Consider the following 115,343-nt stretch of genomic DNA (forward strand, 5'->3'; position numbering starts at 1 on the left):
TACGTGCCTGAGAAGTGGCGCGTGGCGGCGGTGGGTTGTGCTTGCATGGGGTGGGGCTCCTGAATGGAATCGTGGGAATGTTTTTGTTTCAGGCCGGCGCGTGGGCGCCCGCTGCGTCGATGTCGCGGCCCGTATGGTCGCGCAGCCAGATCAGGCCGAGCAGCGAGATCACCGTCATCGCCACGAGGTACCAGGCCGGCGCGAGCTTGCTGCCGGTGGCGCTGACCAGCCAGGTGCTGATGAAGGGCGCAAAGCCCCCGAAGAGCGCCACGCCCACGCTGTAGACCAGCGACATGCCGCTCGCGCGCACGCGCTTGGGAAACATCTCCGGCAGCATCGTGATGCCCGGCACCGTCTGCACCACCAGGCCGATGCTCAGCACGCCGAGCACGGTGAACAGCACCGCGGGCGTGGGCGAGGCGTTGAGCCACAGAAAACCCGGGTAGATCAGGATCGCCATCACGACGCGGCTCCAGAAGATGAGCGTCTTGCGGCCCACGATGTCCGAGAGCTTGCCCACGAACGGCGCGAACGCGAACGAGATCAGCCCCGTGAGCGCCGCACCGAAGAGCGCCACCGAGGGCGTGAGGCCCAACTCGCGCACGGCATACGTGGGCATGTAGAAGGTCACCACATACGCAGCCGTGGTGCCGCCGACGATCGCCAAAATTGCGGCCAGCACCGTCTTGCCGTGCTGCGTGCAGACGATCTTCAGGCTGCTCTCGCGCGGCGCGGCCGCCTGTTCGGGCGAGACGTGCAGCGACTCTTCGAGGTGGCGGCGGATGTACATGCCCACCGGCGCGATCAGCATGCCGATGACGAAAGGCACGCGCCAGCCCCAGCTCTGCATCGCTTCGGGCGTGAGCGAGAACGTGAGCGCGCCCACCACGATGGCGCCGAGCATCACGCCCAGGCCCTGGCTGGCGAACTGCCAGCTCGCCATGTAGCCGCGGTTGGCGGGCGTGGCGTGCTCCACCAGCAGCGTGGTCGATGCGCCCACTTCGCCGCCGGCCGAGAAGCCCTGGATGAGCCGCGCCAGCACGATGACGATCGGCGCCGCGACGCCGATGGCCGCGTAGGTCGGCGTGAAGGCGATGAGCGCGCAGCCCAGCGCCATGAGGAAGATGGTGAGCGTCATGGCTTTCTTCCGGCCCGCGCGGTCGGCGTACGCGCCGATCACGATGCCGCCCAGCGGCCGCATGATGAAGCCGACGCCGAAGCTCGCCACCGTCAGCAGCAGCTGGCCATACGAATTGAAGGTCGGAAAGAAGAGCTTGCCGATCACCAGCGCCAGGAACCCGTAGACCGTGAAGTCGAAGAACTCGAGCCCGTTGCCGATGGTGGTGGCGACGATGGTCTGGCGCCGGCGGGCGGAGGAGGGCTGCGTCTGCGTCGGCGTCGACGTATGGGGGATGCTCATGTCTCTCCAGGTGTGCTTTGGTGTGATCTGGTTGGAAGGTGGTGCGACCGCGGCGGATGCTAGAGACTCGCTGCTGTCATGAAAAGACAATAATTGGGCGATAACGATAACTTTAGGTTGTCATGAAAAGCGCCCGACAACACGCCCGATAGAGCGCCCGATGAAACCCAACCAGTTGCACGCCTTCGTCGCGGTGGTCGAGCAGATGAGCATCCGCGCCGCCGCGCGCGTGCTGGGGCTCTCGCAGCCCGCGGTGACCAAGATCGTGCGCGAGCTGGAGCGCGAGGTCGGCGCGCCGCTGGTGGAGCGCAGCGTCAAGGGCGTGCGGCTCACCGAGTTCGGCCAGGCCTTCGCGCCGCGCGCGCGGCTGCTGCTGGCCGACATGCAGCGCGCCCGCGACGAGATCGCGCAGATTCGCGACGGTGCGACCGGCTCGGTGTCGATGGCGGTGAGCGCCTCGTTCGCGCTCACCGTGCTGCCTGCGGCGTTCAAGGATTTCCACACCCGGCTGCCCGCGGTCGACGTGCAGTTCAGCGAGGCGGTGCTGCCCTGGATGCTCGCGCGGCTGCGCGACGGCTACCTCGATTTCGCCGTGGCCCACGTGGTGCCCGGCACGCTCGATGCGCAGTTCGAGGCGCTGGAGCTCTTCCCGGTGCAACTGGTGGTGGGCATGCGCGATCGCCATCCGCTGCGGGGCGCGCGCTCGCTGCACGACCTGTACGGCGGCGAATGGATCCTGCCGGGCGACGACCATGGCGGGGGCGATTCGGTGTCGCCGCTCTTCACCCCGCTGGGCCTGCCGCCGCCGGCCCGCATCATCCAGGGGCAATCGGTCACGGTGGCGCTGGGGCTGGTGGGGCACATGGACCTGATCGGCCTGTTCGTCGAGCCGCTGGTCAAGCTCACGTTCAAGCGGCACGGCATCCGGCGCATCGACGTGGTGGAGACGCTGCCGGTGCTGAACGTGTGCGTGGTGCGGCGACGGGGTCAGCTGCCGACGCCGGCGGCGCAGCATTTCATCGAGTGCATCCAGCGCGCCTCGGCGGCTGCGATGGCAGGCTAGGGCAAAGGAAAATCGATGCCCGCTTCGCCCGTCTTCCAGGGCGCGTACTTGGGCATGGCGCGGGCGAACAGCTCCGACGCGGTCCATGCGGACAGCCAGGCGTGCAGGCGAGGCCAGGGCTGGGCATCGAACCATGCGGCATCGACCATCGCGAACTGGCGCACGAAGGGCATGAGGGCCGCATCGGCCAAGGTCGCATGCGTGCCCGCCAGATGCGGCGAGGCCGAGAGCCGGGCTTCGAGGCCGCGCAGGAACGCCGCACCGCGCTCGCGCGCCGCATGCGCCGTGTCGTCGAATCGATTGGGGTATTTGTAGCGGTCGAGCTGCGGCTTGAAGTCGCCGTCGCACGCGGCCACCAGCGCGAGCAGGTCGTCGATGGTGCCGGCATCGGGTTGCAGCCAGCGCTGCGGATCGTTGCGCCGCAGGGCCCACAGCATGATGTCCAGGCTCTGTTCAAGCACCGCGCCGTCGGCCATTACCAGCACGGGCACAGTGCCCTTGGGCGAAGCGGCCAGCATCTCGGCGGGCTTGTCGCGCAGCACGATCTCGCGCAGCGCGCAACGGGTGTCGCTCGCGATCAGCGCGAGCCTGGCGCGCATCGCATAGGGGCAGCGGCGGAACGAATAGAGAACGGGGAGGGCGGTGGAAGGCATGCGAGCGGCCGATTTTCCGCCAGCGCGGCCGGCTCGCGCCCGGCCGGGTTTTTCAACACAATGGGCCGATGGGTGAACGCCTCTTCCTCCGGCTCGACGACGATCCGCTGCACGGGCCGGAATCGGGTGTGCCCGCCGGCACGCTGCGCGCGGTGCCGGTGAGCGCGGCGCTGCGTCCGCATGTCTCGCACATCCTGCTGTACCGCGAGACCTTCGCCGCGGGGCACGAGGTGCACGAGCGCGTGCTGCCCGATGGCGCGGTGCGCCTGGTCTTCAATCTCGGCGAGGCGCCTTCCGCGGGCGATGGCGCGGGACTCCCCGTGGAGGCGATCGGCGCATCCGTCGCGCCGGTCGTGGTGCGCATGCGCGACAAGGTGGAGGGCGTGTCCGTCACGCTGCGGCCCGGCGCGGCGGCCGCGCTGCTGGGCCTGCCCGCCGGCGAGATCGCGGGGCAGGCCGTGCACCTGGACGAGCTCTGGCAAGGCCGCGCGGCCGATCTGCTGGCGCGCATGGCCGAGGCGCCCGACGATGCCGCGCGCGCGGCGCTGCTTCAGTCCGCGCTGGAGCGCCGCTTGCTCGAAAGCCGCTGCACCGCGCACCACGCCGCGATGCACGCGGCCCGCCTCATCGCGGAATCGGGCGGTCGCAAACCCTTGCGTGACGTGGCGGCGGCCGTCGGTGTCGGCGAGCGGCGGCTGCAGCAGCTCTTCCATGCGCATGTCGGGCTGTCGCCGCGCGCCTGGGCGCGATTGGCGCGGCTGCACGAGTGCCTCCGCGCGTTGCGGTTGCAGCCCGCGCCGGCCTGGGCCGACGTGGCGGTGGAGAGCGGCTTCTACGACCAGTCGCACCTGGTCAACGAATTCCGCGCGCTCTGCGGCGTCACGCCGACCGAGTTCATGGGCCATGCGATTTCGGGTTCTTCCAAGACGCCCGGCTGAGGGCGCACTATCTTCGTCGGCGTTCAAACCAAGGAGCACCGGATGACGCAGAACGAGAACACGAGCCGCCCGCTGAAGGATTGCGTGGCGGTGGTCACGGGGGCCAGCCGCGGCGCGGGGCGCGGCATCGCGATGGAGCTGGGCGCGGCCGGCGCCACGGTGTACGTGACCGGCCGCAGCACGCGCGCGCAGCCCGCCGACACCTATGGGCAGTTGCAGGCCCTGTCCGATATGCCGGAGGTGCCCGGCAGCATCGACGACACCGCCGACGAAGTCACGCGCATGGGCGGGCGCGGCATCGCGGTGCGCTGCGACCACACCCGCGAAGAAGACGTGAAGGCGCTCTTCGCGCAAGTCGAGCGCGAGGCCGGCCGCATCGACCTGCTCGTGAACAACGCGTGGGGCGGCCACGAGACCTTCAACGGCGTGTTCGACGCGCCCTTCTGGGAGCACCCGCTCGCCAACTGGGATTCGATGTTCGACCGCGGCGTGCGCAACCACCTCGTGGCCAGCCGCATCGCCGCGCCGCTGATGGTGTGCGCCGGGCGCGGCCTGATCGTGACCACCACCTTCTGGGACCGCGGCCACTACATGAAGGGCAACCTCTTCTACGACCTCGCGAAAGCCTCGATGACGCGGCTGGCCTTCGGCATGGCGCAGGATCTCAAGCCGCACGGCGTGGCCTCCGTCGCCGTGTCGCCGGGCTGGATGCGCACCGAATTCGTGCTGGCCGGTCACAAGACCGACGAGGCGCACTGGCAGGAGCGGCCCGCACTGGCGAACACCGAATCGCCGCGCTACCTCGGCCGCGCGGTGGCCGCGTTGGCAGGTGATTCGCAGGTGCTGGAGAAAACGGGTGAAGTGCTGCGCGTGGCCGACCTGGCGAAGACCTACGGCTTCACCGACATCGACGGCCGGCAGGTGAAGGCCTTCGAGATGTAGGACGGCGCGCCCCTGCGATTCGCGAACTGTTCGGACCGGGGCAGGGCGGCTACGGGCACAGCATGGACTGACAGGAGGCAACATCCCCATGTCTTTCCAAGCCCAACTTCAACCTGCCGGACAACTTGCAAGCGCCAACCCCGTGCGCCTGCCCAACGAGAGCGCCGCCTATCGCGAGGCACGCACCGCGCTGCTGGCCGAAGAGATCGAGCTGCGCCGGCACTGCGAGCGCGTCGCCGAGCAGCGGCGCCAGTTACCGCCAGGCGGCGAGGTGCCCGAGGACTACGCTTTCCAGGGACCGAATGGCCCCGTGAAGCTCTCCGGACTCTTCGGCAAGCACGACACGCTGATCACCTACAACTGGATGTACGGCCCCCAGCGCGAGCGGCCGTGCCCCATGTGCACGTCGCTCCTGAGCGCCTACGACGGCGAGATGCCCGACATCCTGCAGCGCGTGGCCTTCGCGGTGATCGCCACTTCGCCGATCGAGAGGATGCGCGCTTTCGCCGTGGAGCGCGGCTGGCGCCACCTGCCGCTCTACTCGTCGGCCGGCAGCCATTTCAACCGCGACTACGCCGGCGAGACGCCCGACAGCGGCGACAACGCGGCGTTCAACGTGTTCCACCGCAGCGGCGGCACCATCCGCCATTTCTGGGCCGCCGAGATGGGCGCAGGCAGCGCGGACCCGGGGCAGGACCCGCGCGGCGCACCCGACCCGATGCCGATCTGGAACCTGCTGGACATGACGCCCGAGGGCCGCGGCAAGGACTGGTATCCGAAGCTGAGCTACTGACCGCTCTTTGGGGGTGGGGTTGCAGCAAGTGCAACCTTGTTGCGATTGATCCCTATAATGCAATGCTGTTGCATCTATGGATTGCGCTCCCATGCCCCATCGCCTCCCCGTCACCGTCCTGTCCGGCTTCCTCGGCGCGGGCAAGACAACCTTGCTGAACCACATCCTGCACAACCGCGAGGGTCGCCGCGTGGCGGTCATCGTCAACGACATGAGCGAGGTCAACATCGACGCAGCGCTGGTGCGTGACGGCGGCGCCAAGCTCTCCCGCACCGAAGAGAAGCTGGTCGAGATGAGCAACGGCTGCATCTGCTGCACGCTGCGCGAAGACCTGCTCATCGAGGTGAACCGCCTGGCGAAGGAGGGGCGCTTCGACCAGCTGGTGATCGAATCCACCGGCATCTCCGAACCCCTCCCCGTCGCCGAGACCTTCACCTTCGCAGGCGAGGACGGCAAGAGCCTGGCCGACGTCGCGCGGCTGGACACCATGGTGACCGTGGTCGATGCCTTCAACTTCCTGCGCGACTACGGCTCGCCCGACAGCCTGGGCCAGCGCGGCCAGTCGCTCGGCGACGAGGACACGCGCACGGTGGTGGACTTGCTGATCGAGCAGATCGAGTTCTGCGATGTGCTGGTGGTCAACAAGACCGACCTCGTCACCGCCGAAGAGCGCGAGCGGCTGATGGCGATCTTGCAGAGCTTGAATCCGCGTGCGCGCATCGAGATGTCGCAGTTCGGCCGCGTCGCGCTCGACCGCGTGCTCGACACGGGGCTCTTCGATTTCGAGCAGGCCGAGCAGGCGCCGGGTTGGCTCGCCGAGCTGCGTGGCGAGCACGTGCCCGAGAGCGAGGCCTACGGCATCCGCAGCTTCGTGTACCGCTCGCGCCTGCCGTTCCATCCGAAGCGCTTCTGGGACCTGGTGCAAGGCGAGTGGGAGGGTGTGGTGCGCTCCAAGGGATTCTTCTGGCTCGCGAGCCGCGCCACGCGCGCGGGCTCGTGGTCGCAGGCCGGCGGCGCCTGCCGCTACGGCGCGGCGGGGTTCTGGTGGGCGGCCGTGCCGCGCGAGCATTGGCCGACCGAGCCGGAGGCGCTGGAGACGATCCACAAGAACTGGGACCCGGCCACGGGCGATGCGCGGCAGGAACTGGTGCTGATCGGCATCGGCATGGACGAAGCCGCGCTGCGTGCGCGGCTGAATGCGTGTCTGCTCACGGACAACGAGATGCGCTTCGGCCCCTCGTGGTGGCAGAACCTGCCCGATCCGTTCCCGTCCTGGAACGTCTAGAAAACGGCATTGCGGGAAACGGCGCGGAACCGGCTTTGCCGGGCCGCGGGCGTTGCCCCCGGAAGGGGGTTGGCGAAGCGACACGAAGTGCGCGAAGACTGGGGGAGAGCCCTTTTATCGGGCGCAGTCGCCGCAGGTGCCGTGAAGTGTGAGCGCGGTATGGCGGGTGTCGATGCCTTGCTTGCGCAACGCCTTGCCGAGCCGGCCCATCACCTTGGGCAGTTCGGGGTCCGAAGGCAGCGCCAGCACCTTGTGGCACTGGTCGCATTCGAAGGTGTTGCCCGAGGCGGCTTCGACGTGCCGCGCGAAGCGGTTGACGCGGTCGGCGCCCACGCGGCGGTCGCACAGGCCCGCTTCGACGAGGCGGTCGAGCACGCGGTAGATGGTCACGCGGTCGGGGGCTTCACCCGTGGCGGTGGTGTAGGCCGCGGCCACTTCCTCGTGCGTCAGGGGCTGGGAGGTGTGCTTGAGCAGCTCCAGCACGGTCTGGGCGGCGCGGGTCACGCGCAGGCCGCTTTCGCGCAGCAGGGTCTCACTGTCGAAGGCGGCGAGCGGGGGCTTCGGGTGCGGTGTCGGGGTCTTCATGGGAAACGCCATTGTGTTGCATCCCCGGGGCTCGTGTGTAACGCAAGGCCAAAATCGCCCGCCGGCCATGCCAGATAATCGGCCGCATTCCAGACCAACGGACGGCACGAACAGCATGGACACAGAGCGCGGCGGCGACGCACTCAGCCACGTGCTTGCGACGTACAGGTCCGAGCGGGCGGTCACGGCGCGCTTCTCGCTCTCCGCGCCATGGGCGCTGCATTCGAGCGGCGTCGCCGGCCCGCTGATCCGCATGTGCACCGGCGCGCCGTACTGGATCGCGGTGGACGGCGCCGAGCCGGTGGCCGTCGCGCCGCACGACATCGCGATGCTGCCGCAGGGCGGCGCCCACACCGTGTCGTCCGCGCCGGGCCTGGAGGCCGAGCCGTTTCGCGATCTCATCACCGCGCACTCGGTCGGCCGGCATGGCGACCACCCGATCGTGTTCTCGCACGGCGGCGGCGGCGCGGCGACCGCGTTGTTCTCATTGCACCTGTGGATGCCCGCGGAGGGCCTCGGCTCCATCATGGCGAGCCTGCCGCCGCTGATCGTGCTGCGGCAGGATGAGATTCCCACCACCGCGTCGCTCGCGCAGGCGATGGAATCGCTGGTGAACGAAACCATCGCGCAGCGCCCGGGCTGGCAGCTCTCGGCGGCGCGCATGGCCGACCTGCTGCTGGTGCACATCCTCTGCGAGCACCTGTACGCGCAGCCCCAGGCCGACCAGGCGCAGCAGGCCGGCCAGCTGCGCGGGCTGGACGACGAGAGCATCGCGCGCGCGATGTCGCTGATGCACGAGCGGCCCGAGCACCCGTGGTCGGTGGCCACGCTGGCGCAGGCGAGCTATCTCTCGCGCACCGTCTTCAGCGAGCGCTTTCGCGCGCTGGTCGGCGTGACGCCCATGCACTACCTGGGCTCCTACCGCATGACGCTCGCGGCCGAGAAGCTCAAGAACCGGCAGCTGAGCCTGCACCAGGTGGCAGAGGCGGTGGGCTATGCCTCGGAAAAGGCGTTCTCGCGCGCCTTCCAGCGCTGGACGGGCATGACGCCCAGCGCGTATGTGCGTCAGGCTGCGCCCAATAGCGATAGCCAGGACCGTTCACGCTGAGCTTGTCGAAGCGCAGCGCAAGGCTTCGACAAGCTCAGCCCGAACGGTTTGCGGCGATCCGCATGAGTTGCCGCACCGGACGATCGGTGCCCAAATCCGGCGTGCCGGAGGTTGAGGCGGCCGCATGCGCGCCGAACAATCGGCGCATGCCCATCCAACGCCACCGAGTCATCCCCGACGTCCGCAATCCGGCGCTCGAAAACTCCCTCGTCAAATCGATCGCCACCGGCGACAACCGGCAGCGCGAAGCCACGGTGAAGAACACCGACGGCGAGCCGCTGCTGCAGTTCGAAGGCCAGAGCAATCCGTACCTGGAGCACCAGCGCAACGACCTGCTGCTGAGCATCCAGCACCTGCGCAGCGAAGGCCACGACGAGATGGTCTTCCTGTGCATCACGCACTGCAAGGAGCTGACCTTCAAGGCCATTCACTACGAGCTGGTCAACATGCAGGCGCGCATCCGCGCCGACGACGTGGCCGGCGCGCTGCAGCTGGTGCCGCGGGTGCGCGCGCTGCTGGAGTTTCTGGGCAAGACCTGGGACGTGCTCTCCACCATCACGCCGCACGAGTTCAACCAGTTCCGCAACACGCTGGGCATCGCCTCGGGCCAGCAGTCGTACATGTACCGGCACGTGGAGTTCATCCTGGGCAACAAGTCGGTGCCGCTGGCACGTGCGCATGCGAACAACCCCGACGTGTGGCCCGGCATGGAACGCGCGCTGAATTCGCCGAGCCTCTACGACGACGTGCTCGCGCTGCTGCACCGGCGCGACATCGCGGTGCCGGCCGAGGCGCTCGCGCGCGACTGGTCGGCGCCTTATGTGGTGAACCCGGGCGTCGAGGCCGCGTGGCTCTGGGTCTACGGCGACCCGACACCGGAGAACGATCTCTACCGACTGGGCGAAGCGCTGATGGACATCGCCGATGTGTTTTCGCAATACCGCTGGCGGCACTTCGTGTCGGTCGAGCGCATCCTCGGCTTCAAGCCGGGCACGGGCGGCTCGGCCGGCGTGGGATGGCTGCGCAGCGTGGTCGACCACCGGTTCTTTCCGGAGCTATGGTCCGTGCGCACGCAACTCTGAGGCGCCCGTTCATGACTGCCACACACAAGGTGCTGATCGTCGGCGCAGGCATCGCGGGCTGTTCGGCCGCCATCGCGCTGGCCGACAAAGGCATGCAGGTCACGCTGGTCGAAAAAGAGGCGCAATGGCGCTTCCAGAGTTCGGGCATCTTCATCTACAGCAACGGGCTGGAGGCGCTGCGCAGCGTCGGCGTGCTGCCGCAGATCCTCGATGCGGGCTTCGGCATCGCGGACGGACGCAACGTCTACCTCGACCACCACGGTGCGCCGATCGTCGATGTGTTCTATCCGCGCTCGCATGGCGACGCGGTGCCGGTCCTGGGCATCAAGCGCGCGGAGATGCACCGCATCCTCGCGGGCCGGCTCGGTGCGCTCGGCGTCGCTATCCGGCTCGCGACGACGGTGGCGACGATCCATTCGCCCGCCGGCGGCGATCACGCGGAGGTCACGTTCTCCGATGGATCGGTGCAGCGCTTCGACCTCGTCGTCGGCGCGGACGGCATCCGCTCGCAGGTCCGCGAGGCCGTGTGCGGACCCGTCGCGCCGCGCTACACGGGCTTCGGCGTCTGGCGCAGCGTGCACGCACGGCCGCGCGCGCTGGACGCGAAGGTCATGATGATGGGCATCGGCAAGCGCCTGGGCATCATGCCGATCAGCGACGACAGGCTCTACATCTTCGGCACGGTGAGCGAGCCTGCGGACCGCTGGTATCCGAGGGCGCAATGGCCCGCGTTGATGCGCGCGCGGTTCGCGGAATTCGGCGGGCCGGCGCGGCAGTTTCTCGACGAGCTCTCCGCGGATTCGGAAGTGCTCTACACCGCCGTCGAGGAAGTGCAGGCCCCGTTGCCCTGGCACGCGGGCCGCGTGCTGCTGATCGGCGATGCGGCGCACGCCTCGACGCCGTTCATGGGGCAGGGCGGCGCGATGGCGGTGGAGGACGCCGTGGTGCTTGCCGACATGCTCGCGGCGCACGGCATCGGCGAACAGACCCTGAAGGCCTTCGGCGAGCGCCGCTTTCCGATGTGCCGCTTCGTGCAGGAGGCTTCCCGCAAGGTCGGCGAGGCGGGCGCCGTGGAAGACGCCGCGAGCTGCGCGCGCCGCAACGCGGCGATGCAGCAGACGGCCCAGCAGCAGGTCGATGGCTTCTACCGCGAACTCGATGCGCTGCGTGCGGTGCCGTCCTGAAGGATTGGAAAAGCTGCTTATGCCCGGATGCAGCTAAGCATCTGACGAAAGGGTCGTTCGCGCGAAGGCGGCCGCGCGACAGAATCGCGCGCTTTGTCTTTTGCAACCGAAAGTCTTCCATGCGCGTCCACCCCTCGCTGAAAAAACCGTTCCTCGCACTGTGGGCCGGTGCGCTGTTCTCGCTGGGCGCGCAGGCGCAGCAACCGCCGGCGGCCTACCCGTCGAAGGCCGTGCACATCACGGTCGCCAACACGCCCGGCAGCTCGCCCGACGTGCTCGCGCGCTATCTGTCGCAGCGCCTGTCCGAGCAATGGAAGCAGCCCGTGGTGGTCGACAACCGCGCCGGGGCGGCGGGCATCCTGGCGGCCGATGGGCTCGCGAAGGCCCCGGCCGACGGTTATTCGCTGCTGGTGGGCGCCGATGGGCCGATCACCATCCTCCCCAATCTCCAGGCCGGGCTGCCGTACGACGCGCGACGCGACCTGGTGCCGGTGGTGTCGCTCGGGCAGATCGATTTCGTGCTGGTCGCGAATCCGAAGACGGGCTTTCGCACCGTGGCCGATTTCGTGCACGCCGCCAAGGCGCAGCCGGGGCGCATCAACTACGCCTCGGCCGGCAACGGCAGTCCGCAGCAGCTGAGCATGGAACTGCTCAAGCAGAAGACCGGCATCTACGTCACCCACATTCCGTACCGCGGCGGTCCGCTGGGCATGCAGGACGTGATCGCGGGGCAGGTGGACGTGATGTTCATCGCCGTCGGCCCCGCGCTGCCGCACATCCGCACCGGCAAGCTGGTCGCGCTGGGCACCAGCGGCGAGAAGCGCCATGCGCTGCTGCCCGAAGTGCCGACCGTCGCCGAGACCTACGCGGGCTACCGCTCGGGCACCTGGTTCGGCCTGTTCGCGCCGGCCCGAACGCCGCAGCCGGTGCTCGATGCCATCGCCGCCGATGCCGGGCGCATCGTGCAGACGCCCGCGGCGCGCGCCGATCTCGCGGTGCAGGGCATCGAGGCCACGGGCTTCGCGCAGCGGCAGTTCCAGCAGCAGGTGTCGGCCGAGTACGAGCGCTATGCGCAGATCGTGAAGGCCACGGGCATCAAGGCCGAATAGCGTCGAAGAGGGCCGAATAGGGCCGTCGATCAGCGAAGCGACCGGGACAGCGCCTTGGCGAAATCCGCGACATCGTCGTCGCGGCACACCTCGGCGGCGAGCGGCCCATGGCCGCCCGCCACGGCGACCAACGCCATCGCCTTCTTCGGGCAGAGGCCCAGGCAGGTCGACTGCACGACGCGAAGGCGCCCCGGCACATGCACCAGGTCGCGCTTGAGTTCCTTGCGGACCTGCCGCGCCTTGAGTTTGGTGGGGCCGTCGCTGCGCTCTTCGCAATCGCCGCAGACCAGCACGACGCCGGAGAGCTTGGTTTCGACCAGGGGAGGGGAATGGCTCACGCGTTGCGTTCCTTTTTTCTTTCCTTTTGTTTCAGCCCATCTTGGGCGCCAAGGCGCGCCGCGCACGTCAGCCGACTGCCCGAATGCGCTAAGGTGCGGCCATTCGCATTCCTGAATACCTTTGCCCGACCACCACGTCCCGACCACCATGTCCCGACTCCCCATCGAAATCGAAACCGCCCCGAACCCCACCACCACGGTGATCCTGATGCACGGCCTGGGCGCCGACGGCAACGACTTCGTGCCGATCGCCGGCGAGCTGGACCTCTCCAGCGTCGGGCCGGTGCGCTTCGTGTTTCCCAATGCGCCGGTGATTCCGGTGACCCTGAACAACGGCTACCAGATGCCGGCGTGGTTCGACATCGCCGGCCCCGATTTCAACGTGCAGGAAGACGCCACGGGCCTGCGCCGCTCGCAGGCCGCCATCGAGGCGCTGATCGCCAACGAAAAGGCCCGTGGCATCCCCGCGAACCGCATCGTGGTGGCCGGCTTCTCGCAGGGGTGCGCGATGGCGCTGCTCACGGGGCTGCGCCACACCGAGCGCCTGGCCGGCATCGTCGGCCTCTCGGGCTGGCTGCCGCTGGCGGCCAGCACCGCGGCCGAGCGCCACGCCGCCAACCATGAGACGCCGGTGTTCCTCGGTCACGGCCGGCAGGACCCGATGGTGCCCCTGGCACGCGCCGCGCAATCGCGCGACGCGCTCGCCGCCCTGGGCTACACCGTCGAGTGGCACGAGTACGCGATGGCGCACTCGGTCTGCATGGAGGAAGTGGCCGACCTGAACGATTTCCTGCTGCGCGTGCTGGGCTGAAGAGCGCCACGGGCCGCTGCGGCAACCCACGAGACAGACAGACAGAGAAGGAGACCGCCATGATCCTCGTCATCGGACACGCCCTCGCCAAGCCCGACACCCTGCAGGCGATGCTGGCCATCAGCGTGGAGCACGTGCTGCGCTCGCGCGCCGAGCCCGGCTGCATCTCGCACGAAGTCACCACTGATGTGCAGGCGCCGCTGCGGCTGACCTTCGTGGAGCGCTGGAGCGACATGCCCGCGCTGCAGGCGCACTTTCGCGTCGATGCCTCGCGCGCCTTCGGCAAGGCGCTCGCGGCGATGGCCGACGGCACGCCGGAGATCCACGTCTACCAGTCCGACGAGATCGATCTGCGGGCGGGCCGCGCCTAGCCCGAATCTTTCACTACAAAACAGGCCTCTGGCCCCCACGGTGCCTATGCAGGGAGCTATCAAAAAAATAGCGGGCGGACGCCTAGCCGGAAACGGGATTCCCTGCGCAAGCAGTGCCCGCGCGCCCGTGCTACCTTCCAGCCCCTCAGAAGATTGATGGGTCATAACAATATGAGCAACAGATTGCAGGAGAGGCTGGGTGCCCTTTCAGCCGCACGCCTGACAGGCATGCGCCGCGGCATCGAGAAGGAAAGCCTGCGCGCGCTGCCCGACGGCAAGCTCGCGCTGACGCCGCATCCGTTGGCGCTGGGCTCGGCGCTCACGCATCCGCACATCACGACCGACTTCAGCGAATCGCAGCTCGAGCTCATCACGGGCGTGCACGCCGGCGTCGAATCGGCGCTCGAGGAATTGACCCGCGTCCACCAGTTCACCTACCGCGTGCTCGACCAATTGGGTGACGAGCGCCTCTGGGTTTCCAGCATGCCCTGCGGCCTGCCGACCGACGAGACCATTCCCATCGGGCGCTACGGCTCATCGAACGTGGGCCGCGCCAAGAGCGTCTACCGCATGGGCCTGAGCCACCGCTACGGCCGCCGCATGCAGACGATCTCGGGCATTCACTACAACTGGTCGCTGCCCGACGTGTCGAGCGAACAGTACTTCGCGCTGATCCGCAATTTCCGCCGCCACGCCTTCCTCCTGCTGTACCTGTTCGGCGCTTCGCCGGCCTTGTGTTCGAGCTTCGTCGCGGGCCGCCCGCACGAGCTGCAGCCGCTGGGCGACGGCAGCATGTTCATGCCGCACGGCACGTCGCTGCGCATGGGGCGCCTGGGCTACCAGAGCGATGCGCAGGCCTCGCTGGCGGTGAGCTACAACAGCCTGGACGGCTACGGCGCCTCGCTGCAGGACGCGCTCACGCGGCCCTGGCCGGGCTACGAGGCCATCGGCATCCGCAACCTGGGCGGCGACTACAACCAGCTGGGCACGAGCCTGCTGCAGATCGAGAACGAGTTCTACGGCACCATCCGCCCCAAGCGCGTGATCAACCCCGGCGAGCGCCCGCTGCATGCGCTGCGCGAGCGCGGCGTCGAATACGTCGAGGTGCGCCTGATGGACCTCGACCCCTTCGAGACGGTCGGCATCAACGCGCAGACGATGCGCTTCATCGATGTCTTCCTCCTGCACTGCCTCCTGAGCGACAGCCCCGACGACACTCCCGAGGAAATCGCCGACCTCGCGCGCAACCAGCACCTGACCGCCGCGCGCGGCCGCGAGCCGGGCCTGCGCCTGTCGCGCGGCGGCAGCGAGGTGACGCTGACCGACTGGGGTATCGAACTGGTCGAAGAGTGCCTGCCCATCGCCGCTGCGCTCGACGCGGCGCAGGGCGGCACCCACCACACCGACGCGGTGAAGGCCGCCAAGGCCGCGCTGCGCAACCCCGACAGCCTGCCCTCGGCCCGCGTGCTCGCGGCCGTCGAGCAGCAGCACGGCAATTCGTTCATCGGCTTCGTGCGCGCCCAGTCGGAGCAGACCCGCGCCGCGCTGCTGGCCCTGCCGTTCTCGCCCGAGCAGCAGGCCGGGTTCGAGCGCATGACCGCCGAGTCGATCCAGGAGCAAAAGCGCATCGAGGCGGCCGACACCATGCCCTTCGAGATCTACCGCGAGCAGTACGTCTCGCCCGCGCGGCTGGGCATCGCCCGCGGCCGCATGGCGGTCGCTGCCTAGGCAAGCCGGCGATCTAGAAGATCGCCACCGGGTTGATGTTCACCTGCGTCGAGCCGGTGTACAGCGGCTGGCCCAGCACGAACAGGAACTCGCACACGCCCTCGCGCAGCAGCGCGCGGGTGTCGATCAGTTCGAGGTTGTAGATGCCGTGCTTGGCCAGCATGAACTGGTTGACGGGGAATTCTTCCCCGCTCGTGCCGGGGTAGATTTCAGACGCCCAGGTGTCGCCGCCGAAGGCCACGATCTGCTGCTCGGCGAGCCAGCGCGCGGCTCCCATGCCGATGCCGGGCTCGGCCTCGAGAAAGCGCTTGTCGTCCTTGCCGATCAGTTCGAGCCAGCCGGTGTTGAACAGCACGACATCGCCTTTTCTCAGCGCGAGGCCAGCCTTCTTCAGCACGGCTTCGATGTCCGCGACGGTGAACTCGGTGGTCTCCGCAACGATGGCCTGCTTGTAGTGCGCGGCCATGTCCAGCACCACGCCCCGCGTGACCAGCGGCGGCACCTTCTCGATGCCCAGCTTCGTCACGCCCTCGATGGTCACGAAATCGGCCGCCTTGTTGCCGTTGTAGTAGACGTTGTCGATGCCGATGTGGCCGATGCCGTTGAGCTGCGTGCCCACGCCCGTCCAGCCCTCCACCAACTCGTCGTTGAAGGTGAACTTGTTGGGCCCGGTCGACAGGCCCGCCTGCTGTCCGGGCTGGACATTGAAGAGCTTGAAGCTGCGATGGCGAAACGCCGGCGTCTTCCGGTTGACCTCGACCGCGAGCGGCAGGGCCTTGCCCTTCTTGACCAGCCCGATGGCCTGCAACAGCACCTCGGGCGTCAGCAGGTTCGCCGCGCCGATCTCGTCGTCCTTGCCGTACGCCGATGGATACCAGCGCGCGTCTTGTTCAGTCGTTTTCATGGGAGGCTTTCCAGGTTGTTCCCGGGACGGATGCCGGGCGGTTGAATTCCACGGTAGCCAAGCTCCTGCGCCGGGCCTGTAGGACGGCGGCAGGAAGGCGGCTTCTTACTTTCCCTTGCGGCCTGCCGGCGTCGGCGCATCGGCTGCGATGAGCTTCTCCGCGCGCATCTCGTCCCAGAAGGCCGCGGGAATCACCGCGGCCAGCGCCGCCTGGTCTTCGGCGATGCGCTCGGGGCGGCTCGCGCCGGGAATCACAGCGGCCACCGCCGGGTTGGCCAGCGAGAACTGCAGCGCGGCGGCCTTGATGCCGACCGAGTGGCGATCGGCCACGGCCTTGATGCGCTCGACCTTGGCGATGATCTCCGGCGATGCCTTCTGGTACTCGAAGTGCGTGCCGCCGGCCAGGATGCCCGAGCTGTACGGTCCACCCACGACGATGTCCACGTTCTGCTTCGCGGCGGCGGGCATCAGGCGCTGCAGGGCGCGCTCGTGGTCCAGCAGCGTGTAGCGGCCGGCCAGCAGGAACCCGTCGGGCTTCGCTTCGGCGAGGTCCAGCGTCAGCTCGCACGGCTCCACGCGGTTGACCCCGAGGCCCCAGGCCTTGATCACGCCTTCCTCGCGCAGGCGCGTCAGCACGCGGAAGGCCCCCTTGCGGGCGATTTCGAACTGCGCGAGCCATTCGTCGCCGTAGAAGTCCTGCGCGATGTCGTGCACCCAGACGATGTCCAGCCGGTCGGTGTTAAGGCGCTTCAAGCTGTCCTCGATCGAGCGCAGGGTCGCGTCCGCCGAGTAGTCGTTGACCAGCTTGTTGGGCCGGCCGAATTCGAAGAGCCCGCCTTTTTCGCCGAGGTCGCGCGCGGTGGTCTCTTCGGTTTCGTCCAGCACGAGGCGGCCGACCTTGGTGCTCAACACGTAATCGTCGCGCCGGTGCTTCGCGAGCGCCGTGCCGAGGCGGATCTCGGCCAGGCCCGCGCCGTAGAAAGGCGCCGTGTCGAAGTAGCGGATGCCGTGGGCCCACGCCGCATCGACGGTGGCGAGGGCTTCGGCCTCGGGGATGTTGCGGAACATGTTGCCCAGCGGGGCGGTTCCGAAGCCCAGGAGGCCGGGGAGTTTGTCCTTGATGCTCATGAAAGAAAGTCCTTGGTGGGTGGTCGATGGCTTCACTGTAGGTTTTGCGGTTGAGTCTGTCCAAGACATAATTCGTCATACTTGAGTCTTCATGGGTCTTAAATGCTGGACATCCGCCAACTTCACTACTTCGTCGCCGTTGCGGAAGACGAGCACGTCGGCCGCGCCGCCGAGCGGCTGCATATCTCCCAGTCGCCGTTGAGCCGGCAGATCGCGCAGCTCGAAGAGCGGCTCGGGCTCGTGCTGTTCGAGCGCAGCCAGCAGCGCATTCGCCTCACGGCCGACGGCCGCACCTTTCTCGCGGAGGCGCGCGCGCTGCTCACGCACGCCAACCGCCTCGAATCGCTCGCGCGCCGGCTGGGGCGCGGCGACGAAGGGGGCCTGTGCATCGGCTACATCGAGAACGCGATGCACGCCGGCGTGCTGCCCGATGCGTTGCGCACCCTGCGCGCGACGCGGCCGGCGGTGCACGTCGCGCTCTACAACCTGAAGTCGGCGGACCAGATGGAGGGCCTGCGCCAGCGCAGCCTCGATGTCGCGCTGGTGTGCGAGCCGCCGCCCGCGAACGATCCGGACCTGAAGGGCGCGCAGCTGATGAGCGATCCGATGCTGCTGGCGCTGCCCGATGCGCATCCGCTGGCCTCGGCAGCCAGGCTGACACCGGCCGCGCTCGGAAAGCTCGAATGGATCGCCGTGCAGCAGAAGGAGGGCGCGCTCACGCACGACGGCTTCGTGGCCGCCTGCGCGAAGGCGGGCTTCACGCCGAACATCTCGATGGAGGCCGCCGAGCCGCTCACCGCGCTGGGGCTGGTGGCCGCGGGCCTGGGCGTGGCGATGGTGCAGAGCAGCCTGCGCCACCATGCGCCGGCCGGCGTGGTGCTGCGCGAGTTGCCATGGTTCACCTACCGCACGCCGCTGTGGGCGGCCTGGCACAACGTCAACCTGCGGCCGCTGGTGGAGGTCTTTCGCCTGACGTTGCTGGAGGGCGTGCGGCTGGAGGGCGCGGCCCGCTAGCGATCTGCTGGATCGCCGATGCCTTGCGTCGCGCCGTCCGCAGACGACACAGGCGCTGGCCGATGGCCTACAGGCATTGGCCTGCATCGCCCACCGCGCATGGGAACCGCGCTGCGAGGATGAGCGTCATGCACCGCGCAAGCACCAACGCCAACTCCAACATCGTTTCTTCGGTTTCACCATGACATTCAAGGCCTACCTCGTCGAGGACAGTCCCGTGATCCGCGAGAACCTCGTCGGATTTCTCGAGGACGTGGCCGACGCGCAGGTCGTGGCCTCCGCCAGCACCGAGGAAGAAGCCGTGAACTGGCTGCGCCAGCACCGCGACGACTGGGACCTGACCATCGTCGATCTGTTCCTGCAGCGGGGCAACGGGCTGGGCGTGATCAACGCGTGCCGCAACCGCTCGCCGCACCAGAAAGTGGTGGTGCTGAGCAACTACGCCACGGCCGACATGCGCGATCGCTCGACGCAGCTGGGCGCCGACGCCTTCTTCGACAAATCGGCCGAACTCGACCAGCTGGTGGCGTACTGCGCCACCATGCAGCCGTCGCACGGGTGACTGGGGCCGCGCGCCTGCCGGGGCGCCGGGCCGCTTTCCTGGGGTAAAACGCCACGCTGCCGCGCAGCGGCAGGCCCGAGCATCCCCAACGAACGCAGCGAAGAGAAACACCCATGAGCAGCAGCAACACCATCGACTTCAAGGGCCGTGTGGCCATCGTGACCGGTGCCGGTGGGGGCCTCGGCCGCCAGCATGCGCTGGCCCTGGCCGCACGCGGCGCCAAGGTGGTGGTCAACGACCTGGGCGCTGCACGCGACGGCTCGGGCGGCTCGGTCAGCGCCGCGCAGGCGGTGGTCGACGAGATCGTGGCGGCCGGCGGCGAGGCCATCGCCAACGGCGCATCGGTCACCGACTTCGAGGCCGTGCAGGCCATGGTGCAGCAGGCGGTGGACGCCTGGGGCCGCGTCGACATCCTGGTGAACAACGCCGGCATCCTGCGCGACAAGAGCTTCGCCAAGATGGAGATCGCCGATTTCAAGCTGGTGGTCGACGTGCACCTGATGGGCGCGGTGAACTGCACCAAGGCGGTCTGGGCGCTCATGAACGAACAGAAGTACGGCCGCATCGTGATGACCACCTCGTCCTCGGGCCTGTACGGCAACTTCGGCCAGAGCAACTACGGCGCCGCCAAGCTCGCGCTCGTGGGCCTCATGCAAACGCTGAGCATCGAGGGCGCGAAGAACGACATCCGCGTGAACTGCCTCGCGCCCACCGCCGCCACCCGCATGACAGAGGACCTGTTCCCCAAGGAGATGCTCGAGGCCTTCCAGCCCGACGCGGTGGTGCCCGCCATGCTGGTGCTGGCCGCCGAGGGCGCGCCCAACCGCACGGTGCTCTGTGCAGGTGCCGGCGTGTTCGAGGCGGCGCACATCACGCTCACGCAGGGCGTGTGGCTGGGCAACGGCCCGGACGCCGCCGAGCAACTGGCCGCGCGGCTGGCCGAGGTGACCTCGCACGAGGGCGAGACCGTGCCGCAGGCCGGCACCGCGCAGGGCAGCAACGAGGTCGCCAAGGCCATGGCGAACGCAAAGAGAGGTTGAGCGAACGACCCTGTTCATGGCGCTTGACCTAGAGCGCACTCGAGCATTTCCAATGAATTCACCGGGACTTCCGGTTCATTCAACTGCCAAGGAAAAGCCATGAACACGATCGACAACAAGGCCCTGGTCCAGCACATCCATGCGGAGCTGGACAAGGGCAACGGCCAGGCCTTCATCGACAGCCTGGCCGACGACGCCAGCTGGACATTGGAGGGCACCACGCCCTGGTCGCGCACCTACGCGGGCAAGGCGGCCATTCGCGAGGAGCTGATCGCGCCGCTGTTCGCGCAGTTCGCCGCGCCCTACGTGAGCAAGACCGAGCGCATCATTGCCGAGGGCGACCGGGTGGTGGTGCTGTTCAGCGGCGACGTGCCCACCAAGGCCGGCAAGCGCTACAACAACCGCTACTGCTACGTCTACCGACTCGAAGGAGGCAAGGTGAAAGAGCTGACCGAGTACTTCGACACCGCACTGGTCCAGGAGGCGCTCCAGGCGCCGCCGGTCGCCGCGCATGCCGGCTAGCGCGCCCGCAGCACCGGCAGCACCCGCGGCACCGGTCGTGAAGGGCACGCCCTTCCACATCGGCGAGCTGGCCACCCGCACGGGCCGCACGGTGCACGCGATCCGCTGGTACGAGACGCAGGGCCTCGTGCCCGGCGTGGCGCGCGACGATGGCGGCCGGCGCCTCTACGGGGAGCTGCACGTCGGCTGGCTCGACCTGATGGAGCGCCTGCGCCGCACCGGCATGTCGATCGCCGAGATGCGCCAATACACTGCGCTCGCGCTGCAGGGCAAGGCCACGCTGCAGCAGCGCCGCGACATGCTCGCTGCGCACCGCCGGCGCGTGAGCGAGACCATCGCCGATTGGAAGAGGGCGCTCACGCTGGTCGATCGCAAGATCGATTTCTACGACGCGTGGATGGCGAGCGGCCATCGGCCGCCGCTGATTCCCGCGGACACGCCGCGCGCCGCACCGCCCAAGCGGCGCAAGACGCGCTGAACGCGGCCGCTATTCCGCGACGAAGCCGCTGTCCTTGCGGATCGAATCGCGGTCGCGGTGGTTGTTCAGGCGCCCCAGCGTGCTGTCGAGCAGGCGCTTGAGCTTGTCGGACGCGCCGCGGAAGGCCTCGTCCATCGTGTTGCCGTGCTGCGTCACGGCGAGTGGCTGGTGGTGGGCAAGGCGCGCTTCCATCACGCAGCGCTTGTCGCCGCCGCCGGCCTTGTCGTGGTTCTCGTCGCTCAGATGCACCTCGATGCGCGTCACGTCCGCGACGAAACGGCTCAGTTGCTGCTTGATTTCCGTGTCGGCCCAGCGTTCCAGCGTGTCCTTGTTCTCGATACCGTTGCTCGTGTTGACCTGAATCTGCATGCAATGCCTCTCTCTGCTGGATGGATGAACGAAAGCCCACTGTGCGCCCTGAAGCGCCGTGCCGTGCGTAGGTCTATTCCCTACCCACGCGACGGGCAGGGTCCGCAATGCGGCGGTCTTTGCCGGTTCCGGGTGTCAGCTCTGGATGTAGCTGGTCAGTTGGGTGATCGTCTGCTCGTGCTCGCTGATGATGTCGTCCATCAGGTCCTGGATCGAGATCATGCCCACCACCTTGTCGCCATCGACCACCGGCAGGTGGCGGAACTTGCGCTGGCTCATCAGCGCCATGCAGGCGCGGGTGCGGGTTTGCGGTGTGACGGTCATCACGTCGGGCGTCATGATCTCCGAGACCTTCATCTCCTTGGAGTTCTTGCCCTGCAGCGCGACCTTGCGGGTGTAGTCGCGTTCGGAGAGAAAGCCCACGAGCTTCTCGCCGTCCATCACCATGAGCGCGCCGACCTCGAAGCGGGCCAGCGTGGCCAACGCATCGAACACGCTGGTGTCGGGCGCCGTGCGCCAGGCGGCGGAGTCGTGGCGCTTGAGCAGTTCGGAGACGGGTTTCATCGCAATCACTCCATCAGAAAGGTTTCGATTCGACCGACGCCGCTGGCGCCGCACTCGGTCAAATCATAGGGGCGTACAAGGCCCCCGCGATGCAAAACCCTCTAAGGGATTGCGCGTGTCCCGCACGCGCGAGAACTTAAGGTGTCGCGGCCAGCACGCGGCTGAGCGCCACGGGGTCGCCCACCACGGCCTTCACGAGGCCCTTGTCGTCGAAGTTGACCTGGTACTCCGACCAGCTGTCGCGCCAGTAACGCCACGTGGTGGCGTCCAGGCTCGGGTTCTCGCCGGCGATGGGGTAGCCGATGGCCATGAGAACCTGCTCCCGCGTCATGCCGGGCATCACCTTGCCGGCGCGGATCGCGGTGCTCACCGCGGGCGGGAAGGCGGCCATCTTCTGCTTCGGATCTTCGGTGACCACGTAGCGCTTGGCGAAGTCGATCAGCGGGATGTTGCGGCTGTAGTCGTTCTTGATGCGCTGGGGCTTGCCCGCCAGATCGAGGTTGAAGAAGCGGAAGTCGTAGGCGGTGATGCGCGCCGGTGTGCCCACGGCCACGATGCTGGTGCCCTGCTCGTCGTAGTTGATGTCGCTGATCGAATCGCCGTAGGTGCGCATGTTGCAGCACAGGTAGCCGTTGATCAGCGGGCCGGGCGGCGGCGAAGGGCGCTGGGCGTGGACGACGGACACGGGCACGACGGTGGCTGCCAGCACGGCGGCAGCGGCAAGGCGCTTGAACATGGATTTCCCTCGGTGTTGTTGGAATGGCTGCGGGGCGCAGCGCGCGGATTCTAGGGGCGATGCCGGGGCGGGCGAAGGCAGAATAGGGTTTACAGCTATGGAAAAGATAGCGTCGGCGAGCCGTTCAGGTTCCCGGGCCACAATGCCCGTCCGGCCCGCGGGCCAGGCTCCTGCAAAACCCCCTCCAGACAGCGCGACAGAAAGAGCATCCATCGATGGCGATCCAGTGGTTCCCCGGGCACATGTACACGACCCAGAAGGCCATCACCGAGCGGGTGAAGGACATCGACGTGGTCATCGAACTGCTCGACGCGCGCCTGCCCGGCTCCAGCGCCAACCCGATGCTGGCCGAGCTCACGGCCGGCCGGCCCACGCTCAAGGTGCTCAACAAGCAGGACCTGGCCGACCCCGCGCGCACCGCGCTCTGGCTTGCGCACTACAACGCGCTGCCCGCCACGCGCGCCATCGGCCTCGATGCGAGCCTGACCACGCCCGCGCAGCAGATCGTCAAGGCCTGCCACGAACTCTCGCCCAACCGCGGCGGCATGGCCAAGCCGATGCGCGTGCTGATCTGCGGCATTCCGAACGTGGGCAAGTCCACCCTCATCAACACGCTGACCGGCGGGCGCAAGGCCAAGACCGGCGACGAGGCCGGCATCACCAAGCTGGAGCAGCGCATCACGCTGGCCGACGACTTCTATTTGTGGGACACGCCCGGCATGCTGTGGCCGCGCATCGTGGTGCCCAAGAGCGGCTACAACCTGGCGGCCAGCGGGGCGGTGGGGCGCAACGCCTTCGACGAAGAAGAGGTGGCGCTCGAGTTGCTCAACTACCTGAAGACGCACTATGCGACGGGCATCGCCGAGCGCTTCAAGCTGGTCGAGCTCGATGCCCAGACCATCGCCGGCATGAAGGACGAGGACGTGCTCGACACCATCGGCCGCAAGCGCGGCGCGCTGCTGGGCAAGGGCCGCGTCAATCTGCAGAAGGCGGCGGAAATCGTGATGCACGAATTCCGCGCCGGCAACCTCGGGCGCATCACGCTGGAGACGCCCGAGGAGTTCGCGCAGTGGCTGGCCGAAGGGCAGCGCATCGATGCGGAGCGCGCGGCCAAGAAGGCGGCGCGCGGCAAGAAGCGCAAGTCCGGCGACGAGCCCGCGGCAGCGGATTGAACGGGCATCGGGGCCGTCGGCTGAACGCGAACGGACCGCCCACTATCATCGAAACATGCAACGCCTCACGCGCCAGCGCAACGCTGTTTTCTCCGCCTTCAGCGACGCCGGTCGCGTATTGACCGCACCCGAAATCCTCGAGCACGCACGCGAGATCGTGCCCGAGATCAGCCTGTCCACCGTGTACCGCCAGGTCTCCCTGCTGCTGGCCGACGGCGAGATCGCGAAGGTCGAATTGCCGGGCGAACCGGCGCGCTACGAAGTGGCCTGCAAGCCCGCCGCGCACCGCCACGCGCACCACGACGGCAAAGAGGCCGACCACCACCATCACTACTTCCATTGCTCGGGCTGCGGGCAGGTGTTCCTGCTGCACGCATGCCCCGGGCCGATGGACGATCTCGCGCCCAAGGGCTTTCAGGTCAAGAGCCACGAGGTGACGCTGCACGGGCTGTGCGCGGCGTGCGTCGATACAGGCGGCAAGGCGGGCCACAACGCGGGTAGACACAAGGCGCACTGACGCGTCAGGCTGCCGCCAGCTTTGCGATGTTATTGAGAATGAATTCTCAATAACGTATAGTCACGGGTCCGAACCTTTTCGATCGACCCCTGACCCCTCATCCCTATGCAAGTCCTGTCCTCGCTCAAGGAAGCCAAGAAGCGTCACCGCGATTGCCAGGTGGTGACGCGGCGCGGCCGCACGTACGTCATCTGCAAGTCAAACCCGCGCTTCAAGGCGCGGCAGGGCGGCGCCAAGAACAGGCACAAGCGCTGAACCGGCGCTGACGACAAGGCGGGGCACCTCCCGCCGGCACACCTTCACGACTGAACCGCTCTGCATCGGCGCACCCCGCGCCGCCGCAGGCCTGCGCGCGTCTTTTCCTTTCACCGGAACCCTGTCCATGCTCCGAGCCATCGGCCTCACCAAACAGTACGGCGCGCACACCGCGCTCGACCGCCTCGACCTCGACATCCGCGGCGGCGACATCTACTGCCTGCTGGGCGCGAACGGCGCGGGCAAGACGACGACCATCAACCTGTTCCTGAACTTCATCGCGCCCACCAGCGGCACGGTGGAAATCAACGGCGTGGACGTCACGCGCCACCCCGTCGCCACCAAAGAGGACGTGGCGTACATCCCCGAGCAGGTCACGCTGTACGGCACGCTCTCGGGCCTGGAGAACCTGCGCTTCTTCGCGGGCCTCGCGCTCGGCCACGAGCTGCCGCGCTCGCGCCTGCTCGCGTTGATGACCGAGGTGGGGCTCGACCACGCGGCCGCGGACAAGCGCGTCTCCGCCTATTCGAAGGGCATGCGGCAGAAGGTGTGGATCGCGGTGGCGATCGCCAAGGAGGCCAAGGCGCTGCTGCTGGACGAACCGACCTCGGGGCTCGACCCGCACGCCGCCGCCGAGTTCTCCGACCTGCTGCGCCGCGCGGCCGACAGCGGCGTGGCGGTGCTCACCACCACGCACGACCTGTTCCATGCGCAGCAGACCGCCACGCGCGTCGGGATCATGAAGCGCGGGCGCCTCGTCGAAAGCCTCGATGGCGAAGCGCAGATCGCCAACACCGACCTGCAGTCGCTGTACCTGCAGCACATGAGGGCCTGAGCATGCTGCTGCACTGGATCGCACGACGCGAATCTCTCGAACGCCTGCGCGACGGGCGCCTGTACTGGGCCGGCGGGCTCGTGGTGGTGCTGCTCTTCACCGCGCTCGCCGTGGGCTGGGCGCACCAGCGCGATGCCCATGCCGAGCAGGTCGCCGCACAGGCGATGGACTACCGCGACTGGCTGCACCAGGACAAGCGCCACCCGCACGACGCCGCCCACCAGGGCATGCACGCCTTCAAGCCCGAGCCGCCGCTGTCGATGGTCGACTCGGGCATCAACCCCTTCATCGGCAGCACCGTGTGGCTGCAGGCGCACCGCCAGAGCGAGGTGAAGTTCAACGCCGCGCAGGACGCGACCGGCCTGCAGCGCTTCGGCAACCTCTCGGTCGGCTGGATCCTGCAGGTGCTCGGTCCGCTGCTGGTGATCGTGCTGGGCTTCAATGCGTTCGCGGGCGAGCGCGAGCAGGGCATCCTGCGGCAGACGCTGAGCCTGGGCGTGGCGCCGCTGCGGCTGCTGGCCGGAAAGGCGCTCGCGCTCTCGGCCTCGCTCGCGGTGCTGCTGGTGCCGGCTGCGCTCGTCGCGGCCATCGCGGTGGCCGTGGGCGCGGAGCAGGGCGAGCGCATCGACGCGCTGCTGCGCCTGGCCGCATGGGCGATCGGCTATGCCGTGTACCTCGGCATCTTCGTGTTCCTCGTGCTGGGCGTCTCGGCGATGTCGGCCACCTCGCGCACCGCGATCACCGTGCTGCTCGCCCTGTGGATCGGCCAGGCGGTGATGGCGCCGCGCGTGCTCTCCGAGCTGTCGCGCACCTGGTTCCCGAGCCCGACGCGGTTGGAGTTCAACCAGCAGCTCGGCGCCGAACTCAAGACCGTGTCGGACCAGGTCTGGCAGCAGAACTTCGGCACCACCGAGCGCTGGGGCCGCGACGTGCCGTTGAGCAAATGGGGCATCGCGCTGCGGCTGGACGACCAGGCCTCCTACCCCGTGTACGACCGGCACTACGGGCGCCTCTGGGACACCTGGGAACAACAGCAGACCGTGCAGGAGTGGAGCGGCCTCGTGCTGCCGATCCTGGCGATCCGCAGCTTCTCGATGGGCATGGCGGGTACCGATTTTTCGCACCACCGCCGCTTCACGACCGCGGCCGAACTGCACCGCCGCAACATCCAGGACCTGATGAGCAAGGACCTGGTGGCGCATGCCGATCCACTGGGCGACCGCCACTTCTCCTACCAGGCCACGCCCGCGCTCTGGGCCACCGTGCCGCCGTTCGACTACCACCCGCCGGGCGCGGGATGGGCGCTGCTGCATCAGGCGCGCAGCCTGGGCGTGCTCTGCGCTGGCTTGCTGCTCGCAGCGGTGTTCGCGGCCGTCGCCACGCTGCGCCAGCGCGCGCTTTGAAAGAGGGATGAAGCACATGTCCATCCATCCCCCGCAAGGCCGCCGCCTGCTGGCCGTCATGCGCCAGGAAATCCGCCTGATGCTCGCCGAGCGCGGCCTCTGGATCGTCGGCGCGCTGTTCCTGCTGCTTGTGGCCTATGCGCTCGGCAACGGCCTCGTGCAGACCGCCAAGCGCGACCGCGCGCAGGCGGCCGTCGCGCAGGCCGACCGCGACATCCGCGCCGGCCAGCGCGTGCAGCTCGAAGCCATCCTCGCGGGCACCGCGCAGCCCACGCCGTTCGAGAACCCAGCCGATCCGTCGCGCATGGCGAGCGGCTACGGCGGCCAGCATGCGCTGCTGCCGACCGCGCCGCTGGGCCCGGTCGCGCTGGGGCAGAGCGACCTGTTCTCGAGCCAGTACAAGGTCACGAACCAGAGCCGCGTGGTGTTCATGAACCCGAGCGACATCGAAAACCCGTGGCACCTGCTGAGCGGGCATTTCGACCTGGCGTTCGTCATCGTGTACCTGCTGCCGCTCCTGATCTTCGCGCTCAGCTACAACCTCCTGTCGGCGGAGCGCGAGAACGGCACCTTGCGGCTGCTGCTGTCGCAGCCCTTGCGCCTTCGCACGCTGCTCGCGGGCAAGCTCACGGTGCGCGCCGCGGTGCTGCTGGGGCCCGCGGTGCTGCTGCCGGTGGCGGTGCTGTGGGTCGCGCGCCATGCGGGGCTCGCCGGCAGCTCGGGCAGCGCGACGCTCTGGTGGGCGCTGCTCGTGGGCGCGTACGCGCTCTTCTGGTTCGCGTTGGTCGTGGCGGTGAATGCCTTCGGCGCCTCGTCGGCGACCAATGCGATGGTGCTGGTGATCGCGTGGGTGATGCTCGTGCTGGTCGCGCCGGTGCTGCTCAACCTTGCCGTCACGCAGGCCGCGCCGGCGCCTTCGCGCACCGAGCTCGCCACGCGCCAGCGCGTGGTCACGGCCGAGTCGATGAAGCGCCACCAGGACCTGCTGGGCACCGAATACCAGCACGTGGGCCACGGCGCGATCCTCGTGCCGCGCAACGGCAAGATCGAGATCGCCGGCCGCGCGCTGGCCAACTACCACATCGAGCGCGAGGTGGACGAAGCGATCCGCCCGGCGCTCGACCGTTTCGATGCGCAGCAGGCGCGCCAGCAGCAGCTGCTCGGCCGCTTCGGCGCCGTGTCGCCCGCGGCCGTGGCCTACGAGGGCATGACCGCGCTGGCCGGCAACGGTGCGCGCCGCCATGCGCGCTTCGAGGCGCAGACCGTCGCGCACCACGAGGCGTGGAAGGCCTTCTTCTTTCCGCGCATCGATGCGCGCGACGCGCTCACGCCGCCCGAGTTCGACCGCATTCCCGCGTTCGCCTGGCAGGAGGAGCCCGCCGGCCTGCTGCGCGGCCAGGCCGCGCTCGCGGTGCTGCAGCTGCTGGTGCCCAGCCTGCTGCTCTTCGGCCTCGCGGCATGGCGGCTGCGGCGCTTCTCGGTCGCTTAGTGCGTCACACCGATTTTCAGTTTCGTCTCCAACCAATCAGTCTCATGATCCAGTTCACCCGCACGGCCATGGCGGTGGCCGCCGTCACCGCATTTCAGGCAACGTATGCGCAGAGCAGCGCCGGCCTCGACGCCATCACCGTCGAAGGCAACCGCGATGCCAGCAGCCTGCACCTGGAGGAATCGAGCGGCACCGCCTCGCGCCTGGGCCTCTCGGTGCGCGAGACGCCGGCCTCCGTCGAGATCCTCTCGCAGGATGCGATCCAGCAGCGCGGCGCGCGCACCTTCAGCGAGGCCCTGCGCGGCATGGCGGGCCTGTCGGGGGGCGGCCCGCCGTCGTCGCCGACGACGCTCTCCACGCGCGGCTTCACCAGCCTCATGTACCTCTACGACGGCGTGCGCAGCTCTGGCGCGGGCGTCACCAACCGCGTGCAGGACACCTGGAACTACGACCGCATCGAAGTGCTCAAGGGCCCGGCCTCGGTGCTCGACGGCGAAGGCGCCATCGGCGGCGTCGTCAACTTCGTGACCAAGCGGCCCGACCGCGACAACCCGCACAAGGAGGCGCTGCTCTCGTACGGCAGCTACGGCGCCACGCGCGCGGCCTTCGGCTTCGGCGGCGCGCTGGGCGATGCGAGCGCCTACCGCATCGACTACAGCCGCAACGACACCAAGGTGGGCACCATCGACCGCAACGGCGAGCGCATCGATCACTTCACCAGCGGCATCGCGCTCGACCTCGGCGGCTCGGTGAAGCTGGACCTCTCGTTCGACTACCTGCGCGACAACAACGACGCCTACTGGGGCACGCCGCTGGTGCCGCGCGGCTTCGCCACGCAGCCAACGAACGTGGTGAGCACGTCCGACGGCCGCGTGATCGACCGGCGCATGGCGCGCACCAACTACAACGTGCTCGACGACGACAACTCGTCGGAAACCTACTGGCTGCGCGCACGCCTGACCGGCCAGCTCGACGGCGGTTGGTCGTGGCGCAACGAGTTCTCGGCCAACAAGTCGAACCGCGTGTTCCGCAACTCCGAGAGCGCGACATTCGTGGCACCGACCAGCATCGCGCGCGACCAGACGCTCATCACGCACGACCAGGACTTCTGGCTCGACCGATTCGACGCCACCCACAAGGGCACGATCGGCGGCATGGACAACCGCTTCGTCGTCGGCGGCGAATACAGCGAGACGCGCTTCGGCAGCCAGCGGCGCTTCTCGAACAGCAGCGCGGCGACTGCGAGCTTGCTGCGCGTGCCGGTGTTCGATCCGTACGTGGGCTTCTTCAACGACGACCCGGCGCTGAGCGTGGGCGGCGGCAACCGGACGAACACCATGTCGAAGGTGAAGGTCACCTCGGTCTTCGTCGAAGACGCGCTCAAGCCGGTGCGCAACCTCACGCTGGTCGGGGGCCTGCGCCACGACCGCACCGATGTCGACCGCGCCATCACCGACCTGAACCTGGGCAGCTACACGCGCTTCAACACCAGCTACCGCTCGACCTCGGGCCGCATCGGCGCGGTGTACGACCTCACGCCGCAATCGAGCGTCTACGCGCAGTACACGAACGCGACGCTGCCGGTGAACTCGCTCTTCCTGCTGTCGGCGTCGAACGCCGCGTTCCCGATGTCGCGCGGCAAGCAGGCCGAGGTGGGCTTCAAGCAGAGCCTGCCCGAAGCCAACCTGGAGTGGACCGCGGCCGCCTACAAGATCGAGCTGGACAACGTGCTCTCGCGCGATCCGGCCAACGCGGCCAACACGGTGAACAACGGCCGCCAGTCGTCGCGCGGCCTGGAGCTCTCGGCGGTATGGAAGCCCACACGCGAGTGGACGTTCGCGGGCAATCTCGCGGCGCTCGATGCGCGCTTCGACACGCTGGTGGAGGCGGGCAACGTCTCGCGCGTAGGCAAGACGCCGCCCAACGTGCCCGAGCGCGTGGCCAACGTCTTCGCGACCTACCGGCCGGGCAATTCGAAGCTCGAATACTTCGTGTCGCTCAACCGCACGGGCCCCATGTTCACCGACACCGCCAACGAGATCCGCATCAACGGCTACACCACCATGGACGCGGCGGTGAGCTACCGCATGAAGAACGCGTTGCTGAGTTTTCGCGTGCGCAACCTGACCGACAAGCTCTACGCCACCTGGGTGGGACGCGCCACCAGCCAGGTGCTGCTGGCGCCGCGGCGCACCTTCGAGGTGTCGGCCAAGTTCGACTTCTGAGTGCGCGTGCTCAGCGCATCTGCAGGCGCGCGTCCTTCGGGTAGCTGATGGTGTAGTCGGCCGCCACGCGCGCGGTCTTGCCGGCGTCCAGGTCGAAGCTCCACATCGCCAGACCCGGCTGCTTGTTCCACGCGAGCTCGCCCGGCTGCGGCGAGAACTGCGAAGCGACGCGCACCTGCTCGTCCACAGACACCGGCGCCGCCTCGAGCACCTGCACCGCGATGGGCGTGCGGTGGCGGTTCTCGACCACGTAGGCGCGCTGCACCTTGCGCTCGGCGCGCGTGCCGGCGAAGCCGCCCGTGCCCTGGTTGTCGCGCTCGGGCTCGGCCTGCACTCGCACCAGTTCGTCGCGGCCGAACGAGAGCGTCAGGCGCGCATCGCTCGGTGCCGTCCATTGCCCGTTGCCGACGAAATTGCCGTCGCGGTAGAGCTGCATCGGGCCGGCCGGCCACACGCCCGTGGGCTGCGAGAGATCCGCGACCAAGAAGGCGCTTGGGTCCACGCGCGGACTCGTGCGCGAGGCGAGCCTGGCGGTGTCTTCGTACTGGCCGAGCGCCATCGTCACGCGTTGGCCGTTGGAGGGCACGTCGATGCTTTGCGGCACCGAGAATTCGGTGGCGAAGCTGTTGTCGAACACGCTCACGTCGAACAGCGGTGCGCGGCGTTCCATGGCCGACTCCTTGGCGATGGGCGCCATGGCCGAAGCAGCCGGTGCCGCCGGATAGGCCATGTCGGCGCGGGCACGTTGCGGCTGCGGTGGCGGCTCGATGCCGATGCGCCACGCGCCCGGCATGCGGCCCGTGGTTTCGCGGCGCGGCTGGCCGGTGGAGAGCACCAGCTTCACGCCGCGCCAGTCTTCGCCCGTGGCCTGTGCGACCAGCGCCTGGCGCTCGATGCGCACCTTGCGCGTGGCGGTGTCGAGCAGCGCGCGGTAGGTGGGCGTCCAGCCGGGGCCGTTGACCTGGTAGCTGAGCTTCACTTCGGCGTCGGCGCTGGCCGCCAGCGTGACGGTCACGGCCACCACCTGCGCGCCGTTGCCCTGCGAGCGCGTGCGCTCGGCCAGCAGCGGGTTGAGCTGGCGGTCGATGTCGCCCTGCTTGCGCGCGAGCTGGTGCTGCTTGAGCAGCGAGTCCTGCCCGGTGCGGCGCATCGCGTCGGTCATCGCGGCAAGGTTGCGCGCGTCCATCGGCGCGCGGGCGCCCTGCTGCGTATCGCCGCCCGAGAGACCCTTGAGGTAACCCGTGACCATGCCCAGCGCATCGCTCTCGGCCTGGAGCGCGGCCTTCTGGTCCTCGAGTTCGCGGATGCGGCCGTCGAGCGCGCTGGTCGCGCAGCGCGCCGAGAGCTCGCGCTGCTCGGCGAGCACCGAGGTCTCGCCCACGCGCACCGACGCATCGGCCGACACCTGCAGGCTCTGCACGTCCAGCCCGGCCGGCAGGCACGCGAAGGTGACCGAGCGGCCGCCGGCCGCGACGCGCGCCACGCGCTCCACGGTGGCGCTGCCGGGGTACACCTTGACCTGGGTGATGCGCGAGTCGACCGAGGCCGCGGCCTGCGTCTGTGCATGCGCGCTGGCGTTCAGCACGAGCCAGGTGGCCGCGACGACGGTGGCGCGCAAGAGGAGGGCGGGGGACGGTGCGTTCATGACGGGCCTTCGGGATGAGTGAGATGAATGGATCGGTCCGCACTCATACGGATGAGCGCGCGCAGCGGGGTTAAGCCGCCCGAAATTTTTTGAATCGCCGGCGGCGCTGTCGCCAATGCAACCGCGCGCGCCTCGGCGGTCGCGCGCGCGACGACGCGCGGCGGTGGCTTTTCCTAGAGTGGGTCCGCGCGCACCCCCCACCTCTTGCCTCCACCCTTTTTCATCGAAGGAGCTCCTCATGCTCGACACCATTCAAGCCATCAACAAGACCGCCGCGTTCAACCGCTGGGCCGGCATCGAAGTCACCGGCGCCGCCAACGGCGAGGCCGAGCTGCGCATGCGCTGGCGCGCGGAAGACATGGGCCAGTACGCCGGCTTTCTTCACGCGGGAATGATCGCCGCGCTGCTCGACACGGTGAGCGGCTACGCGGCCGCCACCGTCTCGGGCCGGGTGCTGGCCTCGCACTTCTCGGTCAACTGCATCTCGCCCGCGATAGGGCAGGTGTTCGTGGCGCGGGGCCGCGTGGTGAAGGCTGGGCGCAAGCAAGTATTCGCCGCGGCCGAGCTCTATGCCGAAGACGAAGCGGGCGCGCAGAAGCTCGTCGCGACGGGCAGCGCCATCCTCGTTCCGGTCGCGGAAACGCCGGACAACGTACCGAAGATGTAACGCCGGGCGGACCGCACGCGCGGCCGCGCCGAACCGTTCGTTAGAGCTTCCCGATTACTCCGGGCGCAGCCGCGCACCCGCGCCCCCGAGGCGCGATGCCGCGCAACCCACGCCGCATGGGAATACGACGTTAAGACCTCATTGCGCCTAGTTCAGAACACACGCTGACGCAATAAGACAACGAGTCTTTTACTGAGTTGACACTTTGAAGTAAACGCTTAGAGACAAACGTAAAGCAACTGTTAAAAAAGCACACCGACCCTGCGGCTGACGGTCACGCCATCTCGCGAACCGTCCGGCTCGTGCCGTGCTGTCGATGGCTCGATGAAAAGCTTGAACGTTTGGTTTGCATTCAGGGATCTGCTGTCACTGCGTCTTCGTTGCGGGGTGCTGCCCGCCGTGCCTGCCCGACCTGCGGTCAGGCACATCCATCTTCTTGAATCCGTTTTGCACCGGTGTGCGTACGCGCATCTGCGGGCGCGGCCTTTTCGCCGCGTCGCCGGGCAAAAGCAATAGGTTCTGGTTACACCCATGGCAAAAAAATCCTCCCGCACCGGCACCCCGCGTGCCGCCGATCTTTCTGCAGCGGCCGCGCCCCAGAGCGCGGGGCTTCGCGCCATGGCGCTGGAGGCCCGTTACATGTTCGATGCCGCGGCCGTGGCAACCGGCGCCGAAGTGCTCGCGGCGCAGGCCGCGGCCCAGCAGGCCGATGCCGCCGTCGCCGATGCCGCTCGTCAAGCTGGCCAGGCTGGCCAGGCCGACCACGCGCAGGCGCCCGCTCCCGCGGCACCCGCCACCCTGGCCAATGGCTGGAGCGAAGACACCGCCTACATGTACACGTCGGTCGATGAGAAGACCGGCACGGCGGACCACGGCGGCGCCTCTGCGTTCGATGGCCTCGGCCACGCGCTGCAGGCCCTCGCGCCGCGGGAGAACCAGGGCGCGCAGATCGTCTTCATCGACCCCGGCATCTCGGACGTGTCGACGCTGCTGCAGGGCATCGACCCGTCGGCCGAAGTGGTGTTCCTGGACAGCCGCTCCGACGGCCTCTCGCAGATCGCGAGCGCGCTGCGCGGGCGCACCGACGTCGGCGCCATCCACATCATTTCGCACGGCGACCCGGGCGAATTGCGGCTGGGCAATGCGGTGTACGACAACGCCGACCTCTCCGCGCGGTCGGCCGAACTCGCGGCCATCGGCAGCGCGCTCGGCCGCGACGGCGACATCCTCCTGTACGGCTGCGACACCGCGCAGGGCGTGGTGGGCGAGCAGTTCACGCACAGCCTCTCGCGCCTGACGGGCGCGGACGTCGCGGCCTCGGTGGACCTCACCGGCGCCCAGCGCCTGGGCGGCAACTGGAACCTCGAATACCAGGTCGGCCACATCGAGAGCCGCGTGGTGGTCGACGACCACGCGCAGGCCGCCTACGACAGCACGCTCGATGCGGCCGTGAACACCGGCAGCGGCGCCGTGCTCGCCGTGTACGGCCGCACGATCGTGAGCATCGACGTCACCACCGGCAAGGCCACCACGCTCACCAACGTGCCCGCGACGGTCGGCGGCATCGCGGTGGGCGACACGCCCAACGCGCTGTCGCTCAATGCGGCGGCGGGGCTCATCTATTACCTGGACGGCACCTCCACCACGTCGCGGGCGCTCTTTGCCTACGACTACATCAACAACACCCACATCCTCATCGACTCGAACATCACCGACAACGGCAGCCTCGTCGTGGCCGGCGACCAGGGCGTGAGCGGCGGCGGCGCGGCCTACTACAACGGCGCGATGTACCTGGGCGTGGAGAACGTCGGCGGCACCACGTCCGACCGCATCTTCCGCCTCGTGTTCGCGGCCGACGGGCGCAGCATCACCGGCACCTCGGTGTTCGTGAGCGCCGTTGCCGGCGGTGCGGAATGGGGCGACCTGGCCATCGACACGGCCAACAACGCGCTGGTGAGCGTGGGCAGCAACGACGCGACCACGCGCTCGTTCGTGCGCTGGGACCTTGCGACCGGCAACCAGTTGACCAACGTGGCCTACACGCCGACCTCGATCCAGCTGGCCACCGGCACCAACGGCGGCCTCTATGCCATCGGCGGCACCACGATCCAGAGCCTCAACCCGGCGACCGGTGCGCTGGTCTCGACGGTGAACGTCACCACCAACGGCTCGACCGCCATCGGCGGCTCGGTGGCCGACGGCGCCGGCGCCGTGCCGGCCACGGGCACCATCGGCGACAGGATCTTCGACGACAACAACGGCGACCGCGTCTTCGGCGCCGGCGACACCGGCATCGCGAACGTCACGGTGCAACTGATCGACGACGTCAACGGCAACGGCGTGGCCGACACGGGCGAGCGCGTGCTCGCCACCGACACCACCAACGCGACGGGCAACTACCTGTTCACCGGCGTGCTGCCCGGCGCCTACGTGGTGCGCGTGACCGACACCAACGGCGCGCTGGGCGGAAGCTCGCCGACCAACGGCGCCGCGTTCCGGGCCATCTCGCTCGCGAGCATCGGCGGCTCGGACCTCACGGCCGATTTTTCCTACGACAAGGTGCCGCCGGTCATCGACCTGAACTCGGGCACCAACACCACCGACGTCGTGAACAACGGCGGCTTCACCGGCGGCGGCACGGGCTGGACCTCGACGGGCTCGACCACCTTCGCCGGCGACCACGCCCAGTGGACCTCCGACATCACCTCCGGCTCGCTCACGCAGGCCGGCCTCACGGGGCTGCAGTCGGGGCCGGGCACCAGCGGCGCGGCGCAGATCGTCTTCGGCTTCGGCTGGAACAACGGCTTCCCCGATTCCAACGCCTCGTCCGTCCTCACCGTGAGCGTGGGCGGCGTGGTCTACGCGACCATCACCACCGGCCGCTCGGGGCTGAACCCGAACATCGCCACCGTCGTCTACTCGAACGGCGCCACCGGCCCGAGCACCATCGTCGCGCCGAGCACGTTCGGCAACTGGACCTACACCGACATCACCATCAACCTGCCGAGCACGGTCGCCAACGCCGGCAACCTGGTCTTCAACTTCACGCCCGACACGACGCTCCTGGCCGCGGGCGACGACGTGTCGATCGACAACGTGCGCGTGTTCACCTCGGCGGACATCACGCCGGGCCGCGACTGGAGCGGCACCTACACCGAAGACGGCGCACCGGTCGCCATTTCGGACACCGACGCCTCCATCGTGGACAGCGACTCGACCAACATGGTCTCGGCGCAGATCGTGCTCACCAACGGGCAGGCGGGCGACCTGATGCGCATCGGCGGCGTGGCGCTGGCCAACGGCTCCACCGGCACGCTCAACGGCCTGGCCTACACCGTGAGCGTGAGCGGCGGGGTGACCACCATCAACCTCACCGGCTCGGCCACCAAGGCGGTGTACGCGAGCACCATCGGCGCGATCACTTTCGAGAGCACGCTGCAGAACCCCACGGCTTCGCCGGTGCGCGACATCACCGTCACCGTGAACGACGGCGCCTTCACCTCCAACACAGCGCACGCGCTGATCACGGTGGTGCCGGTGAACGACGCGCCCGTGCTGGGCACCGGCTCCACGCTCACGTACACCGAGAACGGCGCTCCGGCCGCGGTGAACGGCGCGATCACCGTCTCGGACGTGGACAGCGCCACGCTCGCCTCGGCCACGGTGGCGATCACCGGCAACTTCGTCGCGGGCCAGGACATCCTGGGCTTCACCAACGTGCCCGCGACCATGGGCAACATCACCGCCACCTACAACGCGGCGACCGGCGTCATGACGCTGAGCTCGGCCGGCAACACCGCCACCACGGCCCAGTGGCAGGCGGCGCTGCGCGCGGTGCAGTACAGCAACGGCTCGGACAACCCCGCCACCGCCGCGCGCACCGTGAGCTACACGGTGAACGACAGCGCGCTCAATTCCAACGTCGTCACCTCGACCGTGAACGTCACCGCGGTGAACGACGCGCCGGTGCTCTCGGGCGGCTCCAGCGTCACCTACACCGAGAACGGCACGCCCACCGCGGTGAACGGCGCCATCGTCGTCTCCGACCTGGACAACGCCACGCTCGCGAGCGGCACCGTGGCCATCACCGGCAACTTCGTGCCCGGCCAGGACGTGCTGAGCTTCACCAACGTGCCGGCCGCGATGGGCAACATCGTCGGCACCTACAACGCCGCGACCGGCGTCATGACGCTGAGCTCGGCCGGCAACACCGCCTCCACCGCGCAGTGGCAGGCGGCGCTGCGCGCGGTGCAGTACGCCAACACCTCCGAAGACCCCTCGGCCGTGGCGCGCACCGTCACCTACACGGTCAACGACAGCGCCGCGAACTCCAACACCGTGACCTCGACCGTCAACGTCGCGCCGGTCAACGATGCGCCGGTCAACACGCTGCCCGCGGGCTGGAGCACGAACGAAGACGCGACGGTCGGCCTCACCGGACTGCAGGTCGCCGACGTGGATGCCGGCAGCGGCACCCTGCGCGTGACGCTGAGCGTGCCCACGGGTTCGCTCACGGCCGCCTCGGGCGGCGGCGTCACCGTGACCGGCAGCGGCACGGGCACGCTGGTGCTCGAAGGCTCGCAGGCCAGCATCAATGCCTACCTCGCGAGCGCGGCGCGGCCGAACTACGTGCCGCTGGCGAACGCCAACGGCAGCGTGACGCTGACCATGACCACCACCGACCTGGGCAATGCCGGCGGCGGCGGCGCGCAGACCGACACCGACACCGCGACGATCACCATCGCCGCGGTGAACGATGCGCCATCGGGCACCGACCGCACGGTCACGCTCAACGAAGACGGCACCTACACCTTCTCGGCCGCGGACTTCCCGGTCACCGATGCGGCCGATACGCCGGCCAACGGCCTGCAGTCGATCATCGTCACCACGCTGCCGCCGGCCTCGCAGGGCGTGCTGCGCCTGAACGGCGTGGCGGTGACGGCGGGGCAGGTCATTCCCGCGGGGAGCCTCGGGCAACTGACCTTCACGCCGGCCGCCAACCTCAACGGCAACGGCCTGGGCGCATTCACCTTCCAGGTGGTGGACAACGGCGGCACGGCGAACGGGGGCCTCAACACCGACGCGACGCCCAACACCTTCGCCTTCAACGTCACGGCCGTGAACGACGCCCCGGTCATCAACCCCGACAGCGCCACCGGCACCGAGGACACGCCCGTCACCGGCAACGTGCTGGCCAACGACACCGACGTGGACGGCGACCCGCTCGCGGTCACGCAGTTCGTGGTCAACGGCTCGACCTTCACCGCAGGGCAGACCGCCACCATCGCGGGCGTGGGCACGCTGGTGATCAATGCCAACGGCAGCTACACCTTCACGCCGGCCGCCGACTACAACGGCACACCGCCGGTGGTGACCACCTACACGGTGAGCGACGGCACGACCGCCGTCACCTCCACGCTCACGATCACCGTCACCGCGGTGAACGATGCGCCGGTCAACACGCTGCCTGCGGGCTGGACGACCAACGAGGACGCGGCAGTCGGCCTCACCGGCCTGCAGATCACCGACGTGGACGCGGGCAGCGCCACCATGCGCGTCACGCTGAGCGTGCCGGCCGGCACGCTCAGCGCGGCCTCGGCCGCAGGCGTCACCGTGACCGGCAGCGGCACGGGCACGCTCGTGCTCGAAGGCTCGCAGGCCAGCATCAACGCGTACCTTGCGAGCGCGGCGCGGCCGAACTTCCAGCCGGTGGCGAACCAGAACGGCAGCGTCACGCTGACCATGACCACCACCGACTTCGGCAACACCGGCACCGGCGGCACGCTGACCGACACCGACACGGCGATCATCACCATCAACACGGTGAACGACGCGCCCTCGGGCGCGGACCGCACGGTGACGATCGCCGAGGACGGCACCTACACCTTCTCTGCCGCGGACTTTCCGATCACCGATGCGGGCGACACCCCCGCCAACAGCCTGCAGTCGGTGGTCATCACCACGCTGCCGCCCGCGACGCAGGGCGTGCTGCGCCTGAACGGCGTGGCGGTGACGGCGGGGCAGGTGATTCCGGTGGGCAGCCTCGGCCAGCTCACCTTCACGCCCGCTGCGAATGCGAACGGCACGGGCATCGGCTCGTTCACCTTCCAGGTGGTGGACAACGGCGGCACCGCCAACGGCGGGCAGAACACCGACCAGTCGCCCAACACCTTCGCCTTCAACATCACGGCGGTCAACGACGCGCCGGTCGGCAATGCGGACACCGGCGCAGGCGCCGAAGAAACGGTCGTCACCGGCAACGTGCTGGCCAACGACACCGACGTCGATGGCGATGCGCTCACGGTCACGCAGTTCGTGGTCAACGGCTCGACCTTCACCGCGGGGCAGACCGCGACCATCGCGGGCGTGGGCACGCTGGTGGTCAATGCCAACGGCAGCTACACCTTCACGCCGGCCGCGAACTTCAACGGCGCGGTGCCGGTGGTCACGTACACGCTGAGCGACGGCACGGCGACCGCCACCTCGACGCTCGCGCTCACGGTGAGCGCGGTGAACGATGCGCCGGTCAACACGCTGCCCGCCGGCTGGACCACGAACGAAGACACGACCGCCGGCCTCACCGGCCTGCAGATCGCCGACGTGGACGCGGGCACCGGCCCGATGCGCGTGACGCTGAGCGTGCCCACGGGCTCGCTCACGGCGGCATCGGGCGCAGGCGTCACGGTGACGGGCAGCGGCACCGGAACGCTCGTGCTCGAAGGCACGCAAGCCAGCATCAATGCGTACCTCGCGAGCGCCGCACGGCCGAACTACGTGCCGGTGGCGAACGCCAACGGCAGCGTGACGCTGACCATGACCACCAGCGACCTGGGCAACACCGGCACCGGTGGCGCGCTGACCGACACCGACACCGCGACCATCACCCTCACCGCGGTGAACGACGCGCCTTCGGGCGCGGACCGCACCGTTTCGCTGAACGAGGACGGCACCTACACCTTCTCGGCGGCGGACTTCCCGATCACCGATGCGGGCGACACGCCGGCCAACAGCCTGCAGTCGGTGGTCATCACCACGCTGCCACCGGCGGCACAGGGCGTGCTGCGGCTGAACGGCGTCGCGGTGACGGCGGGGCAGGTCATTCCCGTGGGGAGCCTCGGCCAGCTCACCTTCACGCCGGCGGCCGATGTGAACGGCAACGGCATCGGCGCCTTCACCTTCCAGGTGGTGGACAACGGCGGCACGGCCAACGGCGGACAGAACACCGACCAGTCACCCAACACCTTCGCCTTCAACGTCACGCCCGTCAACGACGCGCCCGTGGCCAACCCCGACACGGTCGCTGCGACCGAAGACACGCCGCTCTCGATCCCGGTGGCGAACCTGCTGGGCAACGACACCGACGTGGAAGGCAACACGCTCGCCATCACCAGCGTGCAGGGCGCCGTCGGCGGCACGGTGAGCCTCGTGGGCGGCAATGTGGTCTTCACGCCCACGGCGAATTTCAATGGCGCCGCGAGCTTCACGTACACGGTGAGCGACGGCAACGGCGGCACCGCGACCGCGACGGTGACCGTCAATGTCGCGGCCGTGAACGACGCGCCGGTGGCCGCCAACGACTCGGCCAGCACGCCGATCAACACGCCGCTGGCGAACATCCCGGTGCTCGCGAACGACACCGACGTGGACGGCGATGCGCTCAGCGTGACCGGCGCGACAGTGAATCCGGCGCTCGGCACCGTCACGGTCAATCCGAACGGCACGCTCAACTTCACGCCCGCCACCAACGTGACGGGCCCGGTGCAGATCACCTACACGGTGAGCGACGGCAAGGGCGGCACGGCCAGCGCGGTCCTCACGGTCAACGTGGGCGCCAACACGCCGCCGCAGAGCGCCGACACGACCGCCAACGGCACCGAGGACACGCCGCTCGTGCTCACGACGGCGAACTTCCCCTTCACCGATGCAGACGCGGGCCAGACGCTCACGAACGTGCGCATCGACACCTTGCCCGTCAACGGCACGCTGCTGCTCAATGGCGTGGCGGTCGCGGCGGGCCAGACGGTCACCGCGGCCGACATCGCCGCAGGGCGGCTCACCTTCGTGCCGGGCGCCAACGGCAACGGCGCGATCTATGCGAGCTTCACCTTCTCGGTGCAGGACTCGGGCGGCGCGTTCGACGCCGCGCCCAACACGCTCACCTTCAACATCGCGGCGGTCAACGACGTGCCGGTGGCCAACCCCGACAGCGTCGTCACCAACGAGGACACGCCGGCCACGGGCAATGTGCTGACCAACGACACGGACGTGGAAGGCGGGCCGCTCACGGTGACGCAGTTCGTCATCGGCGGCAACACCTTCACAGCAGGGCAGACCGCGACCATCGCGAATGTCGGCACGCTGGTGATCAACACGAACGGCAGCTACACCTTCACGCCGGCCGCGAATTACAACGGCCCCGTGCCGGTGGCGACTTATACGGTCACCGATGGCACAGCCACGGCCACCTCCACGCTGACGTTCAGCGTGACCGCGGTGGACGATGCGTTCACCGACGCGAACGAGACGGTGACCACCAACGAAGACACGCCGCTCACCGGCTCCGTGCTCACGGGCACGACGAGCGTGGACGGGCCGGTCACCGTCACCACCTTCACGGTGGCGGGCGATCCCACGGTCCACACGGCTGGGCAGACCGCGAACATCGCGGGCGTGGGCACGCTGGTGATCAACGCGAACGGCAGCTACACCTTCACGCCGGCGGCCAACTACAACGGCCCCGTGCCGGTGGTCACGTACAGCATGACCGATGGCTCCAGCGGCGACACCTCGACGCTGACCATCACCGTGGCCCCGGTGGACGATCCGTTCACCGACGCGAACGAGACGGTCACCACCAACGAAGACACGCCGCTCACCGGCTCGGTGCTCACCGGCACCACGAGCGTGGACGGCCCGGTCACCGTTGCCAACTTCACGGTGGCCGGCGACGGCACGACGTACACCGCAGGACAGACCGCGACGATTGCGAACGTCGGCACCCTGGTGATCAATGCCGATGGCACGTACACCTTCACGCCGGCCGCGAACTACAACGGCCCTGTTCCCGTCGTCACCTACAGCCTGACCGATGGATCGAGTGGCGACACCTCGACGCTGACGATCACCGTCGCTCCGGTGGACGATCCGTTCACCGATGCGAACGAAACCGTCACCACGAATGAAGACACGCCGCTGAACGGCTCGGTGCTCACGGGCACCACGAGCGTCGACGGTCCCGTGACGGTCACGGGCTTCAGCGTGGCGGGCGATGCCACCGTCTACACGGCAGGCCAGACCGCGACGATCACCGGCGTGGGCACGCTGGTCATCAATGCCAACGGCAGCTACACCTTCACGCCGGCCGCCAACTACAACGGGCCCGTGCCGGTCGTCACGTACAGCCTCACCGATGGATCGAGCGGCGACACCTCGACGCTCGCGATCACGGTCGCGCCCGTGGACGATGCGTTCACCGACGCGGACGAAACCGTCACCACCAACGAAGACACGCCGCTCACCGGCTCCGTGCTCACGGGCACCACGAGCGTCGATGGCCCGGTCACGGTCACGAGCTTCAACATCGCAGGTGACGCCACGGTCTACACCGCGGGCCAGACCGCGACCATCGCGAACGTCGGCACGCTGGTGATCAACACCGACGGCACCTACACCTTCACGCCGGCCGCCAACTACAACGGCCCGGTGCCAGTCGTCACGTACAGCACGACGGACGGCTCCAGCGGCGACACCTCGACGCTGACCATCACCGTCGCGCCGGTGGACGATGCGTTCACCGATGCCGACGAGACGGTCACGACGAACGAAGACACGGCGCTGACGGGCTCGGTGCTCACGGGCACGACCAGCGTCGATGGCCCGGTCACGGTCACGGGCTTCACGGTGGCGGGCGACGCCACGGTCTACACCGCGGGCCAGACCGCGACGATCGCCAACGTCGGCACCTTGATCATCAACGCCAACGGCAGCTACACCTTCACACCGGCCGCGAACTACAACGGGCCGGTGCCGGTCGTCACGTACAGCACGACGGATGGCTCCAGCGGCGATACCTCGACGCTGACGATCACCGTCGCGCCCGTGGACGATGCATTCACCGACGCGAACGAAACCGCGAGCACCAACGAAGACACGCCGCTCACAGGTTCGGTGCTCACGGGCACCACGAGCGTGGACGGCCCGGTCACCGTCACGAGCTTCACCGTCGCGGGCGACCCGCTCACCTACACCGCGGGCCAGACGGCCACCATCGCGGGCGTCGGCACGCTGGTCATCAACGCCAACGGCGGCTACACCTTCACGCCGGCCGCGAACTACAACGGGCCCGTGCCGGTCGTCACGTACAGCCTCACCGATGGATCGAGCGGCGATACCTCGACGCTGACGATCACGGTAGCGCCCGTGGACGACGCGTTCACCGACGCCGACGAAACCGCCACGACGAACGAAGACACGCCGCTCACCGGCTCAGTGCTCACGGGCACCACGAGCGTGGACGGCCCGGTCACCGTCACGGGCTTCACGGTCGCGGGCGATCCGGCTGCGTACACGGCGGGCCAGACGGCCACCATCGCCAACGTGGGCACGCTGGTGATCAACGCCAACGGCAGCTACACCTTCACGCCGGCCGCGAACTACAACGGCCCGGTGCCCGTGGTCACGTACAGCCTGACCGACGGCTCGAGCGGCGACACCTCGACGCTGACCCTCACGGTCGCGCCCGTGGACGATGCCTTCACAGACGCCAACGAAACCGTCACCACCAACGAAGACACGCCGCTCACCGGTTCGGTGCTCACGGGCACGACGAGCGTGGACGGCCCGGTGACGGTCACCACGTTCGGCATCGCGGGCGACGACACGGTCTACACGGCGGGCCAGACCGCGACCATCGCGGGCGTGGGCACGCTGGTCATCAACGTCAACGGCAGCTATACCTTCACGCCGGCCGCGAACTACAACGGCCCGGTCCCGGTGGTCACGTACAGCATGACCGACGGCTCCAGCGGCGACACCTCGACGCTGACCATCAACGTCGCCGCAGTGGACGACGCGTTCACCGACGCCGACGAAACCGTGAGCACGAACGAAGACACGCCGCTCTCGGGCTCCGTGCTGACCGGCACGACGAGCGTCGACGGCCCGGTCACCGTCACGGGCTTCACCGTGGCCGGCGATGCCACGGTGTACACGGCAGGGCAGACCGCGACCATCACGAACGTCGGCACGCTGGTCATCAACACCAACGGCACCTACACCTTCACGCCAGCTGCCAACTACAACGGCCCGGTGCCCGTGGTCACGTACAGCATGACCGACGGTTCAAGCGCGGACACCTCGACGCTGACCCTGAGCGTCACCGCGGTCAACGACCCACCGGTGGGCAACCCCGACACCGCCACCGTGACCGAAGACGTGCCCGCCACCGGCAACGTGCTGGCCAACGACACCGACATCGACGGAAATACGCTCACGGTCACGAGCTTCACCATCGCAGGCGACGGCACCTTCACCGCGGGACAGACCGCGACCCTCGCGGGCGTCGGCACGCTGGTGATCAATGCGAACGGCAGCTACACCTTCACGCCCGCGGCGAACTACAACGGCCCCGTGCCGGTGGTGACGTACACGGTCAGCGACGGCACAGCGATCGCCACCTCGACGCTGACGCTCACGGTGAGCGCGGTGAACGACGCGCCCGTCAACACGCTGCCCACGGGCTGGACCACCAACGAAGACGCCACGGTCGGCCTCACCGGCCTGCAGATCACCGACGCGGACGCGGGCGCTGGCCCGATGCGCGTAACGCTGAGCGTGCCCGCGGGCTCGCTCACGGCAGCATCCGGCGCAGGCGTCACCGTGACCGGCAGCGGCACGGGCACGCTGATCCTGGAAGGCTCGCAGGCCAGCATCAACGCCTACCTCGCGAGCGCCGCAAGGCCGAACTACACGCCAGTGGCCGACGACAACGGCAGCGTCACGCTGACCATGACGACCAGCGACCTGGGCAACACCGGCGCCGGCGGCACGCTGACGGACACCGACACGGCAACCATCACCATCGCCGCCGCGAACGACGCGCCTTCGGGCGCCGACCGCACGGTGACGATCAACGAAGACGGCACCTACACCTTCTCGGCGGCGGACTTCCCGATCACCGATGCGGGCGACACGCCGGCCAACAGCCTGCAGTCGGTGGTCATCACGACGCTGCCGCCCGCAGCGCAGGGCGTGCTGCGCCTGAACGGCGTCGATGTCACGGCAGGGCAGGTGATTCCGGTGGGAAGCCTCGGCCAGCTCACCTTCACGCCCGCGGCCAATGCGAACGGCGTGGGCATCGGCGCGTTCACCTTCCAGGTGGTGGACAACGGCGGCACCGCCAATGGCGGGCAGAACGCCGACCAGTCGCCCAACACCTTCGCCTTCAACGTCACGGCCGTCAACGACGCCCCGGTGGCGAGCGACGACGTCGCCAGCACGGCGATCAACACGCCGCTGGCGAACATCCCGGTGTTCGCCAACGACACGGATGTGGACGGCGACCTGCTCACCGTGACGCAGGCCACGGTGAATCCGGCGCTGGGCACCGTCACCATCAACCCGGACGGCACGCTGAACTTCACGCCCGCCACCAACGTGACCGGCCCCGTGCAGATCACCTACACGGTGAGCGACGGCAAGGGCGGCACCGACACCGCGGTGCTCACCGTCAATGTCGGCGCCAACACGCCGCCGCAGAGCGCCGACACCACGGTCAACGGCACGGAAGACACGCCGCTGGTCCTGACGCCGGCCAATTTCCCGTTCACCGATACCGATGCGGGCCAGAGCCTGGCGAGCGTGCGCATCGACACGATCCCCGCCAACGGCGCGCTGCTGCTCAATGGCGCGGTGGTCACCCCGGGCCAGACCATCTCCGCGAGCGACATCGCGGCAGGACTCCTGAGCTTCGTGCAGGGCCCCAACGGCAACGGCGCTCCCTACGCGAGCTTCACCTTCTCGGTGCAGGACTCGGGCGGCACCTTCGACACCACGCCGAACACGCTCACCTTCAACATCGCCGCGGTCAACGATGCGCCCGTGGCCAACCCCGACACCGCCACCGTCGACGAGGACACGCCCGCGACCGGCAACGTGCTGGGCAACGACAACGACGTGGACGGCGATGTGCTCACGGTGACGCAGTTCACCGTCGGCGGCACCACCTTCGCGGCCGGCACCGCCGCGACCCTCGCGGGCGTGGGCACGCTGCAGATCAACGCCGACGGCAGCTACACCTTCACGCCAGCGGCCAACTACAACGGCCCGGTGCCGGTGGCGACCTACACGGTCAACGACGGCACCGCCAATGCGCAGTCCACGCTCACCATCACCGTCGCGCCGGTGGACGACGCATTCACCGATGCCGACGAGACCGTGAGCACCAACGAAGACACGCCGCTCACCGGCTCGGTACTCACGGGCACCACGAGCGCGGACGGCCCGGTCACGGTCACCGGCTTCACCGTGGCCGGCGACGCCACCGCCTACGCCGCGGGCCAGACCGCGACCATCGCCAACGTCGGCACGCTCGCCCTGAACGCCGACGGCAGCTACACCTTCACGCCGCTGGCCGACTACAACGGCCCGGTGCCGGTCGTCACCTACACCCTGAGCGACGGCTCGAGCACCGACAGCTCGACGCTCGCGATCACGGTCGCGCCCGTCAACGACGCGCCGGTCAACACGCTGCCGGCCAGCTTCGCGGGCAGCGAAGACACGCCGCTGCCGCTCACCGGCCTCTCGGTGTCCGACGTCGATGCCGCGGGCGGCACGATCACGGTGACGCTCTCGGTCGCCTCGGGCACGCTCACGGCCGGCCCCGGCGGCGCGGTCGGCGTCAGCGGCTCGGGCACGGGCACCGTGGTGCTCACGGGCACGCAGGCCGACATCAACGCCTACCTGGCGTCGAGCGCGCCCGTCTACGTGCCGGTGGCCAACGCCAACGGCGCGGTGGTGCTCACGATGACCACCGACGACGGCGGCAACACCGGCGGCGGCGCGCTCGCGGACACCGACACCCGCACGATCAACATCGCCCCGGTCAACGATGCGCCCGTGGGCACCGCCGACACCGGCACCGTGGTCGAAGACACGCCGCTCAGCGGCAACGTGCTCGCCAACGACACCGACGTGGACGGCAATGCGCTCACGGTGACGCAGTTCGTCATCGGCGGCAACACCTTCCTGGCCGGCAGCACCGCGAACCTCGCGGGCGTGGGCGCGCTCACGATCAACAGCGACGGCAGCTACACCTTCACGCCGGCCGCCAACTACAACGGCCCGGTGCCCGTGGCCACCTACACGCTGAGCGACGGCACCGCCACCGCGCAATCCACGCTCACCCTCAACGTGACGCCGGTGGACGATGCCTTCACCGACGCCAACGAAACCGTCAGCACCAACGAGGACGCCGCGCTCACCGGCTCCGTGCTGAACGGCACAAGCAGCGTGGACGGTCCGGTGACCGTCACCACCTTCACGGTGGCCGGCGACGCCACCACCTACACCGCGGGGCAGACCGCGGCCATCGCCAACGTCGGCACGCTGGTGCTCAACGCCGACGGCAGCTACACCTTCACGCCGGCGGCCAACTACAACGGCCCGGTGCCGGTGGTCACGTACAACATGACCGACGGCTCGAGCGGCAACGTCTCCACGCTCACCATCACCGTGCTGCCGGTGGCCGATGCACCCGTGGCCAACCCCGACACGGTGGCCGCCACCGAGGACACGCCGCTCACCATCGCCCCGGCCACGCTGCTGGGCAACGACACCGACGTGGACGGCGACACGCTCGCCATCCTCAGCGTGCAGGACGGCGTGAACGGCACGGTGAGCCTGGTCGGCGGCAATGTCGTCTTCACGCCCGCGCCCAACTTCAACGGCACCGCGAGCTTCACCTACACGGTGAGCGACGGCAACGGCGGCACATCGACCGCGACGGTGACGGTCAACGTCGGCGCGGTCAACGATGCACCGACCGGCATCAACGACGTGGCCAGCACGGCGATCAACACGCCGCTGGCGAACATCCCGGTGCTCGCGAACGACATCGACGTGGACGGCGATGCGCTCACCGTGACCGGCGCGACCGTGGACCCGGCCCTGGGCACGGTCACCGTCAACCCCAACGGCACGCTGAACTTCACGCCCGCCACGAATGTCACCGGGCCGGTGCAGATCACCTACACGGTGAGCGACGGCAAGGGCGGCACCGACACCGCGGTGTTGACCGTCAACGTCGGCGCCAACACGCCGCCGGAGAGCGCGGACGCCACCGTCACCGGCATGGAAGACACGCCGGTCACGCTCTCGCTGGCCAACTTCGCGTTCACCGACGGCGATGCGGGGCAAAGCCTCGCGAGCGTGCGCATCGACACGCTGCCGCTCAACGGCACGCTGCTGCTCAACGGCGTGGCGGTGACGGCGGGGCAGACCATCGCTGCCAGCGAGATCAGCGCCGGCCGCCTGAGCTTCGTGCCGGGCGCCAACGGCAATGGCGCAACCTACGCGAGCTTCACCTTCTCGGTGCAGGACTCGGGCGGCGCGTTCGACGCGACGCCGAACACCATCACCTTCGACATCGCCCCGGTCAACGATGCGCCGCTCGGCAATGCCGACAGCGCCACGACGCCCGAAGACACGCCTGTCAGCGGCAATGTGCTGACCAACGACACCGACGTGGATGGCAACACCCTCGCGGTGGCGCAGTTCACGGTCGGCGGCAACACCTTCGCGGCGGGGCAGACCGCCACCCTCGCGGGTGTCGGCACGCTGGTGATCAACGCCAACGGAACCTACACCTTCACCCCGGCCGCGAACTACAACGGCCCGGTGCCGGTGGTGAGCTACACGGTCAGCGACGGCACGGACACGGCCAGCTCGACGCTCACGCTCTCGGTCACCCCGGTGGACGATGCGTTCACCGACGCCGACGAAGCGGTGACCACCAACGAGGACACGCTGCTCACCGGTTCGGTGCTCACGGGCACCACGAGCGTCGATGGGCCGGTGAGCGTCACCGGCTTCACCGTCGCGGGCGATGCCACGGCCTACACGGCGGGGCAGACCGCCACCATCGCGAACGTCGGCACCTTGGTGATCAATGCCAACGGCAGCTACACCTTCACCCCGGCCGCGAACTACAACGGCCCGGTGCCGCTGGTCACGTACAGCATGACCGACGGATCGAGCACGGACAGCTCGACGCTGACCATCACCGTCGCGCCGGTGGACGATGCATTCACCGACGCCGACGAGACCGCGAGCACGAACGAAGACACGCCGCTGAACGGCTCCGTGCTCACGGGCACCACGAGCGTCGACGGCCCGGTGACGGTCACGAGCTTCACGGTCGCCGGAGACGCCACGGTCTACACCGCCGGCCAGACTGCGACCATCGCGAACATCGGCACGCTGGTGATCAATGCGAACGGAAGCTACACCTTCACGCCCGCCACGAACTACAACGGCCCGGTGCCGGTCGCCACGTACAGCATGACGGACGGCTCGAGCAGCGACACCTCCACGCTCGCGATCAACGTCACCGCGGTCAACGACGGCCCCGTCGGCAACCCCGACACCGCCACCGTGACCGAGGACGTGCCCGCCACGGGCAACGTGCTGGGCAACGACACCGACGTCGACGGCGACACCTTGACGGTCACCGGCTTCACGGTGGCCGGCGACGGCACCTTCACCGCGGGGCAGACCGCGACCATCGCGGGCGTCGGCACGCTGGTGATCAATGCCAACGGCAGCTACACCTTCACGCCGGCCGCGAACTACAACGGCCCGGTGCCGGTGGTGACGTACACGGTGAGCGACGGCATGGCCACCGCGACCTCGACGCTGACCCTCACGGTCGGCGCAGTCAACGATGCGCCGGTCAACACCTTGCCCACGGGCTGGACGACGAACGAAGACACGACCGTGGGTCTCACCGGCCTGCAGATCACCGACGCGGATGCCGGCAGCGGCCCGATGCGCGTGACGTTGAGCGTGCCCGCGGGCTCGCTCACGGCAGCTTCGGGCGCAGGCGTCACCGTGACCGGCAGCGGCACGGGCACGCTGATCCTGGAAGGCTCGCAGGCCAGCATCAATGCGTACCTGGCGAGCGCATCCCGGCCGACCTACGTGCCGGTCGCGAACGCCAATGGCAGTGTCACGCTGACGATGACGACCAGCGACCTGGGCAACACCGGCGCGGGCGGCGCGCTGACCGACACCGACACCGCGCTCATCGGCATCACACCGATCAACGACGCACCCGAAGGCGCCGACCGCACGGTCACCCTCGACGAGGACGGCACGTACACCTTCTCGGCGGCGGACTTCCCGATCACCGATGCGGGCGACACGCCCGCCAACGGGCTGGAGTCGGTGGTCATCACGAGCCTGCCGCCCGCAGCAGAAGGCGTGCTGCGCCTGAATGGCGTCGAGGTCACTGCAGGCCAGGTGATTCCGGTGGGCAGCCTCGGCCAGCTCACTTTCACACCCGCGGCCAATGTGAACGGCAACGGCATCGGCGCGTTCACCTTCCAGGTGGTGGACAACGGCGGCACGGCCAACGAGGGGCTGAACACCGACGAGACGCCCAACACCTTCGCCTTCAACGTCACCGCCGTGAACGACGCACCGGTGGCCAACCCCGACACGGTGGCCGCGACCGAGGACGTGCCGCTGTCGATTCCGGTGGCGAACCTGCTGGGCAACGACACCGATGCGGAAGGCAACACGCTGACGATCACGAGCGTGCAGGGCGCGGTCAACGGCACGGTGAGCCTCGTGGGCGGCAATGTGGTCTTCACGCCCGCGGCGAATTTCAACGGCACGGCCAGCTTCACGTACACGGTGAGCGACGGCAACGGCGGCACATCCACCGCGACCGTCACGGTCAACGTCGCCGCGGTCAACGATGCGCCCGTGGCCGGGGACGACGTGGCGACGACGCCGATCAACGCGCCGCTCGCGAACATCCCGGTGCTTGCGAACGACACCGATGTGGACGGCGATGCGCTCAGCGTGACCGGTGCGACGGTCAACCCCGCGCTCGGCACGGTGACGGTGAATGCGGACGGCACGCTGAACTTCACGCCCGCGGCGAACGTGACGGGCCCGGTGCAGATCACCTACACGGTGAGCGACGGCCAGGGCGGCACGGACACTGCCGTGCTCACGGTCAACATCGGCGCGAACACGCCGCCGCAAAGCGCGGACGCGACGGTCAACGGCACCGAAGACACGCCGGTGGCGCTCACACTCGCGAACTTCGCTTTCACCGACGGCGATGCAGGCCAGAGCCTCTCGGGCGTTCGCATCGACACGCTGCCGCTCAACGGCACGCTGCTGCTCAATGGCATTGCGGTGACGGCCGGGCAGACCATCTCGGCGGCGGACATTGCCGCCGGTCGCCTCGGCTTCGCGCCAGGCGCGAACGGCAACGGCGCGACGTACGCGAGCTTCACCTTCTCGGTGCAGGATTCGGGTGGCGCGTTCGACACGGCGCCGAACACCATCACGTTCAACATCGCGGCGGTCAACGACGCACCGGTGGCCAACCCGGACACGGTGACAGCGACCGAAGACACACCGCTGTCGATCCCGGTGGCGACCCTGCTGGGCAACGACACCGATGTAGAAGGCAACACACTCACCATCACCAGCGTGCAGGGCCCAGTCAACGGCACGGTGAGCCTCGTGGGCGGCAATGTCGTCTTCACGCCGGCGCCCAACTTCAACGGCGCCGCCAGCTTCACCTACACGGTGACCGACGGCAACGGCGGAACCGCGACGGGCACGGTGACGGTCAACGTCGGCGCGGTCAACGACGCGCCGGTGGCGGGCGACGACGTGGCGACCACGCCCATCAACACGCCGCTCGCGAACATCCCGGTGCTCGCGAACGACAGCGACGTGGACGGCAACGCGCTGACCGTGACCCAGGCCACGGTCGACCCCGCGCTGGGCACGGTCACCCTCAATCCGGACGGCACGCTCAACTTCACGCCCGCCAACAATGTGACCGGCCCTGTGCAGATCACCTACACGGTGAGCGACGGCCAGGGCGGCACCGACACGGCGGTGCTCACGGTCAACATCGGCGCCAACACGCCGCCCGAGAGTGCGGACGCGACGGTCGACGGCACCGAAGACACGCCGGTCACGCTCACGACCGCCAACTTCGCCTTCACCGACGGCGATGCGGGCCAGAGCCTCGCGAGCGTGCGCATCGACACGCTGCCGCTCAACGGGACGCTGCTGCTCGATGGCATCGCGGTGACGGCCGGGCAGACCATCTCGGCGGCGGACATCGCGGCCGGGCGCCTGGGCTTCGCGCCGGGCGCGAACGGCAATGGCGCGGCGTATGCGAGCTTCACCTTCTCGGTGCAGGACTCGGGCGGCGCGTTCGATGCGACACCGAACACGCTCACGTTCAACATTGCCGCGGTCAACGACGCACCCGTGGCCAACCCCGACACGGTGGCCGCAACGGAAGACACGCCGCTGTCCATCCCGATCGCGAACCTGCTGGGCAACGACACCGACGTGGAGGGCAACACGCTGACGCTGGACAGCGTGCAGGGCGCGGTCAACGGCACGGTCAGCATCGTGGGCGGCAACGTCGTCTTCACGCCGACGCCGAACTTCAACGGCACGGCCAGCTTCACCTACACGGTGAGCGATGGCAATGGCGGTACTTCCACCGCGACGGTGACGGTCAGTGTCGGCGCAGTCAACGATGCGCCGGTGGCGACCGACGACACAGCGACCACGCCAATCAACACACCGATCGCGAACATCCCGGTGCTCGCGAACGACACCGACGTGGATGGCGATGCGCTCTCGGTGACCAGTGCGACGGTGGACCCGGCGCTTGGCACGGTCACGGTCAATGCCAACGGCACGCTCAACTTCACGCCCGCGACGAATGTCACCGGCCCGGTGCAGATCACCTACACGGTGAGCGACGGGAAGGGCGGCACGGACACCGGCGTGCTCATCGTCAACATCGGCGCGAACACGCCGCCGCAAAGCGCGGACGCGACGGTCGCAGGCACGGAGGACACGTCCGTCACGCTGACGACCGCCAACTTCGCCTTCACCGACAGCGATGCGGGGCAGAGCCTCTCGGGCGTTCGCATCGACACGCTGCCGCTCAACGGCACGCTGCTGCTCAATGGCATCGCGGTGACTGCGGGGCAGACCATTTCGGCGGCGGACATCGCGGCCGGGCGCCTCGGCTTCGCGCCAGGCGCGAACGGCAACGGCGCAACGTACGCGAGCTTCACCTTCTCCGTGCAGGACTCGGGCGGCGCGTTCGACGCGACACCGAACACCATCACCTTCAACATCGCCGCAGTGAACGACGTGCCGGTCGCCAACCCCGATACGGTGGCGGCGACCGAAGACACACCGCTGTCGATTCCCGTGGCGACCCTGCTCGGCAACGACACCGATGTGGAAGGCAACACGCTGACGATCACCAGCGTGCAGGGTGCGGTCAACGGCACGGTGAGCCTCGTGGGCGGCAACGTCGTCTTCACACCGGCGCCGAATTTCAACGGCACCGCCAGCTTCACCTACACGGTGAGCGACGGCAACGGCGGCACATCGACCGCAACGGTGACGGTCAACGTCGGCGCGGTCAACGATGCGCCCGTGGCCACCGACGATGTCGCGAGCACGCCGATCAACACACCGCTGTCGGGGATTCCGGTGCTCGCCAACGACACCGACGTGGACGGCGACGCGCTCACCCTGACCGGCGCGACGGTGGACCCGGCGCTCGGCACGGTCACCGTCAACCCCAACGGCACGCTGAATTTCACGCCGGCCGCCAACGTGACGGGGCCGGTGCAGATCGAATACACGGTCAGCGACGGCAAGGGCGGCACCGACACCGGCGTGCTCACGGTCAACATCGGCGCCAACACGCCGCCGCAGAGCGCGGACGCGACCGTCGGCGGCACCGAAGACACGCCGGTCACACTCTCGCCCGCCAACTTCGCCTTCACCGATGCGGACGCGGGGCAGAGCCTGTCGAGCGTGCGCATCGACACGCTGCCGGTGAACGGCACGCTGTTGCTGAATGGCGTGGCGGTGACGGCCGGGCAGACCATCTCGGCCAGCGACATCGCCGCGGGGCGCCTCGGCTTCGTGCCGGGTGCCAACGGCAACGGCGCGGCCTATGCGAGCTTCACCTTCTCGGTGCAGGACTCGGGCGGCGCGTTCGATGCGACGCCGAACACGATCACCTTCAACATCGCGGCGGTCAACGACGTGCCGGTGGCCAATCCCGATACCGTCGCGGCGACCGAGGACACGCCGCTGTCGATCCCCGTCGCGAACCTGCTGGGCAACGACACCGATGTGGAAGGCAACACGCTGACGATCACGAGCGTGCAGGGCGCCGTCAATGGCTCCGTGAGCCTTGTGGGCGGCAATGTCGTCTTCACGCCAGCGCCGAACTTCAACGGCGCTGCGAGCTTCACGTACACGGTGAGCGACGGCAACGGCGGCACGTCCACCGCGACGGTGACGGTCAATGTCGGCGCGGTCAACGACGCACCGGTGGCGGGCGACGATGTGGCGACCACGCCGATCAACACGCCGCTGGCGAACATCCCGGTGCTCGCGAACGACGCGGACGTGGACGGCGATGCGCTCAGCGTGACGGGCGCGACGGTGAATCCGGCGCTCGGCACCGTCACGGTCAATCCAAATGGCACGCTCAACTTCACACCCGCCACCAACGTCTCGGGCCCGGTGCAGATCACCTACACGGTGAGCGACGGCAAGGGCGGCACGGACACCGCGGTGCTCACGGTCAACGTGGGCGCGAATACGCCGCCCGAGAGCGAGAGCGTGACGGTCAACGGTACCGAAGACACGACCGTCACCCTGACGACGGCCAACTTCATCTTCTTCGACACCGACGCGGGCCAGACGCTCGCGAACGTGCGCATCGACGCGCTGCCCGTGAACGGCACGCTGCTGTTCAACGGCGTGGCGGTGGCGGTGGGGCAGCTCGTCTCGGCCGCGGACATCGCGGCCGGGGCGCTCACCTTCGTGCCCGGCGCCAACGGCAACGGCGCGGCCTATGCGAGCCTTGCGTTCTCGGTGCAGGACTCGGGCGGCGCGTTCGACACGGCACCGAACACCATCACCTTCGACATCGCGGCGGTCAACGACACGCCCGTGGGCAACCCCGACAGCGTCGTCACCAACGAGGACACGCCAGCCACGGGCAATGTGCTGATCAACGACACGGACGTCGAAGGCGGGCCACTCACGGTGACGCAGTTCACCATCGGCGGCAACACCTTCACAGCAGGCCAGACCGCGACCATCGCGAACGTCGGCACGCTGGTGATCAACGGCGATGGCAGCTACACCTTCACACCGGCCGCGAACTACAACGGCCCGGTGCCGGTGGCGACGTATACCGTCACCGATGGCACAGCCACGGCCACCTCCACGCTGAGCTTCAGCGTGACGGCGGTGGACGATGCGTTCACGGATGCCGACGAGACCGTCAGCACGAACGAGGACACGACGCTGACCGGCTCGGTGCTCACGGGCACGACGAGCGTGGACGGCGCGGTGACGGTCACGAGCTTCACCGTCGCCGGCGACGGCACCACGTACACGGCGGGGCAAACCGCCAACATCGCCAACGTCGGCACGCTGGTGATCAACGCGAACGGCAGCTACACCTTCACGCCGGCCGCCAATTACAACGGCCCCGTGCCGGTGGTCACGTACAGCATGACCGACGGATCGAGCGGCGACACCTCGACGCTGAACATCACGGTGGTGCCGGTGGACGATCCGTTCACCGACGCGAACGAAACCGCGAGCACGAACGAAGACACGCCGCTCACAGGTTCGGTGCTCACGGGCACCACGAGCGTGGACGGGCCCGTGACGGTTGCCAGCTTCAGCGTGGCTGGCGATGCCACTGTCTACACGGCAGGCCAGGCCGCGACGATCGCGAACGTCGGCACCTTGGTGATCAACACCGACGGCACCTACACTTTCACGCCGGCCGCGAACTACAACGGCCCGGTGCCGCTGGTCACGTACAGCCTGACCGATGGATCGAGCACGGACACCTCCACGCTCGCCATCACCGTCGCGCCGGTGGACGATCCGTTCACCGACGCGAACGAAACCGTCAGCACGAACGAGGACACGACGCTCACCGGCTCGGTGCTGACCGGCACCACCAGCCCGGACGGCAATGTCACCGTGACCAGTTTCACGTTGGCGGGCAGCGCCACGGTCTACCTCGCGGGGCAGACGGCGACCATCGCGAACGTGGGCACGCTGGTGATCGCGGGCGACGGCAGCTACACCTTCACGCCTGTGACGAACTACAACGGCCCGGTGCCGCTCGTCACGTACAGCCTCACCGATGGATCGAGCGGCGACACCTCGACGCTCGCGATCACGGTCACGCCGGTGGACGATCCGTTCACGGATGCCGACGAAGCGGTGTCCACCAACGAGGACACGACGCTGACCGGCTCGGTGCTTACTGGCACCACGAGCGTCGACGGCCCGGTGACGGTCACGAGCTTCACGCTGGCGGGCAGCGCCACGGTGTACACCGCGGGCCAGACGGCGACCATCGCCAACGTGGGCACCCTGGTCATCAACGCCAACGGCACCTACACCTTCACCCCGGCCGCGAACTACAACGGCCCGGTCCCCGTGGCCACGTACAGCCTGACCGACGGATCGAGCACGGACACCTCCACGCTCACGATCACCGTCGCCCCGGTGGACGACGCATTCGCCGATGCCGACGAAACGGCTTCCACCAACGAAGACACGCCGCTGACCGGCTCCGTGCTCACGGGCACGACGAGCGTCGATGGCCCGGTGACGGTCACGGGCTTCAGCGTGGCCGGCGATGCCACGGTGTACACGGCGGGCCAGACCGCGACCATCGCGAACGTCGGCACGCTGGTCATCAACACCGATGGCACGTACACCTTCACCCCGGCCGCGAACTACAACGGCCCGGTGCCCGTGGTGACCTACAGCATGACCGATGGGTCCAGCACCGACACCTCGACGCTGACCCTCACCGTCACGCCGGTGGACGACCCGTTCACAGATGCGAACGAAACCGTCACCACGAATGAAGACACGCCGCTCGCCGGCTCCGTGCTCACGGGCACGAGCAGCGTGGACGGGCCGGTGACGGTCACGAGCTTCACGGTCGCAGGGGATGGCACGACGTACACGGCCGGCCAGACGGCGACCATCGCGAACGTCGGCACCTTGGTCATCAACGCGAACGGCAGCTACACCTTCACGCCGGCCGCCAACTACAACGGCCCGGTGCCGGTGGTCACGTACAGCATGACCGACGGTTCGAGCCCGGACACCTCGACGCTCACGATCACCGTCGCTGCGGTGGACGATGCGTTCACCGACGCCGACGAGACCGCGACGACGAACGAGGACACGCCGCTCACGGGCTCCGTGCTCACGGGCACCACGAGCGTCGATGGCCCGGTGACGGTCACGAGCTTCACGCTCGCAGGCGACGCTACGGTCTACACCGCGGGCCAGACGGCGACCATCGCCAACGTGGGCACCCTGGTCATCAACGCCAACGGCACCTACACCTTCACCCCGGCCGCGAACTACAACGGCCCGGTCCCCGTGGCCACGTACAGCCTGACCGACGGATCGAGCACGGACATCTCCACGCTCACGATCACCGTCGCCCCGGTGGACGACCCGTTCACCGATGCGAACGAAACGGCCAGCACCAACGAAGACACGCCGCTCACCGGCTCCGTGCTCACGGGCACGACGAGCCCGGACGGCGCCGTCACGGTGACCAGCTTCACCGTGGCCGGCGACGCGACGGTCTACACCGCGGGGCAGACGGCGACGATCGCCAGCGTCGGCACGCTCGTGATCAACGGCGACGGCACCTACACCTTCACGCCGGCCGCCAACTACAACGGTCCGGTGCCGGTGGCCACGTACAGCATGAGCGATGGGTCGAGCACCGATACGTCCACGCTGACCATCACTGTCGCGCCCGTTGACGATGCCTTCACCGACGCCGACGAAACGGCCGGCACGAATGAAGACACGCCGCTCACCGGCTCGGTGCTGACCGGCACGACGAGTCCGGACGGCGCCGTCACGGTGACCAGCTTCACGCTGGCCGGCGACGCCACCGTGTACACGGCGGGCCAGACCGCGACCATCGCCAACTTCGGCACGCTGGTGATCAACGCGAACGGCAGCTACACCTTCACCCCGGCCGCGAACTACAACGGCCCGGTGCCCGTCGCGACCTACAGCATGACCGACGGCTCGAGCACGGACACGTCGACGCTGACGATCACGGTCGCCGCGGTGGACGATCCGTTCACCGACGCGAACGAAACCGTCAGCACCAACGAGGACACGCCGCTCACCGGCTCCGTGCTCACGGGCACGACAAGCGTGGACGGCCCGGTCACCGTCACGGGCTTCAGCATTGCAGGCGACGCCACGGTCTACACCGCCGGCCAGACCGCGACGATCGCGGGCGTCGGCACGCTGGTGATCGGTGCCAACGGCAACTACATCTTCACGCCCGCGGCCAACTACAACGGCCCGGTCCCGGTGGTCACGTACAGCATGACCGACGGCTCGAGCACCGACACCTCCGCGCTCACGATCACCGTCGCGCCGGTGGACGACGCCTTCACCGACGCCGACGAAACGGCCACCACGAACGAAGACACGCCGCTGAACGGTTCGGTGCTCACAGGCACCACGAGCGTGGACGGACCGGTGAGCGTGACCGGCTTCACCGTGGCAGGCGACGCCACGGCCTACACGGCCGGCCAGACCGCGAACATCGCAGGCGTCGGCACGCTGGTGATCAACGCGAACGGCAGCTACACCTTCACACCGGCCGCCAATTACAACGGGCCTGTGCCGGTGGTCACCTACAGCCTGACCGATGGCTCCAGCGCCGACACCTCGACGCTCGCGATCACCGTCGCGCCGGTGGACGACGCCTTCGCCGATGCGAACGAAACCGCGAACACCAACGAAGACACGCCGCTCACCGGCTCGGTGCTCACCGGCACCACGAGCGTGGACGGCCCCGTCACGGTCGCGGGCTTCACGGTGGCGGGCGACGGCACGACCTACACGGCCGGCCAGACCGCCACCATCGCCGGCATCGGCACGCTGGTGATCAACGCGAACGGCAGCTACACCTTCACGCCGGCGGCCAACTACAACGGCCCGGTCCCGTTGGTCACCTACAGCATGACCGATGGTTCGAGCACCGACACCTCGACGCTGACCCTCACCGTCGATGCCGTGAACGACGCGCCCGTTGCCGGCGACGACACCGCCAGCACGCCGATCAACACGCCGCTCACCGGCATCCCGGTGCTGGGCAACGACACCGATGCCGACGGCGACACGCTCACCGTGACCGGCGCCACCGTCGCCCCGGGCCTCGGCGCGGTCAACGTGAACCCGGACGGCACGATCGATTTCACGCCCGCCGCCGGCGTGACCGGCCAGGTGCAGATCACCTACACCGTGAGCGACGGCAAGGGCGGCACCGACACCGCGGTGCTGACCGTCACCGTGGGCAACAACACGCCGCCCGAGGGCGCGGACGCCACGGCGAACGGCACCGAGGACACGCCGCTCGTGCTAACGCCCGCGAACTTCCCGTTCACCGACCCCGACGCGGGCCAGGGGCTGGCCGCGGTGCGCATCGATGCGCTGCCGGCCAACGGCACGCTGCTGCTGAACGGCGTGGCGGTGAGCGCGGGCCAGCTGGTCTCGGCGGCCGACATCGCGGCCGGCCGGCTCACCTTCGTGCCGGGCGCCAACGGCAACGGCACGGGCTACGCGAGCCTGCGCTTCACGGTGCAGGACACGGCCGGCGCGTTCGACGCCGCGCCCAACACGCTGCGCCTGGACATCGCGCCGGTCAACGACGCGCCCGTGCTCGTCGCGCCGCCCACCGGCACCGTCACCGCCGAAGACACGCCGCTCGCCGGCACGGTGCAGGCGGCCGACCCCGACGGCGATGCGCTCGGCTACACGGTCACCCAGGGGCCGGCGCACGGCACGCTGGTGATCAATCCCGACGGCAGCTACGTCTACACGCCGGCGCCCGATTTCAACGGCGCCGACAGCTTCACCGTCGAGGTCTCGGACGGCCGCGGCGGCACGCTCGTGGTGACCGTGCCGGTCAGCGTCACGCCGGTGAACGACGCGCCGGTCGCGCGGCCCGATGCGGCCATCGCGCCGGCCGGCGCCGCCGTGACCATCGACGTGCTGGGCAACGACACCGATGCCGACGGCGATGCGCTTACCGTGCGCGCCATCGACGGCGTGGCGATCGCGCCGGGCGGCTCGGTGGCGGTGGAGGGCGGGCGCGTCACGCTCAACGCGAACGGCACGCTCACCTTCGTGCCGAACGCGGGCTTCACCGGCACGCCGAGCTTCTCGTACACCGTGGCCGACAGCGCGGGCGCCGAGGCGACCGGCACCGTGGGCCTCGTGGTCACGGCCGCCCCCGCGCCGGTGCCGCCGGCGACTTCTGGCGGCGCGGACGTGGAGCAGTTGCTGGCGACGGGTCAGCCGATCTGGCTGCAAGGCGGCCGCGACCCCCGCGGCGAAGCAGACACGAAGGACCGCGGTCTCCGCCCGATGTACGCCCCGGCGCACATCATCGAGGCGGTCAACGGCATCCGTTCGCTGCACGGCACCGCCGCGCTCGATGCGCAGCAGCCGGTGCGCTCGGCGGTGGACGGCATCCGCACGCTCGACGGCACCAAGCCGCTTGACACGGCCACGCCGATCCTCGACCTGGCCGAGCACCTGCAGCAGCGCTTCCAGCTGCGCGACCCGGTGCAGGCGCTGTTCACCGCGCAGGCCGATGCCCGCATCCTGGACGCCACGCGCGCCGGCAGCGATGTCGTGCTCTCCGGTGAGCGCGCGGCGGCCAACGACGGCGATGCGCCGGTGCCCGCAGATGCCACGCGCGCGGTGCCGTCAGCGGCCAGGGGCGCGGCGATGCTGCAGCTGGACGTCGATGCGCTGACCTTCAGCGAGCAGATCGCCTTCCACGTGGGCCAGTCCTTCGCCGAGACCGACCAGCTGGCCGCCGCGCTGCGCACGCAGATTCCTCCCGTACCCGTCAATCCCTGACACCTTGAAACAAGAAAGAGAAAGATGTTTGAGATGCCATCGAATCGACCAGCAACCCGCGCGCCGTCGCGTTCGCTTTCCCGCTCAGGCTCGCGCGTTCGCCTGCCCGCCGTCTCGACGCTGTGCACCGCCGCGGTCGCCGCGCTGCTGGCCGGCTGCAGCGTGACGCCCGAGCCCTTCACGCAGGACCAGCTTCGCCTGCGCGTGGACCGCAACGTGGCCAGCCTCACCGCGAACCAGGAGCCGGTGGCCGGCGAGGTCAGCCTGTACGAGGCCATGGCGCGCGCGCTGAAATACAACCTCGACTACAAGGTCGCGATGATGGAAGAGGCGGTGCGCGGCCAGGAGCTGGACCGCACGCGCTTCGACATGCTGCCGCAGCTGGTGGCCAACGCCGGCTACAACTCGCGCAGCAACGACAGCGGCGCGAGCAGCCGGTCTCTGCTGAGCGGTCGCCAGTCGCTGGAGCCCTCGACCTCGGTGGAGCGCCAGACCACCGCGGCCGACCTGAGCCTGAGCTGGGACGTGCTGGACTTCGGCGTCTCGTACGCCCGCGCGCGGCAGGCCGCGGACCAGCGCCTGATTTCGCTGGAGAGCCGCCGCAAGGTGGCCAGCCGCATGGTGGAAGACGTGCGCACCGCCTACTGGCGCGCCGTGAGCGCCGAGCGGCTGATCGCCAAGCTCGTGCAGCTCTCGGGCGACGTCAACTCCGCGCTCGGCGACTCGGAAGAAATCGCGCGCCGCCGCACCGCGAGCCCGCTGGCCGCGCTCACCTACCAGCGCGACCTGATCGACGTGGAGCGCCAGATCCAGGCGCTGCAGCGCGAGCTGGTGATCGCCAAGGCGCAGCTCGCCGCGCTCATGAACCTCGCGCCCGGCACCGATTTCAAGCTCGCGCTGCCGGTGCGCACGGCGATTTCGACCGACTTCTGCCTCTCGGGCGAAGCGATGATCCGCACCGCGCTGGAAAACCGCTCGGAGCTGCGCGACATTGCCTACCGCCTTCGCATCAACGAGCGCGACGGCACGGTGGCATTGCTGCGCAACCTGCCGAGCCTGCGCGCCTTCATCGGCACCAACTACGACTCCAACAGCTTCCTCTACAACAGCAACTGGTCGGGCGTGGGCGTGCGCGCGAGCTGGAACTTGCTGAGCGTGTTCCGCTACCCGGCCGACAAGCGCGTGATCGAGGCGCAGACCGACTGGCTGGGCGAGCGCGAACGCGCGCTCACCATGGCCGTGATGACGCAGGTGCATGTGAGCCGCGCGCAGTTCGCCTTCGCGCGCCAGTCGCTCATGACGGCCAGCCGCTACTCGCAGGTGCAGACGGGCATCAACGACCAGATCCGCTCGGCCTTCAAGGCGAAGCAGGAGAGCCGCCAGCGCCTGATCCGCGAGGAGATGAACGGGCTGCTCGCCGAGGTGCGCTACGACCTCGCGTATGCGGACATGCAGAACGCCTTCGCGAACGTCTACAGCTCGATCGGCCTCGATAGCTTCACGCCCGAGGTGAGCAGCCGCGATTCGGTGAAGGACCTGGCCGGCGGCCTGCAGCGGCTCTGGCAGAGCCGGCAGGACGTGACCGGGGCCGCCAGCGCCGCCAGTGCCACCGCCTGCACGGCCAGTTCATGACATGAGCGAAGAACGCGACGCCCCATCGAATCCGCGGCCGGCGGGCGTGCCAGTGCGCACGCTGGTCATCGGCGCGGCCTTCGTGGTCGCGCTGGCGGCGATCGCCTGGGGGTACCTGGGAGGCGAGAGGAAACGCAATGCGCCGTCGGCGGCACCGGTGTCCGCACCGGCACCTGCACCTGCACCTGCACCTGCACCGGTGGCCGCGGCTCCGGCAGCGCCTGCCTCGGCACCCGCATCGGCATCCACGCCCACACCTTCGGCCGACGTCGCCGCGGTGCTGCCTGCCGGCGCCGCCCCGCCCCGGCCCGACGCCACCGCCGTGCGCGGCGTGATCAAGCCCAAGGACGAGGTGCTGTTCTCCGCCAAGATCGCCGGGCGCATCGCGCAGATGCCCTACCGCGAAGGCGAGCGCTTCCAGAAGGGCGTGGTGCTCGTGGCCTTCGATTGCACGCGCATCCGCGCCGAGGCCAACGCCGCCTGGGCCGCCAACCGCGCGAGCAACCAGGTGCTGCGCCAGAGCCAGGAGCTGGACAAGTACAACGCCATCGGCAAGACCGACGTGCAGATCGCCAAGGCCAAGGCCGAGCAGAGCGGCGCCGAGGCCGGCGCGCTCGAGGCGCAGATGCGCGACTGCACCATCACCGCGCCGTTCTCGGGCATCGTGGTGGAGAACATCTCGCACCTGCACGAGAACGCGGCGGCGGGCAAGGAACTGACGCGCGTGCTCAACGACAGCGAGCTGGAGATGCACCTCATCGCGCCCTCGGCCTGGCTCAGCTGGCTGCAGCCGGGCAGCCCCTTCCGCTTTCGCATCGATGAGACCGCGCGAAGCTACGAGGGCAAGGTCGCGCGGCTGGGCGCCTCCGTCGATCCGGTGAGCCAGACGGTGCGCGTGGTCGGCGTCTTCACGGGCAACCGCGACAACGTGCTGCCCGGCATGAGCGGCAGCGCGGAGTTTCCGCAGAACCCCGCGCTGCAATCGAACGCGCAGGCCAGGCCATGACGCCGGTACCCAAGGACGGACAACAAGGCGCCCGCGTGGTGGACGCCACGCCGCGTTTTCGCGACGGCACGCTGGTGCTGCTCGAACTCGAAGCGGAGATCCGGCGGCAGCAGACCGAAAAGGAACTGCTCTTTCATCTGCTCAACGAGACCAAGCGCATCCTGCCGTTCCGCCAGGCCTTCGCGCTGCGCCGGCGCCATGCGGACGCGGGCTTCCAGGTGACGGGCGTCTCCAGCCTCGCCGCAGTGGACCGCAACGTGCCGCTCATCCGCTGGATCGAACGGGTGGTCGCGAGCCTGCCCCCGGAGGCATCGCGCACCGACCAGCCGCTGGCCTTCGGCCGCGAGGCCTACGTGGATGCCGACGACCGCGATGCGGCCAGCTATCCGTTCGGGCACGCGCTGTGGCTGCCGATGCGCATCCACGAAGGCCAGGCGCTGGGCGGCGCGCTGCTGTTCGCGGGCGAGCCGTGGACCGAGCCGCAGCAGAAGATCGCCGCGCGGCTGGCCGAAACCTATTCGCACGCCTGGGGCGCGCTGGCCGGGCCGCAGCGCGCCTGGCAGCGCTGGCGCTTCGACCGCAAGACGCGCTGGCTCGTGGCCGCGGCGCTGCTGCTGGCCTGCATCTTTCCGGTGTCGATGAGCGCGCTCGCGCCGATGGAGGTGGCCGCGGCCGATCCGTCGGTGATCGCCGCGCCGCTGACCGGCGTGGTGGCCGAAATTCTCGTGCCGCCCAATTCGCCGGTGAAGGCCGGCCAGCCGATCCTGCGCTTCGAGGACACCAAGCTGCGCAACGAACTGGAGCTCGCGCAGCGCAAGATGCAGGTGGCCACCGCGCGCTTCGCGAGCACCTCGCAGGCGGCCATCGACAGCGCCGATGCCAACCGCGAGGTGGCCATCAACAAGGCCGAGCTGGAGCTGGCCACCGCGCAGTACGACTACGCGCGCGACCTCATGGCCAAGTCGGTGCTGAGCGCGCCGGTCGATGGCATCGCGGTGTATTCGGACCGCCGCGACTGGCAGGGCCGGCCGGTGGAGACGGGCCAGCAGATCATGAAGATCGCCAACCCCGAGCGCATCGAGTTCAGCATCTTCCTGCCGGTGCAGGACAGCCTCCTGATCGAGGACGGCGCGCGCGTGAAGATCTACCTGGACAGCGACCCGCTGCGGCCCATCGACGCGCAGCTGCTGCGCGCCGGCTACCAGGCCGAGAAGACCGAGAACAACAACCTGGCCTTTCGCCTCGTGGCCCGCGCCGACGACGGCGCGGCGCTGAAGAACCTGCGCATCGGCACGCGCGGCACCGCGCAGGTGTACGGCGGCAAGGTGCCGCTTCTCTTCTATGTGCTGCGCAGGCCGATCACGGTGCTGCGGCAGACCGTGGGCTGGTAGCGGAGCGGGCGATGGGCATCGAGGAACTCATGCCGGGACCGGGAGCGGTGCTGCAGCCGGCACCGCCACCGCCACCGCCGGGCGATCTGCCCGACGATGCGTACCTGCCCGAGCTGCGCGAGGAGTTGCGCTTCGACCGCAGTTCGCCGCTGCTGGACGGCGCGCCCAGCTGGAGCATCTTCGACCCCGTGCGGCACGCCTACTTCCAGATCGGCCAGGCCGAGCTCGCGATGCTGTCCGCCTGGCGCGGCGGCACCGTCAAGGAGATGCGGCGGCTCTTCGTGCAGCAGCAGGGCGCGGAGCCCGACCCGGGCGCCATCAAGGCGCTGCTGCAGTTTCTGCTGGCCAACAGCCTCGTGCGCGCGCCGCTGGGCGATGCGGTGAAAAGCCTGCACGCGCAGGCCCAGGCGCACAAGCAATCGTGGTGGCAGTGGCTGCTGCACCATTACCTCTTCATCCGCGTGCCGCTGGTGAAGCCCGACCGGTTCTTGAAGCGCACGGTGCACTGGGTGGCGCCGCTCTTCACGCGCACCTTCGTGTTCTGCATCGTGCTCACGGGCCTCGTGGGGCTGTATTTCGTGTCGCGGCAGTGGGACGAATTCCTGCACACCTTTCCGTACTTCTTCTCGCTCAAGGGGCTGGCGGTGTACGGGCTGAGCCTGGCCTTCACCAAGACGCTGCACGAGCTGGGCCACGCCTACACGGCCACCCGCTACGGCTGCCGCGTGCCGACGATGGGCGTCTCGTTCCTGGTGATGGTGCCGGTGCTCTACACCGACACCACCGACACCTGGAAGCTGCGCTCGCGGAAGGAACGGCTTCTGGTCGACGGCGCGGGCGTGATCACCGAGCTGTGCCTGGCGAGCATCGCGACGCTGCTGTGGGCGTTCCTGCCCGACGGGCCGGTGCGCAGCGCCGCCTTCGTGATCGCCACCACCAGCTGGATCAGCACGCTGGCGATCAACCTGAGCCCGTTCATGCGCTTCGACGGCTACTACTTCATGTCGGACATGCTGGGCGTGCCCAACCTGAGCAGCCGCTCGCAGGCCTTCGGGCAATGGAAGATGCGCGAGTGGCTGTTCGGCCTGGGCGCGCCGATGCCCGAGCCGGTGACGCCGCGCGTCGCGCGGATGTTCGCGTTCTTCGCCTGGGCCACCTGGCTCTACCGGCTCTTCCTGTTCCTGGGCATCGCCCTGGTCGTCTATCACTTCTTCTTCAAGGCGGCGGGCATCTTCCTGTTCGCCGTCGAGATCTGCTGGTTCATCGTCATGCCCATCTGGCGCGAAATCAAACATTGGTGGGCAATGCGCGGCGCGATCGCGCGCAAGCCGCGCAGCGTGCTGACGTTCTCGCTGCTGGCGATCGCGCTCATCGCGGTGTTCCTGCCGCTGGACCTGAGTGTGAAGGTGCCGGCCGTGCTGGGCGCCACGCGCGAGGAGCCGATCTTCGCGCCCGAGGCCTCGCAGATCGCCGAGCTGCATGTGCGGCCGGGCGCGCAGGTGCGCGAGGGGCAGGTGCTTGTCACGCTGCATTCGCCGATGCTCGAACAGGAGCAGCGCGAGGCGCGCATCCGCCTCGCATTGCTGCAGGCGCGGCTCGCGCGCTCGGTGGCCGACCGCATCGACCGCGCGCAGACGCAGGAGCTGCTGCGTGGCGTGGTCGCCGAGCAGGAGAACCTGAGCGGCCTGGCAAAGCGCCGCGCGCTGCTGCAGGTGAAGGCCCCGTTCGCGGGCATCGCGGTGGACCTGGACGCCGAGCTGCATGCGTCGCGCTGGATCACCGGCAAGCAACTGCTGGCGCGCATCGTCGACGAGCGCGGCGCGCAGGACCTGCGCGGCTACGTCGAGGGCCAGCACGCCTGGCGGCTGCGCGACGGCGCCGAAGGCCGCTTCGTGCCCGACGATCCGCGGCAGGCCAGCTTCAAGGTGGCGCTGGTGGGCGTCTCGGCCGTGGCCGCGGAAGACATCGACTCGGCCTACCTGCAGTCGGTGAACGGCGGGCCGATCGCCGTCAACGTGACGGACAAGGGCAAGGCCGTGCCGAACCTGAGCCAGTACCCGCTGCTGATGCGCCCGGTGCGTGCGGAGCGTGACGACGGCGCGCACGCCCAGCAGATCCAGCAGATCGTGCGCGGCGTGGTGACGATGGATGCGCGCGGCGAGAGCCTGTTCGCCAAGGTGGCGCGTCAGGTGCTGCGCGTGCTGGCGAGGGAAAGCGGGCTCTGATCCGGCGCTTGCGGCGCCGTGCGCGTGTGGCGTGCGCGGCGCGTGAGCCCGAACAGCGGCCGCAGCCAGCGCACGCGGCGCACGAGCCCGTCGGTCAGCAGCCAGCAGCCGCCGATGGTGGCCGCCAGGATCAGCACGGGCTCCAGCACCGGGCCCAGTGCCAGCGGCGCGAGCCAGACGACGGCCACGATGATCAGCGTCTGGTGCAGCACGTACCACGGGTACACCGACTCGTTGGCCCAGCGAAGCCACGGCCACGGGTGGTTCAGGTGGCGGTGGCCGTGGCCCAGGATCGTGGCGATGGCCAGCCACATGTAGGCGGTGCGCAGCAGGTCCATGAGGAGGCCCGGCGCCGAGCCCCTGGCGCCGATGCGCAGCGCGATGAACGCGCCGATCGCCGCCACGGCCAGCACCAGCGACACCCGGCGCAGGCGCTCCAACTCCTTCCAGATGCCCGTGTCCACGCCCATCCAGTAGCCGTAGAGGAACACGGTGAGGTAGATGGCGTGCAGGTAGAAATCGCGCACCAGGTTGTGCGTGGGCGGAAAGTGCGGGGCGAGCAGCGCGGTCCACGCCAGAAGCGGCAGCACCGGCAGGAGCAGCAACTTCCAGCCGCGCAGCGCGTTGAAGCGGCGCCGCACCCACTGGCCGGCCGGCGATTGCCACAGCGGCAGCGTCAGCGCAACCAGCGCGGTGTACGCAAAGAGATAGGGCAGGTACCAGAGGTGGTTCCAGGTCATGCCGAACTCCGCGCCGTCGAACGCGCGCTTTGGCCACGGCTCGGCCATCGACAGGTACCGCAGCAGGAAGGCGCCCAAGCCCGGCGCGACCAGCCCGTTGGCCACGCCCTGCGCATAGGCCTGGTACGGCACGATCACCATCATTCCGAACACCAGCGGCAGCATCAGCCGGGCGCCGCGGCTGCGCAGCAACGCGCCGGTGCCCTGGTGGCGCGCGAGAAAGCCGAGCGACACGCCGGAGATCAAGAACACCAGGTCCATGCGCCAGAGGTTCAGCACCCGCATCGGCCACTGCAGCCATTCGGCCGCGTGCGGGCTTTTCAGGTGCCAGGGCCAGTCGGCCACGTAGTACATGGCCACGTGATAGAGGATGACGAAGAGGAAGGCGAGGGCGCGCAGCGCATCGATGTCGTGGCGCCGGTGGCCGTCGGAGAGCGGCGGCTGGGAAGTCGGGAGGTTCATTTCAGGGTCCTCGAAACAGGGAAAGAGCGGCCATCGTGTGGCCCGGCGCGGCCCGGCGGGGCGCCCGCGGGACGGATGGCCCGGGCTTTGTGACGAGCGGTGGCCCCGGTGGGACGAAATTCGCCCCGGCGCCGCGCGGATGGCGAGAATCCCGGGCATGAACGCGTCCCACCGGAACCTGTACGAGCGCTACGAACCCATCCGCCGCTACGTGGAAGCGGGCTTCTGGATCGTGCTGATGGCGCTGCAAGCGGTGTTCAGCACCATGGTCGCGGTGGTCGATGCCCGCAACCGCGCGGTGCCGCGCGCGACCTGGGAAATCGTCACGTGGGAGGGATCGAGCCACCTCGTGCTGCTGATGCTGATTCCGGTGTTCGTGGCCATCGAGCGCCGGCTGGCGCCGCTCATGGCCGGGCGCTGGGTGCGCTTCGTGGCCGGGCACTTGCTGGCCAGCGTGGCCATCAGCGTGGTGCACGTGGCGGGCATGTTCGCGGTGCGCTCGCTGGTCTACGCCCTGGCCGGCGGCCGCTACGAGTTCGGCGGCTGGACCGGCCAGTGGGGCTACGAGTACCTGAAGGACGTGCGGGTCTACGTCTCGATCGTCTTCGGGATCTGGGCGTACCGGCTCTTCATGCTGCGCTTGCAGGGCGAGGCGCGGGTGCTCGATGCGCCGGAGGCGGGGGTTTCCGATCCGCCCGAGGCACCGCCTCCGCCGCCATCGGCTCCGGCCGACGATGCGCCGCCCGCACCCGAAGAACCGCCCCCGCCGCCACCCCCGCCGGCCCGGCCGGAGCGCTTTCTCGTGCGCAAGCTGCGCCGCGAATTCCTGATCGCCGCCACCGACATCGACTGGCTCCAGGCCGAGGGCAACTACGTCGGCCTGCACGTCAACGGCCACGACTACCTGCTGCGCGCCACGCTCACCGATTTCCTCGCCCAACTGGACCCCGCCCGGTTCGTGCGCGTGCACCGAAGCCATGCGGTGAACCTCGCGCGCATCAAGGAAATCGAGCCGCTGGACGGGGGCGACGCCCGCCTGCACATGCACGACGGCACCACCGTGCCCTGCAGCCGCCGGTACCGCGACGCGCTGCGGGCCGGCGCGGGCTCGACGGGCTGAAAAAGCAGCCTGTTCCGGTGCGCGAGCGCGCCGTTATGGCCCATTTCGCACCATCAAAGAGCCTTCAGGCACCATTTTTGCTTCCTTGCACCATCGCGCCGGGCAATCCGGATGCGATGCACCAATTCAAACCAAAAACTGCAAGAAGCTCCCATGGACGCACTCAAACAGGGCGCAGATGCGCTGTTCATCCTTCTCGGCGCCATCATGGTGTTGGCCATGCATGCCGGTTTCGCCTTCCTGGAACTGGGCACCGTGCGCAAGAAGAACCAGGTCAATGCGCTGGTGAAAATCCTGGTCGACTTCTCGGTCTCGACCATCGTGTATTTCCTGGTGGGCTACGGCGTGGCCTACGGAACGCACTTCTTCGTGGGCGCGACCGAGCTGGCCGCCAGGAGCGGCTACGAGCTGGTGAAGTTCTTCTTCCTGCTGACTTTCGCCGCGGCCATTCCGGCCATCATTTCGGGCGGCATCGCCGAGCGCGCCAAGTTCTGGCCGCAACTCATCGCCACGGCGGTGATCGTGGGCGTGGTGTATCCGCTCTTCGAGGGCATCGCGTGGAACAAGGCCTTCGGCATCCAGGCGTGGATCGCCTCGGTCACGGGCCACGAGTTCCATGACTTCGCGGGCTCGGTGGTGGTGCATGCGGTGGGCGGCTGGCTGGCGCTGCCGGCGGTCATCCTCCTGGGCGCGCGGCGCAACCGCTACCGGGGCGACGGCTCGCTGAGCGCGCATCCGCCCTCGAACATTCCGTTCCTCGCGCTCGGGGCGTGGGTGCTGTGCGTGGGCTGGTTCGGCTTCAACGTGATGAGCGCGCAGAGCATCGACAAGATCTCGGGCCTGGTGGCCGTCAACTCGCTCATGGCGATGGTCGGCGGCACGCTGGTGGCGCTGGCCATGGGCAAGAACGACCCGGGCTTCGTCTACAACGGCCCGCTCGCGGGGCTGGTGGCCGTATGCGCCGGCTCCGACCTCATGCACCCGCTGGGCGCGCTGGTGGTGGGCGGCGTGGCGGGCGCGATCTTCGTCTTCATGTTCACGCTCACGCAGAACAAATGGAAGATCGACGACGTGCTGGGCGTCTGGCCGCTGCACGGCCTGTGCGGCACCTGGGGCGGCATCGCGGCCGGCATCTTCGGCACGCAGGCGCTGGGCGGCATCGGCGGGGTGAACGTGTGGGCGCAGCTCATGGGCACGTTGATGGGCGTGGTGTGGGCGGCCCTGGCGGGCGCGGCGGTGTACGGCGTGCTCAAGGCCACGATGGGCCTGCGCCTGACGCAAGAAGAGGAATACGACGGCGCCGACCTGTCGATCCACCACATCTCGGCCACGCCGGAGCGCGAAGTGAACTGGTGACCGCGCCAAAAGAGAGAGGGAGCGCGCGCGGGGTTTGGGCTATTCTTCGCCCCCTCTAAGACAAGCCGGAGAAGGAAGACCCATGACCCACATGACCCACCCCACCCACTGGCTGCGCCGCGGCCTCGCCGCAGTGGCAGGCAGCGTGCTGATGCTTTCGTTCGCGGCGCACGCCGGAGCCCCCCAGATCAAGACCCAGGCCCCAGGCTTCTACCGCATGATGCTCGGCGACTTCGAGGTCACCGCGCTCTTCGACGGCACCATCGAGCTGGAGGTGAAAAAGCTCCTGACCAACACCACGCAGGCGCAGGTCGGCAAGCTGCTGGACCGCTCCTTCAAGAAGGACCTGGTGCCCACCTCGGTGAACAGCTACCTGGTGAACACCGGCAGCAAGCTGGTGCTGATCGACACCGGCGCCGGCTCGCTCTTCGGCCCCACGCTGGGCAACCTGCGCAACAACCTGCTGGCCTCCGGCTACAAGCCCGAGCAGATCGACGACGTGTTCATCACCCACATGCACGGCGACCATGTGGGCGGCCTCATCGTCGACGGCAAGCTGGCCTTTCCCAACGCCACGATCCACGCCGGCCAGGAAGACGCCGACTTCTGGCTCAGCAAGGCCAACCTGGAGAAGGCCACGCCCGAGATGAAGGGCTTCTTCCAGGGCGCGCAGGCGTCGCTGAACCCCTACGTCGAGGCCGGCAAGTTCGCGCCCCTGAAAGAGGGCGCCGACCTCGTGCCCGGCATCAAGGCCGTCGCCGCCCACGGCCACACGCCCGGCCACAACACCTACGTGCTCGAGTCCAAGGGCCAGAAGCTCGTGCTGTGGGGCGACCTGATGCACGTGGCCGCGGTGCAGTTCGTGCAGCCGCAGGTGACCATCTCGTTCGACACCGATTCCAAGACCGCCGCGGTCGAGCGCAAGAAGGCGTATGCCGACGCGGCCAAGGGGCGGTACCTGGTGGGCAGCGCGCACCTGCCGTTCCCGGGGCTGGGGCGCATCAGGGCCGAGGGCTCGGGGTATGTGTGGGTGCCTGTGGATTACCAGCAGGTGCGCTGAGCCGGGTGATCTGAAGCGTATTCGGGCTGGATACGCTTCATTTTTGAAGCGTATTTATCGGGGCGAGGCGGGGCGGCGGAGGGCGGCTCGCGAGGGCGGGAAAGCACAGATATTCAGCCTGTAGCAAACTCGCCCGACCGCATCGCTCCAACGCCCACAGCCCCATGACCCAATCTCCCCCCGCCCTCGAAGTCCTCCCCCGCGACCTCTCCGCCTACCGCCAAGGCAACGTCGGCATCGACTACGTGCACCGCTTCGAGTCCGGCAAGCCCGGACCGCACGTGCTGATCAACGCACTCACGCACGGCAACGAAATCTGCGGCATGACCGCCGCCACCCACCTGCTGGACAACGGCGTGCGCCCCAGGATCGGCACGCTCACCGTGGCCTTCGCCAACATCGACGCCTACGAGTCGTTCAAGGAAGAGTCCCCTTACGACAGCCGCCAGATCGTGCACAACCTGAACCGCATCTGGTCGCCCGAGTGGCTGGACGGCGCCGAGGACAGCCCCGAGCTGCGCCGCGCGCGCATCCTGCGGCCGGTGGTGGACGCCGCCGACCACATCCTGGACATCCATTCGACCAGCCAACCGGTCGTGCCGTTCTGGGTCTACCCGGCGTTCGAGCGCAACGCCCAGGTGGCGCTGGCCATCGGCCGCCCGTCGGTGCACCTGGTGATGCCCGACGGCCTGGGCTCGGGCACGCCGCTGATCCAGTACGGCAGCCACGGCGGCCCGGACGGCAAGGGCGTGGCGATGGTGGTCGAGTGCGGCCAGCACTTCCTGCGCTCGGCATCGGTGCTGGCGACCGCGGTCACCTACGACTTCCTTTCGTACTTCGGGCTCGTCGACAAGGACCCGGCCACGCCGGCACCCGAGCCGCAGCGGCGCTTTCAGCTGCTGCAGACGCACGTCATCAAGTCGGAGGACTTCGCGTTCGTGCGGCCGCTGATCGGCTTCGAGACCTTTGCCAAGGACGAGCTGATCGCGACCAACGGCCCGGACGAGATCCGCGCGCCGTGCGACGACTGCACGATCTTCATGCCCGCGCAGCGCGTGATCGTGGGGCGCGAGGCGCTGTATCTGACCAAGCCGATCTGATGACGAGGCTGGTGCTGGTGGCCCGCCGATGAGTGCCGCGCCCGCCCTGAGTCGCTGGCGCGTGGCGGGCCTGGTCTTCGTCTTCCTGTGGTTCGCCCTCGGCGGCGTTGCGCACTTCGTGGCGACCGAGGCGGAGATGCGCATCGTGCCGCCGTACATCCCCTGGCCGCGCGCGGCCGTGCTGGTGAGCGGCGTGTTCGAGCTGCTGGGCGCGGCCGGCCTGCTGTGGCGGCCGACGCGGCGCGCTGCGGGCATCGGCCTTTTCTTGCTGACGCTGGCCGTGACGCCCGCGCATTTCTACATGCTGCAGCGGCCGGAGCTTTTTCCGAGCGTGCCGTATTGGGCGCTGGTGGTGCGGCTGCCGGTGCAGGCGGCGCTGCTGGCGCTCATCGCGTGGAGCACGTCGGCGTGGCCGAAGAAGACGTTCAGCAGATGAGCAGGTGCGTCGGCTTGCTGGTGGTGCTGTAGTCGGCGTGCCAGTAGTGCGGGTCGTCGCAGAGGCTGAAGACGGCTTCGGCGTTTGCGTGGCGGTTGTCGAAGTGGTGGTGCATGGTGACATGCACCGAGCCCGCATCGGGCCAGTCGATGCCGACGTCGACGACGCGGTTGCCTGAGGCGACTTCGGCGGCGAGGATTTTCTGCAGGGCGGGGTGCAGGCGGGTGTTGAGGATGTCGATGGTTTCGCGGCGGGTGGCGCGGGGGAAGGTTGCGTCGAGGCAGGCTTCGGTGAACAGCAGTTGATCCGTCATGGCGTGCCTCGCGATCAGACCGTTGCAGATGCCTTGGCCTTCGGAATCGTCCTGCCTCGGCATTTCGGATAGTTGGCGCAACCCCAGAAGCTGCCTTCATTTTTGGACGAGTTTTTCTCGACCATCTTCGTGCCGCAGCTTGCGCAGGTGGGCCGCCAGTATTCGCCTTCGTAAGCCACGGCGAGCAATGCGGCCTGTTGCTCGGGCGTGCGTTGGCCGATGAGCTTGAGCAGGGCGGTGCCGTCCTGCGCGTGGATGCCGTTTGCCTTGGCGAATGCCGCGGCATCGGCGGAGAAGGTCGAGCTCGTCACGTAGGTGCCGCTCTTCAACTGGTGCGACGCCATCACGCCAAGGAACTCACGCATTTCCTTCACGCCTACGGGCTTGCTTTGCCAGTGCTTGCATTGAACGATGCGCGGCACGTCGCTGTGCTTGGAGTGAAGCCAGATGTCGATCCCGCCATCCGCGCCGTGCGATTGGCTGCGCGTGGTGAAACCGGCCTGTGCGTAGAGCGCTTCGCACACAGCTTCGAAGCGGCGCCATTCGATCGCCGCGAGTACGGCGGGACTCCATTGCTGCACGTGCTGCGGTGAGGATTCTGGAGGCGGGCGCTTCGGTTCGGATGGCGTTGAAGCAAAGGCGGGTTCCCGCCGCTGGACAGAAGGCGGTGGCGTGGGTTGGGCGACCGTGGCGACGGGCGACTGCTGCGCAACGCGCTCCTTGCCCGGGATCTCCGGGATCGCTGCCTTGCGGGCGAGAAAGTAATGCAGCACCAGCAACACCATGCCAACCGTCAGCGCCCCCCAACCAGCCGGTCGAAGTGCCGGGCCGAGCGTGCCGACGATGGAGCCCTGCATGAAGCTCGGGCCCACAAGCAGCAGGACGCCGACGATGATGACCGTCCACCCCTTGCCTGCCAGTTCATTCCGTGCGCGCTCACGGCGCCGCCCGGCTCTTGTCTGTTTGGCCATCGCACCCACCCGCCCCTTGTTTGAGTAGCGCGAGTTTAGGAGGCGAGGGGAATTCGGAACTCAGGGTGAGTACTCAAGCCGCGACGAACAGCGCGGGATCGACCATGGCGCGGATCAGCATGCCGCCGAGATCCTTGTCGTCACGCGGCGCAGATCGTTCCGGCTCAGACCGGAACGGCCTCACGAAGCACTTGGTCGCGATAGCGAAGCGGCAGTCCATTGGGCGTGAGGACGTCGACTTGCATTCCCAGCAGATTCTTCAGTTCATGCCGGATGGCGCCGATGTCCATGTACGTGGTTTGTGTCGTGGGTTCGACGAGCAGGTCTAGATTGCTGCCCGGGCCGTCTTCTCCACGCATCACCGAGCCGAACACGCGCACGTTGCTGACGTGATGATGCTTGGCTATTTCAAGGATGCGAGACCTGTGTCGGGACAGAGCTTCGGAAGGGCGCATGCGCGGGCTTGCCTGATCTCAAGCCGCGACGAACAGCGCCGGATCCACCATCGCCCGGTTCAACATCACGGACCAATGTAGATGCGGCCCCGTCACACGGCCAGTCGCCCCCACCGCAGCCAGTTGCTCCCCGGTCTTCAACACATCCCCCACCTTCACATCCACCCGGCTCAAATGGCAATACATCGTCAGCAGCCCGCCCCCATGGTCGAGCCACACCGTGCCGCCGTTGAAGAAATAGTCCCCCGTATCGATCACCCGCCCCGGCAGCGGCGCCAGCACCGGCGTGCCCGTGCCGGCCGCGATGTCCATCCCGCTGTGCGGATTGCGCGACTGCCCGTTGAACACGCGGCGCAGGCCGAACGAGCTGGAGCGGCGGCCCGGCACGGGCACGCGCATCTGCAGCGACGCATCGGGCCGGAGGTCGGTGAGCGTGGCCATCACGCCAGTGAGGTGATCGCGTTCGCGCACGTAGCGCGCTTCGTCCTCGGGCGAGAGATCGACCGTGCGCGGCGCCACGGTCAGGCGCTGCTCGCGGTATTTCTTGTCGGCCACCGCGTAGGCGACCTGTCGTTCGCTGCCGTTGCCGGCGCGCACCGTGATGCTCGCGTCGCCGGGCGTGGCCGCGAGCGGGATGCCGACCAGCGCGGTCCACTCGATGGCGTCGCCCAGCACGAGCAAGGGCACGTCGCCTGCGAAGGCGGCCGGGCGCTTGGCGCTCGGGCCGAGCGAGAGGCGCGCCACGCCGCCCGGTACCTGGGATGCGTGCGGCCAGACATCGGGGTGCGGTTGCTTCGACTTCGCGGGCGCGGCAGCGAGGGCGTTCGTTGCGGGCAGCGCGAGCAGGCCCAGCGTGCCGAGCAATGCGCTGCGGCGATTCAATGCGGGGGTGAGGAGGTCGAGCGAGGTGGTTTGGATGCTGTGCATGAAGAGTTCGAATGAAACAGGTTCTGTGACGTCGCGCGGCCGCGCTATTCGCGCCAGGTGCCGGGCGCCAATCCATCGAGCGTGTGCGGCCCGATGGCGGCGCGGATCAGGCGAAGCGTGGGCAGTCCGACAGCGGCGGTCATGCGCCGCACCTGGCGGTTGCGGCCTTCGCTGATTGCGAGTTCGATCCATGCGGTCGGAATGCTCTTGCGCTCGCGGATGGGCGGTTGGCGCGGCCACACGTCGGGCGGCGGGTCGAGCAGGCGGGCGCGGGCGGGGCGCGTGAGGCCGTCGTTGAGTTGCACGCCCTCGCGCAACCTCGCGAGCGCCTCTTCGGTCGGCACGCCTTCGATCTGCACCCAATAGGTTTTCTCCATCTTGAAGCGCGGATCGGCGATGCGCGCCTGAAGCTGGCCGTCGTTGGTGAGGAGCAGCAGGCCCTCGCTGTCGGCATCGAGGCGGCCGGCGACGTAGACGTCGGGGATGTCGATGAAGTCCTTGAGTCCGCGCCAGCGGCCCTCGGGGGTGAACTGGCTCAGGACGCCGTAGGGCTTGTTGAAGCGGATCAGACGGGAAGAGGATGGCAAGGTCATGGGCGCTGGGCGTCGTGTGGCGCATTGGCCAACTGCGGCAAGTAGTCTCGCACCAGTTTCGGCATCCGCTTGTGAGCCGTTTGACGATTATGGGGACTGAGGCTTCCGTGCAATTCTCATAAATCCAAATTCATACGGAAAATCTTTTGACGTCAATGAGTTATCAAAATCCTGGCGCTGGAAACTGCACCCAGATTCAGAAGCCGGCAACGGGCCACATGAAGGAGGGGGACTGTCCTGCCACGCGCCGTTGTTTAGTTCGTCCTAATCCAGAATATTGAGCCGACAAAAGGACTGCTGAAATGTTCATGCGAAGCTTCATCTACATCGCGGCCCTGACAAGCGCGGGCCTTCTAACGGTCGGGTGCAGCAGCACATCCATTCGCGTCGGCGGTGCGCCCGATGCGAGCGTCAAGAACTGCGTGACTGCAGCGGCGCGCGAACTGCGGTTGCCGGCGGGCAGCATCGCGGTGGACAGCGGCTCGACGCCGCGCGATGGCGTCTACACGATCAATCTCAAGGTCGGGCCGCAAGGCCGCTCGGCGGTGTGCACGACGGACGAGAACAGCGCGGTGCTGGGCGTGGTCTACAAGCGGCCTGAATGAATGAAAAAGCCGGGGCCATTGCGGCCCCGGCTTTGTGCAGAGGAGGGGGCGGGTTACTTGCCCCAGCTGTCCCGCATGCCAGCGGCGCGATTGAACACCCGCTTGCCCGCCGCATCCGTCTTCGTATCCACCACGAAGTACCCATGCCGCTCGAACTGAATCCCGACGCCGGCTTCCGCTGTCGCCAATGAAGGCTCCACAAACGCCGAGCAGATCTCCAGGCTCTGCTTGTTCAGCTCGTCCAGCAACTCCCCGCTCCCCGGATTCGCCGCCGCGAACAGCCGCTCGTACAACCGGACCTCGGCCTGCACCGCATCCGCCGCGGCCACCCAAGTGATCGTTCCCTTCACCTTGACCGCGTCCGCCCCAGGCGTGCCGCTCTTGGTGTCCGGCACCAGCATGGCCTGCACTTCGAGGAGCTTGCCGTCGGCATCGCGCGTGGCGCCGGTGCATTCGATGACGTGGCCGTACTTCAGGCGCACCTTGTTGCCCGGGAACAGGCGGAAAAAGCCCTTGGGCTGCACGTCCTCGTAGTCGGTGCGCTCGATCCACACATCGCGGCCGAGCTTGAACTCGCGCTTGCCCATCTCGGGGTGGTGCGGGTGCACGGGGGCGGAGCAGTCGTCCAGAACCTCGTCGCCGCCCATGAGCTCGCCCCAGTTCGTGATCACCAGCTTGACCGGGTCGAGCACGGCCATGGCGCGCGGGGCGATCGGGTCGAGGCTGTCGCGCAGCGCCGCTTCGAGGCTCGCGTAGTCGATCCAGCCGCCCGACTTGGTGGTGCCGCTGCGCTCGCAGAACAGGCGCAGCGCCTCGGGCGTGTAGCCGCGGCGGCGCAGGCCCGCGATGGTGGGCATGCGGGGGTCGTCCCAGCCGTCGACGTGGCCTTCCTCGACCAGCTGGCGCAGCTTGCGCTTGCTGGTCATCACGTGGGTGACGTTCAGGCGCGCGAATTCGTACTGGCGCGGGTGAGGGCTGGCGATGAGGCCGCCTTCGGCCAGGCGGTCGAGCAGCCAGTCGTAGAAAGGGCGCTGGTCTTCGAATTCGAGGGTGCAGATGGAGTGAGTGATCTGCTCCAGCGCGTCTTCGATCGGGTGCGCGTAGGTGTACATCGGGTAGATGCACCACTTGTCGCCGGTGTTGTGGTGCGTGGCCCGGCGGATGCGGTAGAGCGCCGGGTCGCGCATGTTGATGTTGGGGCTCGCCATGTCGATCTTCGCGCGCAGGATGGCGGCGCCGTCGTCGAGTTTGCCGTCGCGCATTTCGCGAAAGCGGGCGAGGTTTTCTTCGGGTGTGCGGCTGCGGAAGGGGCTGTCGGTGCCGGGGGTGTTGAAGTCGCCGCGGTTGGCGCGCATGGCCTCGGGGCTTTGCTCGTCCACGTAGGCGAGGCCCGCGCCGACGAGGTACTCGGCCGCTTCGTACATGAAGTCGAAGTAGTTGCTCGCGAAGTACTCGTGCGGCTGCAGGGTGCCGGGGGCGCTAGGGCGGTCGGCCAGGTAGGTCTCGTAGCCGAGCCACTTCACGGCGTCGCGGATGGAGTCGACGTATTCCTGCTCTTCTTTTTCGGGGTTGGTGTCGTCAAAGCGCAGGTGGCTCACGCCGCCGTATTCGCGGGCCAGCTCGAAGTTCAGCCAGATGCTCTTGGCGTGGCCGATGTGCAGGTAGCCGTTGGGCTCGGGCGGAAAGCGAAGGCGCACCTTGGCGGGGTCGGTCATGCCCTGGGCGTGGTGGGCGGCGTTGCCGGGGGAGCCGCCCCATTTGCGGCCAGAATACGCGCCCTGTGCGAGGTCGTTCTCGATCACGTGGCGCAGGAAATTGCTCGGTGCAGCGGCCGTTTTGGCGCCGCTTTTGTCGGTCGGGGAGGTCATTGCTTCATTCTAGAGGGCACCCCCTGCGGGTTACCTTTGGCAACGTTCTTCACAATGGCCAGTGCACCCCGTTTGCAATTGCCGCGTTCAATACACACAAGGGCGGTCCAGACCCGGACGCAGCCCTCCGAAACAAGGAGTCAACATCATGAGCCTCACACGTTCCACCTTCTTCAAATGGGCCGCCGCGGGTGTCGTGGCAGCCGGGGCATTGTTTGCAGCCACCTCGGCCAGCGCGCGCAGCGACGTGAGCTGGTCGGTCGGTGTCGGCCTGCCGGGCGTGGCGGTCGGCGTGGGCGGTCCCGCCTACTACCCGGCACCGGTCTACGCACCGCCGGCCCCCGTGTACTACGCACCGCCGCCGGTCTACTACCGTCCGCCGCCGCCGGTGTACTACCGTCCGGCCCCGGTCTATTACGGCCCGCCGGCTTACTACGGTCCCCGCTACTACGGCGGTGGCTACTACCGCGGTGGTCACCGTCATGGCCACTGGCGCTAAATCGCCACACGATTCGTGACTGAATGAAAAAAGCCGGCCTCCAAAGGGCCGGCTTTTTCATGGACGCTCGCCGGGTGAATTTCACATCGCGCGAAAAAGATGCGCGTAGAGCCGGCTGACCGGAATCTTCTCGGCCCGCCCGCGCAGCATGAGATGCAGCTTGCCGGCCTCGTCGCGGTGCACCGATTCGATGACCGCGCTGCGCACCACCACCGCCCGATGCACCTGCCAGAAGGTGTCGGCGTCGAGCTGGGTCAGCAACTGCTTGAGGGGTGTGCGGATCAGGTATTCGTGCGTGGCGGTAAGCACGCGCAGGTATTTGTCGGCCGCCTCGAAATACAGCACCTCGTCGATCGGCACCATGCGCACGGTCGTGCCGCCGGCATCGCTGGCGGCAATCATCCGCAGCGGTGCGGGCGCGGCTGCAGGCAAGGCACTACCGGCGCCGGCTGCTGCGAGCACCTGGCGCCACTGCGCAAGGGTTTGCTCGAGCGCCTCACCGGCCACGGCGGGCGAAGCGGACGCCGAAGGCTGCCGCGCCGCCAGCGCCTGCTGCAGCCGCGCTACGGTCTTGCGCAACCGCTCGGGCTGCACGGGCTTGAGCACATAGTCAATCGCCTGCGCCTCGAAGGCGCGCGCGGCGTATTCGTCGTAGGCGGTGACGAACACCAGCTGCGGCATCGGCGCCTCGTCGGTGGGCCAGCTGTCGGCCAGTTCGGCGGCGGCGCCCAGGCCGTCGAGACCCGGCATGCGGATGTCGAAAAACAGCACCTGCGGCAAGAGGCGCAGCGCCTCGCGCACCGCGCTGCGGCCGTCGCCGGCGATGGCGACGATCTGCAACCCGGGCCATGCGGCGGCCAGCTCGGCCTTGAGGGCTTGCGCCAGAAGCGGCTCGTCTTCGGCGATCAGTGCGGTGGGGTTCATGGTTGTCATCGCATTCAAGGGGCCGTCGCAGGCAGCGGAAAGCTCAGCGTCGCGCAGGTTCCGCCGGCCGGTGCCGCCGCAAGGCGCATCTCGCTCTGCGCGCCGAACACGGTGGCCAGTCGCTCGCGCACCTGTTCGAGCCCGAAGCCGCTGCCGCCTTCCTCAGCGTCAGAGGGCAACGCCGCATCGGGCCCGACGCCGGTGTCGTTCACTTCGATGACCAGCCGGTCCCCGTTCCTGCGCGCGCGCACGGCGATCTCGCCGCCCTCGACCTTGGGCTCCAGCCCATGGCGGATGCTGTTTTCCACCAGCGGCTGCAAGAGCAGCGGCGGCACGGGAATGTCGCGGAGGTCCTCGGGCAGATCGAGCGTGTAGCGCAGGCGCTCGCCCATGCGCACCGACATCAGTTCGAGGTAGTCAGCGAGCCGATCGAACTCGGCCGACAGCGGATGCGCCAGCGCGCGCGAGCCGCTCAGCGTCATGCGCAGGTAGCTGTTGAGCCGGTCGAGCATCGCCACTGCGCGCGGCGGATCGAGGGTGATCAGCACCCGCAGGTTCGCCAGCGTGTTGAACAGCATGTGCGGCTCCAGCTGCGTCTCCAGCAGCTTGAGCCGCGCCTCGGTCGCGTCGCGCTGCGCCAAATCGAGCTGGCTTCGCATGTGCTTGCTCTTGCCCAGGCTGAAGAAGAAATAGCACACGCCGGTGCTGGTGGCGAGCGTGATGACGATGCCCGTCATCAGCTTGTGCCCGGCGAAATCGAGAAAGTCGAACCGCGGCGCGCCGCTCCACGCGTCGCCGATCAGGTTGCCCAGCACGAAGCCGATGGTCACGCCCGTGGCCACCAGGGCGATGCCTCTGAGGCCGTGCGGCCACAGCATTTCGCGGTGCCCGGTCAGCACGAGCCGGCCGGCGTCGATGCACAGCCAACTGATCATCCCGATGGCCAGCGAATAGACCAGGTGGTCGGCCCAGCTGCCGTTGCCGTGGTCGGTCAGGGTCATGGCGGTGGCGATGAGGCAGCAGAAGACGGCGGTGATCAGGCCATGCCGCAGCATGTCCCGCAGGTTCTCGGGGCGGAACCGGGGGCTGGCTGTGGCCTGGCCCTGGCTCAACGGTGGTCCCCGGCGCCCAGCGCGCGGCGCTCGCGTGCAACCAGCCGGTCGTAGAACCCGCCGCCGGGCGCGAGGAACCAGATCACCGCGCCGTGGATGACGAGGCCCAGGCCCCAGCCCATCAGCGGGTACATCGCCCAGGTGCGGCCGTTGGCGGCCGACAGCGTGACCAGCCCGAGGTTGACCAGCACGTAGACGAAGGCGTGGATGTACCAGCCCATCTTGGCGCCGGCGCGGCGGCGGGCGAGCTTCTCCAGGTTGGGCTGCGAAGCGTTGGAGGTGGTGGTGTTCATGACAACTCCTTGATTTGAACGGGAATGAAATCGGGTGCCGAAGGCGGCGTTGCGGGGCGGAGCGCCGCGCGTTGCCGCAGCTCTTCGGTGGTATCACCGGGCCCATCCGGCCGCCAGCCCGGTGGCTTGACCAGATAGCCCACGAACGCACGCACCGAGCGCGCCGAGCGCAGGTCGCGCAGGAGCGCGCGCCAGTGGGTGAACTCGATCTCCAGGATGTTGTGCGAGGTGATCGGGTTCACCAGCCCGTAGCGGCAGGGAAGGTCGGCGCGCTCGGGAATGTAGGTGCCGAAGAGGCGGTCGAACACGGTGAGCACGCCGCCGTAGTTGCCGTCCAGGTATTCCAGGTTCGAGGCGTGGTGCACGCGGTGCGCCGAGGGCGTGTTGAACACCCATTCGAGGGGCCCCAGGCGCGGAATCCACGTCGCATGAATCCAGAACTGGTAGAGCAGGTTCAGCGTGAGCATCAGCAGGATCACCTTGGGCGGCATGCCCAGCAGCGGCGCCAGCATGAAGAACAGCAGCGTGCCGGTGAGGCGGCCGGTCCAGCCGAAGCGGTAGGCGGCCGACAGGTTCAGCTGGTTCGGCGAATGGTGGATGGCGTGGGTGCACCAGAACCAGCGCACCCGGTGGGCCGCGCGGTGGTACCAGTAGTAGCAGAACTCCTGGCCGATGAAGCAGGCGACCCAGCCGCTCCAGTGGTCCATCGGCAGGGTGAAGAGGCGATGGTTCCAGAACCAGTCCATCGCGCCGCTCCAGAAGGCCACCGGCAGCAGCCAGCGCAGCGGGTATTCGCGCACCAGAAAGTCGAACACCGAGACGCCGGCCGCCTTCCAGTCGTAGCTGGCCCAGCCGTTGCGCCAGGAGAGCACCAGCGCCTCGAGGACCGAGGCGACCAGCACCACCGTGACGGAGATCTTGAGGAGCAGAAAGAGCACGGTCATGGCGGTTCCTGGCGAGGCTGGGCGCGCGGGGCTGGGGCTTGGATCTTAGGCCGCGCGCACGCCGGTGGCGACAGCGTCGGTGGCGATCGCCAGCTTCCACAGCCGCACGGCGCGGGCCGCGAAGATGCCGCTGAAGGCACCGTAGAGCGTCGGGATGGCCAGGGCGAAGACCGCCTGTTGGCGCAGCTCGGGGTGCATGGCGAGCGAGGCGCCCACGACATACTTGGTCAGGAAGATGCCCATCATGAGCGCGAGCGGCACGGCGCTCCCGGCCACATGAAACGTGCGGGCCGCCGCGTCGAAGCGGGTTGTGGCCGGCAGGGGACGCTGCAGCACCAGCGCCATCAGCACCGCGGCCGCAGCCGCCCAGCCCAACAGGGCGCCCAGCGAATCGCCGAAGGCCGAGAGCACGCCGAAGACCGACAGGCCGCCCATGACAATGGGCATCAGCGTGACGCGGGTGAGGCTCACGCTGTTCGAGAGCAGTTGCTTGGCGCCGAGCCAGACGAGCAGCACGAAGACGGCGAACACCCACTTGGGCGTGTGAAGAAGGATCTGCAGCAGCATGGTGGGTTCTCCGATGAAAGGTATGTGAGTTGTGAGCGGGGAAGCGATGGGCGGACTGTGCCGACGCGCCGCGCCAGCGGCCACCGCCATGCGACGAAATGCAGGAGAACGGCGCGAGGCGCCTGCGGACAGCGTGAACTGCGGCCGCCGGCGCGAGCTTTACCGCCGCTTTACGGCACAGCAAACTGCGGTACTACCATTCGGCGCTGTACTCTAGGCCGCACCCTTCGCACCCTCCCGACGCATCCCATGGACCCCAAAACTCCCCCCGAGCCCCTGCCGCCCACCGTGTCGCCGACACATCCTCCGGTACGCAGGCGGCGGTGGCTGGGGTGGCTGTTGACCCTGGCGCTGCTCGTGGCCCTGGGCGGCGGTGCGTGGTACCTGATCCAGCGCTCGAAAGCGCCGGCGGCCGGCCCCGGCGGGCCGGGCGGCCCTGGCGCCGGGCGAGCGGGCGGTGGCGGTCCTGGTGGGCGGGGCGGTGGCGGCGGTGCAGCCGCCAACACGGTCGGCGTCGCCACTGCGCGGCAGGCCGACATTCCGGTGCAGCTCGAAGCGCTGGGCACGGTCACCCCGCTGGCCAATGTCACGGTGCAGCCGCAGGTCTCGGGCGTGCTCACCGAGGTGCTCTTCAAGGAAGGGCAGATGGTCAAGAAGGGCGAGGTGCTCGCCACCATCGATCCGGCGCCGTTCCAGAACGCGCTGGCGCAGGCCAGCGGCGCACGCCAGCGCGACGAGGCCCAGCTGGCCGCGGCGCGCGTCACGCTGCAGCGCTACCAGACGCTGCTCGGCCAGGACTCCATCGCCCGGCAGGACGTCGACACGCAGGCCGCGCTGGTCAAGCAGCTCGAAGGCACGGTCGCCATCGACCGCGCCAACGAAGGCACGGCACGGCTGAACCTCACCTGGAGCCGCATCACCGCGCCGGTGAGCGGGCGCATCGGCTTGCGGCCGGTGGACGCTGGCAACTACATCTCCACCGGCACCACCGGCGGCGTGGCGGTCATCACGCAGATCGCGCCCATCGACGTCGAGTTCTCGGTGCCGCAAGACCGCGTGCCCGAAGTGCAGGAGCGCCTCGCGCAGGGCGCGCAGCTGGAGGCCACGGCCTTCGACCGCACCCGCACGCGCCAGCTCGCCCGGGGCATGTTCTCCACGCTGGACAACCTGGTCGACACGCAGACCGGCACCGTCAAGTCGAAGGCCCGTTTCTCCAATGCCGACGGCGCGCTGTTCCCGAACCAGTTCGTCAACCTGCGGCTCCTGCTGCGCACCGTGAGCAGCGCGGTGGTAGTGCCGGTGACGGCGCTGCGCCACGGGCCCAACGGCGACTATGTGTACGTGGTGAACGAAGACAACACCGTCTCGCAACGCCCCGTGACGCGCGGCGAATCGAGCGTGGACAACGTGGCCGTCATGTCGGGCCTGAAGGCCGGCGAGCAGGTCGTGACCGAAGGCGGCGACCGCCTGAAGGACGGCGCCCGCGTGCAGACCCAGGCCGACCGGCCGGCCACGCCGGCTTCGGGCGCCGCATCGGGCGCGCGCCGCGGCAACCGCGAAGGCGGGCGGCGGGGCGAGCGCGGCAACAGGGAAGGCGGGCAGCGCCAGCAAGGCGGTGCCGGTGCAGCCGAGGGCGGAGGCGCCGCGCCGCCGAGCCAGCCGATCGAGTCGGCCACGCCGCCGGCCGGCGCGCCCGTGCCCCCGGCCACGCCGACCGTTCCGCCCACGCCCGCCAACGGCCCGGCACGCTGAGGCGGGCTTGCCGCAGCCACGCGCACGATGAGCCCCTCACGCCCCTTCATCCTTCGCCCGGTGGCGACCTCGCTGCTGATGGTCGCCATCGTGCTGGCCGGCCTGGTCGCGTTCCGCTTCCTGCCGCTGTCGGCCCTGCCGCAGGTCGACTACCCGACCATCCAGGTGCAGACGCTCTACCCCGGGGCCAGCCCCGAGGTGATGAGCAACACCGTCACCGCGCCGCTGGAGCGCCAGTTCGGCCAGATGTCGGGCCTGGACCGCATGAGCTCGACCAGCGCGGCGGGCGTGTCGATCGTCACGCTGCAGTTCTCGCTCGGCCAGACGCTGGACGTGGCCGAGCAGGAAGTGCAGGCCGCCATCAACGCCGGCGGCTCGCTGCTGCCGGCCGACCTGCCCGCGCCGCCGGTGTACGCCAAGGTCAATCCGGCCGACGCGCCGGTGCTGACGCTGGCCATCACGTCCGACACGCTGCCGCTCACCGAGGTGCAGAACCTCGTGAACACACGCCTCGCGCAAAAGATCAGCCAGGTCTCGGGCGTGGGGCTCGTGTCATTGAGCGGCGGGCAGCGGCCTGCCGTGCGCATCCAGGCCAACACGCAGGCGCTGGCGGCCAACGGCATCGGGCTGGATACGCTGCGCACCGCCATCAGCGCGGCCAATTCCAACGGCGCCAAGGGCAGCTTCGACGGCCCCAAGCGCGCCTACACCATCAACTCGAACGACCAGCTGCTCACCGTCGAGGACTACAAGAACCTCATCGTCAGCTACAAGAACGGCGCGCCGATCCGCATGGTCGATGTGGCGCAGGTGGTCAACAGCGCCGAGAACACGCAACTCGGTGCCTGGGCCGGCACCAAGGCGGCCGACGGCGGTGAGGGCAAGCTCACCCCGGCCATCATCCTGAACGTGCAGCGCCAGCCCGGCGCGAACGTGATCGCCACCGTCAACGCCATCAAGAAGCAGCTGCCCGAGCTGCAGGCGGGCTTTCCCGCGGGCCTGAAGATCGAAGTGCTGAGCGACCGCACGGCCGGCATCCGCGCCTCGGTGCAGCACGTGGAGATGGAACTGGTGCTGGCCGTGGTGCTGGTGGTGCTGGTGATCTTCGCGTTCCTCGGCAGCCTGCGCGCCACCGTCATCGCGAGCATCGCGGTGCCCATTTCGCTCATCGGCACGCTGGGGCTCATGTACCTCCTGGGCTACAGCCTCAACAACCTGAGCCTGATGGCGCTCACCATCGCCACCGGCTTCGTGGTGGACGACGCGATCGTGATGATCGAGAACATCGCGCGCTACATCGAGGAGGGCGAGAAACCATTGCAAGCCGCGTTCAAGGGCGCGACGCAGATCGGGTTCACGATCATTTCTCTGACGGTATCGCTCATCGCGGTGCTGATTCCGCTGCTCTTCATGGGCGACGTGGTGGGGCGTCTGTTCCGCGAATTCGCTGTGACGCTGGCCATCACCATCCTGATCTCGGCCGTGGTGTCGCTCACGCTGGTGCCGATGATGTCGGCGCGCTGGCTCAAGCACGAGCCCAAGAAGGAGCCGGGCGGCACAGGTTTCGGCGCACGCGCGCAGCGTTTCTTCGACGGCGTGATGGTGCGCTACGACCGCTCGCTGCACTGGGTGATCGACCACCAGCCGCTCACGCTGCTGGTCGCTTTGCTCACCATGGTGCTCACGGTGGTGCTGTACCTCACGATTCCCAAGGGCCTGTTTCCCACGCAGGACACCGGCCAGCTGCAAGGCCGCATCCAGGCGGCGCAGGACGTGTCGTTCGACCGCATGGCGCAACTGCAGCAGCAGGCGGCGCGCGCGCTCCTCGACGACCCCGACGTGGAGAACTTGAGTTCCTTCGTCGGCGTGGACGCCGCCAACAACACCATGCTGCACACCGGCAGCATGCTCATCAACCTGAAGGGCAGCCACGACAGCCAGCAGGAAGTGATGGACCGGTTGCGCGAGCGCGTGCGCCAGGTGGCCGGCGTCACGCTGTACCTGCAGCCCACGCAGGACCTGACCATCGACGCCGAGACCGGCCCGACCGAATACCGCGTGTCGCTCGAAGGCGTGAACAGCGCGCTCATCACCGAGTGGATGCAGAAGCTGGTCGCGAAGCTGCAGGACTCGCCGAAGGTGCGCAACGTGAGCAGCGACGCCGGCGCGCAGGGCCTGGCCGCGTTCGTGAATGTGAACCGCGACACCGCGGCTCGCCTCTCGATCACCGCGAGCACGGTGGACGACGCGCTCTACAGCGCCTTCGGCCAGCGCATCGTCTCGACCATCTTCACCGAGACCAACCAGTACCGCGTGATTCTCGAAGCGCGGCCCGGCATGGTGAACACGCCGCAGACGCTCGGGCAACTGAACCTGATCGCTGGCTCCGGCACCGCCACGCCGCTGGCCGCGATCGCCGATATCTCGGAGCAGCAGGCGCCGCTGCAGATCACGCACGTGGCGCAGTACCCGGCGAGCACGCTGAACTTCGACACCGCGCCGGGCGTGTCGCTCGGGCAATCGGTCGATGCGATCCGCGCGGCGGCCAAGGAAATCGGCATGCCCAGCAGCATCACGATGACCTTCCTCGGCGCGTCGGGCGCTTACGAGCGGTCGCTGTCGAATCAGCTGTGGCTCATTCTTGCGGCGATCGTTTGCGTGTACATCGTGCTCGGGGTGCTGTACGAGAGCTACGTGCATCCGCTGACGATCCTGTCGACGCTGCCCTCCGCGGGTGTGGGCGCCTTGCTGGCGTTGATGATCACGGGCAATGACCTGGGGGTGATCGGGATCATCGGGATCATCCTGCTGATCGGCATCGTGAAGAAGAACGCGATCATGATGATCGACTTTGCGATCGATGCGGAGCGGACGGAAGGGAAGTCGCCTCGGGAGGCGATTCACCAGGCGGCACTGTTGCGGTTCAGGCCTATCTTGATGACGACGCTCGCTGCGTTGTTTGCTGCTGTGCCTTTGATGCTGAGCTTTGGTGAGGGTGCCGAGTTGCGGCGGCCGCTGGGGCTCGCGATCTTCGGCGGGTTGATCGTCAGTCAGCTGCTGACGCTGTTCACTACGCCTGTTATTTATCTGGCGTTCGATCGGCTTGGCGGAGGGAGCTCGCGGCGGGCGGTGATCGAGGAGGAAGCGGCTTGATCCGTTTTGCCTTCTGTTCTTCGTTTTCTTCCCGAGGCCGGGTCTCGCCCCGGCGGGCGACTTACTTTCTTTTGCTTCGCCAAAAGAACGTAAGCAAAGAAAAGGCGACCCTGCTGTCTGCGACCCTTCGCTTCGCTACGGGCAACCTGCGGTGCTCACGTTTCGCGGGGTCTCGCCGAACTCGCTGCGCTCAAACAGCGGCGAGCCCTGATCCGCGAAACGCTGCGCTCCTCGGCGCAGCCAGAAGGGAGGGGAAGTCTTCGGGCCATCGCTTTGCTCGGCTTGCAATCCTCGGGCCTTTGCTTCGCTCGGCTGCGGTGCCCCCACCCCGGCCCTCCCCCAAGGGGGGAGGGAGAAAGACCAGACCTGCAACACAGGGCCTTGATGCATTGCTCCTTCCCCCGCTGGGGGAAGGCTGGGAAGGGGGCTCGACGGCCCTCGCAACACGGCAGTGCTTCAACAAGCGCCGCGTGCCCCCACCCCAACCCTCCCCCGGAAGGGGAGGGAGCCAATCCAAGCCGAGCGAAGCAAAGGCTCGTGAGGTGTCCAGGCGCCGAGCGCAGCGATGGCCCGCTGGTTCCCAAAGCCCTTCTGTATGCGCCGAGGAGCGGAGCGTTTCGCGGATCAGGGCTCGCCCTTGTTTGAGCGAAGCGAGTTTGGGCGAGACCCCGCGGAACGTGAGCACCGCAGGTTGCCCGAAGCGAAGCGTAGGGACGCAGACAGCAGGGTCGCCTTTTCTTTGCTTACGTTCTTTTGGCGAAGCAAAAGAAAGTAAGTCGCCCGCCGGGGCGAGACCCGGCCTCCGCCCCCAGCAGGGGAAGCCGCGATGAATTTGTCGCTCCCCTTCGTCAGAAGACCCATCGGCACAGTCCTGCTGACGATAGGCATCGCCCTCGCAGGCATAGCCGCGTTCTTCGTGCTGCCAGTCTCGCCACTCCCCCAGGTCGACTACCCAGTCATCTCGGTAAGAGCCTCGATCCCCGGCGCAAGCCCCGAAACGATGGCAACCAGCGTGGCGACGCCGCTGGAGCGCCACCTGGGCACCATCGCAGGCGTCAACGAAATGACGTCCACGAGCTCCGTCGGCTCCTCCCGCGTCACCCTCCAGTTCGACCTGAGCCGCAACATCGACGGCGCCGCCCGGGAAGTGCAGGCCGCCATCAACGCGAGCCGTGTCGACCTCCCCGCCACCCTCCGCAGCAACCCGACCTACCGCAAGGCCAACCCGGCGGCGTCGCCGGTCATCATCCTGGCCCTCACCTCCAAGACAAAGACCCCGGGCCAGATCTACGACGCGGTGTCGAACATCGTGAGCCAGCGCCTGTCGCAAGTCGACGGCGTGGGCGACGTCGAGATCGGCGGCGGCTCGCTCCCCGCCGTGCGCATCGAACTGCTGCCGTTCGCACTCAACCGCTACGGCATCAGCACCGAGGACGTGCGCGCCGCCATCCAGGCCTCCAACGCCAACCGCCCCAAGGGCATGGTGCAGGGCGACGGCCGCAAGCTCCAGATCTACACGCAGACGCCGGCCCTGCGCGCCAGCGACTACGCCTCGATGGTCGTGGCCTGGCGCAACGGCGCGGCGGTGCGGCTGCAGGACGTGGCCGAGGTGATCGACGGCGTGGAAGACACGCGCACGCTGGGCCTCTTCAACGGCGAGCCGGCGATCATCATCCTCATCACGCGGCAGCCCTCGGCCAACATCATCGAAACCGTGGACAGCGTGCGCGCATTGCTGCCCGAACTGCAGGCGCAGCTGCCGCCCGACGTGACGCTGCAGGTCGCCTCGGACAGCACCAACTCCATCCGCAGTTCGCTGCACGAGGTCGAGGCGACGCTGGTCATCTCGGTGCTGTTGGTGGTGCTGGTGGTGAGTCTCTTTCTTCGCAGCGTGCGCGCGACCATCGTGCCGGCCGTGGCCACCATCGCGGCGCTGCTGGGCACCTTCGGGGTGATGTACCTGCTGGGCTTCAGCCTCAACAACCTGAGCCTGATGGCGCTCACGGTGGCCACCGGCTTCGTGGTGGACGACGCCATCGTGGTGCTGGAGAACACCAGCCGCCATATCGAGTCGGGCATGTCGCGCATGAAGGCGGCGCTGCTGGGCGCCAAGGAGGTGGGCTTCACCGTGCTGTCGATCAGCGTCTCGCTGGTGGCGGTGTTCATTCCGCTGCTGTTCATGGGCGGGCAGGTGGGGCGGCTTTTCCGCGAGTTCGCGATCACGCTGTCGGCGGCGGTGATGATCTCTCTGGTCATCTCGCTCACCACCACGCCGATGATGTGCGCCTGGCTGCTCAAGCGCGGCGGCGAGCACGACAAGAACAAGCCGCAAGGGCGCCTCGGCCGCATGGCCGCGCGCAGCTACGACTGGGTGCTCAAGCGCTACGAGACCAGCCTGGACTGGGCGCTCGACAGCAAGGGGCTGGTCATGCTCATCCTGGTGGCGGTGGTGGGGCTGAACGTCTATCTCTTCAGCGCCGCGCCCAAGGGCTTCTTCCCACAGCAGGACAGCGGCCAGCTCAACGGCGGCCTGCGCGCCGACCAGAGCATCTCGTCGCAGGCGCTGGCTGCCAAGCTGCGGCAGGTGATCGACATCATCCGCAAGGACCCGGCGGTCGACACGGTGATCGGCTTCACCGGCGGCTCGCGCGCGGGTGGCGGCTTCATGTTCGTGAACCTCAAGCCCGCCAATCAGCGCACCGAGAGCGGCCTGGCCGTCATCGCGCGCCTGCGGCCCCAGCTCAACGAGGTGACGGGCCTGCGCGTGTTCCTCGGGACCGTGCAGGACGTGCGCTCGGGCGGGCGCTCGAGCAACTCCACCTACCAGTACACGCTCAAGAGCGACAACCTGACCGATCTGCGCACCTGGGCCACCAAGCTCTCGGACGAGCTGAAGCTGCAGCCCCTGCTCACCGACGTGGACACCGACCAGGACCAGAACGGCGTGGAGACGGTGGCCAAGGTCGACCCCGACAGCGCGCGGCGCCTGGGCCTCACCTCCACCGCCATCGACAACGCGCTCTACAACGCCTTCGGCCAGCGCCAGGTGGCCACGATCTACACCGAGCTGAACCAGTACCACGTGGTGATGGAATGGGCGCCGCGCTACACGCGCAGCCCCAATTCGCTGAGCGACGTGTACGTGCCGGCCACCCGCACCTCGGTGATCGGCGGGCAGACCGTGACCACGCAGGTCGCGGCGACGACGACCACCACTTCGACGACGGGCGGCGCCGCATCGACCGCCACGGCCGCGAGCACCACGGTGCCCGTGTCGGCCAACGCGGGCCTGCGCGGCGCATCGACCGGCAATGTGCTGAGCAACACGCCCACCACGCTGGTGCCGCTGTCGGCGGTGGCCAAGTTCGAGGAGCAGTCGGTCGCCACCTCGGTGAGCCACGACGACGGCGAGCTAGCGACCACCATCTCGTTCAACCTCGCCGAGGGCGCGAACCTGGGCGATGCGCGCGAGGCCATCGCCAAGGCCGAGGCCAACATCGCGATGCCCACCAACGTGCGCGGCGCATTCGCCGGCACCGCCGCCAGCGCGCAGCAGTCGCAGGGCCAGCAGGTCATGCTGATCCTGGCCGCTCTGATCGTGATCTACATCGTGCTGGGCATTCTTTATGAAAGCCTGGTGCACCCGATCACCGTGCTCTCGACGCTGCCCTCGGCCGGCGTGGGCGCGGTGCTGGCGCTCCTGATGTTCCGCATGGAGTTCTCGATCATTGCGCTGATCGGCGTGTTCCTTCTGATCGGCATCGTGAAGAAGAACGCCATCCTGATCATCGACTTCGCGCTGGAGGCCGAGCGCTCGCGCGGGCTCACGCCGCTGGAGGCGGTGCGGGAGGCGTGCCTGCTGCGCTTCCGGCCCATCCTCATGACGACGATGGCGGCCGCGCTCGGCGCGCTGCCGCTGGCCATCGGTTTCGGCGAGGGGGCGGAACTGCGCCGGCCGCTGGGCGTGGCCATCATCGGCGGGCTGATCGCGAGCCAGTTGCTGACCCTGCTGACAACGCCGGTCGTCTATCTCCTGCTCGACAAGCTGCGCCGCCGTGGCAAGAACGAACACGAATTGAGCCGTGTCACGCCCGCTTGAGAACAACACCATGAACGCACTGCCGACTTCATCCCCTGTCACGCTCGAAAAGGGCCAACCGTTCACGCTGAGCCTGTCGAAGCGCCGCGCAGAGCTTCGACAGGCTCAGCCCGAACGGTTTGTGTTCCGGCTCGGCGTGTTGGCCCTCGCCGCCGCGCTCGCGGGTTGCGCGGTCGGGCCCGCCTACCAGGTGCCGACCTCCGCGGCGTCCAACGCCTGGAAGGAGCAGCAGACCGCCGAAGGCTGGCTGCCCGCCGCACCCGCCGATGCGCTGGACCGCGGCGAGTGGTGGAAGCTCTTCGCCGACCCCACGCTCGACGAACTGGCCGGCCGCGTGCAGGTGTCGAACCAGAACATTGCCGCGGCAGTGGCCAACTACACGCAGGCCCAGGCGCTGGTGCGCGGCGAGCGCGCGCAGCTCTTTCCCTCGGTGTCGTTCAGCGGCAGCGGGCGGCGCAGCGGCAACGTGAACAGCAACAGTGAAACAGCCAGTCCGTCGAACAGTTTCTCCGCCTCGCTCAATGCCAGCTGGACGCCCGACGTCTGGGGGCGCCTGCGCGAAGCGGTGAGCAGCGCGCAGGCCAACGCACAGGCGAGCGAGGCCGACCTCGCGGCGGCGCGCCTCTCGGCCATCGGCGATCTGGCGACCAACTACTTCTCGCTGCGGGAGGCCGACGCCGAGATCGTGCTGCTCGACGAAACCATCGCGGGCTACCAGCGCGCTTTCGAGATCACGAGCAACCGCTATGCAGCGGGCATTTCCGCGCAGACCGACGTGCTGCAGGCGCAGACGCAACTGGTCAATGCCAAGGCCGACCGCGTGGGCCTCACGCGCACGCGTGCCACGCTGGAACACGCCATCGCAATGCTGGTGGGCGTGGCCCCGGCGGACTTCACCTTGCCGGCCGCGACCTGGACCCCCACGGTGCCCGGCGTGCCGACCGGCGTGCCCTCGACGCTGCTGCAGCGCCGCCCCGACATCGCGGCGGCGGAGCGCTCGGTGGCCGCTGCCAATGCGCAGATCGGCATTGCGCGCGCCGCGTATTTCCCGAACATCCCGCTGACCGCATCGGTCGGCAGCACCAACGCGAGCCGCGTGAAGGACCTGTTCAGCTCGGCCAACACGCTGTGGTCGCTCGGCTTCTCGGTGGCGCAGGTGGTGTTCGATGCCGGCGCGATCGGCGCGAGCGTCGATGCGGCCAAGGCCGGCCACGAAGCCGCCGTGGCGCGCTACCGCCAGACGGTGCTCACCGCATTCCAGGCGGTCGAAGACCAGCTGACGACGGGCGCCACGCTCGCGCAGCAGGAGGGCTTCCGCCGCGAAGCCACGCTCGCGGCCGACAAGACCGAGCAGCAGTTGCTCAACCGCTACCGCGCGGCGCAGGTGAGCTACACCGACGTGGTGACGGCGCAAGCCGCTGCCCTCAGCGCGCGGCGTGCGCTGGTGCAGCTGCAGGGCAATCGCCAGGCCTCGGCGATCGCGCTCATCCAGGCGATGGGCGGTGGCTGGCAGGCCGGGTGGATGGCCGGCAACGACACGGGCGCTGCGGCACAGCAACCTGCCGGCCCTCGCGCGCAGTAAGCGCGAGGAGGGCGGTTTCGCGGAGGGGCGCCATGCCCATCCAGTCGGCTCCGCCGCTCGCGCGGCGGGCTTCGTTTCACGGCGCAGTCGTTCCCGGCGTTGTTCCCGGCGTTGTTCCCGGCGCTCAGTGCGCCGGACGGTTCAGCGTGCTGCCCAGGTAGTCCTTGTCGGTCACCAGCACCCAGAGGGCGAGCACCAGGATCACCGCGGCCACGAGCACCGCGTTGACCATCGCCGTTTCCATCGCGGCGAAACCGACCAGCCACGGCGATGCGGCAAGCCACACTGCGAGGGCCACTTCGGTCCACTCTTCCCACTGCTTGGGCACGAAGGTCGCGCCCAATGCCACGGCGCCCAGCACGATGCCGGTGGCCACCATGGTCCACATGGCGGGCGAGATGCCCTGAAAGCCCAGGACCCAGGGCGAGACGATCAGCCAGGCGCCGGCGACGGCGTTGACGGGGTCTTGCCAATGCTTCACTTGCTTCATGGTCATTACCTCCTGTCGCGACAAGGCGCCGCGACAGCGGTTGGACACCCGCGTCGGGGCAGGGTTCCGTCCCGGGGCAGCGGCTATCCGCGTGCGACAGGAGGCAAAAGGTACGCACCCGACTCGAACAGCTGCGCCTCGGCCTGGTCGATGCGCTTGATGCCCGGCTTGCCCGCGCGGCTGGCGAGCAGTTCGACCAGCGCCTCGGTCACCGCCACGCCGGCCGCCACCGACGGAAAGAACGAGGGGCTGTTGATCGTGAAGAGCAGCGTCTCGTCGGCCAGCAGCGAGAGCGGCGAGGTCACGCTGTCGGTGATCGCGACGATGCGGCAGCCGGCCGCCTTGGCGGCTTCGGCCACCTGCAGCGCCTCGCGCGAGTAGGGCGCGAAGCTCGCCACCACCAGCGCATCGCCCTTGGCGAAGGCGCGCTGCTGCATCTCCAGCGAGCCGCCCTGGCCGTCGACCAGGTGCACGCTCGCGCGAAAGAGCCGGTACACATAGACGAAAGAGAACGCGATCGGAAAGCACGCGCGAAAGCCCGCCGCATGCACGGCCGCCGCCTTCTCGATCAATGCGCAGGCCTTCTGCAGCGCCTGCTCGCTCTGCTGGTGCGTGGCTTCCAGGTTGCGGCGCTGCACCTCGAACATCTCGCCCGTGAGGCCGCGGTCGTGCGAGCGGCCGACCAGCTGCTTGGCGCGCCCGCCGTAGGTCTCGCTGCCCAGGCCCATGTCGCCCGCGAAGGCTTCCTTGAGCTGCGGCCAGCCCGCATAGCCCAGGTTCTGCGCGAAACGCACCAGCGTGGCCGGCGTGCTTTGCGCGCGCGTGCCCACGTTGCGCATCGAGGCGGTGATCACTTCGTTGGGATGGTCGAGCACGTAGCGCGCCACCTGTTGCAGGGCAGGGCTCAGTTCGTTGAAGCGCTGGCGGATCTGGTCTCTGGCGCCCATGGCGGTGTCTCTCTTCTGGCTGCGGTTGGAACGAATGTACCGGACATGGAACGATGAAACAGTTGACGGAACAAATGTTCCAAACAATAATTCGCCCGAAACATTGGTTCCAAAGACCGTTCCAGATCTCCACCGCCATGACGCACGTCTTTCACCGCAGCCTTCGCCAGACCCCGCCCGTTGCCACGAGCTCGAAGGGCATGTTCATCCGCGATGCCGAAGGCCGCGAATACCTCGATGCCTCGGGCGGCGCGGCCGTTTCGTCGCTGGGTCACGCGCACCCCGAGGTGCTGGCCGCCATGCACGCGCAGCTCGACACGCTGGCCTACGCCCACACCAGCTTCTTCACGAGCGAAGTGGCCGAGCAATTGGCCGATGAGCTGATCGCCTCCGCCCCCGAAGGCATGAGCCACGTGTACCTGGTGAGCGGCGGTTCTGAGGCCGTGGAGTCCGCGCTCAAGATGGCGCGCCAATACTTCGTGGAGATCGGGCAGCCGCAGCGCACCCACTTCATCGCGCGCCGCCAGAGTTACCACGGCAACACGCTGGGCGCGCTCGCGGTGGGCGGCAACGCATGGCGCCGCGAGCCGTTCGCGCCGATCCTCGTGCCGGCCACGCATGTGTCGCCGTGCTATCCGTACCGCGAGCAGCGCGAGGGCGAGAGCGCCGTGCAGTACGGACTTCGCCTCGCGGCCGAGCTCGAAGCGGCCATCGTCGCGCAGGGCGCCGACCGCGTGATCGCTTTCGTCGCCGAAACGGTAGGCGGTGCCACGGCCGGCGTGCTCACGCCCGTGCCGGGTTACTTCAAGGCGGTGCGCGCCGTGTGCGACAAATACGGCGTGCTGCTGATCCTCGATGAGGTGATGTGCGGCATGGGCCGCACCGGCTCGCTGCATGCGTGCGAGCAGGAGGGCATCGCGCCCGACCTGATGACCATCGCCAAGGGCCTGGGCGGCGGCTACCAGCCGATCGGCGCGGTGCTCGCGCAGCAGAAGATCGTCGAGGCCATGTCCAGGGGCAGCGGCTTCTTCCAGCACGGCCACACCTACCTCGGCCATCCGATGGCCTGCGCGGCGGCGCTCGCGGTGCAGCAGGTGATCCGCCGCGACGGCCTCGTCGCGAAGGTGCGCGAAGACGGCGTGGCCTTCGGCGCGATGCTCGCCGAGGCGCTGGGCAACCACGCGCACGTGGGCGACATCCGCGGGCGCGGCTTCTTCTGGGGCATCGAGCTGGTCGCGGACCGCGCGAGCAAGGCGCCGTTCGATCCGTCGCGGAAGGTCCATGCGCTCGTCAAGAAAGACGCGATGGCGCGCGGCCTGTTGTGCTACCCCTTCGGCGGCACCGTCGATGGCCGCCAGGGCGATCACGTGCTGCTCGCGCCGCCCTTCATCGCGACGCGCCAGGACCTGCAGGAAATCGCCGCCCGTCTCGCGGCCTCCATCGATGCGGTCACGCGGGCCGCCGCGCGCTGATCGCAACCCCCGTTTCCCTTCGCCGTTTTCTTCAACCCGCCGTTCCGAGGAGCGCTCCCATGCCCAAGCTTCGTCTGCCGATTCCCTTCGGTACTGCCGCTCTCGCGGTGGCCTGCACCCTGTTGCCGTTCGCTGTCGCAGAGGCGCAGGAGAGCGACACGCTCGCCAAGATCAAGGCGAGCGGCGCCATCACCTTCGGCTACCGCGAGTCGTCGTTCGGCTTCTCGTACCTGGACGGCAACTTGAAGCCCGTGGGCTACAGCATCGAGATCTGCAACCGCATCGTCGAGGCGGTGAAGACCGAGCTCAAGCTGCCCGCCATCGAGATCAAGTACCAGGCCGTGACTTCCGCCAACCGCATGCCGCTGGTGCAGAACGGCACGGTCGACATCGAGTGCGGCTCCACCACCAACCTGGTCGATCGCCAGAAGCAGGTGGCCTTCTCGCCCGATATCTTTCGCTACAACGTGCGCATGCTGGTGAAGGCCGATTCGGGCATCCGGAGCATCGCCGACCTGCAGGGCAAGACCGTGGCCACCACCAGCGGCACCACGTCGTTCCGCCTCCTGCGCGAGGCCGACCGCGGCCGCAGCCTCGAGGTGACCAACCTCGCGGGCAAGGACCACAGCGACTCGTTCCTGCTGGTGGAGAGCGGCCGCGCGCAGGCCTTCGTGCTCGACGACATCCTGCTGGCCGGGCAGATCGCGAATGCGCGCAACCCGAAGGACTTCATCATCACCGGCGAGAGCCTGCGCACCGAGAACCAATCGCTCATGTTCCGCAAGGACGATGCGGCCTTCAAGGCGCTGGTGGACCGCGTGGTCTCGGGCATGATGAAGTCGGGCGAGATGGAAAAGCTCTACAGCAAGTGGTTCATGTCGCCGATTCCGCCCAAGGGCATCAACATCAACTACCCGCTCAATGCCGAGACGAAGGATGCGTTCGCCAATCCATCGTCCAAGGGCATCTGACACGAGGCTGCTCTCGATGAAGACGAGACCGTTCACGCTGAGCCTGTCGAAGCGCCGCGCAAGGCTTCGACAGGCTCAGCCCGAACGGCTGCGGTTGATCGATGCGCCTGGGTTCTTTCTCTAACGCTCCTCTGTTCCTCGCATGACACGCATCGCCCTCGTCCACGCGCTCTCGCATTCGGTCGCCCCCATCAACGAAGCCTTCGCGCGCGACTGGCCCGAGGCGGTGCGCATGAACCTGCTGGACGACAGCCTCTCGGCCGACCTCGCGCGCAACGGGCGTGGGCTGGACGCGGCGATGCACGAACGCTTCCAGCGCCTTGCGCAGTACGCGGTCGACACGGGTGCCGAGGGCATCCTCTTCACCTGCTCGGCCTTCGGGCCGTGCATCGAGGCGGTGGCGCAACGGCATGCGGGCATTGCGGTGCTCAAGCCCAACGAGGCCATGATCGCCGAGGCGATGCAGAGGGAAGGGCGGCTGGGATTGATCGCGACCTTCGCACCCACGCTCGCATCGATGCCGCCGGAATTTCCCGCGGGTGCCGCGTTGGAACTCGCGTTGGCCGAAGGCGCGCTCGATGCACTGAATGCCGGCGACGCGCAGCGCCACGACGCGCTCATCGCCGCGCAGGCCGCGATGCTGCGCGATCGCGGCTGCACGCGCATCGCGCTCGCGCAATTCAGCATGGCGCGCGCCAGTGCGGCTTGTGCAGAGGCCAGCGGCCTGCTGGTGCTTACGACGGTCGACAGCGCAGTGCGCGCGCTGCGCCGGCGAACGGGCCAGCCGCGCTCAGCGTGAGCCGCCGTGGCCGATGGCGCTGACCAGCGTGGTCATCGCGATCTGCGCCGCGTCGCTGCGCCCGAGCATGCGGCGCAGGCCCGTCTCGCGGTCGGTCGCCTCCAGGCCTTCGGCCAGGCGCCGGTAGATGTCCGACGAAGGCATCGTGGCCGCGGTGCCGAGCGCATCGCAATAGGTCTCGGTGAGAAGGCCGGTGAGCTGTTCGCTCTGTTCGCTCGACAGCTTCATGGCGTTGCCGCTGAACACGGCCGCGATGCAGTGCATGAGGTAGGCCTGCGTTTCGAGCGAGAAGGCCTGCTGCCGCACATAGTCTTCGACGGCCGACCAGAAGAGCGGGTCGGAGGTGCGGCGCCAGCTCTCCAGCACCTTGCGCGCCTTGGCCACGAGGTCGGCGTGCGCGCCCGCGGGTTCGCTCGGGCGCAGCGCCAGGCCCTGCAGCGTGAGCGAGGCCACGGGGCCGGCCGCGCCGAGGATGAAGCTCCAGAACTTCCAGCGCGCGTACCACTTCTTGTCGTGCGCGGGGTTCAGCGCCTCGAGCAGGCCCAGGTCGATGCGCTGGCAGGCATCCGCCTGCTGCTCCGCGACGCAGCCGTCGCCCAGGTCGAGCAGTTGGATCTCGGCCTCCATGCGGTCGGCGGCGATGTTGCCCTCTGCAACGATGCCCGCGCACGAGCCCGAGCGGTCGATGTCGGCCAGGCGCTGCATCAGCATGCGCAGTTCATGGGTGGAAGCACCGGTGGCGCCGGCCACGCGGCGGATGGACTCGCATTGTTCCTGTGCAACGGCCTGCGGGTGCTTCAGGCGGTCCTGGCCGTGGTCGTCGGCGGTCGATGCGTGCTCCTCCGCGGGGGTGAACGTTCGCATGAGAGATTCCTTGGGGCACCTGATGGTCTGGCCGACGAATATGTGTCGATGCGTTTCCGGTGAACATCCCCGGAATTAGGTATTCGGTACTCGCCCGCTACCTGAACAAAAGCTGACCGATGCCCTCGCCATAATTGATGCTCTTTGAAGGAGTACGCGTGGATATTGTTTTGCTGGTCAAGGCCGCCATCATGGGCATCGTCGAAGGGCTGACCGAGTTCCTGCCGATCTCGTCGACAGGGCATCTGATTCTTGCGGGCTCGCTGCTCGGCGGCTTCGGCGACAACCGGGGCAAGGTGTTCGAGATCGCCATCCAGACCGGCGCGATCTTCGCGGTGATCCTGGTCTATTGGCAGAAGATCAAGTCGACCGTCGTGGCACTGCCGCGGCAACCCAAGGCGCAGCGCCTGGCGCTGAACATCCTCATCGGCTTCCTGCCTGCCGTCGTGCTGGGCCTCCTGTTCGGCAAGGTGATCAAGGCCCACCTGTTCATCCCGACCGTGGTGGCCAGCACGTTCATCATCGGCGGCTTCATCATCCTGTGGGCCGAGAAGCGGCCGCCGGGCTCGGTGCGCGTGGAGCATGTGGACGACCTCACGCCATGGGACGCGCTCAAGGTCGGCCTCGTGCAGTGCTTCGCGATGATCCCGGGCACGAGCCGCAGCGGCTCGACCATCATCGGCGGCATGCTGCTGGGGCTCTCGCGCCAGGCGGCGACCGATTTCTCTTTCTTCCTCGCGATCCCGACCCTGATCGGCGCGGGCGCGTACAGCGTCTACAAGGAGCGCGCGCTGCTCTCGGCAGCCGACATTCCGCTGTTCGCCGTGGGCCTGGTGTTCTCGTTCATCAGCGCGTGGCTGTGCGTGCGCTGGCTGCTGAAGTTCATCAGCACCCACAACTTCATTCCGTTCGCCTGGTACCGCATCGCCTTCGGCATCGTGGTGCTGGTGACGGCGTGGACCGGCACGGTGGTCTGGGCGGACTGATCCTGCAGGCCGCTCAGGCGGCTCAAGCCGTGGGCACCAGCGGCATCCGCAGCGCGAGCTGCGTTTCGCCGGGCCGCGACTGCAGCTGAAGCTCGGCCCCGAGCCTGCGTGCACGGGCGCGCAGGCTGCGCAGGCCGGAGCCCGCGGCCTTGTCGGCCCCATCGACCACGAAGCCGCGGCCGTCGTCGCGCACGCTGAGCTGCAATTCGGCACCGTCCCGCGTCACTGCCACATCGACACGGCGGCCCGCGCTGTGCTTGAGCACGTTGGTCAGCGCCTCCTGCAGGAAGCGCAGCAAATCCAGGCTCTGCGAGGGCGGCAGCTCCAGCGTCTCCAGGTTCGACACCTGCCAGCGGCAATCGATGCCGTTCGCATCGAGCAGCTGCGAGGTGCGGTGCCGCAGCGGCGCGAGCAGCTCGCCGAACGCGCGCGCGCCGTCGTGGCGGCCGGTGGCTTCGATGATCAGCCGCAGGTCGTCGCGCAGGCTCTTGAGCATCGCGAGCAGCTCGGGCGCGGAGAGGTTCGCGGGCGTGCGCTCCAGCGTCGCGATGCTGCCCACCAGCATGCCGCCCAGGCCGTCGTGCAGGTCGCTCGCGAGGTTCACGCGCTCGCCGATGCGCGCATGCGCGAGCTCCAGCGCATGCTGCTGCGCGAGCGTCGAGGCCAACTCTGACTTCGCGGCGTTCACTTCTTCGATCAGCTCGGTGTTGAAGTTCTCGATGCGCTCCAGGCTCTTGACGAAGCGCGCGGCCTGCGTCAGCGCCATGCCCAGAAGCAGCACGTAGGACGACATGGTCGTGTAGTAGATGTTGCTGTCGATCACCTGCGTGAACACCAGGAGGTCGTGCGCCGCCGTGGCGGCCGAGACGGCCATGAAAGGCGCGAGCGAACGCATGGGGCTCGCGCGATGGCGCAGGGCGTGCACGATCGATGCGCTGTTCACCGCGATGATGGTGAGGCCGCCCACCAGCGTCCAGACGGCGCGATGCACCGGCAGGCTCTGGCCGCTCGTGAACCACAGGTCGAGCACGCCGGCCAGCGCCACCAGCAGCGCCGCGGCTTCCAGGCGCGGCATGCGCCATGCACAGAAGCGCAGCGCAAAGACGATGTACGACACGCTGAAGGCGAGGAAGAGCGACGTGTTGAGCGCCTGCCAGCTGTGGTTGCCGGCAAAGGGCCACGGGCTGGTCGCGATCTGGTTGTAGCCGAACAAGAGCCACAGCACCGACATGACCGCGAACCAGCCGTAGGCCGTTTCGCGCCGGCGCAGCAACCACAGCGCCGCGAAGAAAGCCGAGACCGCGGCGCTTACCGCGAGGCCCAGCACCTGCAGGTCGCGGCGCACGAACTGCTCGCGCGCGTATTCCGCCTGCATGGCCGCGGGCGTGCCCAGGCTCACGGGCCCGAGGCCCGCCTGGTAGGCGAAGAGGCCCGACACGCGCACCAGCAACGTGTTGGTGCCGCCGGGTTTCAGCAGCGGCGGCGCTAGCAGCCATTGGCGCGGCACGTTCCATGCGCGCGTCAGCGGCTCGACCAGGCTCTCGTCGCGCGAGATCGTCGTGCCGTTGAGCGACACCTCGCCGGCCATGTTGAGGTAGTGCAGCAGCAGCCCGGCCTCGCGCACCTGCGCCGGCTGCTCCCAGGTCAAGCGGTACCAGACCACGCCGTCGAAACCTGGCCAGCGATCGGCCCAACTGTCGGGCAGGGTGACGGGCGTCCAGCCGTCGGCGGGCGGGGTGGTGTCGTCCCAGCCGGTGGCGCGCGCCGCTTCGACGTGGAGTGCGGGCGGCGGTGGCTGCTGCGCCATCGCCGCGGTGACCGTGAAGAGCAGGAAAAGGAGGGCGCCGATCGACGTAACGAGCCATGCCCGCGCTGTCGCCAGGCGGGAGCGTGCGTGGTGCGCATGGCTCGGGCCCTCCTGCGGTCGATGTTCTCGGTGCGGCATTCGCGATCTACCAGTGCTCGGGGATGGCCCCGCAGGCGGGCTGCGCCGGGTGAGGTGAAGAGGAGATGGCGGCGCCCCGGTCGGCGCCTCAGCGCAGCAGGCCGTGCCTGCGCCCCTGGAACACCGCCTCGGTGCGCGAGGTGACGGCCAGCTTGCGGTAGATGTTCTTGGTGTGGCATTCCACCGTGAGCCGCGAGATCGACAGCGACTCGGCCATGTCGCGATTGCTCAGCCCCTGCGCGACGAGCTCCAGGATGCTGCGCTCGCGCGGCGTGAGCGCCACGGGCAGCGGCGGGGGCGCATCGGCCGCCAGCACTGCCGACAGCGACGGCTGCTGCGCCGCGAGCCAGCCGAGGATGCGCCGCGCGATCGCCGGATCGATGGGCGCGCCGCCCTGCTCGATGCTGCGCAGCGCGATGCTCAGTTCCAGGTCGTCGCGTTCCTTCAGCAGATAGCCGATGGCGCCGGCACGCAGCGCGGCAAAGATGATTTCCTCGGTCCGCCAGGCCGAGACCACCACCGCGGGCACCTTGGGGTGCAGCGTGCGCATCCAGCCGATCAGCTCGACGCCGCTGCCGTCGGGCAGGCCGATATCGACCAGCGCCACGCCGAAATCCTGCTCGTCGAGCAGCGCCTTGGCGGTGGTCACGCTGTCGGCCCAGGCGATCTGCGGCTCGTCGCATCCGAGCGTGGACAGCACATAGGCCAGCCGCTCGCGCATGGCCGGATCGTCTTCGACCACCAGGGCGGGGCTCAACGAAACGGCTTCGACGTCTTCCAGCTGCAAATTGGACATGTGGGCGGAATTTTGATCGGTCCCTGGGTCTGTACGACGTTTTTACTTATATCGGGATTGTTGCAGAACATGCCGGTTGTATCCGAGAGTTTCCTGGTTGAAAACAGGGGCGGCGAAGAGTCGGCACGAACCATCGCGCTCTTTGGAATAGTGCGTTCGGAGCGGGTCCGGCAGGCCGTTACGGGCCTGGATGGCACGAATACCGCCGTATTCGCCCGCGAGCGCTCCCATAGACCTGGAGACAATCCCCGCATGCCCGACCTTCATGAACTGACCCGCCGATTCGCGCGGCCCGGCCGCCTCGAGGCCATCCTGCTGCGCCCGGCGCGCCGCACGCCGGTGCTGTCGGTGACCGAGGCCGTTGCGATGGAAGGTCGCGGGCTGGAAGGCGACCGCATCGGCGCCGCGCGCCCCGGCGGCAAGCGGCAGGTCTCGCTGATCCAGCAGGAGCACCTGCCCGTGATCGCTGCGCTCACCGGCCATGCGCAGGTCGATGCAGAGGGGCTGCGCCGCAACCTCGTCGTCTCGGGCCTGAACCTGCTGGCTGCACGCTCGCTGTTTCGCGACCAGCCGCTCGTGCTGGCCATCGGCGCCCAGGTGCTGCTCGAGGTCAGCGGCCCGTGCGAGCCGTGTTCACGGATGGAAGAGCTGCTCGGCCCCGGCGGCTACAACGCCATGCGCGGCCATGGCGGCGTGACGGCGCGTGTGCTGCGTGGCGGCGTGCTGCGCGTGGGCGACGGCATCGAATGCCGCCCGCTTTCCGCCGATGACTCACAACAGGTTGCGTAGCGCGGCCTCGACCGCCGCGGCAGTCGCCAACGGCTTCTCCATCGGAAACAGGTGCGTGCCGTCGAGCATCGCGATGCGCCCCTTGGTCACCTGCTCGGTCATCGCCATGCCCACGCGCTTCATCTCGGCCGACTGCCGCCCGCCGATGAACGCCGCCTTGCACTTGAGCGGGTGGCTGCGCAGCAGCGCGCCCAGGTTGTGGGGCAGGGTGTTGTAGATCGCGGTTTCCACGTCGCGGTCGAAGCTCAGCTCGCGGCTGTCCTCGCCTGCTGTAATTCCGCTTGAAGTGCCGTCGAAGGTGCCGTGGTCGATGTAGTCGTGCAGCACCTGCTCGTCCCACTTGGCGAACGCCTTCTTGCTGCGGAAGTGCTCGAACACCGCCTCGCGGTGCGCCCAGGTGTTCTTGCGCTTGCGGCTGATGGCGCCGGGCGAAATGCTCTTCATGAGCGGCGTGCGCTTCACGACATTGAGCGTGTTCGCGCGCCAACCGCCCAGGATCGGCGAATCGATCAGCACCACACCGCGCGCGAGCGCCGGATGCAGCGCCGCGCACATCAGGCTCAGGAATCCGCCGAGCGAATGGCCGATAAGGAACACCGGCCCGCCCGCGCGATCGGCGCGCACCTGCGCGAAATCGGCCAGCTGCTGCACCAGATGCGGCCAGTTGTCGGTGACGGGGTACTTCGGGTCGTGCCCGAATTTCTCGATGGCATCGACCTCGAAGCCGCGGTTGCGGAGGCTGTCGAGGACGACGCGGTAGGTGCTCGCGGGGAAGCTGTTGCCGTGCGAGAAGATGACCGGCGGCACGGCTTTCTTCAGATCAGCTTTTCGTCGGGGGTCGAAATTTTCCGCAGTGCCCCGTGCCGCGTGGCCGGCATCTTCAGCGGATGCTCGGTATGGCTGTCGTCCCACACCGGGTCCTCGATGCTGTCGAACACCTCGCGCAGCTTCTGGCCCCAGCTGTTGTGCATCATGCGGTAGTAGGGGTTGTCGGCGTCGATGCAGATCACCCGGTCGGTCTCGAACTTGTTGGCCTCGTACACCACCAGGTCCAGCGGCAGGCCCACCGAGAGGTTCGACTTCATGGTCGAGTCCATCGACACCAGCGCGCACTTGGCGGCTTCATCGAGCGGCGTCTCGGGCGTGAGCACGCGGTCGAGCACGGGCTTGCCGTACTTCGATTCGCCCACCTGGAAGTAAGGCGTCTCGGTGGTCGCTTCGATGAAGTTGCCCGCGGCGTAGACCAGGAAGAGGCGCATGCCTTCGCCCTTGACCTGCCCGCCGAAGATGAAGGACACGTTGAAGTCGAGCCCCGCGTGCTTGAGCGCCTCGGCATCGCGGTCGTACACATGGCGCACCGCCGAGCCCAGCACGCGGGCCGCGTCGAACATGCTCTTGGCGTTCCATATGGTGATCGGGTCGCCCTGCGAGCCGTCTTCGCGGGTTTCGCGAAGCTCTTCGATCTGCAGGATTTCGCGCACCGACTGCGAAATGCTCAGGTTGCCCGACGACAGCAGCACCATCACCCGGTCGCCCGGCTGCTCGTAGACGATCATCTTGCGGAAGGTGCTGATGTGGTCCACGCCCGCGTTCGTGCGCGAGTCGGAGAGAAACACCAGGCCGGCGTTGAGTTTGATGCCTACGCAATAAGTCATGAGTTCGTCTCGCATGAATCAGGCCACTCAGGCGGCACTGCGTTCACGCGTGTTCAGTTTCTGGAGGGCATAGAGCGCGTCGAGGGCTTCGCGCGGGCTCATGGTGTCGGGGTCTAGCGCAGCCAGCGCGGATTCTACGGCGCTGGCCAGCGGCGTCTCGGCCACCGGAGGCGGCGCAAACAGGTCGACCTGTGCACGCGTTTGCGCATGCTGCGATTCGAGCGCTTCCAGCGCCTGCCGCGCATGGTTGACCACCGCCGCCGGCATGCCCGCAAGCCGCGCCACCTGGATGCCGTAGCTCTTGCTGGCCGGGCCGGGCTGCATTTCGTGCAGGAACACGATGTCGCGGCCCGCCTCGGTCGCGCTCACGTGCATGTTCACCGCGCCGTGGTGCGTGGCCGGGAATTCGGTCAGCTCGAAGTAGTGCGTCGCGAACAGCGTGAAGGCCTTGCTGCGGTCATGCAACTGCGCTGCAATGCCCGCGGCCAGCGCGAGGCCGTCGAAGGTGCTGGTGCCGCGGCCGATTTCGTCCATCAGCACCAGCGACTGCGCCGTGGCGCTGTGCAAGATCTGCGCAGCCTCGGTCATCTCCAGCATGAAGGTCGACTGCGCATTGGCCAGGTCGTCCGCCGCACCGATGCGCGTGTGGATCGCATCGATCGGCCCGAGCCGGCAGGCCGCCGCCGGCACGTGCGAGCCGATGGAGGCGAGCAGCACGATGATCGCCACCTGCCGCATGTACGTCGATTTACCGCCCATGTTCGGCCCGGTGATCACCTGCATGCGCTGCTGCGGCCCGAGCTGCGTGTCGTTGGCGATGAAGCCGCCCGACGACTTTTCGGCCAGCCGCGCCTCCACCACCGGATGCCGCCCCTGCTGGATCTCGATGCATGGGTGCGCCACGAAGCTCGGCGCGCGCCAGTGCAGCGTGTGCGAGCGCTCGGCCAGCGCGCACAGCGCATCGAGCGTCGCGATGCCGCCGGCCAGCTGCGTGAGCGCGGGCACCGAGGGCTGCAGCGCATCGAGCAACTGCTCGTAAAGCCACTTCTCGCGGGCGAGTGCGCGGTCTTGCGCGCTCAGCGCCTTGTCCTCGAAGGCCTTCAGCTCGGGCGTGATGAACCGCTCGGCGTTCTTCAGCGTCTGGCGGCGGCGGTAGTTGTCGGGCACCTTGGAGAGCGCGCTCTGCGTCACCTCGATGTAGAAGCCGTGCACCCGGTTGAACTGCACCCGCAGGTTGCTGATGCCGGTGCGCTCGCGCTCGCTCACTTCGAGCTTCAAGAGAAAGTCGTCGCAGTTGTCGCTGATGGCGCGCAGCTCGTCGAGCTCCGCGTCGTGGCCGGTGGCGATCACGCCGCCGTCGCGCACCAGCGCCGACGGGTCGGGCTTGATCGCGCTCACCAGCAGATCGGCGCAGCCCGGCGGCGGCGCGAGCCGCTCGGCGATGCGCGCCAGCAGCGGCGCGGCGGCAGGGAGGAGCGGTGCCAAATGCTCGGCCTTGTCGAGCGCCAGACGCAGCGCCAGCAGTTCGCGCGGGCGCACCTGGCGCAGCGCGATGCGCGCGGCGATGCGCTCCACATCGCTCGTGTTCTTCAGTTGCTCCCGCAGCGTGCGCCAGGGCGCGGCCGTGCCGCCGAGCACCGTGGACTGCAGCGCGCCGATGGCTTCGAGCCGCGCTTGCGCTTCGCTCCGGTCGCGCCGCGGCGAGAGCAGCCAGCGCTTCACGAGGCGGCTGCCCATGCCCGTCATGCAGGTGTCGAGCAGCGAGAACATCGTGGGCGAATCCTCGCCGCGCAGCGTCTGCACCAGTTCGAGGTTGCGCCGCGTGGTGGGCGGTAGCTCGATCAGGTCGCCATCGCGTTCGACAGAAAGCCGCTGCACATGCGAGAGCGCACGGCCCTGCGTGTGCTCTGCATAACCCAGCAGCGCGGCGGCCGCGGCATGCGCGTTGGTCAGCGATTCGGCATTCCACGCGGCCAGGCTGTTGCTGCCCATCTGCTCGCTGAGCTTGCGCTCACCGAGGCCGCCGTCGAACTGCCACGCGGGGCGGATCGAGAGCGTGAAGGGCGTTGCCGCCCGCGCGGCCTTCAGGCGCTGCTCGAAGGCCGGCGTCACCTCCGCGCTGTAGAGCAATTCGCTCGGCGCGATGCGCGCGATCCACGCCTCGAGCGCATCGGCCGGGCACTCGGCCAGCCGCAACTCGGCGCCCGTCACGCTCAGCCACGCGAGCCCGCAGAAATTGCGCGTGCCCGCATGCACCGCGAGCAGCAGCGATTCGCTCTTGTCGTTGAGCAGTTCCGAATCGGTCAGCGTGCCGGGCGTGACCACCCGCACCACCTTGCGCTCCACCGGCCCCTTGCTCGCGCCGACCTCTCCCACCTGCTCGCAGATGGCCACCGATTCGCCCAGCTTGATGAGCCGCGCGAGGTACGTATCGACCGCATGAAAGGGCACGCCGCACATCACCACGGGCTGCCCGGCCGACTGGCCGCGCTGGGTGAGCGTGATGTCGAGCAGCCGCGCGGCCTTTTCGGCATCGGCCCAGAACAGTTCGTAGAAATCGCCCATCCGGTAGAACAGCAGCGTGTCCGGATGGTTCGCCTTGAGGCCCAGGTACTGCGCCATCATGGGCGTGTGCCCGGAGAGATCGCTGGTCGGGGGAAGGGGTTGGGCAGTCGTCGTTTTCACTCGGGGGATTATCGGGGACGGGAGGGCGGCGCTCAGCCGACGCTCAGCTTCACCGGCTTGCCGATGCGGCTGAGCATTTCGACCAGCGTATCGAGGGTGAATTTGGTGGTCTTCCTGTTGACCACGTCGGAAACCCGAGGGCGGGAGACCATCAGGATTTCTGCGGCTTCGGCCTGTTTCAGGTGATGCGCTTCGATCCAGTTCGACAGCTCTTCCATGAGCTGCTGCTTCAACAGCCGCGTGTCGTTGATCTGCTTTTGCGATGCGGCCTGCAGACGCTTGGCCTCGGCCGCGGGAAAGCCCAGTTCGAGAAAGATGTTGGCGCCCGGCTTTGTGACGTGCTGGATGGTGGTGTCGGTCTTCATGGTCGATGCTTCCTTGTGTCGATCATCGCGCGGTAGCGCGTCTCGGCGATGGCCTTGTCCTGCTGGCTGGTGGCTTGTGTCTTCTTCTGGAAGCAATGCAGGACATAAATCGCTTCCTCGAACTTGGCTACGTACATCACGCGATAGATACCGCTTGAATCCCTGAGCCGGATTTCCCGCGTGCCGGCGCCAACGTCGTTGAAGGGCTTCCAGTCCGTCGGGTCCAGCCCGGCCTGTACCTTGCCCAACTCGAAGCCGGCTGCCCGGCGTGGCTCCTCGGGGAAGGTCAGCAGATCCGCATAGGAAGAGCCAACCCACCGAATTTCCTTTTCGTCCATCAACGCGCCTGTCTGTATAAGATTTTATACGCGAAAGCCGATGCGCTCCACACGCAATGGCTTCCCCCCTGTCGAATCATTCTCGGCACGGCCTGCATGCTTTTTCGCAGGCGCCGGCCAACTCGGTCCCGATTACCGTGAACTTTGCGCGGGTACCAAGGCTGATCGTTCGCGCGGCGTGCGGCAGCGATACCGGGCGCAATGTCCGCATCCATCCGTCCGCATCCCCCCGCTCTAAAATCCCCCCGCGCAAACCCCGCGTGAAGAACAAGGCGCCCATGGCCCCCCCGGAAGAAATCAAAGGCCCTGAAGCGGACGCGCTCCCCGACACCGCCACCTTGCCCGCCGAACTCGCGGCGCTGTATCTGTGCATGTCGCCGGCCCAGCTGGCGGACCTGCGCAAGTCGAAGCGCCCCGAGCGCGGCGCGGGCAACGGCCCCTCCGTCATCCGGCCCGTCGAAGGCGGCCCGGCCGGCCCCAAGGACCCGGTGCTCTACCAGCTGGGCACGCTGCGCGAGTATGCGAAGGCGCACGCCGCGCCCTCCGACTACGACACCGCATCCAAGAGCGGCATGCTCGGCTGGGTGTCCGCCAAGCTGCCTTTCTTCGCCGAGCGCGAGCCGCGCATCAAGCGCGGCAAGCGCGTGCTCATCGGCGGCGCGTGGGACCGCGCGGACCCGCTGCGCGAGAAGCGTTTCATCGATCTGGCCAAGGGCCGCATCCGCTTCACGTCGCTCACCTGCGCCGAAGCCGCAGTGAGCCTGTGGGCCGACGTGGCGAGCCACGCGGCCTTCGCCGAAAAGGGCCTCGCCTTGCTCAACGGCGAGACGCAGGCCATCGAGGCCTCGCTGGCCGCCACCCGCGACCTGGCCGCGGCCTCGAAATCCGACGCGGCGACCTGACGGGTCCCGCCGCACGACCGACCATGGACGAGCACCGATGCTGATCAACTGCGTGGCCTACGAAAACGGCGCCAAGCTCGCCGACATTCCCGTCGAGGACATCAGCGACTACATCACCCGGCCCGGCTGCTTCGTCTGGGTGGCGCTGAGCGATCCCGCGCCCGAGGAACTGGCCGAGATGCAGAAGGAATTCAACCTGCACCCGCTGGCCGTCGAAGACGCCCACCACGGCCACCAGCGCCCCAAGGTCGAGGAGTACGGCGATTCGCTCTTCGTGGTCATGCACCTGGTGGAGCCCTCGGCCGAAGGCGAGCACTGCGTGAACGTGGGCGAGGTGGACGTGTTCGTCGGCCGCAACTACGTGCTCTCGGTGCGCAACCGCAGCCAGCAAGGCTTTCTGGGCGTGCGCGAGCGCTGCGAGCGCGAGCCCGACCTCTTGCGCAACGGCGCGGGCTTCGTGCTCTATGCGCTGATGGACGCGGTGGTCGACCGCTACTTTCCCGTCATCGATGCGCTCGAGGTCGAGCTGGAGACCATCGAGCAGCAGATCTTCGGCCACAGCGGCGCGGCGCGCGACAAGATCAAGCAGCTCTATGACCTGAAGCGCCGCAGCATGACCCTGAAGCGCGCGGTGGCCCCGCTCGTGGAGGCCGCGGGCAAGCTGTATGGCGGGCGCGTGCCGCAGATCTGCATGGGCACGCAGGAGTACTTTCGCGACGTGGGCGATCACCTGGGCCGCATCAACGGCTCCATCGACGCGATGCGCGACACCATCGGCACCGCCATCGCGGTGAACCTGTCGATGGTGACCATCGAAGACAGCGAAGTCACCAAGCGCCTGGCCGCCTGGGCCAGCATCTTCGCGGTGTGCACCGCGTTCGCCGGCATCTGGGGCATGAACTTCGAGAACATGCCCGAGCTCAAATTCCGGTACGGCTATGCGGTGGCGCTGGGGCTCATCGTCAGCACCTGCGGCTATCTGTACTACCGGTTCCGGCGCGCGGGATGGCTCTGAAGGCCGTGCGCCGCTCAGCCTGCTAATCCCAAACTAATAAACATGTAGATAATCCAGTCCCTTATGAAAAGGGACTTCACCCAGCGCTTCGGCTTCCTCGTCAAGGAAGTCGGCAAGCTCTACGTCGATGAGTTCGACCGCCTCGCGCGCGAACGCATCGGCCTGACCAGCGCGCAATGCCGCCTCCTGGGCGTGCTCGCGATGCGCGGCGACGAAGAGCCGCTCTCGCAGGCCGAACTCGCGCAGCGCCTGGATCTCACCCCCATGGCCGTCGCGGGCCTGTGCGACCGCATGGCGGCAGCCGGCTGGATTCGCCGCGAGCCCAGCGCCACCGACCGCCGCGTCAACAAGATCCACCTGCAGCCCAGTGCCGAGAAGGCGCTCGATGCGGCGCTGAGCATCAGCGACGGCCTCAACGCCCGCGTGATGTCGGTGCTCTCCCAGCCCGAGCGCGCGCAGTTGCTGGTCCTGCTCAACAAGGTGCGCGGCAGCCTCATCGACATCACCTCCGGCGACGCGCAAAAGCCATGAGCGTCGCCCCCGGAACCACCGTGCCGCACCGCGGCATGATCACCATCTCGATCATGCTGGCGACCATCATGCAGGCGCTGGACACCACCATCGCCAACGTCGCCTTGCCCCACATGCAGGGGAGCCTTCAGGCCTCGCAGGACCAGATCACCTGGGTGCTCACCTCCTACATCGTCGCCTCGGCCATCGCGCTGCCGCTCACCGGGTGGCTGTGCGGCCACTGGGGGCGGCGGCGCGTGTTCATCATTTCGGTGATCGGGTTCACGGTCGCTTCGGCGCTGTGCGGCGTGGCGACGTCGCTCGTGGGCATCGTGGCCGCGCGCCTGTTGCAGGGCGTGTTCGGCGCGGCGCTGGTGCCGCTGTCGCAGGCGGTGCTGCTCGATATCAACCCGCGCGAGAAGGTCGGCCAGGCCATGGCCATCTGGGGCGCGGGCATCATGGTCGGGCCCATCCTCGGGCCGCTCTTGGGCGGCTGGCTCACCGAGAACTTCGACTGGCGCTGGGTCTTCTTCATCAACCTGCCCGTGGGCATCTTCGCGTTCTGGGGCATCGCGCGCTACCTGCCCGAGAGCCGGCCGCAGGGCGAGAAGCTCGACATCTTCGGCTTCGTCACGCTGAGCCTGGCCATCGGCATGCTGCAACTGTTTCTCGACCGCGGCGAACAGCTCGACTGGTTCGATTCGTGGGAAATCAAGCTCGAAGCCGCCGCCGCGCTCGTGGCCTTCGGCTTCTTCGTGGTCCACACCTGGACCGTGCAGGGCGTGTCGTTCTTCGACCGCGACTTGCTCAAAGACCGCAACTTCGTCACCGGCCTTCTGTTCGCGTTCATCGTCGGCATGATCCTCTTCGCGACGATGGCGCTCTTGCCCAACTTCCTGCAGGGCCTCATGGGCTATCCGGTCGTCTACACCGGCGAGGTGACCGCGCCGCGCGGCGTGGGCACCATGATCGCGATGATCATCGTCGGGCGCCTCGTGCAGCGCATCGACGTGCGCGCCATCATGGCCGTGGGCTTCGGCCTCACGGCCTTCTCGCTCTACCAGATGACGCGGCTCACGCTGCAGATGGACAGCAGCCTCATCGTTCTCTCGGGCTTCATCCAGGGGCTGGGCATCGGCTTCACCTTCGTGCCGCTGTCGACCGCCACGTTCGCGACGCTCGCGCCTCGATTGCGCAACCAGGGCACGCCCATCTTCAGCCTGCTGCGCAACATCGGCAGCAGCGTGGGCATCTCGATCGTGCAGGCGCTGTTGACCGAAGGCTCGAGCAAGGCGCATGCGCAGATCGCGGCGACCGTGACACCGGGCAACCCCGGGCTGGTCAACCTGCCGCCGATGATGTCGCCCGACACCATGGCCGGGCTCGCGATGCTCAACGCCGAGGTCACGCGGCAGGGCGCGCTAATCGGCTATCTCGATGACTTCGCGATCATGATGGTGATCACGCTGCTGGCGATTCCGCTGCTGCTGCTGATCCGCAGCCCGCGGCGCAATGCGGCCGCGTCAGGCCCCGCAGAAGTGCCGCACTGAGTTGGAGTTTGAATTTCTCCCTCCCCCTCTGGGGGAGGGCAGGGGTGGGGGCAAGCGGCGGTCGATGAGGCACTGCGCTTGACCAGCGCCGCTTGCCCCCATCCCAGCCTTCCCCCAAAGGGGGAAGGAGCAATGCGGGATCACTCGTCGTGCGAATCGTGCGTGGCCGCAGTGCCGCGCCGCCAGTAGCCCGACGCCCGCGTCCACTTCGGGTTCGCGCCGCGCTCGCCTACGAGGTGCGCGCGCACGGCCTTCGCGATGCCCGACTCGCAGCCGACCCACGCGTGAAAGTCGCCGGCCGGCAGCTTCGCGGCCTTCAGCGCATCGACCAGCACCGTGCTCACGCCGGCCTCGGCGCCGCGCCGATGCACCCAGTGCAGCGTGAGCTCGGCCTCGGTCTCGAACGGAATCTCGTCCGCCTCGCTGTCGACTTCCGCCAGCACCACCACCCGCGCTCCGGCCGGCAGTTCGGCCAGGCGGCGCGAGATGGCGGGCAGCGCGGTGTCGTCGCCCACGAGCAGGTGCCAGTCGAACTCGGTCGGCACGATGAACGAGCCGCGCGGGCCGCCCACGCCGAGCGTGTCGCCGGGCTTGGCCTTCTCGGCCCATTGCGTGGCGGGGCCGGCGTCGTGCAGCGCGAAGTCGATCTCCAGCGTGTTGGCCTTGGCGTCGTGGCGGCGCGGCGTGTAGTCGCGCATCGTCGGGCGGCCGCTCGCGGGCCAGACCGGACCATCGGGCCCGGCCGTCGGCAGCGTGAGCTGGCCCGTTGCGGCATCGGGGAAAAAGATCTTCGCGTGGTCGTCGAACCCCGGGCTCGTGAAGCCCGGGAGGTCGTCGCCAGTGAGCACGATGCGGATGAGGTGCGGCGTCACGCGCTGCACCGTCTTCACCGTGAGCTGGCGAAAGCGAAGGTCATGGCGCACGCGGCGCGGCGTGCGGTCTGGAGTGCTGGAAGAAGCAGTAGTAGTAGTGAAGTCGGTCATTTCAAAAAAGTTGATTCAGATGCGCTCTAACTGTTGAGCGGCGCTGTCGAGCACCGCGGCGAAATCGTGGGCTTGTTGTTCGGTGAGGGGTGCGCCCGCGAGGCGCATGCGCATCGCGAGCTTCAGGTTTTCGATGGCGCGCGTGACCTGCGGCGGGCGTCCGCCGCGCGGGCCCGCGCCGTCCACGCCGCCCGACATGCGGGCCATCATGGCGTCGGCCGTTTCTCGGTTGGCGGCCAGAAACTCCTGGCCGCCGGGCGTGATGCTGTAGCGCTTGCGGCCGCCGCCATCGGCCGTTTCCACGCTCAGGTGGCCCATCTCCTCGAGCAGCGTGAGGGTGGGGTAGACCACACCGGGGCTCGGCGCGTAGCTCCCGCCCAGGCGGTCTTCGATGGCCTTGATGAGCTCGTAGCCGTGCGACGGTTTGTCGGCGATCAGCTGCAGCAGCACGAAGCGCAGGCCGCCGTGGCCGAACACGCGCCCGCCGCCGCGTCCGCCGCGGCCTCCATGCATGCGCTCGTCGCCGGGCGCGCCGTGGTGCCGGCCGCGGCCGCCCGAGCAGCCGTCGTCGTGTTCGCCACGGGGGGCGTGGCAGTGGTGGTTGTGGTGGTGATGGCCGAAGTGGGGGTGTCGCATGTCGATGTCCTTCATGACTGGTATCGAAAGTATTTTAGATATATCGATTTAAAAGTCAAACAGGCCCGCATCCGGCCCCCCCGCAAGACGGAAACGGGTGGACGGGGTGCTACGCGGCGCCGGCCCGGTGCTGGTGCAGATGCGCCAGCGTCAGCGCCTCGCCGATGTGCGACAGCTGCACGGCGGCCGCCTCGGCCGAGCCTTCCGCGACCTCGGCCACGCGCTCGAACATCTGCGTTTCGTAAGCCGCGACGGC

Annotated in this window: 86 protein-coding genes (2 of these 86 only partly in view); 50 read left to right on the forward strand and 36 right to left on the reverse strand. The window is 68.4% G+C overall.

The window, feature by feature from the left end; all coding sequences use genetic code 11:
* Together JC881_RS18825 and JC881_RS18830 are read right to left on the reverse strand one after the other, a co-directional pair.
* A protein-coding gene (locus JC881_RS18825; protein ID WP_198787233.1) for a M14 family metallopeptidase crosses the window boundary here: on the reverse strand, positions 1 to 47 show its beginning. Its footprint begins 1,057 nt before the window's first position; only the first 47 of its 1,104 coding nucleotides appear in the window; its start codon is at positions 45 to 47; its stop codon lies off the left edge, out of view.
* Positions 48 to 88: 41 nt separating this feature from the next.
* Positions 89 to 1,420 (reverse strand): MFS transporter, encoded by a 1,332-nt coding sequence (locus tag JC881_RS18830; protein WP_198787234.1) that lies wholly within the window; start codon positions 1,418 to 1,420, stop codon positions 89 to 91.
* Between the two features lie 160 nt (positions 1,421 to 1,580).
* Here JC881_RS18830 and JC881_RS18835 point away from each other — a divergent pair, with 160 nt between their 5' ends.
* The gene (locus JC881_RS18835; RefSeq protein WP_198787235.1) at positions 1,581 to 2,483 is read left to right on the forward strand and encodes a LysR substrate-binding domain-containing protein; all 903 of its coding nucleotides are present in this window, start codon (positions 1,581 to 1,583) and stop codon (positions 2,481 to 2,483) included.
* Here JC881_RS18835 and JC881_RS18840 read toward each other — a convergent pair.
* On the reverse strand, positions 2,480 to 3,136 hold the full coding sequence (locus JC881_RS18840) for a glutathione S-transferase (protein WP_198787236.1): 657 nt from the start codon (positions 3,134 to 3,136) through the stop codon (positions 2,480 to 2,482). The two genes, JC881_RS18835 and JC881_RS18840, sit on opposite strands and share 4 nt — an antisense overlap.
* A gap of 68 nt (positions 3,137 to 3,204) precedes the next feature.
* On the opposite strand from JC881_RS18840, the gene JC881_RS18845 reads away from it, so the two are divergent.
* The 4 genes from JC881_RS18845 (at position 3,205) to zigA (ending at position 7,094) form a co-directional block, all read left to right on the forward strand.
* Positions 3,205 to 4,074, forward strand: a complete 870-nt coding sequence (locus JC881_RS18845; RefSeq protein ID WP_198787237.1) for a helix-turn-helix transcriptional regulator — start codon at positions 3,205 to 3,207, stop codon at positions 4,072 to 4,074.
* A 42-nt stretch (positions 4,075 to 4,116) separates the two neighbouring features.
* The gene (locus tag JC881_RS18850; protein ID WP_198787238.1) at positions 4,117 to 5,016 is read left to right on the forward strand and encodes an SDR family oxidoreductase; all 900 of its coding nucleotides are present in this window, start codon (positions 4,117 to 4,119) and stop codon (positions 5,014 to 5,016) included.
* Between the two features lie 88 nt (positions 5,017 to 5,104).
* Complete coding sequence (locus JC881_RS18855; RefSeq protein ID WP_198787239.1) at positions 5,105 to 5,809, forward strand: DUF899 family protein; 705 nt, start codon at positions 5,105 to 5,107, stop codon at positions 5,807 to 5,809.
* A gap of 91 nt (positions 5,810 to 5,900) precedes the next feature.
* Positions 5,901 to 7,094 (forward strand): zinc metallochaperone GTPase ZigA, encoded by a 1,194-nt coding sequence (zigA, locus tag JC881_RS18860; RefSeq protein ID WP_198787240.1) that lies wholly within the window; start codon positions 5,901 to 5,903, stop codon positions 7,092 to 7,094.
* Between the two features lie 114 nt (positions 7,095 to 7,208).
* Here the strand turns inward: zigA and JC881_RS18865 are convergent, their stop codons facing one another.
* Entirely contained in the window at positions 7,209 to 7,679 is a 471-nt protein-coding gene (locus tag JC881_RS18865; protein WP_198787241.1) for a Fur family transcriptional regulator, read from the reverse strand.
* 115 nt (positions 7,680 to 7,794) lie between these two features.
* Here JC881_RS18865 and JC881_RS18870 point away from each other — a divergent pair, with 115 nt between their 5' ends.
* The 4 genes from JC881_RS18870 (at position 7,795) to JC881_RS18885 (ending at position 12,162) form a co-directional block, all read left to right on the forward strand.
* Entirely contained in the window at positions 7,795 to 8,787 is a 993-nt protein-coding gene (locus JC881_RS18870) for an AraC family transcriptional regulator (RefSeq protein WP_198787242.1), read from the forward strand.
* A gap of 146 nt (positions 8,788 to 8,933) precedes the next feature.
* Complete coding sequence (locus tag JC881_RS18875) at positions 8,934 to 9,869, forward strand: tryptophan 2,3-dioxygenase (RefSeq protein WP_198787243.1); 936 nt, start codon at positions 8,934 to 8,936, stop codon at positions 9,867 to 9,869.
* Positions 9,870 to 9,880: 11 nt separating this feature from the next.
* Entirely contained in the window at positions 9,881 to 11,053 is a 1,173-nt protein-coding gene (locus JC881_RS18880; RefSeq protein WP_198787244.1) for an FAD-dependent oxidoreductase, read from the forward strand.
* A gap of 119 nt (positions 11,054 to 11,172) precedes the next feature.
* Entirely contained in the window at positions 11,173 to 12,162 is a 990-nt protein-coding gene (locus tag JC881_RS18885; protein ID WP_198787245.1) for a Bug family tripartite tricarboxylate transporter substrate binding protein, read from the forward strand.
* 29 nt (positions 12,163 to 12,191) lie between these two features.
* Here the strand turns inward: JC881_RS18885 and JC881_RS18890 are convergent, their stop codons facing one another.
* Positions 12,192 to 12,500 carry a hypothetical protein gene (locus JC881_RS18890; protein ID WP_198787246.1) on the reverse strand — a complete coding sequence of 103 codons (309 nt, stop codon included), beginning with the start codon at positions 12,498 to 12,500 and terminating at the stop codon, positions 12,192 to 12,194.
* Positions 12,501 to 12,648: 148 nt separating this feature from the next.
* Between JC881_RS18890 and JC881_RS18895 the strand changes: the two genes are divergently transcribed.
* From JC881_RS18895 to gshA, 3 genes are all read left to right on the forward strand, one after another.
* Positions 12,649 to 13,311: an alpha/beta hydrolase gene (locus tag JC881_RS18895; protein ID WP_198787247.1), complete on the forward strand. Its 663-nt coding sequence runs from the start codon at positions 12,649 to 12,651 to the stop codon at positions 13,309 to 13,311.
* A 59-nt stretch (positions 13,312 to 13,370) separates the two neighbouring features.
* A complete protein-coding gene (locus JC881_RS18900; RefSeq protein WP_198787248.1) occupies positions 13,371 to 13,682 on the forward strand; it encodes a putative quinol monooxygenase in 312 nt (103 codons plus the stop codon).
* Positions 13,683 to 13,853: 171 nt separating this feature from the next.
* A complete protein-coding gene (gene gshA / locus JC881_RS18905) occupies positions 13,854 to 15,410 on the forward strand; it encodes a glutamate--cysteine ligase (RefSeq protein ID WP_198787249.1) in 1,557 nt (518 codons plus the stop codon).
* A 13-nt stretch (positions 15,411 to 15,423) separates the two neighbouring features.
* Here the strand turns inward: gshA and JC881_RS18910 are convergent, their stop codons facing one another.
* Positions 15,424 to 16,314, reverse strand: a complete 891-nt coding sequence (locus JC881_RS18910; RefSeq protein WP_198787250.1) for a cyclase family protein — start codon at positions 16,312 to 16,314, stop codon at positions 15,424 to 15,426.
* Between the two features lie 105 nt (positions 16,315 to 16,419).
* Positions 16,420 to 17,442 (reverse strand): aldo/keto reductase, encoded by a 1,023-nt coding sequence (locus JC881_RS18915; protein WP_198787251.1) that lies wholly within the window; start codon positions 17,440 to 17,442, stop codon positions 16,420 to 16,422.
* A gap of 102 nt (positions 17,443 to 17,544) precedes the next feature.
* Between JC881_RS18915 and JC881_RS18920 the strand changes: the two genes are divergently transcribed.
* From JC881_RS18920 to JC881_RS18940, 5 genes are all read left to right on the forward strand, one after another.
* Entirely contained in the window at positions 17,545 to 18,456 is a 912-nt protein-coding gene (locus JC881_RS18920; RefSeq protein ID WP_198787252.1) for a LysR substrate-binding domain-containing protein, read from the forward strand.
* Positions 18,457 to 18,637: 181 nt separating this feature from the next.
* Positions 18,638 to 19,018: a response regulator gene (locus tag JC881_RS18925; protein WP_198787253.1), complete on the forward strand. Its 381-nt coding sequence runs from the start codon at positions 18,638 to 18,640 to the stop codon at positions 19,016 to 19,018.
* 113 nt (positions 19,019 to 19,131) lie between these two features.
* Positions 19,132 to 20,058 carry an SDR family NAD(P)-dependent oxidoreductase gene (locus JC881_RS18930; protein ID WP_198787254.1) on the forward strand — a complete coding sequence of 309 codons (927 nt, stop codon included), beginning with the start codon at positions 19,132 to 19,134 and terminating at the stop codon, positions 20,056 to 20,058.
* A gap of 99 nt (positions 20,059 to 20,157) precedes the next feature.
* The gene (locus JC881_RS18935) at positions 20,158 to 20,580 is read left to right on the forward strand and encodes a nuclear transport factor 2 family protein (protein ID WP_198787255.1); all 423 of its coding nucleotides are present in this window, start codon (positions 20,158 to 20,160) and stop codon (positions 20,578 to 20,580) included.
* Positions 20,570 to 21,058 (forward strand): MerR family transcriptional regulator, encoded by a 489-nt coding sequence (locus JC881_RS18940; protein ID WP_198787256.1) that lies wholly within the window; start codon positions 20,570 to 20,572, stop codon positions 21,056 to 21,058. Before JC881_RS18935 ends, JC881_RS18940 begins: the two co-directional genes overlap by 11 nt.
* A gap of 9 nt (positions 21,059 to 21,067) precedes the next feature.
* On the opposite strand, the gene JC881_RS18945 is transcribed toward JC881_RS18940, so the two are convergent.
* The 3 genes from JC881_RS18945 to bamE all read right to left on the reverse strand — a co-directional run bounded on the left by JC881_RS18945 (position 21,068) and on the right by bamE (position 22,727).
* Positions 21,068 to 21,427, reverse strand: a complete 360-nt coding sequence (locus JC881_RS18945) for an HPF/RaiA family ribosome-associated protein (RefSeq protein WP_198787257.1) — start codon at positions 21,425 to 21,427, stop codon at positions 21,068 to 21,070.
* Between the two features lie 135 nt (positions 21,428 to 21,562).
* Positions 21,563 to 21,991: a CBS domain-containing protein gene (locus JC881_RS18950; RefSeq protein WP_042581711.1), complete on the reverse strand. Its 429-nt coding sequence runs from the start codon at positions 21,989 to 21,991 to the stop codon at positions 21,563 to 21,565.
* A gap of 136 nt (positions 21,992 to 22,127) precedes the next feature.
* Positions 22,128 to 22,727: an outer membrane protein assembly factor BamE domain-containing protein gene (gene bamE / locus JC881_RS18955; protein WP_198787258.1), complete on the reverse strand. Its 600-nt coding sequence runs from the start codon at positions 22,725 to 22,727 to the stop codon at positions 22,128 to 22,130.
* Between the two features lie 215 nt (positions 22,728 to 22,942).
* Here bamE and ylqF point away from each other — a divergent pair, with 215 nt between their 5' ends.
* The 7 genes from ylqF to JC881_RS18990 all read left to right on the forward strand — a co-directional run bounded on the left by ylqF (position 22,943) and on the right by JC881_RS18990 (position 30,623).
* On the forward strand, positions 22,943 to 23,899 hold the full coding sequence (gene ylqF / locus JC881_RS18960; RefSeq protein ID WP_198787259.1) for a ribosome biogenesis GTPase YlqF: 957 nt from the start codon (positions 22,943 to 22,945) through the stop codon (positions 23,897 to 23,899).
* Between the two features lie 55 nt (positions 23,900 to 23,954).
* Positions 23,955 to 24,416 carry a Fur family transcriptional regulator gene (locus JC881_RS18965; protein WP_198787260.1) on the forward strand — a complete coding sequence of 154 codons (462 nt, stop codon included), beginning with the start codon at positions 23,955 to 23,957 and terminating at the stop codon, positions 24,414 to 24,416.
* A gap of 105 nt (positions 24,417 to 24,521) precedes the next feature.
* Positions 24,522 to 24,671: a type B 50S ribosomal protein L36 gene (gene ykgO, locus JC881_RS18970; RefSeq protein WP_019654976.1), complete on the forward strand. Its 150-nt coding sequence runs from the start codon at positions 24,522 to 24,524 to the stop codon at positions 24,669 to 24,671.
* A gap of 127 nt (positions 24,672 to 24,798) precedes the next feature.
* The gene (locus tag JC881_RS18975) at positions 24,799 to 25,506 is read left to right on the forward strand and encodes an ABC transporter ATP-binding protein (RefSeq protein ID WP_198787261.1); all 708 of its coding nucleotides are present in this window, start codon (positions 24,799 to 24,801) and stop codon (positions 25,504 to 25,506) included.
* A gap of 2 nt (positions 25,507 to 25,508) precedes the next feature.
* A complete protein-coding gene (locus JC881_RS18980; protein WP_198787262.1) occupies positions 25,509 to 26,909 on the forward strand; it encodes an ABC transporter permease subunit in 1,401 nt (466 codons plus the stop codon).
* A gap of 16 nt (positions 26,910 to 26,925) precedes the next feature.
* The gene (locus JC881_RS18985; RefSeq protein WP_198787263.1) at positions 26,926 to 28,398 is read left to right on the forward strand and encodes an ABC transporter permease subunit; all 1,473 of its coding nucleotides are present in this window, start codon (positions 26,926 to 26,928) and stop codon (positions 28,396 to 28,398) included.
* 44 nt (positions 28,399 to 28,442) lie between these two features.
* Positions 28,443 to 30,623 (forward strand): TonB-dependent receptor, encoded by a 2,181-nt coding sequence (locus JC881_RS18990; protein WP_198787264.1) that lies wholly within the window; start codon positions 28,443 to 28,445, stop codon positions 30,621 to 30,623.
* A 10-nt stretch (positions 30,624 to 30,633) separates the two neighbouring features.
* On the opposite strand, the gene JC881_RS18995 is transcribed toward JC881_RS18990, so the two are convergent.
* Positions 30,634 to 32,268, reverse strand: coding sequence for a DUF4139 domain-containing protein (locus JC881_RS18995; RefSeq protein ID WP_198787265.1), 1,635 nt, complete (start codon positions 32,266 to 32,268; stop codon positions 30,634 to 30,636).
* 238 nt (positions 32,269 to 32,506) lie between these two features.
* On the opposite strand from JC881_RS18995, the gene JC881_RS19000 reads away from it, so the two are divergent.
* The 6 genes from JC881_RS19000 (at position 32,507) to JC881_RS19025 (ending at position 67,458) form a co-directional block, all read left to right on the forward strand.
* Positions 32,507 to 32,935: a PaaI family thioesterase gene (locus JC881_RS19000; protein WP_198787266.1), complete on the forward strand. Its 429-nt coding sequence runs from the start codon at positions 32,507 to 32,509 to the stop codon at positions 32,933 to 32,935.
* Positions 32,936 to 33,466: 531 nt separating this feature from the next.
* Positions 33,467 to 61,204 carry a tandem-95 repeat protein gene (locus JC881_RS19005; RefSeq protein ID WP_198787267.1) on the forward strand — a complete coding sequence of 9,246 codons (27,738 nt, stop codon included), beginning with the start codon at positions 33,467 to 33,469 and terminating at the stop codon, positions 61,202 to 61,204.
* A gap of 33 nt (positions 61,205 to 61,237) precedes the next feature.
* Positions 61,238 to 62,836 carry a TolC family protein gene (locus JC881_RS19010; RefSeq protein ID WP_198787268.1) on the forward strand — a complete coding sequence of 533 codons (1,599 nt, stop codon included), beginning with the start codon at positions 61,238 to 61,240 and terminating at the stop codon, positions 62,834 to 62,836.
* A 1-nt stretch (position 62,837) separates the two neighbouring features.
* The gene (locus JC881_RS19015) at positions 62,838 to 63,842 is read left to right on the forward strand and encodes an efflux RND transporter periplasmic adaptor subunit (protein ID WP_198787269.1); all 1,005 of its coding nucleotides are present in this window, start codon (positions 62,838 to 62,840) and stop codon (positions 63,840 to 63,842) included.
* Positions 63,839 to 65,233: an efflux RND transporter periplasmic adaptor subunit gene (locus tag JC881_RS19020; RefSeq protein WP_198787270.1), complete on the forward strand. Its 1,395-nt coding sequence runs from the start codon at positions 63,839 to 63,841 to the stop codon at positions 65,231 to 65,233. The genes JC881_RS19015 and JC881_RS19020 overlap by 4 nt, the downstream gene beginning before the upstream one ends.
* A gap of 11 nt (positions 65,234 to 65,244) precedes the next feature.
* Positions 65,245 to 67,458 carry a peptidase M50 gene (locus JC881_RS19025; RefSeq protein WP_198787271.1) on the forward strand — a complete coding sequence of 738 codons (2,214 nt, stop codon included), beginning with the start codon at positions 65,245 to 65,247 and terminating at the stop codon, positions 67,456 to 67,458.
* Here JC881_RS19025 and JC881_RS19030 read toward each other — a convergent pair.
* Entirely contained in the window at positions 67,419 to 68,660 is a 1,242-nt protein-coding gene (locus JC881_RS19030) for an acyltransferase family protein (protein ID WP_233101893.1), read from the reverse strand. The two genes, JC881_RS19025 and JC881_RS19030, sit on opposite strands and share 40 nt — an antisense overlap.
* A 157-nt stretch (positions 68,661 to 68,817) precedes the next feature.
* On the opposite strand from JC881_RS19030, the gene JC881_RS19035 reads away from it, so the two are divergent.
* The 5 genes from JC881_RS19035 (at position 68,818) to JC881_RS19055 (ending at position 73,732) form a co-directional block, all read left to right on the forward strand.
* Positions 68,818 to 69,780, forward strand: a complete 963-nt coding sequence (locus JC881_RS19035) for a LytTR family DNA-binding domain-containing protein (RefSeq protein WP_198787272.1) — start codon at positions 68,818 to 68,820, stop codon at positions 69,778 to 69,780.
* Positions 69,781 to 69,933: 153 nt separating this feature from the next.
* Positions 69,934 to 71,136, forward strand: a complete 1,203-nt coding sequence (locus JC881_RS19040; protein ID WP_198787273.1) for an ammonium transporter — start codon at positions 69,934 to 69,936, stop codon at positions 71,134 to 71,136.
* 82 nt (positions 71,137 to 71,218) lie between these two features.
* Positions 71,219 to 72,196: an MBL fold metallo-hydrolase gene (locus JC881_RS19045; RefSeq protein WP_443083360.1), complete on the forward strand. Its 978-nt coding sequence runs from the start codon at positions 71,219 to 71,221 to the stop codon at positions 72,194 to 72,196.
* Positions 72,197 to 72,360: 164 nt separating this feature from the next.
* Complete coding sequence (locus JC881_RS19050) at positions 72,361 to 73,296, forward strand: succinylglutamate desuccinylase/aspartoacylase domain-containing protein (protein ID WP_198787275.1); 936 nt, start codon at positions 72,361 to 72,363, stop codon at positions 73,294 to 73,296.
* Between the two features lie 28 nt (positions 73,297 to 73,324).
* Positions 73,325 to 73,732, forward strand: a complete 408-nt coding sequence (locus JC881_RS19055; RefSeq protein ID WP_233101894.1) for a DoxX family protein — start codon at positions 73,325 to 73,327, stop codon at positions 73,730 to 73,732.
* On the opposite strand, the gene JC881_RS19060 is transcribed toward JC881_RS19055, so the two are convergent.
* The 5 genes from JC881_RS19060 to JC881_RS19080 all read right to left on the reverse strand — a co-directional run bounded on the left by JC881_RS19060 (position 73,722) and on the right by JC881_RS19080 (position 76,991).
* Positions 73,722 to 74,045 carry a hypothetical protein gene (locus JC881_RS19060; protein WP_198787276.1) on the reverse strand — a complete coding sequence of 108 codons (324 nt, stop codon included), beginning with the start codon at positions 74,043 to 74,045 and terminating at the stop codon, positions 73,722 to 73,724. The two genes, JC881_RS19055 and JC881_RS19060, sit on opposite strands and share 11 nt — an antisense overlap.
* Before the next feature lie 14 nt (positions 74,046 to 74,059).
* On the reverse strand, positions 74,060 to 75,016 hold the full coding sequence (locus tag JC881_RS19065; protein ID WP_198787277.1) for a restriction endonuclease: 957 nt from the start codon (positions 75,014 to 75,016) through the stop codon (positions 74,060 to 74,062).
* Positions 75,017 to 75,180: 164 nt separating this feature from the next.
* A complete protein-coding gene (locus JC881_RS19070; protein ID WP_198787278.1) occupies positions 75,181 to 75,471 on the reverse strand; it encodes a nucleotidyltransferase family protein in 291 nt (96 codons plus the stop codon).
* 18 nt (positions 75,472 to 75,489) lie between these two features.
* On the reverse strand, positions 75,490 to 76,398 hold the full coding sequence (locus JC881_RS19075) for a M23 family metallopeptidase (RefSeq protein WP_198787279.1): 909 nt from the start codon (positions 76,396 to 76,398) through the stop codon (positions 75,490 to 75,492).
* Positions 76,399 to 76,442: 44 nt separating this feature from the next.
* A complete protein-coding gene (locus JC881_RS19080; RefSeq protein ID WP_198787280.1) occupies positions 76,443 to 76,991 on the reverse strand; it encodes a pseudouridine synthase in 549 nt (182 codons plus the stop codon).
* A 302-nt stretch (positions 76,992 to 77,293) separates the two neighbouring features.
* Between JC881_RS19080 and JC881_RS19085 the strand changes: the two genes are divergently transcribed.
* Positions 77,294 to 77,596 carry a hypothetical protein gene (locus JC881_RS19085; RefSeq protein WP_198787281.1) on the forward strand — a complete coding sequence of 101 codons (303 nt, stop codon included), beginning with the start codon at positions 77,294 to 77,296 and terminating at the stop codon, positions 77,594 to 77,596.
* Positions 77,597 to 77,649: 53 nt separating this feature from the next.
* On the opposite strand, the gene JC881_RS19090 is transcribed toward JC881_RS19085, so the two are convergent.
* Positions 77,650 to 79,464: a glutamine--tRNA ligase/YqeY domain fusion protein gene (locus tag JC881_RS19090; RefSeq protein WP_198787282.1), complete on the reverse strand. Its 1,815-nt coding sequence runs from the start codon at positions 79,462 to 79,464 to the stop codon at positions 77,650 to 77,652.
* A gap of 148 nt (positions 79,465 to 79,612) precedes the next feature.
* Between JC881_RS19090 and JC881_RS19095 the strand changes: the two genes are divergently transcribed.
* Complete coding sequence (locus tag JC881_RS19095) at positions 79,613 to 79,963, forward strand: hypothetical protein (RefSeq protein ID WP_198787283.1); 351 nt, start codon at positions 79,613 to 79,615, stop codon at positions 79,961 to 79,963.
* An 81-nt stretch (positions 79,964 to 80,044) separates the two neighbouring features.
* On the opposite strand, the gene JC881_RS19100 is transcribed toward JC881_RS19095, so the two are convergent.
* Genes JC881_RS19100 through JC881_RS19120 form a run of 5 tightly spaced genes read right to left on the reverse strand, consistent with a single transcriptional unit; the run spans position 80,045 to position 83,803 of the window.
* Entirely contained in the window at positions 80,045 to 80,887 is an 843-nt protein-coding gene (locus JC881_RS19100; RefSeq protein ID WP_198787284.1) for a LytR/AlgR family response regulator transcription factor, read from the reverse strand.
* Positions 80,888 to 80,901: 14 nt separating this feature from the next.
* On the reverse strand, positions 80,902 to 81,942 hold the full coding sequence (locus JC881_RS19105; protein ID WP_198787380.1) for a sensor histidine kinase: 1,041 nt from the start codon (positions 81,940 to 81,942) through the stop codon (positions 80,902 to 80,904).
* 53 nt (positions 81,943 to 81,995) lie between these two features.
* Complete coding sequence (locus tag JC881_RS19110; RefSeq protein ID WP_198787285.1) at positions 81,996 to 82,292, reverse strand: 2TM domain-containing protein; 297 nt, start codon at positions 82,290 to 82,292, stop codon at positions 81,996 to 81,998.
* Complete coding sequence (locus JC881_RS19115; RefSeq protein WP_198787286.1) at positions 82,289 to 83,236, reverse strand: sterol desaturase family protein; 948 nt, start codon at positions 83,234 to 83,236, stop codon at positions 82,289 to 82,291. The genes JC881_RS19110 and JC881_RS19115 overlap by 4 nt, the downstream gene beginning before the upstream one ends.
* A 45-nt stretch (positions 83,237 to 83,281) precedes the next feature.
* A complete protein-coding gene (locus JC881_RS19120; protein ID WP_198787287.1) occupies positions 83,282 to 83,803 on the reverse strand; it encodes a DUF6622 family protein in 522 nt (173 codons plus the stop codon).
* A gap of 249 nt (positions 83,804 to 84,052) precedes the next feature.
* Between JC881_RS19120 and JC881_RS19125 the strand changes: the two genes are divergently transcribed.
* From JC881_RS19125 to JC881_RS19140, 4 genes are all read left to right on the forward strand, one after another.
* Entirely contained in the window at positions 84,053 to 85,555 is a 1,503-nt protein-coding gene (locus JC881_RS19125; protein WP_233101895.1) for an efflux RND transporter periplasmic adaptor subunit, read from the forward strand.
* 27 nt (positions 85,556 to 85,582) lie between these two features.
* Positions 85,583 to 88,708 carry an efflux RND transporter permease subunit gene (locus tag JC881_RS19130; RefSeq protein WP_198787288.1) on the forward strand — a complete coding sequence of 1,042 codons (3,126 nt, stop codon included), beginning with the start codon at positions 85,583 to 85,585 and terminating at the stop codon, positions 88,706 to 88,708.
* Between the two features lie 826 nt (positions 88,709 to 89,534).
* Complete coding sequence (locus JC881_RS19135; protein WP_198787289.1) at positions 89,535 to 92,807, forward strand: efflux RND transporter permease subunit; 3,273 nt, start codon at positions 89,535 to 89,537, stop codon at positions 92,805 to 92,807.
* A 10-nt stretch (positions 92,808 to 92,817) separates the two neighbouring features.
* Entirely contained in the window at positions 92,818 to 94,389 is a 1,572-nt protein-coding gene (locus JC881_RS19140) for an efflux transporter outer membrane subunit (protein WP_233101896.1), read from the forward strand.
* A 124-nt stretch (positions 94,390 to 94,513) separates the two neighbouring features.
* Here JC881_RS19140 and JC881_RS19145 read toward each other — a convergent pair whose 3' ends face one another.
* Both JC881_RS19145 and JC881_RS19150 read right to left on the reverse strand, forming a co-directional pair.
* Entirely contained in the window at positions 94,514 to 94,879 is a 366-nt protein-coding gene (locus JC881_RS19145) for an SPW repeat protein (RefSeq protein ID WP_198787290.1), read from the reverse strand.
* 83 nt (positions 94,880 to 94,962) lie between these two features.
* Entirely contained in the window at positions 94,963 to 95,826 is an 864-nt protein-coding gene (locus JC881_RS19150) for a MurR/RpiR family transcriptional regulator (protein ID WP_198787291.1), read from the reverse strand.
* Positions 95,827 to 95,963: 137 nt separating this feature from the next.
* On the opposite strand from JC881_RS19150, the gene JC881_RS19155 reads away from it, so the two are divergent.
* The 3 genes from JC881_RS19155 (at position 95,964) to JC881_RS19165 (ending at position 99,068) form a co-directional block, all read left to right on the forward strand.
* Positions 95,964 to 97,298, forward strand: coding sequence for an aspartate aminotransferase family protein (locus JC881_RS19155; RefSeq protein WP_198787292.1), 1,335 nt, complete (start codon positions 95,964 to 95,966; stop codon positions 97,296 to 97,298).
* A 59-nt stretch (positions 97,299 to 97,357) separates the two neighbouring features.
* Complete coding sequence (locus tag JC881_RS19160) at positions 97,358 to 98,269, forward strand: transporter substrate-binding domain-containing protein (protein WP_198787293.1); 912 nt, start codon at positions 97,358 to 97,360, stop codon at positions 98,267 to 98,269.
* 142 nt (positions 98,270 to 98,411) lie between these two features.
* Complete coding sequence (locus JC881_RS19165) at positions 98,412 to 99,068, forward strand: aspartate/glutamate racemase family protein (protein WP_198787294.1); 657 nt, start codon at positions 98,412 to 98,414, stop codon at positions 99,066 to 99,068.
* On the opposite strand, the gene JC881_RS19170 is transcribed toward JC881_RS19165, so the two are convergent.
* On the reverse strand, positions 99,060 to 99,932 hold the full coding sequence (locus JC881_RS19170; RefSeq protein WP_198787295.1) for a hypothetical protein: 873 nt from the start codon (positions 99,930 to 99,932) through the stop codon (positions 99,060 to 99,062). The two genes, JC881_RS19165 and JC881_RS19170, sit on opposite strands and share 9 nt — an antisense overlap.
* Before the next feature lie 158 nt (positions 99,933 to 100,090).
* On the opposite strand from JC881_RS19170, the gene JC881_RS19175 reads away from it, so the two are divergent.
* The gene (locus JC881_RS19175; protein ID WP_198787296.1) at positions 100,091 to 100,918 is read left to right on the forward strand and encodes an undecaprenyl-diphosphate phosphatase; all 828 of its coding nucleotides are present in this window, start codon (positions 100,091 to 100,093) and stop codon (positions 100,916 to 100,918) included.
* Positions 100,919 to 100,940: 22 nt separating this feature from the next.
* On the opposite strand, the gene JC881_RS19180 is transcribed toward JC881_RS19175, so the two are convergent.
* Together JC881_RS19180 and JC881_RS19185 are read right to left on the reverse strand one after the other, a co-directional pair.
* On the reverse strand, positions 100,941 to 102,863 hold the full coding sequence (locus JC881_RS19180) for a sensor histidine kinase (protein ID WP_233101898.1): 1,923 nt from the start codon (positions 102,861 to 102,863) through the stop codon (positions 100,941 to 100,943).
* A gap of 88 nt (positions 102,864 to 102,951) precedes the next feature.
* Entirely contained in the window at positions 102,952 to 103,659 is a 708-nt protein-coding gene (locus JC881_RS19185) for a response regulator transcription factor (protein WP_198787297.1), read from the reverse strand.
* 252 nt (positions 103,660 to 103,911) lie between these two features.
* Between JC881_RS19185 and JC881_RS19190 the strand changes: the two genes are divergently transcribed.
* Positions 103,912 to 104,448, forward strand: coding sequence for an MOSC domain-containing protein (locus JC881_RS19190; protein WP_198787298.1), 537 nt, complete (start codon positions 103,912 to 103,914; stop codon positions 104,446 to 104,448).
* Here the strand turns inward: JC881_RS19190 and JC881_RS19195 are convergent.
* Genes JC881_RS19195 through JC881_RS19215 form a run of 5 tightly spaced genes read right to left on the reverse strand, consistent with a single transcriptional unit; the run spans position 104,431 to position 109,491 of the window.
* Positions 104,431 to 105,255, reverse strand: coding sequence for an alpha/beta fold hydrolase (locus tag JC881_RS19195; RefSeq protein WP_198787299.1), 825 nt, complete (start codon positions 105,253 to 105,255; stop codon positions 104,431 to 104,433). The genes JC881_RS19190 and JC881_RS19195 overlap by 18 nt on opposite strands.
* Positions 105,256 to 105,263: 8 nt before the next feature.
* The gene (locus JC881_RS19200; RefSeq protein ID WP_013542517.1) at positions 105,264 to 106,103 is read right to left on the reverse strand and encodes a proteasome-type protease; all 840 of its coding nucleotides are present in this window, start codon (positions 106,101 to 106,103) and stop codon (positions 105,264 to 105,266) included.
* Positions 106,104 to 106,130: 27 nt separating this feature from the next.
* Positions 106,131 to 108,788 (reverse strand): DNA mismatch repair protein MutS, encoded by a 2,658-nt coding sequence (gene mutS, locus JC881_RS19205; protein ID WP_198787300.1) that lies wholly within the window; start codon positions 108,786 to 108,788, stop codon positions 106,131 to 106,133.
* 32 nt (positions 108,789 to 108,820) lie between these two features.
* Complete coding sequence (locus JC881_RS19210; RefSeq protein ID WP_198787301.1) at positions 108,821 to 109,153, reverse strand: helix-turn-helix domain-containing protein; 333 nt, start codon at positions 109,151 to 109,153, stop codon at positions 108,821 to 108,823.
* Positions 109,150 to 109,491: a type II toxin-antitoxin system RelE/ParE family toxin gene (locus JC881_RS19215; RefSeq protein WP_443083361.1), complete on the reverse strand. Its 342-nt coding sequence runs from the start codon at positions 109,489 to 109,491 to the stop codon at positions 109,150 to 109,152. Before JC881_RS19215 ends, JC881_RS19210 begins: the two co-directional genes overlap by 4 nt.
* A gap of 278 nt (positions 109,492 to 109,769) precedes the next feature.
* Between JC881_RS19215 and JC881_RS19220 the strand changes: the two genes are divergently transcribed.
* The 4 genes from JC881_RS19220 (at position 109,770) to JC881_RS19235 (ending at position 113,468) form a co-directional block, all read left to right on the forward strand.
* Positions 109,770 to 110,393: a hypothetical protein gene (locus JC881_RS19220; protein ID WP_198787303.1), complete on the forward strand. Its 624-nt coding sequence runs from the start codon at positions 109,770 to 109,772 to the stop codon at positions 110,391 to 110,393.
* Positions 110,394 to 110,430: 37 nt separating this feature from the next.
* Positions 110,431 to 111,408 (forward strand): magnesium/cobalt transporter CorA, encoded by a 978-nt coding sequence (gene corA, locus JC881_RS19225; RefSeq protein WP_198787304.1) that lies wholly within the window; start codon positions 110,431 to 110,433, stop codon positions 111,406 to 111,408.
* A 63-nt stretch (positions 111,409 to 111,471) separates the two neighbouring features.
* Complete coding sequence (locus JC881_RS19230; protein WP_198787305.1) at positions 111,472 to 111,939, forward strand: MarR family winged helix-turn-helix transcriptional regulator; 468 nt, start codon at positions 111,472 to 111,474, stop codon at positions 111,937 to 111,939.
* Positions 111,936 to 113,468 (forward strand): DHA2 family efflux MFS transporter permease subunit, encoded by a 1,533-nt coding sequence (locus tag JC881_RS19235; RefSeq protein ID WP_198787306.1) that lies wholly within the window; start codon positions 111,936 to 111,938, stop codon positions 113,466 to 113,468. The genes JC881_RS19230 and JC881_RS19235 overlap by 4 nt, the downstream gene beginning before the upstream one ends.
* A 140-nt stretch (positions 113,469 to 113,608) precedes the next feature.
* On the opposite strand, the gene JC881_RS19240 is transcribed toward JC881_RS19235, so the two are convergent.
* The 3 genes from JC881_RS19240 to JC881_RS19250 form a co-directional block, all read right to left on the reverse strand.
* The gene (locus tag JC881_RS19240; protein WP_198787307.1) at positions 113,609 to 114,451 is read right to left on the reverse strand and encodes a siderophore-interacting protein; all 843 of its coding nucleotides are present in this window, start codon (positions 114,449 to 114,451) and stop codon (positions 113,609 to 113,611) included.
* Positions 114,452 to 114,466: 15 nt separating this feature from the next.
* On the reverse strand, positions 114,467 to 115,087 hold the full coding sequence (locus tag JC881_RS19245; RefSeq protein WP_198787308.1) for a PadR family transcriptional regulator: 621 nt from the start codon (positions 115,085 to 115,087) through the stop codon (positions 114,467 to 114,469).
* Between the two features lie 109 nt (positions 115,088 to 115,196).
* Positions 115,197 to 115,343: the 3' portion of an FAD-dependent oxidoreductase gene (locus tag JC881_RS19250; protein ID WP_198787309.1), read on the reverse strand. Its footprint extends 1,014 nt past the window's final position; only the last 147 of its 1,161 coding nucleotides appear in the window; its start codon lies off the right edge, out of view — the gene reads right to left on this strand; it ends in the stop codon at positions 115,197 to 115,199.

The organism is Variovorax sp. IB41 (genome assembly GCF_016405905.1).
Classification (GTDB): domain Bacteria; phylum Pseudomonadota; class Gammaproteobacteria; order Burkholderiales; family Burkholderiaceae_C; genus Variovorax.

What these genes read in the sequence shown, in the direction of transcription:
- JC881_RS18830 (WP_198787234.1), bottom strand. Translation starts at nt 1,420, where the DNA reads ATGAGCATCCCCCATACGTCGACGCCGACGCAGACGCAGCCCTCCTCC.
- JC881_RS18835 (WP_198787235.1), top strand. Translation starts at nt 1,581, where the DNA reads ATGAAACCCAACCAGTTGCACGCCTTCGTCGCGGTGGTCGAGCAGATG.
- JC881_RS18840 (WP_198787236.1), bottom strand. Translation starts at nt 3,136, where the DNA reads ATGCCTTCCACCGCCCTCCCCGTTCTCTATTCGTTCCGCCGCTGCCCC.
- JC881_RS18845 (WP_198787237.1), top strand. Translation starts at nt 3,205, where the DNA reads ATGGGTGAACGCCTCTTCCTCCGGCTCGACGACGATCCGCTGCACGGG.
- JC881_RS18850 (WP_198787238.1), top strand. Translation starts at nt 4,117, where the DNA reads ATGACGCAGAACGAGAACACGAGCCGCCCGCTGAAGGATTGCGTGGCG.
- JC881_RS18855 (WP_198787239.1), top strand. Translation starts at nt 5,105, where the DNA reads ATGTCTTTCCAAGCCCAACTTCAACCTGCCGGACAACTTGCAAGCGCC.
- zigA (WP_198787240.1), top strand. Translation starts at nt 5,901, where the DNA reads ATGCCCCATCGCCTCCCCGTCACCGTCCTGTCCGGCTTCCTCGGCGCG.
- JC881_RS18865 (WP_198787241.1), bottom strand. Translation starts at nt 7,679, where the DNA reads ATGAAGACCCCGACACCGCACCCGAAGCCCCCGCTCGCCGCCTTCGAC.
- JC881_RS18870 (WP_198787242.1), top strand. Translation starts at nt 7,795, where the DNA reads ATGGACACAGAGCGCGGCGGCGACGCACTCAGCCACGTGCTTGCGACG.
- JC881_RS18875 (WP_198787243.1), top strand. Translation starts at nt 8,934, where the DNA reads ATGCCCATCCAACGCCACCGAGTCATCCCCGACGTCCGCAATCCGGCG.
- JC881_RS18880 (WP_198787244.1), top strand. Translation starts at nt 9,881, where the DNA reads ATGACTGCCACACACAAGGTGCTGATCGTCGGCGCAGGCATCGCGGGC.
- JC881_RS18885 (WP_198787245.1), top strand. Translation starts at nt 11,173, where the DNA reads ATGCGCGTCCACCCCTCGCTGAAAAAACCGTTCCTCGCACTGTGGGCC.
- JC881_RS18895 (WP_198787247.1), top strand. Translation starts at nt 12,649, where the DNA reads ATGTCCCGACTCCCCATCGAAATCGAAACCGCCCCGAACCCCACCACC.
- JC881_RS18900 (WP_198787248.1), top strand. Translation starts at nt 13,371, where the DNA reads ATGATCCTCGTCATCGGACACGCCCTCGCCAAGCCCGACACCCTGCAG.
- gshA (WP_198787249.1), top strand. Translation starts at nt 13,854, where the DNA reads ATGAGCAACAGATTGCAGGAGAGGCTGGGTGCCCTTTCAGCCGCACGC.
- JC881_RS18910 (WP_198787250.1), bottom strand. Translation starts at nt 16,314, where the DNA reads ATGAAAACGACTGAACAAGACGCGCGCTGGTATCCATCGGCGTACGGC.
- JC881_RS18915 (WP_198787251.1), bottom strand. Translation starts at nt 17,442, where the DNA reads ATGAGCATCAAGGACAAACTCCCCGGCCTCCTGGGCTTCGGAACCGCC.
- JC881_RS18920 (WP_198787252.1), top strand. Translation starts at nt 17,545, where the DNA reads ATGCTGGACATCCGCCAACTTCACTACTTCGTCGCCGTTGCGGAAGAC.
- JC881_RS18925 (WP_198787253.1), top strand. Translation starts at nt 18,638, where the DNA reads ATGACATTCAAGGCCTACCTCGTCGAGGACAGTCCCGTGATCCGCGAG.
- JC881_RS18930 (WP_198787254.1), top strand. Translation starts at nt 19,132, where the DNA reads ATGAGCAGCAGCAACACCATCGACTTCAAGGGCCGTGTGGCCATCGTG.
- JC881_RS18935 (WP_198787255.1), top strand. Translation starts at nt 20,158, where the DNA reads ATGAACACGATCGACAACAAGGCCCTGGTCCAGCACATCCATGCGGAG.
- JC881_RS18940 (WP_198787256.1), top strand. Translation starts at nt 20,570, where the DNA reads ATGCCGGCTAGCGCGCCCGCAGCACCGGCAGCACCCGCGGCACCGGTC.
- JC881_RS18945 (WP_198787257.1), bottom strand. Translation starts at nt 21,427, where the DNA reads ATGCAGATTCAGGTCAACACGAGCAACGGTATCGAGAACAAGGACACG.
- JC881_RS18950 (WP_042581711.1), bottom strand. Translation starts at nt 21,991, where the DNA reads ATGAAACCCGTCTCCGAACTGCTCAAGCGCCACGACTCCGCCGCCTGG.
- bamE (WP_198787258.1), bottom strand. Translation starts at nt 22,727, where the DNA reads ATGTTCAAGCGCCTTGCCGCTGCCGCCGTGCTGGCAGCCACCGTCGTG.
- ylqF (WP_198787259.1), top strand. Translation starts at nt 22,943, where the DNA reads ATGGCGATCCAGTGGTTCCCCGGGCACATGTACACGACCCAGAAGGCC.
- JC881_RS18965 (WP_198787260.1), top strand. Translation starts at nt 23,955, where the DNA reads ATGCAACGCCTCACGCGCCAGCGCAACGCTGTTTTCTCCGCCTTCAGC.
- ykgO (WP_019654976.1), top strand. Translation starts at nt 24,522, where the DNA reads ATGCAAGTCCTGTCCTCGCTCAAGGAAGCCAAGAAGCGTCACCGCGAT.
- JC881_RS18975 (WP_198787261.1), top strand. Translation starts at nt 24,799, where the DNA reads ATGCTCCGAGCCATCGGCCTCACCAAACAGTACGGCGCGCACACCGCG.
- JC881_RS18980 (WP_198787262.1), top strand. Translation starts at nt 25,509, where the DNA reads ATGCTGCTGCACTGGATCGCACGACGCGAATCTCTCGAACGCCTGCGC.
- JC881_RS18985 (WP_198787263.1), top strand. Translation starts at nt 26,926, where the DNA reads ATGTCCATCCATCCCCCGCAAGGCCGCCGCCTGCTGGCCGTCATGCGC.
- JC881_RS18990 (WP_198787264.1), top strand. Translation starts at nt 28,443, where the DNA reads ATGATCCAGTTCACCCGCACGGCCATGGCGGTGGCCGCCGTCACCGCA.
- JC881_RS18995 (WP_198787265.1), bottom strand. Translation starts at nt 32,268, where the DNA reads ATGAACGCACCGTCCCCCGCCCTCCTCTTGCGCGCCACCGTCGTCGCG.
- JC881_RS19000 (WP_198787266.1), top strand. Translation starts at nt 32,507, where the DNA reads ATGCTCGACACCATTCAAGCCATCAACAAGACCGCCGCGTTCAACCGC.
- JC881_RS19005 (WP_198787267.1), top strand. Translation starts at nt 33,467, where the DNA reads ATGGCAAAAAAATCCTCCCGCACCGGCACCCCGCGTGCCGCCGATCTT.
- JC881_RS19010 (WP_198787268.1), top strand. Translation starts at nt 61,238, where the DNA reads ATGCCATCGAATCGACCAGCAACCCGCGCGCCGTCGCGTTCGCTTTCC.
- JC881_RS19015 (WP_198787269.1), top strand. Translation starts at nt 62,838, where the DNA reads ATGAGCGAAGAACGCGACGCCCCATCGAATCCGCGGCCGGCGGGCGTG.
- JC881_RS19020 (WP_198787270.1), top strand. Translation starts at nt 63,839, where the DNA reads ATGACGCCGGTACCCAAGGACGGACAACAAGGCGCCCGCGTGGTGGAC.
- JC881_RS19025 (WP_198787271.1), top strand. Translation starts at nt 65,245, where the DNA reads ATGGGCATCGAGGAACTCATGCCGGGACCGGGAGCGGTGCTGCAGCCG.
- JC881_RS19030 (WP_233101893.1), bottom strand. Translation starts at nt 68,660, where the DNA reads ATGAACCTCCCGACTTCCCAGCCGCCGCTCTCCGACGGCCACCGGCGC.
- JC881_RS19035 (WP_198787272.1), top strand. Translation starts at nt 68,818, where the DNA reads ATGAACGCGTCCCACCGGAACCTGTACGAGCGCTACGAACCCATCCGC.
- JC881_RS19040 (WP_198787273.1), top strand. Translation starts at nt 69,934, where the DNA reads ATGGACGCACTCAAACAGGGCGCAGATGCGCTGTTCATCCTTCTCGGC.
- JC881_RS19045 (WP_443083360.1), top strand. Translation starts at nt 71,219, where the DNA reads ATGACCCACATGACCCACCCCACCCACTGGCTGCGCCGCGGCCTCGCC.
- JC881_RS19050 (WP_198787275.1), top strand. Translation starts at nt 72,361, where the DNA reads ATGACCCAATCTCCCCCCGCCCTCGAAGTCCTCCCCCGCGACCTCTCC.
- JC881_RS19055 (WP_233101894.1), top strand. Translation starts at nt 73,325, where the DNA reads ATGAGTGCCGCGCCCGCCCTGAGTCGCTGGCGCGTGGCGGGCCTGGTC.
- JC881_RS19060 (WP_198787276.1), bottom strand. Translation starts at nt 74,045, where the DNA reads ATGACGGATCAACTGCTGTTCACCGAAGCCTGCCTCGACGCAACCTTC.
- JC881_RS19065 (WP_198787277.1), bottom strand. Translation starts at nt 75,016, where the DNA reads ATGGCCAAACAGACAAGAGCCGGGCGGCGCCGTGAGCGCGCACGGAAT.
- JC881_RS19070 (WP_198787278.1), bottom strand. Translation starts at nt 75,471, where the DNA reads ATGCGCCCTTCCGAAGCTCTGTCCCGACACAGGTCTCGCATCCTTGAA.
- JC881_RS19075 (WP_198787279.1), bottom strand. Translation starts at nt 76,398, where the DNA reads ATGCACAGCATCCAAACCACCTCGCTCGACCTCCTCACCCCCGCATTG.
- JC881_RS19080 (WP_198787280.1), bottom strand. Translation starts at nt 76,991, where the DNA reads ATGACCTTGCCATCCTCTTCCCGTCTGATCCGCTTCAACAAGCCCTAC.
- JC881_RS19085 (WP_198787281.1), top strand. Translation starts at nt 77,294, where the DNA reads ATGTTCATGCGAAGCTTCATCTACATCGCGGCCCTGACAAGCGCGGGC.
- JC881_RS19090 (WP_198787282.1), bottom strand. Translation starts at nt 79,464, where the DNA reads ATGACCTCCCCGACCGACAAAAGCGGCGCCAAAACGGCCGCTGCACCG.
- JC881_RS19095 (WP_198787283.1), top strand. Translation starts at nt 79,613, where the DNA reads ATGAGCCTCACACGTTCCACCTTCTTCAAATGGGCCGCCGCGGGTGTC.
- JC881_RS19100 (WP_198787284.1), bottom strand. Translation starts at nt 80,887, where the DNA reads ATGAACCCCACCGCACTGATCGCCGAAGACGAGCCGCTTCTGGCGCAA.
- JC881_RS19105 (WP_198787380.1), bottom strand. Translation starts at nt 81,942, where the DNA reads ATGCTGCGGCATGGCCTGATCACCGCCGTCTTCTGCTGCCTCATCGCC.
- JC881_RS19110 (WP_198787285.1), bottom strand. Translation starts at nt 82,292, where the DNA reads ATGAACACCACCACCTCCAACGCTTCGCAGCCCAACCTGGAGAAGCTC.
- JC881_RS19115 (WP_198787286.1), bottom strand. Translation starts at nt 83,236, where the DNA reads ATGACCGTGCTCTTTCTGCTCCTCAAGATCTCCGTCACGGTGGTGCTG.
- JC881_RS19120 (WP_198787287.1), bottom strand. Translation starts at nt 83,803, where the DNA reads ATGCTGCTGCAGATCCTTCTTCACACGCCCAAGTGGGTGTTCGCCGTC.
- JC881_RS19125 (WP_233101895.1), top strand. Translation starts at nt 84,053, where the DNA reads ATGGACCCCAAAACTCCCCCCGAGCCCCTGCCGCCCACCGTGTCGCCG.
- JC881_RS19130 (WP_198787288.1), top strand. Translation starts at nt 85,583, where the DNA reads ATGAGCCCCTCACGCCCCTTCATCCTTCGCCCGGTGGCGACCTCGCTG.
- JC881_RS19135 (WP_198787289.1), top strand. Translation starts at nt 89,535, where the DNA reads ATGAATTTGTCGCTCCCCTTCGTCAGAAGACCCATCGGCACAGTCCTG.
- JC881_RS19140 (WP_233101896.1), top strand. Translation starts at nt 92,818, where the DNA reads ATGAACGCACTGCCGACTTCATCCCCTGTCACGCTCGAAAAGGGCCAA.
- JC881_RS19145 (WP_198787290.1), bottom strand. Translation starts at nt 94,879, where the DNA reads ATGAAGCAAGTGAAGCATTGGCAAGACCCCGTCAACGCCGTCGCCGGC.
- JC881_RS19150 (WP_198787291.1), bottom strand. Translation starts at nt 95,826, where the DNA reads ATGGGCGCCAGAGACCAGATCCGCCAGCGCTTCAACGAACTGAGCCCT.
- JC881_RS19155 (WP_198787292.1), top strand. Translation starts at nt 95,964, where the DNA reads ATGACGCACGTCTTTCACCGCAGCCTTCGCCAGACCCCGCCCGTTGCC.
- JC881_RS19160 (WP_198787293.1), top strand. Translation starts at nt 97,358, where the DNA reads ATGCCCAAGCTTCGTCTGCCGATTCCCTTCGGTACTGCCGCTCTCGCG.
- JC881_RS19165 (WP_198787294.1), top strand. Translation starts at nt 98,412, where the DNA reads ATGACACGCATCGCCCTCGTCCACGCGCTCTCGCATTCGGTCGCCCCC.
- JC881_RS19170 (WP_198787295.1), bottom strand. Translation starts at nt 99,932, where the DNA reads ATGCGAACGTTCACCCCCGCGGAGGAGCACGCATCGACCGCCGACGAC.
- JC881_RS19180 (WP_233101898.1), bottom strand. Translation starts at nt 102,863, where the DNA reads ATGCCGCACCGAGAACATCGACCGCAGGAGGGCCCGAGCCATGCGCAC.
- JC881_RS19185 (WP_198787297.1), bottom strand. Translation starts at nt 103,659, where the DNA reads ATGTCCAATTTGCAGCTGGAAGACGTCGAAGCCGTTTCGTTGAGCCCC.
- JC881_RS19190 (WP_198787298.1), top strand. Translation starts at nt 103,912, where the DNA reads ATGCCCGACCTTCATGAACTGACCCGCCGATTCGCGCGGCCCGGCCGC.
- JC881_RS19200 (WP_013542517.1), bottom strand. Translation starts at nt 106,103, where the DNA reads ATGACTTATTGCGTAGGCATCAAACTCAACGCCGGCCTGGTGTTTCTC.
- JC881_RS19210 (WP_198787301.1), bottom strand. Translation starts at nt 109,153, where the DNA reads ATGAAGACCGACACCACCATCCAGCACGTCACAAAGCCGGGCGCCAAC.
- JC881_RS19215 (WP_443083361.1), bottom strand. Translation starts at nt 109,491, where the DNA reads ATGGACGAAAAGGAAATTCGGTGGGTTGGCTCTTCCTATGCGGATCTG.
- JC881_RS19220 (WP_198787303.1), top strand. Translation starts at nt 109,770, where the DNA reads ATGGCCCCCCCGGAAGAAATCAAAGGCCCTGAAGCGGACGCGCTCCCC.
- corA (WP_198787304.1), top strand. Translation starts at nt 110,431, where the DNA reads ATGCTGATCAACTGCGTGGCCTACGAAAACGGCGCCAAGCTCGCCGAC.
- JC881_RS19230 (WP_198787305.1), top strand. Translation starts at nt 111,472, where the DNA reads ATGAAAAGGGACTTCACCCAGCGCTTCGGCTTCCTCGTCAAGGAAGTC.
- JC881_RS19235 (WP_198787306.1), top strand. Translation starts at nt 111,936, where the DNA reads ATGAGCGTCGCCCCCGGAACCACCGTGCCGCACCGCGGCATGATCACC.
- JC881_RS19240 (WP_198787307.1), bottom strand. Translation starts at nt 114,451, where the DNA reads ATGACCGACTTCACTACTACTACTGCTTCTTCCAGCACTCCAGACCGC.
- JC881_RS19245 (WP_198787308.1), bottom strand. Translation starts at nt 115,087, where the DNA reads ATGCGACACCCCCACTTCGGCCATCACCACCACAACCACCACTGCCAC.